The sequence below is a fragment of the Streptomyces sp. NPDC059499 genome (genome assembly GCF_042749285.1).
GTDB lineage: Bacteria > Actinomycetota > Actinomycetes > Streptomycetales > Streptomycetaceae > Streptomyces.
In genome coordinates, this window is record NZ_JBHYTT010000005.1 from 126,745 (window position 1) to 240,736 (window position 113,992).

At 70.4% G+C, this 113,992-nt stretch carries 100 protein-coding genes, 2 tRNA genes and 1 pseudogene (2 of these 103 running past the window's edge); 39 read left to right on the forward strand and 64 right to left on the reverse strand.

Annotated features, from left to right (window positions below):
* On the forward strand, positions 1-107 hold the 3' portion of the coding sequence (locus ACFW9O_RS14675) for a cation acetate symporter (protein WP_384609128.1). The gene continues 1,543 nt to the left of window position 1, outside the view; only the last 107 of its 1,650 coding nucleotides appear in the window; the start codon falls outside the window, past its left edge; the stop codon is at positions 105-107.
* On the opposite strand, the gene ACFW9O_RS14680 is transcribed toward ACFW9O_RS14675, so the two are convergent.
* The 3 genes from ACFW9O_RS14680 to ACFW9O_RS14690 form a co-directional block, all read right to left on the reverse strand.
* Positions 76-969 carry a cellulose-binding protein gene (locus ACFW9O_RS14680; protein ID WP_384609130.1) on the reverse strand — a complete coding sequence of 298 codons (894 nt, stop codon included), beginning with the start codon at positions 967-969 and terminating at the stop codon, positions 76-78. The two genes, ACFW9O_RS14675 and ACFW9O_RS14680, sit on opposite strands and share 32 nt — an antisense overlap.
* 200 nt (positions 970-1,169) lie before the next feature.
* Complete coding sequence (locus tag ACFW9O_RS14685; RefSeq protein WP_384609629.1) at positions 1,170-3,692, reverse strand: SUKH-4 family immunity protein; 2,523 nt, start codon at positions 3,690-3,692, stop codon at positions 1,170-1,172.
* A 5-nt stretch (positions 3,693-3,697) separates the two neighbouring features.
* Positions 3,698-4,675, reverse strand: coding sequence for an SMI1/KNR4 family protein (locus ACFW9O_RS14690; protein ID WP_351174333.1), 978 nt, complete (start codon positions 4,673-4,675; stop codon positions 3,698-3,700).
* Between the two features lie 261 nt (positions 4,676-4,936).
* On the opposite strand from ACFW9O_RS14690, the gene ACFW9O_RS14695 reads away from it, so the two are divergent.
* Both ACFW9O_RS14695 and ACFW9O_RS14700 read left to right on the forward strand, forming a co-directional pair.
* Positions 4,937-5,461: a YwqJ-related putative deaminase gene (locus tag ACFW9O_RS14695; protein WP_384609134.1), complete on the forward strand. Its 525-nt coding sequence runs from the start codon at positions 4,937-4,939 to the stop codon at positions 5,459-5,461.
* 10 nt (positions 5,462-5,471) lie between these two features.
* Positions 5,472-5,990: an SUKH-3 domain-containing protein gene (locus ACFW9O_RS14700; protein ID WP_351174329.1), complete on the forward strand. Its 519-nt coding sequence runs from the start codon at positions 5,472-5,474 to the stop codon at positions 5,988-5,990.
* Positions 5,991-6,014: 24 nt separating this feature from the next.
* Here the strand turns inward: ACFW9O_RS14700 and ACFW9O_RS14705 are convergent, their stop codons facing one another.
* Complete coding sequence (locus ACFW9O_RS14705; RefSeq protein WP_384609137.1) at positions 6,015-7,340, reverse strand: sensor histidine kinase; 1,326 nt, start codon at positions 7,338-7,340, stop codon at positions 6,015-6,017.
* Between the two features lie 156 nt (positions 7,341-7,496).
* Between ACFW9O_RS14705 and ACFW9O_RS14710 the strand changes: the two genes are divergently transcribed.
* From ACFW9O_RS14710 to ACFW9O_RS14740, 7 genes are all read left to right on the forward strand, one after another.
* The gene (locus ACFW9O_RS14710) at positions 7,497-8,360 is read left to right on the forward strand and encodes a hypothetical protein (RefSeq protein ID WP_384609140.1); all 864 of its coding nucleotides are present in this window, start codon (positions 7,497-7,499) and stop codon (positions 8,358-8,360) included.
* A gap of 15 nt (positions 8,361-8,375) precedes the next feature.
* Positions 8,376-8,447: transfer RNA gene (locus ACFW9O_RS14715), tRNA-Gln, on the forward strand.
* 108 nt (positions 8,448-8,555) lie between these two features.
* Entirely contained in the window at positions 8,556-10,004 is a 1,449-nt protein-coding gene (gene glmU / locus ACFW9O_RS14720; protein ID WP_384609142.1) for a bifunctional UDP-N-acetylglucosamine diphosphorylase/glucosamine-1-phosphate N-acetyltransferase GlmU, read from the forward strand.
* Positions 10,005-10,123: 119 nt separating this feature from the next.
* Positions 10,124-11,104 (forward strand): ribose-phosphate diphosphokinase, encoded by a 981-nt coding sequence (locus ACFW9O_RS14725; protein ID WP_307126632.1) that lies wholly within the window; start codon positions 10,124-10,126, stop codon positions 11,102-11,104.
* Positions 11,105-11,304: 200 nt separating this feature from the next.
* Complete coding sequence (locus ACFW9O_RS14730; protein WP_351168834.1) at positions 11,305-11,892, forward strand: 50S ribosomal protein L25/general stress protein Ctc; 588 nt, start codon at positions 11,305-11,307, stop codon at positions 11,890-11,892.
* Between the two features lie 106 nt (positions 11,893-11,998).
* Positions 11,999-12,592, forward strand: coding sequence for an aminoacyl-tRNA hydrolase (pth, locus tag ACFW9O_RS14735; protein ID WP_384609147.1), 594 nt, complete (start codon positions 11,999-12,001; stop codon positions 12,590-12,592).
* 75 nt (positions 12,593-12,667) lie between these two features.
* Positions 12,668-13,138: a hypothetical protein gene (locus ACFW9O_RS14740; RefSeq protein ID WP_384609149.1), complete on the forward strand. Its 471-nt coding sequence runs from the start codon at positions 12,668-12,670 to the stop codon at positions 13,136-13,138.
* 27 nt (positions 13,139-13,165) lie between these two features.
* Here the strand turns inward: ACFW9O_RS14740 and ppc are convergent, their stop codons facing one another.
* The gene (gene ppc, locus ACFW9O_RS14745; protein WP_384609151.1) at positions 13,166-15,895 is read right to left on the reverse strand and encodes a phosphoenolpyruvate carboxylase; all 2,730 of its coding nucleotides are present in this window, start codon (positions 15,893-15,895) and stop codon (positions 13,166-13,168) included.
* Positions 15,896-16,245: 350 nt separating this feature from the next.
* Between ppc and ACFW9O_RS14750 the strand changes: the two genes are divergently transcribed.
* Positions 16,246-17,232, forward strand: coding sequence for an acyl-CoA desaturase (locus ACFW9O_RS14750; RefSeq protein WP_384609154.1), 987 nt, complete (start codon positions 16,246-16,248; stop codon positions 17,230-17,232).
* A complete protein-coding gene (locus tag ACFW9O_RS14755) occupies positions 17,229-17,915 on the forward strand; it encodes a TetR/AcrR family transcriptional regulator (protein ID WP_351168844.1) in 687 nt (228 codons plus the stop codon). Before ACFW9O_RS14750 ends, ACFW9O_RS14755 begins: the two co-directional genes overlap by 4 nt.
* 12 nt (positions 17,916-17,927) lie before the next feature.
* On the opposite strand, the gene ACFW9O_RS14760 is transcribed toward ACFW9O_RS14755, so the two are convergent.
* Together ACFW9O_RS14760 and ACFW9O_RS14765 are read right to left on the reverse strand one after the other, a co-directional pair.
* Entirely contained in the window at positions 17,928-18,293 is a 366-nt protein-coding gene (locus tag ACFW9O_RS14760; RefSeq protein WP_384609158.1) for a glyoxalase, read from the reverse strand.
* Positions 18,290-19,090, reverse strand: a complete 801-nt coding sequence (locus ACFW9O_RS14765; RefSeq protein WP_384609161.1) for a trans-aconitate 2-methyltransferase — start codon at positions 19,088-19,090, stop codon at positions 18,290-18,292. The genes ACFW9O_RS14760 and ACFW9O_RS14765 overlap by 4 nt, the downstream gene beginning before the upstream one ends.
* A gap of 88 nt (positions 19,091-19,178) precedes the next feature.
* Here ACFW9O_RS14765 and ACFW9O_RS14770 point away from each other — a divergent pair, with 88 nt between their 5' ends.
* Positions 19,179-19,676: a MarR family transcriptional regulator gene (locus ACFW9O_RS14770; protein WP_329210198.1), complete on the forward strand. Its 498-nt coding sequence runs from the start codon at positions 19,179-19,181 to the stop codon at positions 19,674-19,676.
* Here the strand turns inward: ACFW9O_RS14770 and ACFW9O_RS14775 are convergent.
* Entirely contained in the window at positions 19,635-20,408 is a 774-nt protein-coding gene (locus ACFW9O_RS14775) for a response regulator transcription factor (RefSeq protein ID WP_351168850.1), read from the reverse strand. The genes ACFW9O_RS14770 and ACFW9O_RS14775 overlap by 42 nt on opposite strands.
* Positions 20,409-20,688: 280 nt before the next feature.
* On the opposite strand from ACFW9O_RS14775, the pseudogene ACFW9O_RS14780 reads away from it, so the two are divergent.
* Positions 20,689-21,126, forward strand: a pseudogene (locus tag ACFW9O_RS14780) (GNAT family N-acetyltransferase); the annotation flags it as partial.
* Here ACFW9O_RS14780 and galK read toward each other — a convergent pair.
* From galK to galT, 3 genes are read right to left on the reverse strand one after another with little or no spacing between them, the layout of a single operon-like run.
* Positions 21,116-22,288: a galactokinase gene (galK, locus tag ACFW9O_RS14785; protein ID WP_384609632.1), complete on the reverse strand. Its 1,173-nt coding sequence runs from the start codon at positions 22,286-22,288 to the stop codon at positions 21,116-21,118. The pseudogene ACFW9O_RS14780 and the gene galK overlap by 11 nt on opposite strands.
* An 8-nt stretch (positions 22,289-22,296) precedes the next feature.
* The gene (gene galE / locus ACFW9O_RS14790) at positions 22,297-23,277 is read right to left on the reverse strand and encodes a UDP-glucose 4-epimerase GalE (RefSeq protein ID WP_384609164.1); all 981 of its coding nucleotides are present in this window, start codon (positions 23,275-23,277) and stop codon (positions 22,297-22,299) included.
* Positions 23,274-24,317, reverse strand: a complete 1,044-nt coding sequence (gene galT, locus ACFW9O_RS14795; protein ID WP_351168856.1) for a galactose-1-phosphate uridylyltransferase — start codon at positions 24,315-24,317, stop codon at positions 23,274-23,276. The genes galE and galT overlap by 4 nt, the downstream gene beginning before the upstream one ends.
* Before the next feature lie 236 nt (positions 24,318-24,553).
* Between galT and ACFW9O_RS14800 the strand changes: the two genes are divergently transcribed.
* Both ACFW9O_RS14800 and ACFW9O_RS14805 read left to right on the forward strand, forming a co-directional pair.
* Positions 24,554-26,224 (forward strand): sodium:solute symporter family protein, encoded by a 1,671-nt coding sequence (locus tag ACFW9O_RS14800; protein WP_351168858.1) that lies wholly within the window; start codon positions 24,554-24,556, stop codon positions 26,222-26,224.
* Positions 26,225-26,239: 15 nt separating this feature from the next.
* Positions 26,240-26,527, forward strand: a complete 288-nt coding sequence (locus ACFW9O_RS14805) for a hypothetical protein (RefSeq protein WP_351168860.1) — start codon at positions 26,240-26,242, stop codon at positions 26,525-26,527.
* Positions 26,528-26,563: 36 nt separating this feature from the next.
* Here ACFW9O_RS14805 and ACFW9O_RS14810 read toward each other — a convergent pair whose 3' ends face one another.
* The 5 genes from ACFW9O_RS14810 to ACFW9O_RS14830 all read right to left on the reverse strand — a co-directional run bounded on the left by ACFW9O_RS14810 (position 26,564) and on the right by ACFW9O_RS14830 (position 35,326).
* Positions 26,564-27,259, reverse strand: a complete 696-nt coding sequence (locus tag ACFW9O_RS14810; RefSeq protein WP_384609168.1) for a LuxR C-terminal-related transcriptional regulator — start codon at positions 27,257-27,259, stop codon at positions 26,564-26,566.
* Positions 27,260-27,478: 219 nt separating this feature from the next.
* Positions 27,479-29,371 carry a PQQ-binding-like beta-propeller repeat protein gene (locus ACFW9O_RS14815; protein WP_384609170.1) on the reverse strand — a complete coding sequence of 631 codons (1,893 nt, stop codon included), beginning with the start codon at positions 29,369-29,371 and terminating at the stop codon, positions 27,479-27,481.
* 85 nt (positions 29,372-29,456) lie between these two features.
* Complete coding sequence (locus ACFW9O_RS14820) at positions 29,457-31,322, reverse strand: PQQ-binding-like beta-propeller repeat protein (RefSeq protein ID WP_384609172.1); 1,866 nt, start codon at positions 31,320-31,322, stop codon at positions 29,457-29,459.
* Between the two features lie 357 nt (positions 31,323-31,679).
* A complete protein-coding gene (locus ACFW9O_RS14825) occupies positions 31,680-33,380 on the reverse strand; it encodes a PQQ-binding-like beta-propeller repeat protein (protein ID WP_384609175.1) in 1,701 nt (566 codons plus the stop codon).
* A 131-nt stretch (positions 33,381-33,511) separates the two neighbouring features.
* On the reverse strand, positions 33,512-35,326 hold the full coding sequence (locus ACFW9O_RS14830; RefSeq protein ID WP_384609178.1) for an ABC-F family ATP-binding cassette domain-containing protein: 1,815 nt from the start codon (positions 35,324-35,326) through the stop codon (positions 33,512-33,514).
* A 158-nt stretch (positions 35,327-35,484) separates the two neighbouring features.
* Here ACFW9O_RS14830 and ACFW9O_RS14835 point away from each other — a divergent pair, with 158 nt between their 5' ends.
* Positions 35,485-36,147: a lipoprotein gene (locus tag ACFW9O_RS14835; RefSeq protein WP_384609181.1), complete on the forward strand. Its 663-nt coding sequence runs from the start codon at positions 35,485-35,487 to the stop codon at positions 36,145-36,147.
* A 60-nt stretch (positions 36,148-36,207) separates the two neighbouring features.
* Here ACFW9O_RS14835 and ACFW9O_RS14840 read toward each other — a convergent pair whose 3' ends face one another.
* From ACFW9O_RS14840 to rsmI, 6 genes are all read right to left on the reverse strand, one after another.
* The gene (locus ACFW9O_RS14840) at positions 36,208-37,113 is read right to left on the reverse strand and encodes a 4-(cytidine 5'-diphospho)-2-C-methyl-D-erythritol kinase (protein WP_384609184.1); all 906 of its coding nucleotides are present in this window, start codon (positions 37,111-37,113) and stop codon (positions 36,208-36,210) included.
* Complete coding sequence (gene rsmA, locus ACFW9O_RS14845) at positions 37,110-37,982, reverse strand: 16S rRNA (adenine(1518)-N(6)/adenine(1519)-N(6))-dimethyltransferase RsmA (RefSeq protein WP_329210171.1); 873 nt, start codon at positions 37,980-37,982, stop codon at positions 37,110-37,112. Before rsmA ends, ACFW9O_RS14840 begins: the two co-directional genes overlap by 4 nt.
* 9 nt (positions 37,983-37,991) lie before the next feature.
* On the reverse strand, positions 37,992-38,549 hold the full coding sequence (locus ACFW9O_RS14850; RefSeq protein WP_384609187.1) for a ubiquitin-like domain-containing protein: 558 nt from the start codon (positions 38,547-38,549) through the stop codon (positions 37,992-37,994).
* A 118-nt stretch (positions 38,550-38,667) separates the two neighbouring features.
* Positions 38,668-39,534, reverse strand: a complete 867-nt coding sequence (locus ACFW9O_RS14855; RefSeq protein WP_384609189.1) for a TatD family hydrolase — start codon at positions 39,532-39,534, stop codon at positions 38,668-38,670.
* A gap of 32 nt (positions 39,535-39,566) precedes the next feature.
* The gene (locus tag ACFW9O_RS14860; protein ID WP_384609191.1) at positions 39,567-39,944 is read right to left on the reverse strand and encodes a hypothetical protein; all 378 of its coding nucleotides are present in this window, start codon (positions 39,942-39,944) and stop codon (positions 39,567-39,569) included.
* Between the two features lie 172 nt (positions 39,945-40,116).
* Positions 40,117-41,013: a 16S rRNA (cytidine(1402)-2'-O)-methyltransferase gene (gene rsmI, locus ACFW9O_RS14865; RefSeq protein ID WP_384609194.1), complete on the reverse strand. Its 897-nt coding sequence runs from the start codon at positions 41,011-41,013 to the stop codon at positions 40,117-40,119.
* Positions 41,014-41,066: 53 nt separating this feature from the next.
* Here rsmI and ACFW9O_RS14870 point away from each other — a divergent pair, with 53 nt between their 5' ends.
* Positions 41,067-42,833, forward strand: coding sequence for a dolichyl-phosphate-mannose--protein mannosyltransferase (locus ACFW9O_RS14870; protein ID WP_384609197.1), 1,767 nt, complete (start codon positions 41,067-41,069; stop codon positions 42,831-42,833).
* 85 nt (positions 42,834-42,918) lie between these two features.
* Here ACFW9O_RS14870 and ACFW9O_RS14875 read toward each other — a convergent pair whose 3' ends face one another.
* On the reverse strand, positions 42,919-43,134 hold the full coding sequence (locus ACFW9O_RS14875; RefSeq protein WP_351168885.1) for a DUF6243 family protein: 216 nt from the start codon (positions 43,132-43,134) through the stop codon (positions 42,919-42,921).
* Positions 43,135-43,594: 460 nt separating this feature from the next.
* On the opposite strand from ACFW9O_RS14875, the gene ACFW9O_RS14880 reads away from it, so the two are divergent.
* The 3 genes from ACFW9O_RS14880 (at position 43,595) to ACFW9O_RS14890 (ending at position 46,680) form a co-directional block, all read left to right on the forward strand.
* The gene (locus ACFW9O_RS14880; protein WP_384609200.1) at positions 43,595-45,229 is read left to right on the forward strand and encodes a penicillin-binding transpeptidase domain-containing protein; all 1,635 of its coding nucleotides are present in this window, start codon (positions 43,595-43,597) and stop codon (positions 45,227-45,229) included.
* A 93-nt stretch (positions 45,230-45,322) separates the two neighbouring features.
* The gene (locus ACFW9O_RS14885; RefSeq protein ID WP_351168888.1) at positions 45,323-45,832 is read left to right on the forward strand and encodes a YbaK/EbsC family protein; all 510 of its coding nucleotides are present in this window, start codon (positions 45,323-45,325) and stop codon (positions 45,830-45,832) included.
* The gene (locus tag ACFW9O_RS14890) at positions 45,829-46,680 is read left to right on the forward strand and encodes an EamA family transporter (protein WP_384609203.1); all 852 of its coding nucleotides are present in this window, start codon (positions 45,829-45,831) and stop codon (positions 46,678-46,680) included. Before ACFW9O_RS14885 ends, ACFW9O_RS14890 begins: the two co-directional genes overlap by 4 nt.
* Positions 46,681-46,714: 34 nt before the next feature.
* Here the strand turns inward: ACFW9O_RS14890 and ACFW9O_RS14895 are convergent, their stop codons facing one another.
* From ACFW9O_RS14895 to ACFW9O_RS14925, 7 genes are all read right to left on the reverse strand, one after another.
* Positions 46,715-47,311: a hypothetical protein gene (locus ACFW9O_RS14895; protein ID WP_384609635.1), complete on the reverse strand. Its 597-nt coding sequence runs from the start codon at positions 47,309-47,311 to the stop codon at positions 46,715-46,717.
* Between the two features lie 51 nt (positions 47,312-47,362).
* The gene (locus tag ACFW9O_RS14900; RefSeq protein WP_384609206.1) at positions 47,363-47,857 is read right to left on the reverse strand and encodes a GNAT family N-acetyltransferase; all 495 of its coding nucleotides are present in this window, start codon (positions 47,855-47,857) and stop codon (positions 47,363-47,365) included.
* A gap of 33 nt (positions 47,858-47,890) precedes the next feature.
* Complete coding sequence (locus ACFW9O_RS14905; RefSeq protein WP_384609209.1) at positions 47,891-48,724, reverse strand: SDR family NAD(P)-dependent oxidoreductase; 834 nt, start codon at positions 48,722-48,724, stop codon at positions 47,891-47,893.
* Positions 48,721-49,884, reverse strand: coding sequence for a serine hydrolase domain-containing protein (locus tag ACFW9O_RS14910; RefSeq protein ID WP_384609638.1), 1,164 nt, complete (start codon positions 49,882-49,884; stop codon positions 48,721-48,723). Before ACFW9O_RS14910 ends, ACFW9O_RS14905 begins: the two co-directional genes overlap by 4 nt.
* A gap of 77 nt (positions 49,885-49,961) precedes the next feature.
* Positions 49,962-50,729 carry an energy-coupling factor ABC transporter ATP-binding protein gene (locus ACFW9O_RS14915; protein ID WP_384609212.1) on the reverse strand — a complete coding sequence of 256 codons (768 nt, stop codon included), beginning with the start codon at positions 50,727-50,729 and terminating at the stop codon, positions 49,962-49,964.
* Entirely contained in the window at positions 50,726-51,487 is a 762-nt protein-coding gene (gene cbiQ / locus ACFW9O_RS14920) for a cobalt ECF transporter T component CbiQ (protein ID WP_384609215.1), read from the reverse strand. Before cbiQ ends, ACFW9O_RS14915 begins: the two co-directional genes overlap by 4 nt.
* A 1-nt stretch (position 51,488) precedes the next feature.
* Positions 51,489-52,580, reverse strand: coding sequence for an energy-coupling factor ABC transporter permease (locus ACFW9O_RS14925; protein WP_384609218.1), 1,092 nt, complete (start codon positions 52,578-52,580; stop codon positions 51,489-51,491).
* A 181-nt stretch (positions 52,581-52,761) separates the two neighbouring features.
* Here ACFW9O_RS14925 and ACFW9O_RS14930 point away from each other — a divergent pair, with 181 nt between their 5' ends.
* On the forward strand, positions 52,762-53,178 hold the full coding sequence (locus ACFW9O_RS14930) for an SsgA family sporulation/cell division regulator (RefSeq protein ID WP_384609221.1): 417 nt from the start codon (positions 52,762-52,764) through the stop codon (positions 53,176-53,178).
* Between the two features lie 167 nt (positions 53,179-53,345).
* On the opposite strand, the gene ACFW9O_RS14935 is transcribed toward ACFW9O_RS14930, so the two are convergent.
* Both ACFW9O_RS14935 and ACFW9O_RS14940 read right to left on the reverse strand, forming a co-directional pair.
* Positions 53,346-55,556, reverse strand: coding sequence for an MMPL family transporter (locus ACFW9O_RS14935; protein WP_384609224.1), 2,211 nt, complete (start codon positions 55,554-55,556; stop codon positions 53,346-53,348).
* A gap of 130 nt (positions 55,557-55,686) precedes the next feature.
* A complete protein-coding gene (locus ACFW9O_RS14940; protein ID WP_351168906.1) occupies positions 55,687-56,256 on the reverse strand; it encodes a TetR/AcrR family transcriptional regulator in 570 nt (189 codons plus the stop codon).
* 191 nt (positions 56,257-56,447) lie between these two features.
* Between ACFW9O_RS14940 and ACFW9O_RS14945 the strand changes: the two genes are divergently transcribed.
* Complete coding sequence (locus ACFW9O_RS14945) at positions 56,448-59,795, forward strand: S41 family peptidase (protein ID WP_384609227.1); 3,348 nt, start codon at positions 56,448-56,450, stop codon at positions 59,793-59,795.
* Between the two features lie 529 nt (positions 59,796-60,324).
* Here ACFW9O_RS14945 and ACFW9O_RS14950 read toward each other — a convergent pair.
* The 4 genes from ACFW9O_RS14950 to ACFW9O_RS14965 all read right to left on the reverse strand — a co-directional run bounded on the left by ACFW9O_RS14950 (position 60,325) and on the right by ACFW9O_RS14965 (position 63,972).
* Positions 60,325-60,546 carry a hypothetical protein gene (locus tag ACFW9O_RS14950; RefSeq protein ID WP_351168910.1) on the reverse strand — a complete coding sequence of 74 codons (222 nt, stop codon included), beginning with the start codon at positions 60,544-60,546 and terminating at the stop codon, positions 60,325-60,327.
* 86 nt (positions 60,547-60,632) lie between these two features.
* Positions 60,633-61,517, reverse strand: a complete 885-nt coding sequence (locus ACFW9O_RS14955; RefSeq protein ID WP_351168912.1) for an SDR family oxidoreductase — start codon at positions 61,515-61,517, stop codon at positions 60,633-60,635.
* A complete protein-coding gene (locus ACFW9O_RS14960) occupies positions 61,514-62,455 on the reverse strand; it encodes an alpha/beta fold hydrolase (protein ID WP_384609231.1) in 942 nt (313 codons plus the stop codon). The genes ACFW9O_RS14955 and ACFW9O_RS14960 overlap by 4 nt, the downstream gene beginning before the upstream one ends.
* Positions 62,452-63,972 (reverse strand): flavin-containing monooxygenase, encoded by a 1,521-nt coding sequence (locus ACFW9O_RS14965; protein ID WP_384609234.1) that lies wholly within the window; start codon positions 63,970-63,972, stop codon positions 62,452-62,454. The genes ACFW9O_RS14960 and ACFW9O_RS14965 overlap by 4 nt, the downstream gene beginning before the upstream one ends.
* 169 nt (positions 63,973-64,141) lie before the next feature.
* Between ACFW9O_RS14965 and ACFW9O_RS14970 the strand changes: the two genes are divergently transcribed.
* Positions 64,142-64,786, forward strand: a complete 645-nt coding sequence (locus ACFW9O_RS14970; protein ID WP_384609641.1) for a MerR family transcriptional regulator — start codon at positions 64,142-64,144, stop codon at positions 64,784-64,786.
* Between the two features lie 4 nt (positions 64,787-64,790).
* Here ACFW9O_RS14970 and ACFW9O_RS14975 read toward each other — a convergent pair whose 3' ends face one another.
* Positions 64,791-65,606: an exodeoxyribonuclease III gene (locus ACFW9O_RS14975; RefSeq protein WP_384609237.1), complete on the reverse strand. Its 816-nt coding sequence runs from the start codon at positions 65,604-65,606 to the stop codon at positions 64,791-64,793.
* Between the two features lie 49 nt (positions 65,607-65,655).
* On the opposite strand from ACFW9O_RS14975, the gene ACFW9O_RS14980 reads away from it, so the two are divergent.
* Complete coding sequence (locus tag ACFW9O_RS14980) at positions 65,656-66,144, forward strand: GNAT family N-acetyltransferase (RefSeq protein WP_351168920.1); 489 nt, start codon at positions 65,656-65,658, stop codon at positions 66,142-66,144.
* On the opposite strand, the gene ACFW9O_RS14985 is transcribed toward ACFW9O_RS14980, so the two are convergent.
* Complete coding sequence (locus tag ACFW9O_RS14985; RefSeq protein ID WP_384609241.1) at positions 66,141-66,926, reverse strand: SAM-dependent methyltransferase; 786 nt, start codon at positions 66,924-66,926, stop codon at positions 66,141-66,143. The two genes, ACFW9O_RS14980 and ACFW9O_RS14985, sit on opposite strands and share 4 nt — an antisense overlap.
* Before the next feature lie 125 nt (positions 66,927-67,051).
* Between ACFW9O_RS14985 and ACFW9O_RS14990 the strand changes: the two genes are divergently transcribed.
* Entirely contained in the window at positions 67,052-67,354 is a 303-nt protein-coding gene (locus tag ACFW9O_RS14990) for a hypothetical protein (protein WP_384609243.1), read from the forward strand.
* 84 nt (positions 67,355-67,438) lie between these two features.
* Here the strand turns inward: ACFW9O_RS14990 and ACFW9O_RS14995 are convergent.
* From ACFW9O_RS14995 to galU, 7 genes are all read right to left on the reverse strand, one after another.
* A tRNA-Ala gene (locus ACFW9O_RS14995) sits at positions 67,439-67,512 on the reverse strand.
* Positions 67,513-67,599: 87 nt separating this feature from the next.
* On the reverse strand, positions 67,600-68,757 hold the full coding sequence (gene glpR, locus ACFW9O_RS15000) for a gephyrin-like molybdotransferase receptor GlpR (RefSeq protein WP_384609245.1): 1,158 nt from the start codon (positions 68,755-68,757) through the stop codon (positions 67,600-67,602).
* Between the two features lie 124 nt (positions 68,758-68,881).
* Positions 68,882-69,502: a GNAT family protein gene (locus ACFW9O_RS15005; RefSeq protein ID WP_351175823.1), complete on the reverse strand. Its 621-nt coding sequence runs from the start codon at positions 69,500-69,502 to the stop codon at positions 68,882-68,884.
* A 17-nt stretch (positions 69,503-69,519) separates the two neighbouring features.
* The gene (locus ACFW9O_RS15010; protein WP_384609247.1) at positions 69,520-70,101 is read right to left on the reverse strand and encodes a molybdenum cofactor biosynthesis protein B; all 582 of its coding nucleotides are present in this window, start codon (positions 70,099-70,101) and stop codon (positions 69,520-69,522) included.
* Positions 70,098-70,598 carry a cyclic pyranopterin monophosphate synthase MoaC gene (moaC, locus tag ACFW9O_RS15015; RefSeq protein WP_384609250.1) on the reverse strand — a complete coding sequence of 167 codons (501 nt, stop codon included), beginning with the start codon at positions 70,596-70,598 and terminating at the stop codon, positions 70,098-70,100. Before moaC ends, ACFW9O_RS15010 begins: the two co-directional genes overlap by 4 nt.
* Positions 70,599-70,727: 129 nt before the next feature.
* Positions 70,728-72,038, reverse strand: coding sequence for a gephyrin-like molybdotransferase Glp (glp, locus tag ACFW9O_RS15020; protein WP_384609253.1), 1,311 nt, complete (start codon positions 72,036-72,038; stop codon positions 70,728-70,730).
* 5 nt (positions 72,039-72,043) lie between these two features.
* Positions 72,044-72,946, reverse strand: a complete 903-nt coding sequence (gene galU, locus ACFW9O_RS15025) for a UTP--glucose-1-phosphate uridylyltransferase GalU (protein WP_384609255.1) — start codon at positions 72,944-72,946, stop codon at positions 72,044-72,046.
* Positions 72,947-73,050: 104 nt separating this feature from the next.
* On the opposite strand from galU, the gene ACFW9O_RS15030 reads away from it, so the two are divergent.
* Positions 73,051-73,632: a 5-formyltetrahydrofolate cyclo-ligase gene (locus ACFW9O_RS15030; protein WP_384609644.1), complete on the forward strand. Its 582-nt coding sequence runs from the start codon at positions 73,051-73,053 to the stop codon at positions 73,630-73,632.
* A 38-nt stretch (positions 73,633-73,670) separates the two neighbouring features.
* Here ACFW9O_RS15030 and ACFW9O_RS15035 read toward each other — a convergent pair whose 3' ends face one another.
* Complete coding sequence (locus ACFW9O_RS15035; protein WP_384609258.1) at positions 73,671-76,415, reverse strand: penicillin acylase family protein; 2,745 nt, start codon at positions 76,413-76,415, stop codon at positions 73,671-73,673.
* A 243-nt stretch (positions 76,416-76,658) separates the two neighbouring features.
* On the opposite strand from ACFW9O_RS15035, the gene ACFW9O_RS15040 reads away from it, so the two are divergent.
* From ACFW9O_RS15040 to ACFW9O_RS15055, 4 genes are all read left to right on the forward strand, one after another.
* A complete protein-coding gene (locus ACFW9O_RS15040) occupies positions 76,659-78,227 on the forward strand; it encodes a potassium/proton antiporter (protein ID WP_384609647.1) in 1,569 nt (522 codons plus the stop codon).
* A 328-nt stretch (positions 78,228-78,555) separates the two neighbouring features.
* Positions 78,556-79,836 carry an MFS transporter gene (locus ACFW9O_RS15045; protein ID WP_383180536.1) on the forward strand — a complete coding sequence of 427 codons (1,281 nt, stop codon included), beginning with the start codon at positions 78,556-78,558 and terminating at the stop codon, positions 79,834-79,836.
* Positions 79,837-79,902: 66 nt separating this feature from the next.
* Entirely contained in the window at positions 79,903-80,256 is a 354-nt protein-coding gene (locus tag ACFW9O_RS15050) for an FmdB family zinc ribbon protein (protein WP_384609260.1), read from the forward strand.
* 89 nt (positions 80,257-80,345) lie between these two features.
* Positions 80,346-81,194: an S-methyl-5'-thioadenosine phosphorylase gene (locus tag ACFW9O_RS15055; RefSeq protein ID WP_351175841.1), complete on the forward strand. Its 849-nt coding sequence runs from the start codon at positions 80,346-80,348 to the stop codon at positions 81,192-81,194.
* Between the two features lie 380 nt (positions 81,195-81,574).
* Here the strand turns inward: ACFW9O_RS15055 and ACFW9O_RS15060 are convergent, their stop codons facing one another.
* The gene (locus ACFW9O_RS15060) at positions 81,575-84,826 is read right to left on the reverse strand and encodes a GH92 family glycosyl hydrolase (RefSeq protein ID WP_384609264.1); all 3,252 of its coding nucleotides are present in this window, start codon (positions 84,824-84,826) and stop codon (positions 81,575-81,577) included.
* Between the two features lie 727 nt (positions 84,827-85,553).
* Between ACFW9O_RS15060 and ACFW9O_RS15065 the strand changes: the two genes are divergently transcribed.
* Both ACFW9O_RS15065 and ACFW9O_RS15070 read left to right on the forward strand, forming a co-directional pair.
* On the forward strand, positions 85,554-86,144 hold the full coding sequence (locus ACFW9O_RS15065; protein ID WP_384609267.1) for an RcpC/CpaB family pilus assembly protein: 591 nt from the start codon (positions 85,554-85,556) through the stop codon (positions 86,142-86,144).
* A gap of 113 nt (positions 86,145-86,257) precedes the next feature.
* Positions 86,258-86,719: an MscL family protein gene (locus ACFW9O_RS15070; RefSeq protein WP_384609269.1), complete on the forward strand. Its 462-nt coding sequence runs from the start codon at positions 86,258-86,260 to the stop codon at positions 86,717-86,719.
* Positions 86,720-86,738: 19 nt separating this feature from the next.
* Here the strand turns inward: ACFW9O_RS15070 and ACFW9O_RS15075 are convergent, their stop codons facing one another.
* The 6 genes from ACFW9O_RS15075 to ACFW9O_RS15100 form a co-directional block, all read right to left on the reverse strand.
* Entirely contained in the window at positions 86,739-86,942 is a 204-nt protein-coding gene (locus ACFW9O_RS15075; RefSeq protein ID WP_351181067.1) for a hypothetical protein, read from the reverse strand.
* 115 nt (positions 86,943-87,057) lie between these two features.
* A complete protein-coding gene (locus ACFW9O_RS15080) occupies positions 87,058-87,471 on the reverse strand; it encodes a hypothetical protein (protein WP_384609271.1) in 414 nt (137 codons plus the stop codon).
* A complete protein-coding gene (locus ACFW9O_RS15085) occupies positions 87,468-88,205 on the reverse strand; it encodes a Rieske (2Fe-2S) protein (protein ID WP_351181062.1) in 738 nt (245 codons plus the stop codon). The genes ACFW9O_RS15080 and ACFW9O_RS15085 overlap by 4 nt, the downstream gene beginning before the upstream one ends.
* Positions 88,202-88,804 carry a 4Fe-4S dicluster domain-containing protein gene (locus tag ACFW9O_RS15090; RefSeq protein WP_329210093.1) on the reverse strand — a complete coding sequence of 201 codons (603 nt, stop codon included), beginning with the start codon at positions 88,802-88,804 and terminating at the stop codon, positions 88,202-88,204. Before ACFW9O_RS15090 ends, ACFW9O_RS15085 begins: the two co-directional genes overlap by 4 nt.
* A 6-nt stretch (positions 88,805-88,810) precedes the next feature.
* Positions 88,811-91,135 (reverse strand): molybdopterin oxidoreductase family protein, encoded by a 2,325-nt coding sequence (locus ACFW9O_RS15095; RefSeq protein ID WP_384609274.1) that lies wholly within the window; start codon positions 91,133-91,135, stop codon positions 88,811-88,813.
* Positions 91,132-92,289 (reverse strand): MFS transporter, encoded by a 1,158-nt coding sequence (locus ACFW9O_RS15100; protein ID WP_384609277.1) that lies wholly within the window; start codon positions 92,287-92,289, stop codon positions 91,132-91,134. Before ACFW9O_RS15100 ends, ACFW9O_RS15095 begins: the two co-directional genes overlap by 4 nt.
* 179 nt (positions 92,290-92,468) lie before the next feature.
* On the opposite strand from ACFW9O_RS15100, the gene ACFW9O_RS15105 reads away from it, so the two are divergent.
* Both ACFW9O_RS15105 and ACFW9O_RS15110 read left to right on the forward strand, forming a co-directional pair.
* A complete protein-coding gene (locus ACFW9O_RS15105; protein WP_384609280.1) occupies positions 92,469-93,524 on the forward strand; it encodes a P1 family peptidase in 1,056 nt (351 codons plus the stop codon).
* Between the two features lie 122 nt (positions 93,525-93,646).
* A complete protein-coding gene (locus tag ACFW9O_RS15110) occupies positions 93,647-94,393 on the forward strand; it encodes a DUF6227 family protein (RefSeq protein WP_384609283.1) in 747 nt (248 codons plus the stop codon).
* Between the two features lie 110 nt (positions 94,394-94,503).
* Here the strand turns inward: ACFW9O_RS15110 and ACFW9O_RS15115 are convergent, their stop codons facing one another.
* Positions 94,504-96,060, reverse strand: coding sequence for an MFS transporter (locus ACFW9O_RS15115; RefSeq protein ID WP_384609285.1), 1,557 nt, complete (start codon positions 96,058-96,060; stop codon positions 94,504-94,506).
* A gap of 61 nt (positions 96,061-96,121) precedes the next feature.
* Between ACFW9O_RS15115 and ACFW9O_RS15120 the strand changes: the two genes are divergently transcribed.
* Positions 96,122-97,114 (forward strand): helix-turn-helix transcriptional regulator, encoded by a 993-nt coding sequence (locus ACFW9O_RS15120; RefSeq protein ID WP_384609288.1) that lies wholly within the window; start codon positions 96,122-96,124, stop codon positions 97,112-97,114.
* Positions 97,115-97,229: 115 nt separating this feature from the next.
* On the opposite strand, the gene ACFW9O_RS15125 is transcribed toward ACFW9O_RS15120, so the two are convergent.
* On the reverse strand, positions 97,230-98,231 hold the full coding sequence (locus tag ACFW9O_RS15125; protein ID WP_351172631.1) for a sigma-70 family RNA polymerase sigma factor: 1,002 nt from the start codon (positions 98,229-98,231) through the stop codon (positions 97,230-97,232).
* A 147-nt stretch (positions 98,232-98,378) separates the two neighbouring features.
* On the opposite strand from ACFW9O_RS15125, the gene ACFW9O_RS15130 reads away from it, so the two are divergent.
* Entirely contained in the window at positions 98,379-98,960 is a 582-nt protein-coding gene (locus tag ACFW9O_RS15130) for a GNAT family N-acetyltransferase (protein ID WP_384609290.1), read from the forward strand.
* On the opposite strand, the gene ACFW9O_RS15135 is transcribed toward ACFW9O_RS15130, so the two are convergent.
* On the reverse strand, positions 98,908-99,690 hold the full coding sequence (locus ACFW9O_RS15135; RefSeq protein WP_384609292.1) for a dioxygenase: 783 nt from the start codon (positions 99,688-99,690) through the stop codon (positions 98,908-98,910). The genes ACFW9O_RS15130 and ACFW9O_RS15135 overlap by 53 nt on opposite strands.
* A 168-nt stretch (positions 99,691-99,858) precedes the next feature.
* Here ACFW9O_RS15135 and ACFW9O_RS15140 point away from each other — a divergent pair, with 168 nt between their 5' ends.
* On the forward strand, positions 99,859-100,371 hold the full coding sequence (locus tag ACFW9O_RS15140; protein ID WP_384609294.1) for a MarR family winged helix-turn-helix transcriptional regulator: 513 nt from the start codon (positions 99,859-99,861) through the stop codon (positions 100,369-100,371).
* 73 nt (positions 100,372-100,444) lie between these two features.
* Here the strand turns inward: ACFW9O_RS15140 and ACFW9O_RS15145 are convergent, their stop codons facing one another.
* Entirely contained in the window at positions 100,445-101,974 is a 1,530-nt protein-coding gene (locus ACFW9O_RS15145; protein ID WP_384609296.1) for an MFS transporter, read from the reverse strand.
* A gap of 192 nt (positions 101,975-102,166) precedes the next feature.
* Positions 102,167-102,829 carry a TetR/AcrR family transcriptional regulator gene (locus tag ACFW9O_RS15150; protein WP_351172646.1) on the reverse strand — a complete coding sequence of 221 codons (663 nt, stop codon included), beginning with the start codon at positions 102,827-102,829 and terminating at the stop codon, positions 102,167-102,169.
* A 267-nt stretch (positions 102,830-103,096) separates the two neighbouring features.
* Between ACFW9O_RS15150 and ACFW9O_RS15155 the strand changes: the two genes are divergently transcribed.
* The gene (locus tag ACFW9O_RS15155) at positions 103,097-104,374 is read left to right on the forward strand and encodes a M6 family metalloprotease domain-containing protein (RefSeq protein ID WP_384609299.1); all 1,278 of its coding nucleotides are present in this window, start codon (positions 103,097-103,099) and stop codon (positions 104,372-104,374) included.
* A 12-nt stretch (positions 104,375-104,386) separates the two neighbouring features.
* Here the strand turns inward: ACFW9O_RS15155 and ACFW9O_RS15160 are convergent, their stop codons facing one another.
* From ACFW9O_RS15160 to ACFW9O_RS15185, 6 genes are all read right to left on the reverse strand, one after another.
* On the reverse strand, positions 104,387-106,186 hold the full coding sequence (locus ACFW9O_RS15160) for a class I adenylate-forming enzyme family protein (protein WP_384609301.1): 1,800 nt from the start codon (positions 106,184-106,186) through the stop codon (positions 104,387-104,389).
* A gap of 112 nt (positions 106,187-106,298) precedes the next feature.
* Complete coding sequence (locus ACFW9O_RS15165; protein WP_384609304.1) at positions 106,299-107,435, reverse strand: CU044_5270 family protein; 1,137 nt, start codon at positions 107,433-107,435, stop codon at positions 106,299-106,301.
* Positions 107,432-108,058 carry an RNA polymerase sigma factor gene (locus ACFW9O_RS15170; RefSeq protein ID WP_384609307.1) on the reverse strand — a complete coding sequence of 209 codons (627 nt, stop codon included), beginning with the start codon at positions 108,056-108,058 and terminating at the stop codon, positions 107,432-107,434. Before ACFW9O_RS15170 ends, ACFW9O_RS15165 begins: the two co-directional genes overlap by 4 nt.
* Positions 108,059-108,179: 121 nt before the next feature.
* A complete protein-coding gene (gene fxsT / locus ACFW9O_RS15175; RefSeq protein WP_384609309.1) occupies positions 108,180-112,424 on the reverse strand; it encodes an FxSxx-COOH system tetratricopeptide repeat protein in 4,245 nt (1,414 codons plus the stop codon).
* Positions 112,421-113,836 carry a TIR-like protein FxsC gene (locus ACFW9O_RS15180; protein WP_384609311.1) on the reverse strand — a complete coding sequence of 472 codons (1,416 nt, stop codon included), beginning with the start codon at positions 113,834-113,836 and terminating at the stop codon, positions 112,421-112,423. Before ACFW9O_RS15180 ends, fxsT begins: the two co-directional genes overlap by 4 nt.
* 122 nt (positions 113,837-113,958) lie before the next feature.
* Positions 113,959-113,992, reverse strand: the end of a protein-coding gene (locus tag ACFW9O_RS15185; RefSeq protein ID WP_384609313.1) for an aKG-HExxH-type peptide beta-hydroxylase. It continues 1,040 nt past the right edge of the window; 34 of the gene's 1,074 nt are visible here — the last part of the coding sequence; the start codon falls outside the window, past its right edge — the gene reads right to left on this strand; its stop codon occupies positions 113,959-113,961.

Consider the following 113,992-nt stretch of genomic DNA (forward strand, 5'->3'; position numbering starts at 1 on the left):
ACAACGAACAGCGCCGCCAGTACGAAGCCGTCGAACCCTGGATCCTGGCCGGCGCCCCACCCGCGGGCCGCCCGCTCAGTTCTCCGCGGGAGCCGTACGCCCGGTGAGCGCCGCCAGCGAACTGCGTACGTGCGCCATGTGCGCCCGCACCTCCTCGCAGCCCTCCTCGTGCTCACGCAGAACCCGCTCCGTCTCCCTGACCACACGGTCCCGGGCCGCCCCGGCACCGGACAACAACTCCGCGGCCCGGGCATCGGCGTCCTCCTGGCCGTGCCGGACAGCCTCCTCCGTCTCCGACAGCTCCCGCCGCGCCTCCACGAGCAGCGCCTCACCCCGCTCGGTCAGCTCCGCCTCGTACGCCACCGCCGCGGCCTCGGCCGCGGCGATCCCGTCCTCGGCAGCCTTCCCCCGCTCGGCATGCTCCTGCTCCTGATGGGCCAGCACACCCGCGGTACGACGACGCGTCTCCTCCATCGCCGCCTCCGCGACCGCACGCACCTCACCGGCCTCCTTGCGCGCCTCCTCCGCAAGACCCCCGGCCACCCCACCCGCCGCGGCCAGCACCTCCCGCGCACCGGCCTCGGCAGCCGCCCGCACCGCCGCCGCGTCCTCACGCGCCGCCTCACGGAGCGCCCGGCCCGCCGCGTCCGCCGCGTCCCGCAGCGCCTGCGCCTCCTCCAGCGCCCCACCCCGCGCCGCCTCCGCCTCGGCCTCCGCCAGCGCCAGGATCTGCTGGGGCCGCTCCCCCAGCGACACGTACGTCTGCGGCGCGAGCGAAGCCACCACCTCGCCGAGCCGCGCAGACTCCACCGTCAGCTCCTGCGCCAGAACCGTCAGCCGGGCGAGCCGCTCCCGGGCACCGTCCCGCTCCGCCGACAGGGCCGCCACGGTGCGGTCCACCTGCTCCGGCCGGTAACCACGTCCCCGTACACCGACAAAACCGTGCGCGGACACCGGTCCACCACTCATCCCTGAAGCCTCTTTCCCGCTCTCCGACTCCCCGACCACCAAGCAATACGTCAAGGATGCGGTAATTGGTGCCAGAAGTCGGAATCGATCAGCTGCATTCAGGACGGAAGCGACCGGCATCACAGACCCCGACACAACCGGACACAAAAGGCGCCCGGCCCCCTGCCGGGGTCCGGGCGCCTCACTCAGCACACGTCAGATCAGAGCAGCCCGTCCCACATCTGCTCCAGCAGAACCGACCACCAGCTCTCCGGCGACGCGAGCGCCGCCGGGTCCACAGCCACCAACTGCGCCTGGAAGTCGACCGTCCAACGGCCGGCCTGCTCCGGATTCAGCCCGAACCGCAACCGCCACATCCGGCCCAGCAACGCCATGGACCGCACGAACTCCGGCAGCCCCGTGTTCACGAACTGCGGCGGCACCGGCTGACCACCCGGACCCGGCTCGACCGGCACGGCCACGATGTTCGCCGTGCCGTACTGCACACAGATCGCCCGGCCGAAGTCCGACCCCATCACCAGGTACGAACCCGCGTCCGACGCCGGCTGCACCTGACGCTGCGCGGCCAGCTCCGCCAGCGTCGGCACCACCGGCTGCCCCGGCTGCGCCCAGAAGAACGGCCCGAAATCAGCGGGCAGCCCCGCCCACACGAGCGTCCGCCCCACCACCTCGGGCACACCCTGACGGGACACCGCACGCTGATCGAAACGGAGCACACCCTGCGGGCCGAACGCCTGCAGCAGCTCCTCCGCGAGCGCCTCGGGCGGCACGGCGCCGGCCGGCGGCAACTGCGGCAACGGAGCCCGCACCGGAGCCGGCCGCGCAGGACCGTCAGCGACCTGGTGCAACTCACCCTGATGCGTGAGCAGATGCTGCATGCCCTGCTGCCGGCTCGCATGGTCCGTCCCGTACGGGGCGACGCTCGTGATCCGCACCTGCGGCCAGGTCTCCCGGATCATCCGCGCACAGTAACCACCCGGCAGCTCACACGACTCCAGCTCCGTGTGCAGCTCGATGACCTGCTGCGGCGGCACGTTCATCGCCCGCAGCTCGTGCAGCATCTGCCACTCCGGGTGCGGAGTACCGGGAGCCGAACGGCGGATCAGCTGCTGCTCGCTGCCGTCGGGCGCGCGGAAGCGCAACACGGCCTGGTAGCCCGGGCCGACCGTCGGCTGCCCGGGCGGCTGCTGCGGATACCCGTACGCCGGAGGCGGCGGGGTGTGCGGACCCGGCATCCCGGGCGGACCCGGAGGACCGGGCGGCTGCGGAGCAGCCGGGCCCACCGGGCCCGGACCGGCCATCATGGTCGCGGCGTGATGCACCCCGCCACCCGGAGGCGGCGTGGAACCGAACGGGGCGGGCGGCTGCGGGGCACCCGGCCCGCCGATGCTCGAGTCGGCGAACATCGTCGCCGCATGATGCACCCCGCCACCCGGAGGCGGCGCCGCACCAGGAGGACCCGGAGGACCGGGAGGCCCCGGAGCAGCAGGCGGCTGCGGAGCACCCGGAGCACCGGGCGGACCCGGGGGCCGCGGAGCGCTCGGCCCGCCGATGCTCGAATCGGCGAACATCGTCGCCGCATGATGCACCCCGCCACCCGGAGGCGGCGTCGCACCAGGAGGACCCGGAGGACCGGGAGGCCCCGGAGCAGCAGGCGGCTGCGGAGCACCCGGAGCACCGGGCGGACCCAACTGCGACACGAGCTGCGTCGGTACGTAGCCACCGGCCGGCGCACCGGGCGCACCCGGCCCCGACGGCGGCGGAGTCGCACCGGGCCGCGCACCCGGGACACCGGGTGCCCCGGGCGGCGGCGGAGTCGTCGAACCGGTCCCACGCGCACCGCGCGAGACCACGGCCTTGCTCGTCGCCGCGTCCGCGATGTCACCCGCACTGCTCCCCGGAGCCGGGGTCCGGTTCGGAGCCGCAGGAGTGGCGGCCGCGGGCTCGCCCGGAGCACCGGGCCGCGGGTTCAGTCCGGGAACGATCGAGGTCCTGGGCAGCTGGCTGCCCCCCGACATCAGCGCCGTGGGCGCCTCCGCCGACACGACCGGAGGCGGCGTCCCCTCGTCGTCCGAACCGGACAGCGGCGGCGAGAACACCGTCGCCGGCAACGGCACCGCACCGTCGTCCGAGTCCGCGTTCGTGTCCGTCCCCGCCCACGGCGTAGCGCCCGCGGGCACCCCGTCGGACGAAGTCGGCTCGTAGTCCCGCTGCCCGCCCGCAGCAGGCCACCCGGCCCCGCCCGAACCGGACGGACCCGACGGTGCCGACGGACCCGGAACGGGAAGCGGACCGGGAACCGGATCCGGCGCGGACGGCGCCCCCGGGGCAGCCTCCGCACGACGGTCCGGAATCCCCAGCTTGTCCGCCGCCTCCTGGAGCCACTCCGGCGGGCTCAACAGGAACGACGTCTGATTCAGATCGATACGCGCCGGCGGCTCCGGAGCGGCAGGCGCCGCATCGGACACCCCGTACTCCTCCTCGTACCGCCGGATCACCTCACCCACGGGCAGCCCGGGCCACAGCGTGGCCTCACCACTGTCACGGGCGATCACCAGCCGCTGACGGCCCCCGTCCGAAACAGGGCCCTCCGCACGGTCCTCGGCCCACACCACGAAACCCAGCTCGAACTCACGGACCCGAACCTCACGGTGCTGATACGCGGGCACGTCACCGTTGACCCACTCGTCCGCCCGCTCCTGTGCCTGCGCGAAGGTCACCACCGCGCTCACCCCTCCACCGGGACGGCCTGCGCGAAGCCACCGTCCACCATCAGATTCGCCACGGTCTCCAACTCCGGCGGATTACCCGCCAGACGCTGGAGGAAGGCGTCGAAGTCCGCACCGCAGGGAAGCAGCAACCGGTCCACGCGCTCCTGCACGCTCCAGCCGTCCTGGTCCCGGGCATCGTCGTACGCGCAGAACCACACCGATCCCACATCGCCGCCGCGCACCTTCACGGCGACGATGCCGCCCTGGACGAAACCGACGCCCAGATAATCCTTCGTGAAGTGGTCCCGCAGGCACTTGTTGACGTACACCAGGTCGTTCACGGCCGCCTCCTCACGCACCGTGAAGAACGGCTGGTCGACCAGCAGCCCGAGCTCCGCGTCGAGCGCCGCACCCACCGGGGCAGCACCGCCCGCCGCCTTCAGGAACGAGCGGTACGCACCCGGAAGCCGGTAACCGAGATCCTCCTCGACACTCAGGACCTGCTGCTCGCTCACCGCGACCGCGCCCTTCGGCAACCGGAAGTGGGCCGGCCGGGTCTCCTGCAACGGCCGCGTACCCCGCCGGTTCTGATCCACCTGGGTCGTCGCCAGACCGCCGTGATGACGCAGCAGCGCCTTCACCTCGACCGGAACGAGCTCCATCCGCCGGCCACCCGCCACGTGATGCCACGTCCAGCCGTGCGGGGTCGCCACGGCCGGGATGGTGTCCCACAGCTCATGCCCACTCGCCGCCATGGCCGCGTTCGCCGACACGTAGTCGGTGAGCCGCAACTCATCGATACCGAACCCCGGCGGGGGATCGGCGATCTCCGCGGCTGCCCGCGCGTACGGCGAAAGGTCCGGACGGCCGTTCTCGTCCACGCGCACACCTCTGGGGTGGCGGGAAGCCCGGACCGGATCCGGGAAGTGCACGACCTGCCCGGCATAGGCCGCGTTCGGTGGCGCGGCTTGCTGCCCGAGCCGACCTGTCGTCATGGCGGTTGCCCCCTGCTGCGTCTGGTGTTCAGCACAGCCTATGCGGTGGCGCAACAAGGGGTCCCGCCCCTCCGATTCACTCACCGAACGTCACCATCAGGTGACGGACGTGCGACGGTCGGGCCACCGAGCCGCGACACGCAGACACGTTTCACCGCCCCAGCTTCCCCAGCGCCCCGCACATTTGGCAGGCTGTCCCCCGCAACGCGGGGGCGTGCACGGCTGCAGCTGCCGCTGCGGGCACGGGAGGGACACCAGCACATGCACACTGCACAGACAGTCACATCCGGAGATCCGAGACTCAGCTGGAGCACCACCGGAGCCGGCACCGCACCCCGACTCCAGCACCGCCGCGACGGCATCCTGCCGGCCGTGGCCGCAGCGCTGTCCGTACGCGGAGAGACACTGACCTGCACGGCCGGCAAAGGGGACCAGCCCCCCGTGCTCCACCCACTCGTGCAGGACTTCCTCGACACCCTCACCAGCGGCCAGCGCGAACGCTTCACCGGACGCTGCCCCGAAGCGATACTGCTGTCCCGGCAACTCACCGCCGCCGACGAAGGCCGCTCCAAGCGCGCCCAGCGCAAACCCCTGACCAACGGCGAAGCCCGCCGCGTACTCAAACACGCCCGCCTCACCGCCCGCCGCATCCGCGAGGACGGCGACCCGCTGCACGGCAGCTACGCACCCCCCTGCCGCTCCTGTGCGGAGATGCTCGCCCACTTCGGCGTACGACCCGTCGACCTCACCGCATCCGGTGCGGCGACCACCGCCGAGAAGGGCTGACCGCGAACAGATGCACGACCGAACCGAAGTCCCCGCCCAACAGGACCGCAGCTCCACCACCCGCTTCCCCGTCGCCGTCGACGCCGCACTGCGCGAGGCCGGGTGGCAGCCCGGACGCTGGGACATCCGCCAGGCCGAGGAATGGGCCGACGCCCTGCGCTCCCACGCCTCACCCGCAGGGCACCAGCACGCCGTCTTCCCGGCCGCGGTCGAGGCCTGGGCCGAGTTCGGCGGACTGCGCATCACCGCATCCGCACCCGGCCGGCAGATCGCACCCGCCGCCGTACGCATCGACCCCCTCAGCGGACTGCACCTGGCACGGACACTCAACGACCTGGGACGCGCTCTGGGCACCGAGATCGCCCCGCTCGGCGAGGAGGGCGACGGACAGGCGGTCCTCGCGATCGACAACGAGGGACGCGTCTACTCCATCGACCACACCGGGGACTGGTACCTCGGACCCGACATCGACGGAGCCCTGGCGACACTCGTCGGCGGAGTGCAGCCGGAACGGCTCACCTCGGGCTGAACAGCCGGCCCGCCCCCGCCGCCCTCACGCCGCGGACGGCCCGGACGTGTCCGGCAGAACCGCGGAGACCCGGAAGCCACCCGCGTCCGTCGGACCCGAGACGAAGACACCGCCCAGCCCCAGCACCCGCTCCCGCATCCCCACCAGACCGTTGCCACCGCTCGGCAGACCCGCGTCCGCCGTGGCACCGTCCGTCGGACCGTTCTCCACCTGCATCGCGACCTCCGCACCACGATGCGCCAGCCGCACCCAGGTCTTCGCACCCGCCGCGTGCTTGTGCACGTTCGTCAGAGCCTCCTGCACCACCCGGTACGCCGTCTGCTCGACCTCGGGGGCATACGGGCGCAGCTCACCGTCCACCGACAGCTCCACCGTCATACCGGCCTCACGGGACTGCGCGATGAGCATCTCCACCTCCCGCAGCCGCGGCCCGTCCTCCACGGCCGCCGCGGCGGCCGCGGCAGCGGCCCGCCCCACCGACGCGAGCGGCACCCGCCCCACCGGAGGGGCGATCAGCGCGTCCCCGGTGCGCAGGACCCCGAGCATCTCCCGGAGCTCCGTCAGCGCCTGCCGCCCCATGTCACCCACCAGCGCCGCGTTACGCACGGCCTTCGCCGGATCCTTCGGAGCGACCGCCTGGAGCGCCGCCGCGTGCACCACCATCAGACTGACCCGGTGCGCGACCACGTCGTGCATCTCACGGGCGATCCTCGTCCGCTCCTCGGTACGCGCCCACTCGGCCCGCTCCTCGGCCCGGTCCGCAAGGAGCGACAGCTCCCGCTCCAGCGAGTCGGCCCGCTCCCGCAGACTCTCCATGAGCCGCCGCCTGGCCCCGATGTACAGACCGAACAGCACCGCCGGCGCCGTCATCCCCAACGACATGAAGAGCGACAGCAACGGCACGTACCAGACGCCCGGCCCGAAGTCGGCGTGATCGCTGACGCTCTGCCGAAGCCGCACGTACGTGACGATGAAGGTGCCGACGAGCGTCATCCCCGTGAGGACGACGGTGATCCTGCGCGGCACGTCGGAGGCGGCCAGCGTGTACAGGCCGACCAGCCCCATCAGGAAGCCCATCTCGGCGGGCGTCGTCGCGATCGACACCAGCACCACCGCGATCGGCCAGCGCCGGCGCACCACCAGCACGGACCCTGCCAGCAGCCCGAAAAGCACCCCGATCGGCACCGGCATCCCGGTGTCCCCGGCGAACGCCACCCCCTCCAGCGCACACTCCAGCGCCGAAACCAGCGCCAGTCCTACATCCAGGGCGACACTGCGCCGCCTTTCCCACCACCAGTAGCTGCGGGTGGTCGAGCCCGCCGCTTCCCGGTCTGCCCCCGTTGCGGTCATGGCATCCAGACTACGGGCGGACGCATCCCATTTTCGGGCGACTCCGTCAGCACACGACGTCATCGGCCACGCCACGAATGGTGTGCAGATCCCACGATCCGGTGAACAGCTCAGCCTTCCGGGCCGGACGTCCGCATTCCGGACGATCGTTTTCGCATGACACATGCCAGCGGCAAGTACGAGAACTTCGAAGAGCTCCGGGAGCAGGCGATCGCACTGCGACGGGAGGGGCTGAGCCGCCGCCAGATCCGCGACCGGCTGCTCGTCGACAACAACGACATCCTGAACCTCCTCCTGGAGGGCGAACCGGCACCGGAGTGGACGAAGCGCCCGAACGCCAAGGACGACCTGCGGGCAAAGGCCCGGGAGCTGCGGCTGCAGGGCATGACGTACGACGCGATCCAGGTGGAGCTGGGGTGCTCGAAGGGCTCGATCTCACTGTGGGTACGGGACCTGCCGAAGCCTGAACGGAGCAGGTCAGCGGTCGAACAGGCGCGACTCGCGGGGAGAATGCGATGGGACCACGAGCTGGCCGTGCGCGACGCCGAACGGCAGCGCACGAAGCTGACCGCCAAAGAGGAAATCGGTGCTCTGGCTGATCGGGATCTCTTCCTCGTCGGCGTCGCCCTCTACTGGGCCGAGGGCACGAAGGACAAGCCGTACGACCGTCGCGAAAACGTCACCTTCATCAACAGCGACCCCGGTGTGATCCAGACCTACCAGGCATGGCTGACTCTGCTAGGAATCACACCGGACCGACTGTCCTACCGACTCTCTATTCACGAGTCCGCAGACGTCGAGACCGCCAAGCTCTACTGGGCCGCGCTGGTAGGAGTCGACGTTTCTGTCTTCCAGAAGACGTCACTGAAGAAGCACAACCCAAGGACCGTCCGGAAGAACGTGGGCGAGGACTACCGAGGGTGTCTGGTGGTCCGTGTTACGCAAGGTGCCGAGTTGTATCGTCGAGTTGAGGGCTGGTGGCACGGAATCGTGGAACAGGCCCAACTCCACCTCAGGTAGGGTCTGACGCAGTGATCCGCCGTGGGGTAGCGGCATCCCGCAGGCCTTTGGAGCCTTGAGACGCTGGTTCGAATCCAGCCGGCGGAGCCCACGCATCCGGGCCCCGACCTCACGGTCGGGGCCCGCGCTCGTTTCGGGCGGAAACACCCCCGGTATCCTGCGGGTGTCCACCACCCGAAGCCGAAGGGCACATCCGTGAGCGCCAACAGCCCGGCAGCCGTCGTCGTCCTCGCAGCGGGTGAGGGCACCCGCATGAAGTCGAAGACACCCAAGGTCCTGCACGAGATCTCCGGGCGCTCGCTCGTCGGGCATGTCGTCGCCGCGTCCCGTGAGCTCGACCCCCAGCACCTCGTCGTGGTCGTCGGCCATGCGAGCGAGCAGGTCACCGCACATCTCACCGCCGGGGACACCCCCGTGCGCACCGCCTACCAGGCCGAGCAGAACGGCACCGGGCACGCCGTGCGGATGGCGCTCGAGGAGCTCGGCGGCACCGTCGACGGCACCGTGATCGTCGTCTGCGGCGACACCCCGCTGCTGTCCGGTGAGACGCTCTCCGCGCTCGCTGGTACGCATGCGGCCGACTCCAACGCCGTCACCGTGCTGACCGCCGAGGTCCCGGACTCCACCGGCTACGGCCGGATCGTCCGTGACGCGGTCACCGGCGCGGTCATCGAGATCGTCGAGCACAAGGACGCCACCGAGGACCAGAGGGCGATCCGGGAGATCAACTCCGGTGTCTTCGCGTTCGACGGGCGGCTGCTCAGCGAGGCGCTCGGCAAGGTCCGCACCGACAACAGCCAGGGCGAGGAGTACCTCACCGACGTCCTGTCGATCCTGCGCGCGGCCGGTCACCGGGTGGGCGCCTCGGTCACGGGTGACCACCGGGAGATCCTCGGCATCAACAACCGGCTCCAGCTGGCCGAGGCCCGTCGGCTGCTCAACGAGCGGCTCCTGGAGCGCGCCATGCTGGCGGGCGTGACGGTCGTAGAGCCGGCGTCGACCGTGATCGACGCGACGGTCACGTACGAGCGGGACGCGATCGTGCACCCGGGAACGCAACTGCTGGGCACGACGCACCTCGCGGAGGACTCCGAGGTCGGCCCGAACTCCCGGCTGACGGACACCGTCGTCCACGCGGGCGCCCGCGTGGACAACTCGGTCGCGCAGGGGGCCGAGGTGGGCCCCGGGGCGACGGTCGGCCCGTTCGCCTATCTGCGGCCGGGCACCAGGATGGGCGCGAAGTCCAAGGCCGGTACGTACGTGGAGATGAAGAACGCCACGATCGGCGAGGGCACCAAGGTGCCGCACCTGAGCTACGTGGGTGACGCGACGATCGGCGACCACACCAACATCGGTGCGGCGAGTGTCTTCGTGAACTACGACGGTGTGGCCAAGCACCACACGACGATCGGGTCACACTGCCGGACCGGGTCCGACAATATGTTTGTGGCGCCTGTCACGGTCGGGGACGGCGTCTACACCGCGGCCGGATCGGTCATCACCAAGGACGTGCCGGCCGGTTCGCTGGCCGTCGCACGGGGCCAGCAGCGGAATATCGAGGGCTGGGTGGCCCGGAAGCGTCCCGGCAGTGCCGCGGCGCAGGCAGCTCAGGCCGCCACCCAGGAGGCCGACAGCGAAAGCTGACCGGAAACAGGTGCGCCTGACTCGGCGTACCGTGATAGATGCTCACCCATTTCGGCTGGCTCGTTGCACATCGGGACACATGCGTGCAGCGCCAGAAACACGTCTGAGGAGACTGTGCTGTGACCGGGATCAAGACGACCGGCGAGAAGAAACTGATGTTCTTCTCCGGCCGCGCCCACCCCGAGCTGGCCGAGGAGGTCGCACACCAGTTGGGTGTCGGCCTCGTGCCGACGAAGGCCTTCGATTTCGCCAACGGTGAGATCTACGTACGTTTCCAGGAGTCCGCCCGCGGCGCCGACTGCTTCCTGATCCAGAGCCACACGGCTCCGATCAACAAGTGGATCATGGAGCAGCTGATCATGCTGGACGCGCTGAAGCGCGCGTCGGCCCGTTCCATCACGGTGATCGTGCCGTTCTACGGGTACGCCCGTCAGGACAAGAAGCACCGTGGCCGCGAGCCGATCTCGGCCCGTATGGTCGCCGACCTGATGAAGACGGCGGGTGCGGACCGCATCCTCACCGTCGATCTGCACACCGACCAGATCCAGGGCTTCTTCGACGGCCCGGTCGACCACCTGTTCGCCCTGCCGATCCTGGCGGACTACGTGGGTGCGAAGGTCGACCGTTCGAAGCTGACGATCGTCTCTCCGGACGCCGGCCGTGTGCGTGTCGCCGACCGCTGGTGCGACCGTCTGGACGCCCCGCTGGCGATCGTGCACAAGCGCCGCGACAAGGACGTTCCGAACCAGGTCAGCGTCCACGAGGTCGTGGGCAACGTCGAGGGCCGGGTCTGTGTCCTGGTCGACGACATGATCGACACGGGTGGCACCATCTGCGCGGCCGCGGACGCCCTGTTCGCGCACGGTGCCGAGGACGTCATAGTGACGGCGACGCACGGTGTGCTCTCGGGCCCCGCCGCGGACCGTCTGAAGAATTCCAAGGTCAGCGAGTTCGTCTTCACGGACACTCTGCCGACCCCGGGTGAGCTGGAGATCGACAAGATCACGGTTCTCTCGATCGCTCCGACGATCGCGCGTGCGGTGCGCGAGGTCTTCGAGGACGGTTCGGTCACGAGCCTCTTCGAGGAGCAGGGCGACTGACGCCTTCGGACCACCTGCGGGTGATCCACTTTGGGATGCGGCCTCCCCGCCGGGTAGACTCACGGAGTTGCTCGGCGAGGGAGGCCGTTCTCATGAGTTCTCATGGGAGCCGCCGGTCCGTTATCGACGCGCTCTTCGTAGCAGGCCTGTCGTGGGCCGGGTGACTTCCGACTTTTTCGTCACCTTACGAGGAGTGCATCATGGCCGAGATCAAGCTCGCCGCCGAGGCCCGTACCGAGTTCGGCAAGGGCGCTGCCCGCCGTACCCGTCGTGCCAACCTGGTCCCCGCGGTCGTCTACGGCCACGGTGCGGACCCCGTCCACATCACGCTGCCGGGCCACGAGCTGCAGCTCGCGCTCCGCACCGCGAACGTCCTGATCGGTCTCGAGATCGACGGCAAGGACGCCCTGGTCATCCCGAAGGCTGTCCAGCGCAACGCCATCAAGGGCAACATCGAGCACGTCGACCTCCTCACCGTGAAGCGCGGCGAGAAGGTCGAGGTCGAGATCGCGGTGCACGTCGAGGGCGAGCTGGCCCCGGGCGGCAACCTTCTCGAGTACGTGCAGAACACCCTGCTCGTCGAGGCCGAGGCCACGCACATCCCCGAGTCGGTCACGGTCTCCATCGCGGGCCTCGACGCCGGTGACTCGATCCTCGCCAAGGACATCCCGCTGCCCAAGGGTTCCGTGCTGGCCGGTGACGAGGACGCCGTCGTGCTCCAGGTCGTCGCCGCGCAGGCCGAGGAGCCGGCTGCGGAGTCCGCCACCGAGGCGACCACCGAGGCCTGAGCCTCACCGCACCTGCTTGACTGACGGGGTGGCGGTTCCCTTCCGGGGGATCCGCCGCCCCGTTTCCCTGTATCCCACCCGTCCGTACGCGAGGAGACCCAGCGCGATGTCCGACGCCACCGACCCCTGGCTGATCGTGGGCCTCGGCAACCCCGGCCCCGAGTACGCGGCGAACCGGCACAATGTCGGGTTCATGGTCGCCGACCTGCTGGCCGAGCGCGTCGGCGGGAAGTTCAAGCGGGCGCAGAAGGCGCAGGCGCAGGTCCTGGAGGGCCGGATCGGCCCGCCCGGTCCTGCGAGCCGTCGTGTGGTCCTGGCGAAGCCGATGTCGTACATGAACCTGTCGGGCGGTCCTGTGACGGCGCTGCGCGACTTCTACAAGGTGCCCACGGACCACGTCGTGGCGATCCATGACGAGCTGGACATCGATTACGGGATGCTGCGGCTGAAGCTGGGCGGCGGTGACAACGGGCACAACGGGTTGAAGTCGATGACGAAGTCGATGGGTCCGGAGTACCACCGGGTGCGGTTCGGGATCGGCCGGCCGCCGGGGCGTATGCAGGTCGCGGACTTCGTGCTGAAGGATTTCTCGTCCACGGAGCGCAAGGAGCTCGGCTATCTCGTGGACCGGGCGGCGGACTCGGTGGAGTCGTTGCTGGCGGACGGGCTGGAGCGGGCGCAGTCCACGTACAACTCCTGACATTCCCCCTGGTTCCAGGGGCATTTTCGGCCACAGGTTGACCGAGGGCATCGCTCTGCCCAAAGATCGGCCCCCATGAAGCGGAGTTCCTCCCACCGGCTGTTGGCCCACGGCCGTATGTTCGCCGCGGGCTGCCTTGTCCTTCTGGTGCTCGTCGCGGGCGCGTGGACGTCGTGGAACACCGCGCACCACATCGTCCTGGCCAAGGGCCGCGAGCACGGCACGATGTCGGTCACGGGCTGTGGCGAGGACGTGTGCACGGGGTCGTTCGCACCGGACGCGGAGTCCGGGAAGCGTCCCGGCGTGACGATCGCGAGGTCCGTCGCGGTGAAGAAGGGGGACCGTTTCCCCGTCGTGGTGAAGCCCGGCACCGGTGAGGTCGTACGCACCGGAACGCCGGGCTTTCTGCATGCGTGGGTGCCGTTGGGCGGTGCGCTGGTGCTGGCCGCCCTGGTGATCGGCGGCGGTATGCGGCTGACCCGGACCGCGTGGGGCACCGGGATCGCGGGTGCGGTCCTGCTGGTGGCGACGTTCATCGCCCTCTAGACAGGGCCGCACCCGCTCCCACGGGACTCAGCCGGTGTTGCGCAGGCCCGCGGCGACACCGTTGACGGTGAGCAGCAGGGCCCTGGCGAGCAGCGGGTCGGCTTCCTCGCCGCGCTCGGCCGCCTTGCGCTGGCGGGCGAGGAGCGACACCTGGAGGTAGGAGATCGGGTCCAGGTAGGCGTCGCGGATGGCGAAGGTCTGCTGGAGCACCGGGCTGGTGCCGAGGAGTTCCTTGCCGCCGGTGACCTTGAGGACTTCCTGGACGGTGAGCTCGTGCTCGGCCTCGATGACGTCGAAGACGTGCTGGAGTTCGTCGGGCACGAGGGTGTCGACGTAGTGCCGGGCGATGCGCAGGTCGGTCTTGGCGAGGGTCATCTCGACGTTGGAGAGGAAGTTCTGGAAGAAGTGCCACTGTTCGTGCATCTCGTCCAGGACGGTGTCGAGGCCGGCTTCGCGCAGTGCCTTGAGGCCGGAGCCGACGCCGAACCAGCCGGGGACGATCTGCCGTGACTGGGTCCAGCCGAAGACCCACGGGATGGCGCGCAGGCCGTCGAGCGAGACGCCCGAGCCGGGGCGGCGGGAGGGCCGCGAGCCCAGGTGCAGGTCGGCGAGCTGGTCCACCGGGGTGGAGGCGAGGAAGTACGCGGGCAGGTCCGGGTCCTCGACCAGCTTGCGGTACGCGTCGTGGGCGGCGTCGGAGACGGTGTCCATGGCCGCGTCCCAGCGGGCGAGTGCCTCGTCGGACTGGCGGGGGGCCGTGTGCAGCGCGGAGGCCTGGAGGGTGGCCGCGACGGTCAGTTCCAGGTTCTCCCGGGCGAGTGCCGGGATGAGGTACTTGTCGGAGATGACCTCGCCCTGTTCGGTGACCTTGATCTCGCCCTCCAGGGTGCCCCAGGGCTGCGCGAGGATCGCGTCGTGCGAGGGGCCGCCGCCGCGGCCGACGGTGCCGCCGCGGCCGTGGAAGAGGCGCAGGCGTACCCCGTAGCGGTGGGCGACGTCGCGGAGGCGGCGCTGGGCGCGGTGGATCTCCCACTGGGAGGTGGTGATGCCGCCGAACTTGGAGGAGTCGGAGTAGCCGAGCATGACCTCCTGGACGTCGCCGCGGAGGGAGACGAGGAGGCGGTAGGAGGGGTCGGCGAGCATCTCGTCGAGGATGACGTCCGCGGCGCGCAGTTCGTCGGTGGTCTCCAGGAGCGGGACGATGCCGATCTTGGCCCAGCCGCCGTGCAGGTCGAGGAGGCCGGCTTCGCGGGCGAGGACGGCGGCGGCGAAGACGTCGTCGGCGCCCTGGCACATCGAGATGATGTAGGACTCGATGACTTCGGGGCCGAAGCGCTCGAAGGCTTCCTTGATGGTGTGGAAGACGCCGAGGGTCTTCTGGCCGGCGGCGTCGAGCGGGGCCGGGGTCGGGGCGAGCGGGCGGCGGGAGCGGAGTTCCTTGGCGAGGAGCTTCTGCCGGTAGTCGCGGGGCATGTCGGCGTAGCGCCAGGACTCCTCGCCGAGCCGGTCGAAGAGCTGGCCGAGGACGTGGTGGTGGGCGTCGGCGTGTTCGCGTACGTCCATGGTGGCGAGCTGCAGGCCGAACGCGGAGAGCGTGCGGATGGTGCGGTCCATCCGGCCGTCGGCGACGATGCCGCCCTTGTGCTCGCGCAGCGAGGTCTGGATGAGGGCCAGGTCGGTGATGAGCTCGGCGGTGCCGAGGTAGTCGCAGCCGGGACGGTGCGGGGTGCCCGAGGCGAGGCGCTCGCGGGTGTTGACGAGCTTCTGCCGGATGCAGGTGGCCTTGAGCCGGTAGGGCTCCTCGGCGTTCAGCCGCTTGTAGCGGGGGCTGATCTCGGGCAGGCGCTCCAGGTCGGTCTGGAGGGAGGTGAGGAGCTCGTCGGTGGCTCCGGTGTAGCGGATGGAGTTGGAGAGGAGTCCGCGCAGCTGGTCGACGAGTTCGAGGGCGTCGGTGATGCCGTGCTCGTGCTGGAGGATCAGCACCTCCCAGGTGACGGCGGGCGTCACGTTGGGGTTGCCGTCGCGGTCGCCGCCGATCCAGGTGCCGAAGGTGAGGGGGCGGGTGCCGGCGGGCAGTTCGACGCCGACGCGCTCCAGCTCGGCGGCCAGGTCCTCCAGGACGTCGCCCACGGCGTTGGCGTGGAGCTCGTCGAGGTAGTAGATGGCGTTGCGGGCCTCGTCGGCGGGTTCCGGGCGGACGACGCGCAGTTCGTCGGTCTGCCAGATGAGGTCGATGTTCTCGGCGAGCCGGATGTCCTGGCGGCGCCGGTCGGCCTCGATGACCGGGGTCTCCAGGAGTGCGGCGATGCGGCGGAGCTTGTTCAGTACGGAGCGGCGTGCCGCTTCGGTGGGGTGCGCGGTGAAGACGGGCCGTACGTTGAGGTTCTTGACGGTCTCGCGCAGGTGTTCGGGGTCCGCGTCCTTGAGTCGGTCGGCGGTGCGGGCGAGGAGCCCGCCCTCGGCGGCCCGGCGGTCGCGCATCTCGTGGGCGCGGTGGACCTGCTCGGTGACGTTGGCGAGGTGGAAGTACGTGGAGAAGGCGCGCACGAGCTGTGCGGCGGTCTCCAGGTCCGTGTCGCCGAGAAGCTGGGCCGCCGCTTCGCCGTCGGTGCGGGTCAGGGCGCGGACGCGTTCGACGAGGTCGAGGAGGTCCTGGCCCTCCTGTCGTACGAGGGTCTCGCCCAGCAGGTCACCGAGGCGGCGGATGTCGGCCCGGAGTTCGGGGCTGGCGGCAGGGGTCTGGTCGGCACTGCTCACAGTGTGCGGCTCCTTGCAGTGGTTGAGCACTTCTGTCACAGGGGGTCCGGGGCTGTCGCGGTGTTCACGTCACCCCCGGGAAAGCAGAGTGCGGACCGCGCTGTCCGACCCACCCAGGATAGGTGTCCGGGGGATCGGCGTGCTCGTTGCCCTGGGAGGCGTCCTGGATCCGGGGTATGCGAAGGGTGTGGGCCCGTCCCTCCGGGGCTGTCCGCCCGGCGGTCCCGAGGGACGGGGTGGTGCCGCTCTCGTGTTGCGGGCCCCTTCACTGCCATACTTACGTCTCCGTAGGTTACGGATGCGTAGCCCGCTCATTCCGTCATATTTTCTCACCTCACGGGGGACTCCCCATGCCCACCAGCCCCGACGTGATCAACGACGGTCTGCCGCCGGCGGCCGGAGGCCCCACGCCTCCGCCCGCCACGCTCGGCGGCGACAAGAAGCGTTCGGTCGAGCAGATCGCACTGCTGCTGTTCATCGTGGTGCCCTTCGCGGCCCTGGTCGCCGCCGTGCCGCTGGCCTGGGGCCGCGGAGTCAGCTGGCTCGACCTGGGTCTGCTGGTCGGGATGTACTACCTCGGCTGCCACGGCGTCACGATCGGTTTCCACCGCTACTTCACCCACGGTTCGTTCAAGGCGAAGCGTCCGCTCCGTATCGCCCTGGCCGTCGCGGGTTCGATGGCGGTGGAGGGTCCGGTGGTGCGCTGGGTGGCCGACCACCGCAAGCACCACCGTTTCTCCGACGCCGAGGGCGACCCGCATTCGCCATGGCGGTTCGGTGAGACCCTTCCGGCCCTGATGAAGGGCCTGTGGTGGGCCCACATCGGCTGGATGTTCAACGAGGAGCAGACGCCGCAGCACAAGTACGCCCCCGACCTGGTCAGGGACCCCGCCATCCGCGCCGTCTCACGTCACTTCCTCACCTTCACGATCATTTCGCTGGCGATCCCGCCGCTGGTCGGCGGCCTGGTGACGATGTCGTGGTGGGGTGCGTTCACCGGGTTCTTCTGGGGTTCGCTGGTCCGGGTCGCGCTGCTGCACCACGTGACCTGGTCGATCAACTCGATCTGCCACGCGGTGGGCAAGCGGCCCTTCAAGTCCCGTGACAGGTCCGGGAATGTGTGGTGGCTGGCGGTTCTGTCGTGCGGCGAGTCGTGGCACAACCTGCACCATGCGGACCCGACGAGCGCACGGCACGGGGTGATGCGGGGCCAGATCGATTCGAGCGCCCGGCTGATCCGCTGGTTCGAGAAGCTGGGCTGGGCGTACGACGTGCGGTGGCCCGATGCTTCACGTATCGACTCCCGGCGCAAGACCGTGGCCGCCGACCCGGCATGATTGACGACGTGGCGACCGACGGAAGCACCAGCGGCGAGACGAGCAGGCCTGCCCCCACCCGCCGGACCCGGCGGGTCCGGATGACCGGCAAGGAGCGCCGCGAACAGCTTCTGGACATCGGGCGCACCCTTTTCGCCGACAAGGGCTTCGAGGGCACCTCCGTCGAGGAGATCGCGGCGCGTGCCGGAGTCTCCAAGCCGGTGGTCTACGAACACTTCGGCGGCAAGGAGGGCCTGTACGCCGTCGTGGTGGACCGCGAGATGCGCCAGCTGCTGGATCTGGTCACCGGCGCTCTCACGGCGGGTCACCCGCGTGAGCTGCTGGAGCAGGCGGCGTTCGCGCTGCTCGACTACATCGAGACGTACACGGACGGCTTCCGGATCCTCGTCCGCGACTCCCCGGTCGCGCAGTCCACGGGCACGTTCGCGTCGCTGATCAGTGATATCGCCACGCAGGTCGAGGACATCCTGGGCCTGGAGTTCAAGGCCCGGGGCTTCGACCCGAAGCTGGCCCCGCTGTACGCGCAGGCGCTGGTCGGCATGGTGGCGCTGACCGGCCAGTGGTGGCTGGACGTCCGTAAGCCGAAGAAGGCGGAGGTCGCGGCCCATCTGGTGAATCTGGCGTGGCACGGGCTGGAGAACCTGGAGTCGAAGCCGCGTCTGATCGGCCACCGCAGGAGCTGATCGGCGCGGCCGTCAGCCGGCGACCGGCTCCAGGAATTCGAGCCGGTTGCCCACCGGGTCGTAGGAGTAGAAGCGGCGGTGGCCCGGGAGGTCGCCGTCCCATTCGACCGGGACACCGTGCTCCGCCAGTCGGGCGGCGTAGGCCTCGATGCCCGTGACGCGCAGGCCGGGGTGGGCCTTCTTCGCCGGGCGGAAGTCCTTCTCGATCCCCAGGTGGAGCTGGAGGGGACCGGCCCGGAACCAGCAGCCGCCGCGGGCTGCAAGAACCGGGGGCTTGGGAAGTTCCGTCATGCCGAGGGCGCCCACGTAGTACGCGCGCAGAGCGTCCTCGGAGCCTTCCGGGGCGGCGAGCTGGACATGGTCGAGGCCCGTGATCATCGCTTCTCCCTGCGGGCGACGGCGAAGATCCGGCGGAACGGGAAGACCGTGCCGTGCGGGCCTGCCGGGTAGGCGGTGCGCAGCAGGTCGCGGTATTCGGCGACGAAGGCGTCCCGGGCCTCGGGTTCGTCGGCCAGGGCGGTCAGGACGGGGCGCAGGCCGGTGCCCTTCACCCAGTCGAGGACCGGGTCCTCCCCGCCCAGGAGGTGCAGGTACGTGGTCTCCCAGACGTCCACCGTGCGACCGGGTGCGGTCAGGCGTTCCAGGTAGTCGGCCGGGTCGAGTACGGCGTCGCCGTGGCGGAGCAGGCCGTCGAGGCGTGCGTGCCAGCGCGGGGAGCCGGCCAGTTCGCGCATGAGGGTATGGCTGGGTGCGTCGAAGTTGCCTGGGACCTGGAAGGCGAGGGTGCCGCCGGGGGTGAGGGCGTTCAGCCAGTGGGGGAAGCGGTCGGCGTGGCCGGGTACCCATTGGAGCAGGGCGTTGGAGACGATCAGGTCGTACGTCTCGTCGGGCGTCCAGGTCGTGGCGTCGGCCTCGGCGAAGTCCAGCCGGGGTCCGGCGTGGGCGTGGGCGCGCTCCAGCATCTCGGGGGAGCTGTCGTAGCCGGTGATGCGGGCCTGTGGCCAGCGTTCGGCCAGCAGGGTGGTGACGTTGCCGGCGCCGCAGCCGAGGTCGGCGATCCGGGGAGCGTCCTCGTGGGGCAGGGGCCCGATGCGGGCCAGGAGGTCGTGGAAGGGGCGGGTGCGGTGGTCCGCGTGGCGCAGGTACTGCTGCGGATCCCAGAGGGGTGCGGTCATGGGTTCAGGATCGACCCCCAATTATCTTGATGTCAAGACACTTGAATTCAAGAGACTTCATGTCGAGGGACCATCTACACTGATCGACATGGAGGACGAGGTCGACCGACTGGTCGCTGCATGGCGCCGCGAGCGCCCCGACCTCGACGTGGAACCACTCGAGGTACTGAGCCGCGTCTCCCGCCTGGCCCGCCACCTGGACCGGGCGCGCAGGATCGCCTTCGCGGAGCACCACCTGGAGCCCTGGGAGTTCGACGTCCTGACGTCGCTGCGCCGCGCGGGCGCCCCCTACCAGCTCTCCCCCGGCCAGCTCCTCACCCAGACCCTGGTCACCTCCGGCACGATGACCAACCGCATCGACCGGCTGACCAAGAAGAACCTCGTCGAGCGGCTGCCCGATCCGAGTGACCGGCGCGGCGTCCTCGTACGGCTGACCGCGGAGGGCCGTGACAAGGCCGACCAGTCACTCGCCGGCCTGCTCGACCAGGAGCGGGCCATCCTGGCCGAACTGTCCCGTGGGCAGCGCGGCGAACTGGCGAACCTGCTACGCCAGTTGACCGCCCCGTTCGACAACGTCCCCGGATAGCGCGGCCGGACCCACCCCGGCCCGCCTGGCCAGGGCCACGGCAGCCAGCGTCGAGTGCACGCCCAGCTTCCCCAGCACGTTCTGCATGTGCGTACGCACCGTGTGCGGGGACAGGAACAGCCGCTCCGCGACCGCCTTGCGGCCCAGGCCCGCCACCATGCACCGCAGCACCTCGCGCTCGCGCGGCGTCAGCGACTCCACCAGCTGCTCGCTCTCGGTGCGGTGCTTGCGCGCCGTGGTCAACTCCCGCAGGACGCCCGTCAGCAGCGCGGCGGGCAGATGCGTCTCGTCCCGCAGCACACCCCGAATGACCGTCAGCAGGCGCTGCAGCGAACAGTCCTTGGCGACCCAGCCCGACGCTCCGGCCTGCAGCGCGAGCGCCGCCCTGCGTGGGTCGTCCTTCTCGGCGAGCACCACCGTGCGCACCGTCGGCTGCCCCGAACGCACCCCGGCCACCAGCGAGATGCCGTCCACCGGAGCGGTCCCGTTCGGCCCGCTGTCCGGTACGGGCACGGCCCGGGCACCACCCGTGGCCAGGATGCCCAGCTCGGCGTCGATCAGCATCACGTCGTAGCGGCGCCCCTCGGCGGCCGCGCGCTCCAGGCATCGCAGCGCGGCGGGGCCACTGCCCGCGGCCGACACGTCGACGTCCGGTTCGGCGGCGAGGGCCGCCGCGAGGGACTCGGCAAAGATGCGGTGGTCGTCCACCACCAGGACTCGGATACGAGCCACGGACACCCCCATGCTGTGTCAGCTCCTGGGGTGCCCCTGTCCGGCCTCCCCGACGGGGACGGACCACGGCGGACACGACGCCCGGGACACAGAGGGTGAGCAGCCGTTCCACGGCCGCCGCCGTGTCCGACCGCCACCCGCCCCGGGCGTCGTATCCGACTGTCTCGTCCCCTGAATCAGCACCGGCCCCCACCGGTGCTGTGCATCAGCGTACGGCGGGCGGTCGACGGCGGAAGGCAATTCACAGAACTGACTGTCCAAGGTGTTTAGGGTGTGCTTCATGTTCCGTCTTGAGACAGAAGTAGACAAGGAACGTCGCATTCTGCTGGGCCGACGGCTGCACGACGACAACTGGGCCGGATCACCTCACCTGCGGTCCCTGGCCGGCACCTCCGCCGAGCACGAACTCCCGTTGGAGGTATGGCTCCTGGACGGGCAGGGAGCCCTCGCCGGCGGGCTGAGCGGGCGGACCTGGGCCCACTGGCTCCATGTGGACCTGCTCTGGGTGGACGCCGGCCACCGCGGCCGGGGCCTCGGGGCGCGGCTGCTCACCGAGGCGGAACGCCTCGCCCACGAGGACCGGGCCTGTACCCGCTCCCGGCTGGAGACCTGGGACTTCCAGGCCCCCGCCTTCTACCGGAAGCAGGGGTACGAGGTGGTGGGCGAGGTCGAGAACTACCCGCCGGGAGTGACCGAGTTCATCCTGGTCAAGCGGCTGGACCGACCCGCCGGGCGCCCGCCGAGGGAACGGCGGGGAAGACGCCTGGCGTGGCGTGACCGGCGGAAGTGAAGGCTTCCAGAACGGACTTGGTGACCGTGTCCGCCGTGGCCTCCTCCACCAGCACGATCGCGGAACCGCCGAAGCCGCCCCCGGTCATCCTGGCCCCGAGCGCCCCGGCCGCGTTCGCCGCGGAGACCACCAGGTCCAGCTCCGGGCAGGAGACCCGCAGATCGTCGCGGAGCGAGACGTGCCCCTCGTTGAGCACCGGGCCCGCCGCGCGCACCTCCCCCGCGTCGAGCAGCGCGATGACCTGCTCCACACGGTGGTTGTCGCTCACCACATGGCGGACGTAGCGCACGACCGACTCGTCCTCGCCCGCCGCCTCCAGCGCCGCCAGTGCGGCACCGAGGCCCTCGTACGGGAGATCGCGCAGGGTGCCGATGCCGAGGGCGCGCGCCCCCGCCTCGCAGCCGGCCCGCCGCTCCGCGTACGCCCCGTCGCCCAGAGCGTGCTTGACCCGGGTGTCGACGACCAGGAGCTGCAGCCCGTGCGCGGCCAGGTCGAAGGGGACCTGTCGCTGGGTGAGGTCGCGGGTGTCGAGGTGCAGCGCGTGACCCTCGGTGCAGCAGGCCGAGGCCATCTGGTCCATGACCCCGCACGGCACGCCGACGAAGGCGTTCTCGGCGCGCTGGCCGAGCACCGCGAGCTCCGCAGCGCCGAGGCCCAGGCCGAAGAGATCGTTCAGCGCGAGGGCGGTGACCACTTCGAGGGCGGCGGACGAGGAGAGTCCGGCGCCGACCGGGACGGTGGAGGTGAGCTGGATGTCCGCGCCGGTGACGGCGTGGCCGGCCTCGCGCAGGGCCCAGACCACGCCGGCCGGGTAGGCCGCCCAGCCGTGGCCCGAGTGCGGGGTCAGCTCGTCGACGCGCAGCGACACGACTCCGCCCGGTACGTCGGTGGAGTGCAGGCGCAGTTCGCCGTCGGTGCGGCGGGCGACGGCGGCGCGGGCGGCGTGCGGAAGGGCGAGCGGCATGACGAAGCCGTCGTTGAAGTCGGTGTACTCACCGATCAGGTTCACCCGTCCGGGCGCTGCCCAGATTCCCTCCGGGGCTCTCCCGTACAGCTCGGTGAAGGAGGCGGCCAGAGCGCTGTCGTTCATGGGCTCGGTCATGGGGTGGTGGGCTCCTCTCGACGGGCGAACGCCCAGGCGTCGGCGACGATTCCGGCCAGGTCGGCGCGGGACGGCTGCCAGCCGAGCCGCTCCCTGGCGGTGGCGGCGGAGGCGACGAGGACGGCAGGGTCGCCGCCGCGCCGGGGGGCCGGGGTCTCGGGGACCGGGTGGCCGGTGACCTGCCGGACGGTCTCGATGACCTCCCGTACGGAGAAGCCGTTGCCGTTGCCGAGGTTGCAGATCAGGTGCTCGCCCGCGGTGGCCGCGTCCAGCGCGAGCAGGTGGGCGTCGGCGAGGTCGGCGACGTGGATGTAGTCGCGTACGCAGGTGCCGTCCGGGGTCGGGTAGTCGTCCCCGTACACGGAGATCGACTCGCGCTGCCCGAGCGCGACCTGGAGGACCAGCGGGATCAGGTGCGACTCGGGGCTGTGGCGCTCGCCGCAGGTGCCGTAGGCCCCGGCGACGTTGAAGTAGCGCAGGGAGACCGCGGCCAGGCCGTGTGCGGCCGCCTCGCCGGTGATCATGTGGTCGACGGCGAGCTTGGACGCGCCGTACGGGCTGGTGGGCGCGGTCGGGTCGGACTCCGTGATGGGGCTGGAGACGGGCTCTCCGTAGGTCGCCGCGGTGGAGGAGAAGACCAGGGTCCGCACCTCCGCGTCGCGCATCGCGGCGAGCAGGGCGGTCGTGCCGCCGACGTTGTTCACCCAGTACTTCTCCGGGTTGACGACGGACTCGCCGACCTGGGAGTACGCGGCGAAGTGCAGCACCCCGTCGTAGGAGGGGTCCAGCCATTTGGCGGCGTCCTGGATGCGGCCCTCGATGAACTCGGCGCCCTCGGGCACCCCCTCGCGGAAGCCGGTCGACAGGTCGTCGAGGACGGTCACGGTGTGACCTGCTTCCAGCAGATGCGCGGCGACGACGCTGCCGACGTATCCCGCGCCGCCCGTCACCAGGTACTTCTTACCGGGGTTGCTCACTCGCTCGCTACCTCTCGCAGTCGCTGGGCCGCGGCCTCCGGCGGCACATCGTTGATGAACACGCTCATGCCGGACTCGGAGCCCGCGAGGAACTTCAGCTTGCCGGACGTGCGCCGGATGGTGAAAAGCTCCAGGTGCAGACCGAACTCCTCCCGCCCGGGGATCCCGAACGGGGCCTGGTGCCAGGCGGAGATGTACGGGGTCGGCGGCTCCCCGGGGCCGAAGATCCGGTCGAATCGCCTCAAGAGTTCCAGATAGATCTGTGGGAACTCTGTGCGGGCGGCGTCGTCGAGCTCCCGCAGGTCGGGAACGCGGCGGCGCGGGTGCAGGTGGACCTCGTAGGGCCAGTGCGCCGCGTACGGCACGAAGGCGACCCAGTGCTCCCCCTCCAGGACGACTCGGGTGCCGTCGGCCAGCTCGCGGGCGACGACGTCGTCGAAGAGGTTGCGGCCGGTCTCGGCCCGGTGGGTCTCCGTCGAGCGCATCATCAGCTCGGTGCGCGGCGTGACGAAGGGGTAGCCGTAGATCTGCCCGTGCGGGTGGCCGAGCGTCACGCCGATCTCGGCGCCCCGGTTCTCGAAGCAGAACACCTGGGTGACCTGCGGGTGTTCGGCCAGCTCGGCGGTGCGGTCGGTCCATGCCTCCAGGACCAGGGCGGCCTGCTCCTCGGTGAGTCCGGCGAAGGACACGTCGTGGTCGGAGGTGAAGCAGACGACCTCGCAGCGGCCGGAGTCACCGGCGAGCGAGGGGAAGCGGTTCTCGAAGACGGCGACGTCGTAGTGGTCGTCGGGGATCTCGCTCAGCCGGCCGTCACGCGAGGGGCAGAGCGGGCACTCGTCGGCCGGCGGGTGGTACGTACGCCCCTGCCGGTGCGAGGCGATGGCCACCGAGTCGCCGAGCAGTGCGTCGCGACGGATCTCCGACGACGTCGAGACGGCGTCCAGCGGCCGCAGGTCCACGGCGTCGCGGACGGTGTCGTCCGCGGAGTCGTAGTAGATCAGCTCACGGCCGTCGGCGAGGGTCGTAACCGTCTTCTTCACCAGGCTCCTCAAGGTAACCGCCCTCCAACAGAATCGCACATAACAAATCACAAGCCAACAGGCGAGTCAATGCCGCCAGTTTCTGTGATTTCGCTGGGCGTCGAGGCAGCCAGATCAGGACATTCCACCCTGTCCGATCACGATCAAACAAAGAACGCCACTCAAACTGTTCATTTTCTGAACACAAAGGCGTAGGTTCCGACGGGTTCAGTTCGGCAACGAAGCGAGTACCCCCCATGCAATATCTGGCCGAAGGGCTCCGGCTCCCCACGAACGGGCTCGATTACACAATCCTGGCGATCTACTTCGTCGTGGTGCTCGGCATCGGCTTCGCCGCCCGGGCCAGTGTGAGAACGAGCCTCGACTTCTTCCTCTCCGGACGGTCGCTGCCCGCCTGGGTGACCGGTCTGGCCTTCGTCGCGGCGAATCTCGGGGCCACCGAGATCCTCGGCATGGCGGCGACCGGCGCGCAGTACGGCGTCGCGGTCGTCCACTGGTACTGGATCGGCGCCATCCCGGCCATGGTCTTCCTCGGCCTGGTGATGATGCCCTTCTACTACCGGTCGAAGGTCCGCTCCGTACCCGAGTACCTGCTCCAGCGCTTCGACAAGTCGGCGCACCTGCTGAGTTCCATACTCTTCGCCTTCGCGGCGATCCTGATCGCGGGCGTCAACCTCTACGCCCTGTCGATCGTCGTGGAGGCGCTGCTGGGCTGGCCCCAGTGGGTCGCGATCGTCGTCGCGGGATTCTTCGTCCTCATCTACATCACCATCGGCGGGCTCTCCTCGGCGATCTACAACGAGGTGCTGCAGTTCTTCGTCATCCTGGCCGCGCTGATCCCGCTGACCCTGCTCGGGCTCAAGCGCGTCGGCGGCTGGGACGGACTGACCGGGTCGCTGGAGAAGAGCCACGGCGAGGACTTCCTCTCCGCGTGGGGCGGTACGGGCATCGGTGACGCCAACCCGCTCGGCGCCAACTGGCTGACGATCATCCTCGGCCTCGGCTTCGTGCTCTCCTTCGGCTACTGGACCACCAACTTCGCCGAGGTGCAGCGCGCCCTGTCGGCCAAGAACCTCTCGGCGGCCAAGCGCACCCCGCTCATCGCCGCGTACCCGAAGATCTTCATCGTCTTCGCCGTGATGATCCCGGGCCTGGTCGCCGCCGCCGTCTTCCCGCAGATCGGCACGCCCGGTTCGGACCTCACGTACAACGACGCCATCCCGCTGCTGATGCGGGAGCTCCTGCCCAACGGTGTGCTCGGCATCGCGGTGACCGGTCTGCTGGCCGCGTTCATGGCCGGCATGGCCGCCAACGTGTCCTCGTTCAACACGGTGTTCACGACGGACATCTGGGCGCGGTACGTGATCAAGGACAAGCCCGACGCGTACTACCTGCGCTTCGGCCGGGTGATCACGGCGGTGGGTGTACTGGCCTCGATCGGCACGGCGTTCATCGCCGCCAGCTTCTCCAACATCATGACGTACCTGCAGACACTGTTCTCGTTCTTCAACGTCCCGATGTTCGTGGTCTTCATCATCGGAATGTTCTGGAAGCGCGCCTCGATGAAGTCCGGTGTCTGGGGCCTCGTCGCGGGCACGACGGCCGCGATGGTCAACTACTTCGTCATCTACAAGCAGGGCATCATCGACATCCCGACGGACCAGGGCGCCAACTTCGTCTCCGCGATCGTCGGATTCGTCGCCGGTGCGGTCGTCATGGTCGCCGTCACGCTCTTCACGGCACCCAGGCCCGAGGCCGAACTGGCCGGTCTGGTGTACGGCACCGAGTCCCCCGACGCGGACGAGATCCCGGCGGAGGGCGACAGCGCCTGGTACCGCAGTCCCGCTCTCCTGGGCTGGGGCGCCATCGTCCTCGCCGCCCTGTGCTACCTGCCCTACTCGCTCTGATCGGAGGCACTCACCATGTCCGACCTGCACAAGGAAGTCTCCGAACTGGAGGGCAAGTCCGCGACCGCGGCCCGGCTCTTCGACATCCGCCGGATCATCGGTGGTCTCTTCGTGGTCTACGGAGTGATCGTCACCATCGCCGGCATCAACCCGTCCGAGGCCGACCTGAAGAAGGCCGAGGGCGTCCACATCAACCTCTGGACCGGCCTGGCCATGCTGGCCCTCGGGATCTTCTTCCTGGCCTGGATGAAGCTGCGTCCGGCCCAGGTGCCGGACGAGGCCCCCGGTACGCCGGAGAGCTGACCGCGACACCGTTGCGGGGGCCGGACCGTCACGCGTTCACGCGAGGCCGTCCGGCCCCTGCGGCATTCCCGCCGTCGCCCGGTCCAGCAGTCCGGTACGGGCCGCGAGCGCGGCGGCCTCCAGCCGGGAGCCGACGCCCAGCTTCATCAGGACCCGCTGCACATGCGTGCGCGCGGTGCTCGGCGCGATCCCCATCCCGGCCGCGATCAGCCGGGTGTCCTCGCCCTCGGCGACCCGCACCAGCACCTCGACCTCGCGCGGGGTGAGCATCTGCAGCAGCCGCTGCCCCTCGTCGTCCGGCTGGACCGCCGGGTGGAGCAGCTCGGCGAACGCGCCCCGCAGGAGCTGCGGGACGACCGCGGCCTCCCCCGCACGGGCCTTGATCATCGCGCGTTCGACGCCCTCTATGCGTTCGTCGTGGCGGACGTAGCCGGCGGCCCCGGCGGCGAAGGCCGCCGCGATCCCGCGCGGGCTCGGCACCGGGCCGAGCACCACGACGGCCACCTGCGGGCGCTCCCGCCCGATCCGCACGATCGGGTCGAAGGTGCCCGGTTCGGCCGGTGTCGCCGTACCGAACAGGCAGACCTCCGGCGCCCTGCTGACGACCAGTTCCGCGGCCCCGGACGTCGGCGCCGCTGCCGCGAGCACCCGGTGCCCGCGCAGTTTCAGCGCCGAGGCCAGCGCCTCGGCGAGCAGACGGTGATCATCGATCACCATGAGCCGCACGCCCATCGAGCAACCCCCATGTACCGCTGTGTAGCCCTCGATCAGGCCCCCCGGCCCTCTGACCCGGCAAGTTACACGCTTGTTCGACGTGGCGCGCCCCTTACAGGGCAGAAGCCCCCCAGAATGCCGAATTCTGCGTCATTCAGGGCTACTTGCCGAGCGGAAAAGATCGGCCCTGCCGGCTGAATGATCAACCGACAGGGCCGCTGCTCACCCGCGGACGGGTCAGCCGGTGGTGAAGCTGACGACGAGGTACTGCTTGTCGTCCAGCGTGCTCTCACGGGGCTCACTGATCATCTTCTCGGAGATGAACAGCCGGCCCTTGTCGTAGATGTACTCGGCGTAGTACCCGCTGAACCCGGTCTCCGCGTCGCGCACCGCCTCGTCGCTCGGGTTCTCCATCAGCACGGTCTCCTTGAAGGTGGAACCGTCGATGGAGACGATCTGGCCGCCCTTGTCGTACGGGGGCTCCTTGTAGGCGATGACGTTGGTGCCGTCCATGCGCAGCGGGGTCAGCGTGTAGCGGTCGCCCGCGTCCGCCTTGCCGCCGACGAGCTTGCCGGTGGCCAGGTCGAAGGCGACGATCTCGTTCGTGTCGCCGTACTCGCCGCCGCCCTCGTGCTCCTCGGTCGGCACGTAGAGCTTGTTGCCGCCGACGGCCAGGGACTGGCACGTCTCGACCTCGGTGGAGCCGCAGCGTCCGGCGTACTGGTCCGCGTCGGCCGAGATCCGGACGATCAGCTTGCCGGTGGCCGCGTTGATGGAGAAGAAGTCCGAGATGCCGCTGCCGTCACCGGCGGTGTCGCCGACATCGGCCGCGACGACGAGCGGCTTGGTGGAGACGATGCTCGCGTACTCCACACCGGCCGGCATGTTGTACGAGGACAGCGGGGCACCGGTGGCCGGGTTCAGCGCCTGGATGGTGAGCTGCGGGGCGTCGTAGGTACCGCACTTGCGGACCACGGCGAGGGCCTCGCCGCCGCCGTACCCCTTGTCGTAGCAGCCGTTGGTGTCGGTCTTCGGCTTCCACAGCTCCGCGCCGGTGGCGAGGTTGAACGCCGCGCCGCCGCTGGTGCCGCCCGCGGCGACCGTGGTCCCGCTGAGCGTGACCTCGCTGAACCTGATGGGCTCGTCACCGCTGGAGCTGGAGGTGACCGACTTGCTCCACATCAGCTTGCCGGTGGTCAGGTCGAGGGCGCCGACCTGGTTGCACGACGGGTACTTGTCCGCCTTGGTCGGCTTGCCCTCCTCGAAGACGATGGCCGTCTTGTAGTCCTTGCTCATGTGCCGGGAGGCGGCGCAGAGCTGGCCGGGCAGCGGGATGGACCAGAGCTTGGTGCCCTTGGCCGGGTCGTAGCCGACGATCTCGTACACGCCGGTCTTCACGAACGCCTTGTCGGTGAGCCAGGAGCCCGTGACCGTGGTGGTGTCCGTGACCTTCGGCTGGGGGAGCTGGAAGCCGACCTTGGACTTGATGTCGGCCGGTGCCTTCTCGTTGCCGCCGCCGAGTCCGCTGCCTTCGCCGCCCTTGCCCTCGCCGCCGTTGGTGCCGGCCGAGGACGCCTCGTCCTTCTTGCCGCCGTCGTCACCGCTGCTGGAGGCGTAGATGACTCCGCCGCCGACGATCAGCACCACCGCGACGACCGCCGCGACGATGATCTGCATCTGGGTGTTGAACTTCTTGCCGCCGTTGCCGCCCGGCTGCGGCGCCAGGTACTGCGGCTGCATCGGGGCGGTCGGGTAGCCGTACCCCTGCTGCGGGGGCATGCCGGGCTGTCCGGGCGGCGGTCCCTGCGGGAAGCCGTACCCGGGCTGTCCCGGCGGCGGGGCCTGCGGGTATCCGTACGCGGGGTTCTGCGGCGGCTGGCCAGGCTGCGTCTGGGGGGCACCGTATCCACCGGCGGGCGGGGGCGGCGGGCTCCCGTAACCACCGGCGGGCGGGGGCGGCGGGCTTCCGTATCCACCGGCGGGCGGGGCGGGCGGTGCGGCCGGAGGCTGCTTGGAGAAGCCGTCGGACGGCGGCGGCGTCGGCGCGCCGAATCCGCCGGGGGGCGGGTCCTGCGGGGCGCCGAATCCGCCCTGGGGCGGATCGTTGGGCGGCTGGGGCGGCTGCGTCATGGCGTACGTACCTCTGAGGAGTCTGTGGAGAGGGGGCTGCGGGTGCGGCGGGAGGGCCGGGTCCCTCGGATGCCGTCGTGGTCCGTCACTTGCCGAAGGCCATCATCGTCTTCTGGGCCTTCTCCTCCTCGTCGTTCGAAGCGCTGACGCGTCCGCTGACGATGAAGGAACGGCCGCCCGTGTAGGCGATCTTCGACGTGAAGAAGGAGCTCTCGATCCGGGTGGTCGAGTCCGGGTGCTGCAGCACCACCTTGGGCGCGCCGCCGGCCGGTGCGAGCGTCGCGATCGCGCCGCCCTTGTCGTACGTGGCCTCCAGGTAGAGCAGCACGTTGCCGCCCTCCATGCGCAGCGGCTTCATGACGCGCTCGGCGGGGGCCGCCGCCTTCCACTTGGGCTTGCCGGTGTTCAGGTTGAACGCGACGACCTTGTTGGTGCGGCTCGTGCCGCTGGTGTCGTCCTCGGTCGCCATGTAGAAGGTGTTGGCGTCGGCTGCGACACCGGTGCAGCCCTCGAGCTGCTCACCGAAGATCGCGAAGTCGTGGCCGCAGTCGACCGAGAACTTGTCCTCCTTGTCGCCGACCAGCTGGGAACGGAGCGTGCCGTTCTCCTTGATGGCGAGGATGGACCACTTCTTCTCCTCGCGCTGGGTCAGCGAGACGACGAGCGGGCTCACCGAGTAGACCTTGTCGACCTCCCAGCCGCGCTGGGGCTTGTACGTCCACTTGGGCTTCCCGGTGGCCGGGTCGATCTCCTGGACCTGGTGCTGCGGGTTGTCCAGGTCCTCGGTGCGGCAGCTGGACGCCGCGATCAGCTTGGCCCCGCCGGCGAACGCGAACGGCTGGCAGTTGCCCGCCTGCTTGCCGAACAGCTCCTTGCCGTCGCTGACCCGGTAGCCGTTGGAGTTGCTGGTGCGGCCCACGGTCACGGTGTCACCGCTGATCGCCAGGCCGATGTCGGACATCAGGTCCCAGGTGCTGTTCTTCGTGATCGACTTCTTCCAGCCGGGCTTGCCGGTGTTGAGGTCGATCATCTGCAGGACCGAGCAGTCCGCCTTGTCCGTGGTGCCGTTCTTGACGCCGATGACGATCTTGCCGTCGGTGGTGGCCGTGCCGGGCGCCGCGCACATGTCGGCGGGCAGCGGAAGGGTCCACTTCTGCTTGCCGTCGGCGGCGGAGTACCCGGAGACCGTGCGGTACATGCCCTTGACGACGGTGTCGCCGACGATCCACGGGCCGTACACGTCAGCGCCGTTGCGCGGGAGGTCGACGTCGTTCGTCGTCAGCCAGAGGACCTTCGCCTCACCGGGCTTGCGTCCGGCGTTCAGGTCGTCGTCGACCTCGCGGCCGTCGCCGTTGCCGTCACCCTCGTCGACGGTGGGCGAGGCGGTCGGCCCGGCGGGCCCGGTGCTCGTCTTCGCGACGGGCTTCTTGTCGTCGTCGCTGCCGCTCGTGGCGAACCAGACGCCACCGCCGACGACCAGCAGTGCGGCCACGGCCGCGCCGATGATCACCGCGGGCTTCCCCTTGAAGGGGTTGCCGCCGGAGCCGCCGGGAGCCGGCGCGCCGGGGTACTGCTGCTGCGGGAAGCCGTAGCCGCCGGGCTGCGTCGGCTGGCCGTAGGGGCCGGGCTGCTGGCCGTACGGACCGGGCTGCTGGGCGTACGGTCCGGGCTGCGCTCCGTACGGGCCCGGCTGCTGGGCGTACGGTCCGGGGGCCTGCGGGTAGCCGTAGCCGGGGGCGCCGGCCGGTGCCTGCGGGTAGCCGTAGCCCGCTCCGCCCGGGGGCGGCGTCTGCGGAGGAGCCGGCGGCATCTGCGGCGGGGCTGCGGGCGGCGTCTGGGGCGGGGACGGCTGGGACGGCTGGTTCTGGGGCGGCTGAGGAGTTCCCTGCGGCGGCTCCTGCGGAGACCCGAAGCCTCCCTGCGGCGGTTGCTGGCTGGGCGGCTGGGTCATCAGCACGTCCCCCTTCGTGCGGTGCGGTCCGGTGCCCGGTTCGTTCTCCCCCGCGATTCCGCTGGGCTGAATTCCCCTCGGAAAGGAGCGAATCGGGCATGGCTTCCGCGGCGTTACGACAGTCGAGCGGGGCTTCTTTGTACCACCCGCGCGACATCGAACAGGGGATCGGTCCACCCCCTGTTCCCAAGGGAGAACCGGCCCGTGATGCCGTCGTTACGCGCCTGCCCGGGCCGTTCGGGGCAGGCGCCACGGACGTTGCGTCAACTTGCCCCGTAGCGGGCGCCTTTCACGGACCCTGCACGTTTTGCGCGGTACCGCTGCGTGACGTACCGGCGGGGCGCACACACGGAACCCTCACTTAGCGAAGACCATGAGGGCCGTCATCGCCTTTTCCCCCTCGTCCTCGTCCGAGCTGATCCGGCTCGGCAGGACGAAGGAACGGCCCCCCGCATAGGCGGTCTTCGGCGCGAAGATCAAGGACTCCGTCGGGGCTCCCGACGCCGGGTGCTTCAGCAGCATCCTGGGCGCACCCCCGGTCGGCGCGATCAGGCCGATCCCGCCGCCCTTCCTGTACGAGGCCCTCACGTGGATCAGTACGTCGGTGCCCTCCATGCGCAGCGGCCACATGACCTGGTTGTCCGGCGCGGGTGCCTGCCACACGGTCCGGCCGGTGGCCAGGTCGAAGGCGACGACCTCGTTGGTCATGGCCTTCGCGGTGCTCAGGGACTCGGTCGACAGGTAGAGCCGCTCCTTGTCGGCCGCGGCCCCGACGCAGGCATCGAGGTTGCCGCCCATCTCCACGGACTCCTCACTGCACCTCGCGGTGTAGTTCTGGGTGCCGCCGACCAGTTGGGAGCGGTAGGTGCCGTTCTCGTTCAGTACGACGACGGCCCACTGCTCGTCCTTCTTGATCGAGATGACGAGCGGGCTCGACGAGTACACGTGCGCGACCTGCCAGCCGGCCTTGACCTCGTACGTCCATTTCGCCGCTCCGGTGACCGGGTCGACCTCCTGGACCTGCTGGCGGACGGGGTCGACGGGCTCGGCCTGGCAGCTGACGGCGCCGATCATCCTGGGGCCGCTCGTGTAGGCGAACGGCTGGCAGACACCTTCCCGTTTGCCGAACAGCTTCTTGCCGTCACTGATCCGGAACGCGTCCGTGTTGCTGGTCCGTCCGAAGGTCACCGTGTCCCCGCTGACCGACATCGCGACGTGCGACAGCCCGTCCTGGATGCCGGTGCGGTCGACGGTCTTCTTCCAGCCGGCCTTGCCGGTGCGCAGGTCGATCATCTGCAGGACCGAGCACTCCGCCTCCTGCTCCGAGACGTTGTCCTCGATGCCGACGACGATCTTGCCGTCGGCGGTGGGCAGTGTCGGTGCCGCGCAGAGGTCGGTGGGCAGTTTCAGGGTCCACTTCTGCGACCCGTCGGCCACCGAATAGCCGGATACCGAGCGGAAGATGGCCTTGGCGACCGTGTCGCCCGCGAACCACGGGCCGTACTGCTCGTCCCCGTACTGCGGCAGGTCGATCCCGCTCTCCCGGATCCACAGCACCTTCGCCTCGCCGGGCTTGCGCTTGGCGTTGAGACCGGCGGCGGTCGGAGCGTCGCTCTTTCCGTCCTCCTCGCCCGTCGTGGGCGAACCGCTCGGCTTCGTGGTTCCGCCGCCCGAGACGGGCTTCTTACCGCTCCCGCCGTCACCGCTCGTGGCGAACCAGACGCCCCCGCCGACGAGCAGCAGGACGGCGAGCACGGCCCCGATGACCGTAGCGGGCCTGCCCTTGAACGGTCCGCGACCGGACCCGGATCCGCCGGGGCCCTGCCCGGGAGGCTGCGGGTACGGTCCGGGCTGCTGGACGTAGGGCCCCGGCTGCTGGGCATACGGCCCGGCCCCGTACGGCCCGGGCTGCTGCGCATACGGCCCGGGCTGCTGCTGGGAGTACGGTCCCGGCTGCTGCCCGTACGGTCCCGGCTGCTCGGCGTAGGGCCCCGGCGGAGGGCCGTACGGTGCGCCGAAGCCTCCCTGCGGCGGTTGCTGGCCGGGCGGCTGGGTCATGCGGCAGGTCCCCCTTGGAGCGGTACGGCTACCGCAAGGTCACGACGATTCGCTCGGGCCTACTTTCTACCATCAGCCCCACGCACCCCTGCCGCCCCACCTGCACCACAGGTTCCGCCGTGCCCCAGCGGTCAGGCCTCCTCGGCCAGTTCGAGCCACCGCATCTCCAACACATCGCGCTCCGCGACCAGTTCACGCAGCTCTGCGTCGAGTTCGGCCACCTTCCCGAAGTCGGTGGCGTTGTCGGCGATCTGCGCGTGCAGCTTGGTCTCACGCGTCGACATCTTTTCGAGCTGGCGCTCGACCTTCTGCAGCTCCTTCTTCGCCGCACGCGCCGCCTGCGGTGAAACGGCCTCGGCCGCCGCGCCCTTCGGCGCCGAGAAGGCGGCGGCGGACGGGGTGGCCTCCTCCTCCATCCGCTGCCTGCGCTCCAGGTACTCGTCGATCCCGCGCGGCAGCATCCGCAGCGCACGGTCGCCGAGCAGGGCCATCACCTTGTCGGTGGTCCGCTCGATGAAGAACCGGTCGTGGGAGATCACGATCATCGACCCGGGCCAGCTGTCGAGGAGGTCCTCCAGCTGCGTCAGGGTCTCGATGTCCAGGTCGTTGGTGGGCTCGTCGAGGAACAGGACGTTGGGCTCGTCCATCAGCAGACGCAGGATCTGCAGCCGCCGCCGCTCGCCACCGGACAGGTCACCGACCGGGGTCCACTGCTTCTCCTTGGTGAAGCCGAACTGCTCGCAGAGCTGGCCCGCGGTCATCTCGCGGCCCTTGCCGAGGTCGACCCGGTCGCGTACCTGCTGAACCGCTTCGAGCACCCGCAGATTCGGGTTGAGCTCCGTGACCTCCTGGGAGAGGTACGCCAGTTTGACGGTCTTGCCGACGATCACCTTCCCGGCGGCCGGCTGCGCGTCGCCCTGCGTACGGGACGCCTCGGCGAGCGCCCGCAGCAGAGAGGTCTTGCCCGCGCCGTTCACACCGACCAGGCCGATCCGGTCGCCGGGGCCGAGCTGCCAGGTGAGGTGGGTGAGCAGCGTCTTGGGTCCGGCCTGGACCGTCACGTCCTCCAGGTCGAAGACGGTCTTGCCGAGCCGGGCGTTGGCGAACTTCATCAGCGAGCTGGTGTCGCGCGGGGGCGGCACGTCGGCGATCAGCTCGTTGGCCGCCTCGATGCGGTAGCGCGGCTTGGACGTACGGGCGGGGGCGCCGCGCCGCAGCCAGGCCAGCTCCTTGCGCATCAGGTTCTGCCGCTTGCCCTCCTCGGTGGCGGCGATCCGCTCCCGCTCCGCCCGGGCGAACACGTAGTCGCTGTAGCCGCCCTCGTACTCGTGGACCGCACCGCGCTGGACGTCCCACATGCGGGTGCAGACCTGGTCGAGGAACCACCGGTCGTGGGTGACGCAGACGAGTGCGGAGCGCCGGGCCCGCAGATGGCCGGCGAGCCAGGAGATGCCCTCGACGTCGAGGTGGTTGGTGGGCTCGTCGAGGACGATCAGGTCCGGCTCGCCGATGAGCAGCTTGGCCAGCGCGATCCGGCGCCGCTCGCCGCCGGAGAGCGGGGCGATGACGGTGTCCAGGCCGTGCTCGAAGCCCGGGAGGGCAAGCCCGCCGAAGAGGCCGGTGAGGACATCGCGGATCTTGGCGCTGCCCGCCCACTCGTGGTCGGCGAGGTCACCGATGACCTCGTGCCGGATGGTGGCCTTCGGGTCGAGCGAGTCGTGCTGGGTGAGGACACCGAGACGCAGCCCGCCGTTGTGGGTGACCCGGCCGGTGTCGGCGTCCTCCAGCTTGGCGAGCATCCGGATGAGCGTCGTCTTGCCGTCGCCGTTGCGGCCGACGACGCCGATCCGGTCGCCCTCGGACACCCCGAGGGATACACCGTCGAGCAGGGCACGGGTGCCGTACACCTTGCTGACCTGCTCGACATTGACCAGATTGACGGCCATTTCACTCCTGTTTCGGGGATCCCAGCGTCGGGGACCGCTCTACGTACGCTCGACGTCCCAGGGTAGTCGCCGCGGGAGGTGCGATAGCGTGCGGCGATCGATCATGGGACAGAACCCCTGGTCGGAGCGGTTCGGATCATCTCTGGGGTGGGGACTTCATGATGCGTGGTGCGGTACGGACGCTGGTTCCGGCGGTCCTGGCGGCGGTGGCACTGGCCGGCTGTTCGTCGTCCGGCAGCGGTACGGCGGGTACCGATCCGGTGAGCGGGAAGACGGACACGGCGGACGGCGACGGCGACGGCGGCACCGATGCCGCGGAGCCCGTCGCCAAGGGCATCACCCTCGGCGTCGTCGGCTCGCCCTGCGTGCTGCCTGTCACCTTCGACCTCGCGGCGGACTGGAAGCCGAAGGCCGTCGAGATCGAGCCCGGCTCCGACCTGGCGGCGCTGGGTGAGCAGGGCACGGTCACGATGGTCTGCGAGATCGACGCGAAGCCGGCGGGGAACATCGGCTACCTCCGGGTCTGGCAGGGCAAGGCCTCCGACGGTGACCCGCAGAAGGTGCTGGAGGCGTTCGTGGCGGACGACCCCGACTCGGCCGAGGAGTCGTACACACAGACCGAGGCCGGTGACCTGGCCGCCGTCGAGGTCAGCTACACGGTGGACAGCGAGCTGCTGGACGAGCCGAAGACCGAGCGCGCCTTCGCGGTCGCCACGCCCGACGGTCCGGTCGTGGTGCACCTGGGCGGGCTGGACACCGAGGAGCACCGGCAGATGCTCCCGGCGTACGAGCTGGCGAAGAAGACCCTGAAGCTCGGCTGACGCGACGGGCGGCCGGCACGGCGCCTCGTGCCGCCGCCGCCCCTGCTGCCGCTGGACCGTCTACTGCCGCTGGACCGTCGCCCCCGGCGCCGGGGACACCGCGGCCCGTGCGCTGCGGCAGGTGCCCGACGTCAGCAGCGCGTCGGCCACCTTCTCCGCGGACTCCGCGTCCGCCACCAGGAACGCCGTGGTCGGCCCGGACCCCGAGACGAGCGCGGCCAGGGCGCCCGCGGCGGTGCCCGCCGCCAGGGTGTCGGCCAGCGAGGGGCGCAGGGAGAGCGCGGCGGCCTGGAGGTCGTTGCCCAGGGCGCCGGCGAGTGCGGTGGTGTCCCCGGCGCGCAGCGCGTCGAGGAGCGCGGCCGACGCCGTCGGCTCGGGCACGTGCCTACCGGCGGTGAGCCGGTCGAACTCGCCGTACACCGCGGGGGTGGAGAGTCCGCCGTCGGCCACCGCGAAGACCCAGTGGAAGGTGCCGCCGACGTCCACGGTGGTCAGCTGTTCACCGCGCCCGACCCCGAGTGCTGCCCCGCCGACCAGGCTGAACGGCACGTCGCTGCCCAGTTCGGCGCAGATGGCGAGCAGCTCGTCCTGGGTCGATCCGGTGGACCACAGGGTGTCGCAGGCGAGCAGGGCGGCTGCCCCGTCGGCGCTGCCGCCCGCCATGCCGCCCGCGACGGGGATGTCCTTGGCGATGTGGATGTGCACATCGGGGGCGATGCCGTGCCGTTCGGCCAGGGCGATCGCGGCACGGGCGGCGAGGTTGGTGGCGTCGAGCGGTACCTGGGCGGCGTCCGGGCCCGAGCAGGTGACGCGCAGGGCTTCGGCGCGGGTGACGGTGACCTCGTCGTACAGGCCGACGGCGAGGAAGACGTTGGCCAGGTCGTGGAAGCCGTCGGGGCGCGCCGCGCCCACCGCGAGCTGCGCGTTGACCTTGGCGGGGACGCGGACGGTGACGCTGTGGGTCATGCGGAGGGCTCCGGCCTGTTCTCGGCGATGGCGGCGAACTCCTCGACCGTCAGCGCCTCGCCGCGTGCCTGCGGCGAGACTCCCGCGGCGACCAGGGCGGCCTCGGCGGCGGGCGCGGAACCCGCCCACCCGGCGAGGGCCGCGCGCAGCGTCTTGCGGCGCTGGGCGAAGGCGGCGTCGACGACGGCGAAGACCTCGGCCCTGCTCGCCGTGGTCCTGATCGGCTCGGTTCGCCGCACCAGGGAGACCAGCCCCGAGTCGACGTTCGGGGCGGGCCAGAAGACCGTGCGGCCGATGGAGCCGGCGCGCTTGACGTGGGCGTACCAGTTGGCCTTGACCGACGGCACGCCGTAGACCTTGTTGCCCGGTCCGGCGGCCAGCCTGTCGGCGACCTCGGCCTGCACCATCACGAGCGTCCGCTCGATGGTGGGGAAGCGCTCCAGCATGGTGAGCAGGACCGGTACGGCGACGTTGTACGGAAGGTTCGCGACCAGGGCTGTGGGCGCGGGGCCGGGCAGTTCCGTCACGAGCATCGCGTCCGAGTGGACCAGTGCGAAGCGGTCGGCCCGCCCCGGGAGCCGGGCTGCGACCGTGGCCGGCAGGGCACCCGCGAGCACGTCGTCGATCTCGACGGCGACGACCCGGTCGGCCGCCTCGAGCAGGGCCAGGGTCAGCGAGCCCAGGCCGGGCCCGACCTCGACCACCACGTCGTCGGGCCGCACCTCGGCGGTCCGGACGATCCTGCGGACCGTGTTGGCGTCGATGACGAAGTTCTGGCCGCGCTGCTTCGTGGGGCGTACGCCCAGTGCTGCGGCCAGCTCGCGGATGTCTGCGGGGCCCAGGAGGGCGTCGGGCTCTGTGGTGCTCACCCGTTAAGCCTACGGCCGCCGCGGGGGCCGGGGCCCGCCCCCCGCTGCCGGCCGGGTCTCGCGGTGGACGACGACCTCGTCGCCGTCGGCGAGCCCGGTGCCGGGGGCCGGTGCGACGAGGTCGCGGGCGCCGACGGTGACGCCCCGGTCGTCGAGGAGTTCACCGACGTCGTCCGCGAAGGTGTGCACGGTGCGCGGCCGGCCGTCGACGCTGAGCTCGACGGCCTTGTCCTGGGCGAGGAACGCCGAGGTGCCGCCCGCCAGGACGGCGACGACCAGGGCCTGCGTGAGAAGCCCCTGGAGGCTCTCGGGGGCGCTCCGGTGCCTGGCGGCCGCCGCGCGTCGGGCGGCGGCCCTGCGCCCGGTCGGCAGGTCCGGGGCCTTCGCCTGCCGGGGCACCAGGGGCGTGTCGAGCACCGTCGGGTCGTGCACGGGCAGGACGCCGGGCCACGACCCGGCGACGATCGTCCGCTCCTCGTGGAGGGAGCGCGGCGCTGCCGGAGCCGGGACCTCCTTCGTCCGACGACCGGCGCGTGGTGCGCGATGACTGCCCTGCGAATGGCCCACGACGCTCCAGGGGTTCCGGCCGGCCGACCCGTTGCGCGGGGGACGATAGCGGAGCTTCCGTCACTTTCCACAGTTGTATGACTGCGGAGCGTGGCGGAGCGAGGCGCCTGGGGTCGCCTCAGAAATCGAACGCGCGCGCCGTGTTGTCGTAGACCGCGGCGGCCAGGGCGTCCTCGTCCGTCCCCCGGACCTCGGCCATCGCACGGAGCGTCACCGGAATGAGGTAGGGCGCGTTGGGCCTTCCGCGGTACGGGGCGGGGGTGAGGAAGGGGGCGTCCGTCTCGACGAGGACGAGCTCCGTGGGAGCGACGGCCAGCGCGTCGCGCAGCGGCTGGGCGTTCTTGAAGGTGACGTTGCCCGCGAAGGACATGAAGTACCCGGCCGCCGCGCAGATCCGGGCCATGTCGGCGTCACCGGAGTAGCAGTGGAAGACGGTCCGCTCCGGTGCGCCCGCGTCGGCGAGGATGCGCAGCACGTCCGCGTGCGCGTCGCGGTCGTGGATGACGAGGGCCTTGCCGTGCCGCTTGGCGATCTCGATGTGGGCCCGGAAGGACTCCTCCTGGGCGGCCATGCCCTCGGGGCCCGTACGGAAGTAATCGAGCCCGGTCTCGCCGACGCCGCGTACGTGGTCGAGGGCGGCCAGTGCGTCGATCTCGGCGAGCGCCTCGTCCAGCGCCGCCTTCCCGCCCGGCTCCCGGACGCCCTGCCGCGCCGAGCCGTCCGGGTCCCCGTGCACGATGCGCGGCGCCTCGTTGGGGTGCAGGGCGACGGAGGCGTGCACGGAGGCGTGGGCCGCCGCGGTCTCGGCGGCCCAGCGCGAGCCCTTCACGTCGCAGCCGACCTGGACGACCGCGGTCACGTTGACCGCCGCGGCCCGGGCCAGGCCCTCCTCGACGGTTCCGTCCTGCATGTCCAGGTGGGTGTGCGAATCGGCGACAGGAACCCGGAGGGGTTCGGGCAGCGGCGGGGCGTCCGTACGGCTCATGCCCACGACTCTACGAGGGCATGAGCTCCGCCTCACCGCCGGTGGAAGGGATGCAGCAGATCGGACAGCTGCCAGTGGTGCGTCGCGGAGCCCGATGCCAGGACGGCCGCGGGTTCGGCCGCCGTCTCCACGGCCTCCTTGGGGCGCTTGGCCTTCTGCTGCAGCAGCTGCTGCACGGTGGAGACCCGGCCGGACCTCATGATCCGGACCACATGGCCGCCGCAGTTCGTGCACGTGGGAGTGGACAGCGGAGAGGGCACGCGCTCCCCGTCCGCCTTGTACACCACGAACGCGTTGCCTGAGGCGTCCACATGGTGCTCTATCTCGTAGGCCTGCTCCCAGCCGTATCCACACCTCATGCAGGCGAACGCGTACGCCTCGTGCACGGTGGTTGCTGCGATGTCGCTCATGCCTGCTCCTCTTGTCCGCCGGACAAGCACTCCGGACAAGCACTCCGGGTGGTGCGTTCCACCCTCCAGTGGACGCCTTTCCCGGCGGCAACGCACCAGGTCTGCCGAGTGTTGGAACGCTCTTGGCCCATCCATGGACTGGGGGCCGAGTACGCGGCTCGGGCTTTACATTTCAGGTTAGTCCTTTGCCCTGCGCGTGGCCGGTCCTGGCCGCGTTCTTTGCCGCGACGACCGCATCGAAGACCTCGCGCTTGGGCAGGCCGACATCGGCGGCGACGGCCGCGATGGCCTCCTTGCGGCGCTCCCCCGCCTCCTCGCGCACCTGCACCCTGCGCACCAGCTCGTCGGCGTCCAGCCCCTCGTTCCCGGTGTCGGTGGCGCCCTCGACCACGACGGTGATCTCGCCGCGCACGCCTTCGGCCGCCCACTGCGCCAGCTCGCCGAGGGGCCCGCGCTTCACTTCCTCGTACGTCTTGGTCAGCTCACGGCACACGGCGGCCCTGCGGTCCTCGCCGAACACCTCGGCCATCGCGGCCAGGGTGTCGTCCAGCCGGTGCGGTGCCTCGAAGAAGACCATCGTGCGGCGCTCCCCGGCGACTTCGCGCAGCTTCCCCAGCCGTTCGCCCGCCTTCCGGGGCAGGAAGCCCTCGAAGCAGAACCGGTCGACCGGCAGGCCGGACAGCGCAAGCGCGGTCAGCACCGCGGACGGCCCCGGTACCGCGGTGACCTTGATGTCCTTCTCCACGGCCGCGGCGACGAGCCGGTACCCGGGGTCGGAGACGGACGGCATTCCGGCGTCGGTGACCAGCAGGACACGCGCGCCGTTCACCAGTGCCTCGACGAGTTCCGGCGTACGCGCCGACTCGTTGCCCTCGAAGTAGGAGACGACACGCCCCGTCGTATGGATGCCGAGCGCCTGGGTGAGCCGGCGCAGCCTCCGGGTGTCCTCGGCGGCCACGACATCGGCCGTCTCCAGTTCGGCGGCGAGGCGTGGCGGGGCGTCCGCCACGTCGCCGATGGGGGTCCCTGCGAGCACGAGCGTTCCAGTCGTTCCAGTCACATCGGCCATCCTCCCAGCACGGGCGCCACCACTCGCACAGATGCGTTCCCTACGATGGCGCGGTGACGAGTACTGCGCCCGAAGCCCAGCAGGGCCACGACGCCGGGAACGACGCCGGCGACCAGCCGCATTCCTGGCAGCAGCGGCTGCGCCGCTTCGGCCATTCCCCGCAGCCGGGAACGGGGCTGCGCGAGCGGCTGATTCCGCCGTACACCCGCCCGGGAGGCCAGTTCTGGGAAGTGCTCGCCGTGCCTCCGACCCTGGCGGGCCACCTGGTCCGCTGGTCCGCCTGGGGCGGGCCGCTCCTGGTGGCGCTGGTCGCCGGGGTGCTGCGGTTCTGGAACCTGGGCAGCCCCAAGGCGGTGATATTCGACGAGACGTACTACGCCAAGGACGCCTGGGCGCTCGTCAACCAGGGGTACGAGGGCGCCTGGCCCAAGGACGTCGACAAGCTGATCCTCAAGGACCCGTCCTCGGTGGACATCCCGGTCGACCCCGGCTACGTCGTGCATCCGCCGGTCGGAAAGTGGATCATCGGTTTCGGCGAGCAGATCTTCGGGTTCACCCCGTTCGGCTGGCGGTTCATGGTGGCGCTGCTCGGCACCGTCTCGGTGCTGATGCTGTGCCGGATCGGCCGGCGGCTCTTCCGCTCGACGTTCCTGGGCTGTCTCGCGGGCGCGCTGCTGGCCGTGGACGGGCTGCACTTCGTGATGAGCCGCACGGCACTGCTCGACCTCGTCCTCATGTTCTTCGTGCTCGCGGCGTTCGGCTGCTTCCTCATCGACCGTGACTGGGCCCGCCGCAGGCTGGCCGCCGCGCTGCCGGTCGACGAGGACGGCGTGCTGCGCCCGGACGCCCATGTCGCCGAAACGCTCCGCCTCGGCTGGCGCCCGTGGCGGATCACCGCGGGCGTGATGCTCGGCCTGGCCTTCGCCACGAAGTGGAACGGGCTGTACATCCTCGCCGCGTTCGGTGTGATGGCGGTGCTGTGGGACGTGGGCGCGCGGCGCACGGCGGGTGCGCAGCAGCCGTACCGGGCCGTGGTCCTGCGGGACCTGCTGCCCGCGTTCGTCTCGACGGTTCCGGTCGCGATCGGCACGTACCTCGTCTCGTGGACCGGCTGGATCGTCACGGGCAAGGGCTACTACCGCAACTGGGCGGCCACCGAGGGCAAGGGCGGCAGCTGGACCTGGCTGCCGGACTGGCTGCGCAGCCTGTGGCACTACGAGAACCAGGTGTACGAGTTCCATGTCGGCCTGACCTCCGGCCACACGTACCAGTCCAACCCGTGGAGCTGGATCGTGCTGGGCCGCCCCGTCTCGTACTTCTACGAGGAGAAGACGGGCTGCGTCACGTCGGAGACCGGCAAGTGCGCCCGCGAGGTGCTGGCGATCGGCACCCCGCTGCTGTGGTGGGCGGGGTGCGTGGCGCTGCTGTACGTGCTGTGGCGCTGGTTCTTCCGCCGCGACTGGCGCGCGGGCGCGATCGCGTGCGGTGTGGCGGCGGGCTGGGTGCCCTGGTTCTTCTACCAGGAGCGGACGATCTTCCTCTTCTACGCGGTCGTGTTCGTGCCGTTCCTGTGCCTCGCGGTGACGATGCTGGTCGGCGCCCTGCTGGGCCCGGCGGCCGGTACCGGGACCAAGTACGAACTGGGACTGAGCACCGGTGATCCCACCGGCGAGCGCAGACGGACACTGGGAGCGATCGCGGCGGGCGTGCTGGTGCTGCTGATCGTCTGGAACTTCGTCTATTTCTGGCCGCTCTACACGGGGACATCGCTTCCGGAGAACTCCTGGCGTGACCGGATGTGGCTGGACAGCTGGGTGTAGCAGGGGAAACACGGCAGCAGGGCCCGGACCGCGCGTCGCGGTCCGGGCCCTGCCCCGTGCGGTGCCGCCCTGCGGCGGCGGTGCGTCAGCTCTGTGCGGTGTCGTCGTCCGTCTGTCCCGAGCCCTCGGCCGCGGCTGCCTTCTCGCGCATCTTGCGCACCAGCTCGGCCTTCTGCTCGGCCGCACCCTGGCGGTCGAGGTTGCGGTGCGGACCGTTGTTCTGCCGTTCGGCGCGGGACAGCCTCTTGCGCTTGCCGCCGCCCATGCCCACGGGGTTGTTGATGTTCTTGCTCACGGTCATGGGTTCTCCCGGTCATGATGTGGAGTGATCTACGGATTCTTCGGTGGGGGACGGGCGGCGACGTCGAAGGACGTCAGCAGAGGCCCATCACGCTCTCACTCGTAAATCGGCGTCTGGAAGAACATGCCAAAGACGTTACCCGGTTCCGCCGACACCGCACACCATCCGCTTCGCCGCCCGCCGGCAGCACCACATCCTCCTCAGGAACGTGAGCCCGCGAACCGCGAGACGTACGTCTGTTTCCGGCCTCTCTCCGCGGGGACCTCGCTCCCGGGGAAACTCCTGGCGGGAACGCATGCAGCTGGACGGTTGGGTACGACGGCGCGGGAGAGCGCTCTCGCCCCAGACCGTCGCGGTCCGATAACAACCTCCTCAGCCGTCACACCTGTCCCGTACAGTGCCGAGGACATCCCCCCTTGAACACGTTCAAGGGGGACTCCTGGGGAGGGGGACTGCACAGATGCGCAGTGGAGCGAAAGTCGCCGTTGTGGGCGGGGTGTTCGTGCTGGTGGCCGGAGGACTCGGCTACGGCGTGTACAGCGTGGTGCTGGGCGGCGGTGAGGACGGGGGTACGGAGTCCGCGTCCGCGTCCTCCGAAGTGAGGACGGGACCGCCCAGCAAGTCCGAGATCGAGGAGACCGCGAAGGGGTTCCTCAAGGCATGGGCGTCCGGCGACGGGACGGCTGCCGCCCTGCTCACCAACAACAAGGACATCGCCGAGCCACTGCTGACCGGCTACGGCGAAGAGGCCCACGTCACCAAGGCGGTGATCACCCCGGGCCCGGCCGTCGGCACGAAGGTCCCGTACACGGTGAAGGCCACGGTGTCGTACGAGGGGAAGACCAAGCCCTGGTCGTACGCCTCCGAGCTGACCGTCGTACGCGGGCTGACCACGGGCAAGGCCCTCGTCGACTGGCAGCCCACGGTGATCCACCCCCAGCTGACCGAGGGGGCCTCGCTGAAGACCGGCGAGTCCTCGACGGCCGCGATCGAAGCCCTGGACCACGACGGCAAGGTGCTCGACAAGGAGAAGTACCCGTCGCTCGGGCCGATCCTGGACAGCCTGCGCGAGAAGTACGGCGACAGCACCGGCGGTTCTCCGGGCATCGAGACCTGGATCGAGCCCGCGGACGCGCAGCTCCCCGACACGACGCTGCTGACCCTCGCCAAGGGGAAGCCCGGCAGGCTACAGACGACACTCGACGCGGGCGCCCAGGCGGCCGCGGAGAAGGCGGTCAAGCAGTTCAGCGGGGCGTCGGTGGTCGCCGTGAAGCCGTCCACCGGGTCGATCCGCGCGGTGGCCAACAACCCGGCGACCGGCTTCAACGCGGCGATGCAGGGCAAGCAGGCACCCGGTTCCACGATGAAGATCGTGACGGCCGCGATGCTGATCGAGAAGGGGCTCGTCTCGGCGAACAGCCCGGTCGAGTGCCCGAAGGAGGCGACCTGGCAGAGCCGGACGTTCCACAACCTCAAGTACTTCGAGCTCCCGCCCACCGACACGTTCACCACCAGCTTCGCCCGTTCGTGCAACACGGCCTTCATCAAACTGATCGACGACACCAAGGACGACGCCGCACTCGCCAAGGAGGCCCGGGACGTCTTCGGGATCGGCCTCGACTGGAAGACCGGCATCACGTCCGTCGACGGAAGCGTCCCCGAGGAGACCGGCGGTGCGGCTGCCGAGCAGTACATCGGCCAGGGCACCGTCCAGATGAACGCGCTCAACATGGCGTCCATCACCGCCACCGCCCGTACCGGAACGTTCCGCCAGCCCGTCATCGTGCCGCGCGACCTGGACGACCGTCAGCTCGCCGCGGCCTCCCGCTCGCTGTCGCAGAACGTCACCCGCCAGCTGAACGACTTGATGCGGGCCACCGCCTCCTGGGGCACCGGCAAGAACGCCATGTCCTCGGTCGGCGGCGACAAGGGAGCCAAGACGGGCTCCGCCGAGGTCGACGGACAGGGCACGTCCAACAGTTGGTTCACCGGCTTCAGCAACGACCTGGCGGCCGCCGCGGTCGTCCAGTCCGGTGGTCACGGAGGCGACGCGGCCGGCCCGGTGGTGGCAGCGGTCCTGCGGGCCGGTTCCTGACCGGGGCCGCGGACGTGGTGCCGTCCCCGCCGCGGCGGGGACGGACCGGAACTGCCTGGTGCGGGAGCCGGGCCGTTCAGTAGCGTGCCGGGCATGAGCACATCCGACATGACCCCCACCGCCACCTCGTCCGACGCCCACCCCCGGTTCGCCGAGGCCCTGCGTGAGCTGGGTCTCGACGTGGAGGTACGCCGCTTCCCCGACGCCACCCGCACGGCGGTCGAGGCCGCCGCGGCGATCGGCTGCGAACTCAGCCAGATCGTCAAGTCGCTGATCTTCGAGGCGGACGGCGCCCCGGTCCTCGTCCTGATGGACGGCTCGTCCCGGGTGGACGTCGAGCGCGTACGGAGCGAGCTGGGCGCCGGAAAGGTCAAGCGGGCCGGGGCCGACCTGGTCCGGGAGACCACGGGGTACGCGATCGGCGGCGTACCGCCCTTCGGCCACGTGACGAGGACCCGGGTACTGGCCGACCGCGGCCTGCTCGACCACGCGGTGGTGTGGGCCGCGGCGGGCACCCCGCACACCGTCTTCCCGCTCGACCCGAAGAGCGTGATCGAGTTCGCGGGCGGCACGCTGGTGGACGTGCGCGAGCGGACCGCGTGACCCCGCTGGTGGCGGCGGCCGTCCTGGCCGCCGCGATCACCCACGCCAGCTGGAACGCGATCGCCCACGCGATACGCGACCAGCTCCTGTCCTTCACCCTGATCTCCGGCGGCGGGGCTGTGATCGGGGCCCTCCTGGCCTGCTTCGTACCGTTCCCGGCAGCCGGTGCCTGGCCGTACCTGTTCCTCTCCGCGGGCCTGCACGTGGCGTACATGGTGCTGCTGATGCGGTCGTTCACGCTGGGCGACTTCGGCCAGATGTATCCGATCGCCCGGGGCACGGCCCCCCTGGTCGTGACGGTCCTGGCCGCCCTCCTCCTCGGCGAGCGCCCGGACGCCTGGGCGACCGCGGGCGTCGCGGTGGCCTCCGCGGGGCTCGTCGGGCTGGCCCTGTGGGGAATCCGCGGTTCCGGCACGCGGCCGCACGGGCCCGCGATCCTGGCGGCCCTCGCGACGGGTCTGGCGATCGCCGGGTACACGACGGTCGACGGGGTCGGGGTGCGCGCCTCGGGAACGCCGCTCGGCTACATCGCCTGGCTGATGATCGTGCAGGGTGTGGCGATCCCTGCGTACACGTACGGGCGCCGGCGCGGTGAACTGGCCGCCCAGCTCTCCCCGTTCATGGCGCGCGGTCTGGTGGGCGCGAGTCTGTCGTTCGCCGCGTACGCACTCGTCCTGTGGGCTCAGACGAAGGCCCCCCTTGCCCCGATCGCCGCGCTGCGGGAGTCCTCGATCATCGTGGGAGCCGCGATAGGGACGCTGTTCTTCAAGGAGCGCTTCGGGGCCCCGCGGATCGCGGCCGCCGGGCTGATGGTCGTGGGCATCGGACTGATGCTGCACACGAGTTGAGCCGGGCGGTACCGCGGCAGCGGGCCGGGGCCTCTCAGAACTTCCCCGACTGCTCCTCCGTGCGGTGGCCCAGCTCCCTACGGAACTCCGCGAGGAAGCGCACGCTGAGCGGCGGCCACCCCCAGAAGTCGAACGCGAGCGCGCCGAGGTCGAATCCGGACCCGAAGTCCCACTCGGTGACCGGCGAGGAGACTCCGCAGGCGGAGCAGGGGGCCGTGCCCTCCCCGGTCTCCTTCCATGCCTCGATGCCGTCCCGGAACGGCTGCCAGACCTCGTCGTCCGGTTCGAACTCCTCCGGGTAGTCGATGACCACGGTCCTCGTCCCGCACCGTGGGCAGGTCGCGGACTCCGCGGTGTCCTCGCCCTGTCCGCCGACGTGGTAGTCCCGGCCCACGACGACCGCCACCGGGGCGGGGATCCACGTCGGGTCGGACGCGTCGGCCACGGCCCGCGCCCAGTCGGGTCCGGGGACATGGCCCAGGTCCACGTTCAGGCTGTACATCGCGTCGCCGGACAGCTCACGGGTGATCAGCCCCTGGCCGACCATCCAGTCGACCATCCGCGCGGCGAGCGGCCCGGCCTCCTCGCCGGTCGCCTCCAGATCGACGATCCGCTCGAAGAAGTCACCCATCGACGTCACCCCGTGTCCTCGGCACCGCTTCCTCCAGGGCCGGTCACTCTGTCACACGGGTCCGACAACCGCGTCCCGTGCGGGTAGTTCGACGACCACCTCGTCGTCCTCGACATCGTCCGTCGGCCGGAAACCGAGCGAGGTGTAGAGCGTGGCGGCGGCGGTGTTGCCGGGGGCGTACGAGAGCCGGACGACCTCGCAGCCGTCCTGCTCCGCGAGCCAGGCCGTGAGCGTGCGCATGACCGCGCGCCCGATGCCCCTGCCCTGCTCGGGGCCGTCGATCAGCATGCCGCCGATCCAGTACGAGCCGTCGTCGTCCCGGGCCCACATCACGTGCCCGAGCGCCAGGTCGCCGGCGTGGACGGCCAGTGAGTTCCAGGTGTCCTCGCGCATCGACAGCAGGAGGTACCGGGCCGCCAGCGCGGGGACGTGGTCGCGCTGGCTGTCCAGGGGGGCGACATCGGCGACCGCACGCCAGTTGTCGCTGTCCACCTCGCGCAGGGTGACGCGCCGGCCGGTCCGGTCCGAGAATCCGTGGTCAATCATCGAGGGAGGGTAGGCCGGCGTACACCGCACCGGCTACCGGGTTTTCCCGCCCTGCGACAACGCGTTGCGGAAGCCCGTGTTGACCCCGAGCAGTCCGCCGTCCACCCGCAGCGTCGTCCCCGTGATCCAGGACGCGTCGCGGGAGGCGAGGAAGGCGACGGCGGACGCGATGTCGTCCGGGGCACCGAGCCGGCCGAGCGGGTAGAGGGCGCTCGCCCGCTCCAGTTCGGCGTCGCGGCCCGCCCAGGCCTCCGTACGGATCGTGCCGGGGGCGATGAGGTTGACGCGCACCCCGCGCGGGCCCGCATGGCCGGCGAGGGTGCGGGTCAGACTCGCCAGGCCCGCCTTGGCGGCGCTGTAGGCGTGGCCGCCGAAGTCCTGTTCCCCGTTGACCGAGCCGATGTTGACGATCGCGCCCCGCCCGGAGGCCACCAGGTGCGGCAGCGCGGCGCGGGAGCAGCGGTAGGGGCCGGTCAGCGTGATGTCGAGGGTGTGGTCCCAGGATTCGTCCGCCTCGTCCTCGAAGAGGGGGGCGTCCTCATGGTTGGCGTAGGCGTTGTTGACCAGGACGTCGAGCCGGCCGAAGGCCGCGACCGCGTGGGCGACCGCCGCCTCGACGGCGGCCCGGTCGCCCACGTCGCAGGCCAGGGACTCGGCCGTGCCGCCCCGTTCCCGTATCTCCTTCACGGTGTGCGCGGCCCGGCCGCCGTCGAGGTCGGTGACGAGTACGGCCGCGCCCTCGGCCGCCAGCCGGTGGGCCGTGGCCGCGCCGATGCCCCGGCCTGCGCCCGTGAGGAGTGCGGCGTGTCCGTCGAAGCGTGCGGTGCAGGGAGCGGCCGGGGAAGGAGCGGCGGGAGTGGAAGTCATAGAGCGGAACGTACTGCCCTGACCAGGGCCTGGGCACGGGGGTCGGCGGTGACTCCCTTCTGCAGGCCGTTCGTCACGTAGCCGAGCGCGATGCCCGATTCCGGGTCGGCGAAGCCCAGCGAACCACCGCGGCCGGGGTGTCCGAAGGAGCCGGGGGCCAGGAACGGGGCTGCTGTGCCGTGCAGCATGTACCCGAGGCCGAAACGGGTGTTGACGACCAGGACCCGGTCCGGGCCCTCGGACTCCTCGGTGCGGGCGAGGGTGAGCGTGGCCGGGGCGAACAGCCGGTGGCCGTCCACTTCACCGATCATCGCGGCGTAGCAGCGGGCGAGTCCGCGCGCGGTGGCGACACCGTTGGACGCGGGCAGTTCGGCCGCACGGTAGGCGGGGTCGTTCTCGTCGGGGAAGGGGTCGATGGCTCCGAAGGCACGGCGGGTGAGCGAGGCAGGGTCGCGGTAGGCCTCGACCACGGACCGCTTGGGGCGCATGCGCAGGGCGCCCCCGTTGTGCTCGGTCACGGGCGGCTCCACGGGGCCGATCCGCCCGACCCGGTGCGCCTCGTCCGCCGGGAGGCCGAACCAGAAGTCCAGGCCGAGCGGGCGGGCGATCTCCTCGGCGATCCAGCGGCCGATGGTGCGTCCGGTGGTCCTGCGGACCAGTTCGCCGATGAGCCAGCTGTAGGTCTGGGCGTGGTACCCGTGGTCGGTGCCGGGCTCCCACAGGGGCCGCTGGGCGGCGACGGCCCGGGGGCCGGAGGTCCCGTCGGCGGCCTCCTCGGGGGTCAGCGTCCCGTCGAGTGCGGCGAGTCCTGCGCGGTGGGCGAGGAGATGGCGTACGAGGACGCGTTCCTTGCCGTTCGCCTTGAACTCGGGCCAGTACGTGCCGACCGGGGCGTCCAGGTCCACCTGGCCCCGCTGGTGCAGCAGCAGCGGCACGGCCGCGGCGATGCCCTTCCCGGCCGAGCGGACGACCTGGACGGTGTCGACCGCCCACGGTTCGGTCCCGTCGACATCTCTCGTACCGGCCCACAGATCCACGACCTTGCGCCCGTGACGGTAGACGGCCACGGCCGCTCCCCGTTCCCCGCGCTGTTCGAAGTTACGGACGAAAGCATCCCGTACCGCCTCGAACCCGGGCGTCACCGTGCCCCGTACATCCACGCCTGCTCCCGCGCTCCCGCTCATGCCCCCATGGTGCATCCCGCCGCAGGTCGGACGGCTGGCGGGTCACCCCATGTTCACGTATGCGGAACGGACACGGAACGCGGGTCGAAGCCGAAGGGCAGCTCCAGCCGGTGGCTGCGCATCAGTTCCTCGTCGCAGAGGAGGTCCTGGGTGCGGTTGTCGGCGGCGATCACTCCGTCGCTGAGGATGACGGCCCGCGGGCAGAGTTCGAGGGCGTACGGCAGGTCGTGGGTGACCATCAGCACCGTGACGTCCAGGGAGCGCAGGATGTCCGCGAGTTCGCGGCGGGAGGCCGGGTCGAGGTTGGAGGAGGGCTCGTCCAGGACGAGGATCTCGGGCTGCATCGCGAGGACGGTGGCGACGGCGACCCGGCGGCGCTGGCCGAAGGAGAGGTGGTGCGGGGGACGTGTCGCGAACTCCTCCATGCCGACCTGCTTGAGCGCGGCCGTGACCCGCTCCTCCAACTCGGGACCGCGCAGTCCGGCGGCGGCGGGCCCGAAGGCCACGTCCTCGCGGACGGTCGGCATGAAGAGCTGGTCGTCGGGGTCCTGGAAGACGATGCCGACCCGGCGGCGGATCTCGGCGAGGTGGCGCTTGCCCACGGGCAGCCCGGCGACCCGGACGCTTCCGGCGCCCGCGTCGAGGATGCCGTTGAGGTGCAGGACGAGGGTGGTCTTGCCGGCCCCGTTGGGGCCGAGGAGGGCGACCCGTTCGCCGCGGGCCACGGTCAGGTCGACGCCGAAGAGGGCCTGGTGACCGTCGGGGTAGGCGTAGGCGAGGCCGGTGACCTCGAGGGACGGGGCGGCGGTGTTCGGGCTCATACGGTCCATCCCAGCAGACACACGGCGAGGGCGGTCAGGGGGAGTGCCGAGGCGTACGCCCACTGGGTTCGGGAGGCGGTCACCTCGTCGATGACGGGCATGGTGCCGGTGTAGCCGCGGCTGACCATCGCGAGGTGGACCCGTTCGCCGCGCTCGTAGGACCGGATGAACAGGGCTCCGGCCGTCTTGGCCAGGACACCCCAGTGCCGTATGCCGCTCGCCTCGAATCCGCGGGAGCGGCGGGCGATCGACATCCGCCGCAGCTCGTCGGTGATCACGTCGCCGTACCGGATCATGAAGGAGGCGATCTGGACGAGCATCGGCGGCAGCCTGAGGCGCTGGAGTCCGAGCAGCAGGGAGCGCAGCTCGGTGGTGGAGGCCAGGATCACCGAGGCGGCCACACCGAGGGTGCCCTTGGCGAGGACGTTCCAGGCGCCCCAGAGGCCGGGAACGCTGACGGAGACGCCGAGGAGCTCGGTCTGCTCGCCCGGCACCACGAACGGCATCAGCAGCGCGAACGCCACGAACGGCACCTCGATGGCCAGCCGCTTCAGCAGGAACCCGGCGGAGATCCGGGCCAGGCCGGCGACGACGCCGAGCAGGACCGCGTACAGGGCGAAGGCCCACACGGCCTCGCGCGGGGTGGAGACGACGACCACGACGAAGCACAGGACGGCGGCGAGCTTGCAGTGCGGGGGGAGGCCGTGGACCGGTGAGTGCCCGTGCCGGTAGAGCTTGTGCGCGTGGCCGGCGCCCATGTCAGACGGCCCCGGTGACGGGGGTGGCCGGCGCTTCGGTGGTACGGCGCCGGCGTACCGCCCAGAAGACTCCGGTGCCGACGGCGACGGTGGAACCGACACCGATCACTCCGGCGAGACCGCCGGACATCCGGGCGTCGCCGATGTCCTTGACGCCGTAGTCGGCCAGGGGGGAGCCGGCCGCGTCGTGCTCCTGGACCTTCTCGTCGATTCCCTTGTCGGCGGCGACCTTCTCCAGGCCGTCCGGGTTCGCGGAGGCGTAGAAGGAGACGAAGCCCGCGAGGACGAGGGCGGCGGCCAGGCCGGTGGCCCAGACCTTGCGGGTGGAGCGGGCCGCGACGGCGACGGGGGCGGGAGCCGCGGCCGGGGCGTCGATGAGCTCGCCGCCGACGCGCAGCTTGAGCGGGGCCGCGAGTCCGCGGGCGCCGTACACGAGGTCCGGGCGCACCGCGATGACGGCGCCGACGGTCAGCGCGGTGATCGCGGCCTCGCCGATGCCGATCAGGACGTGGACGCCGACCATCGCGGTCAGGACCTTGCCGAGGGGGACGTCGGTGGTCCCGCCGATCGCGTAGATCAGGGTGAAGGCGGCGGCAGCGGCCGGTACGGAGACCAGAGCGGCCACGAAGGACGCGACGGTCGTCGAGCGGCGCCCGCGGGGCAGCACGTGGGTCAGCCCGCGGAAGAGGCCGTAGGCGACGACCGTGGTGACGACGCCCATCACCGTGATGTTCACGCCGAGCGCGGTGAGACCGCCGTCGGCGAAGAGGATTCCCTGCATCAGCAGGACGACCGCTATGCAGAGCACCCCGGTGTACGGCCCGACGAGGATCGCGGCCAGCGCCCCGCCCAGGAGGTGGCCGCTGGTGCCGGCGGCGACCGGGAAGTTCAGCATCTGCACGGCGAAGATGAAGGCGGCGACCAGTCCGGCCAGCGGGGCGGTGCGCTCGCCACCGCCCCCGGTTCCGTCCGAGAGGGAGGCGCCGCCCAGTTCTCGTCGGGCGCCCCGGAGGCTGACGGCGACCGCGCCTGCGGCGACGACGCCGGCGACGGCGGAGACGGGTGCATTGATGAATCCGTCGGGTACATGCATGGAGTGGCTCCGCTTTCGGGCGTTTTCGCGGGCGGGGTCGGGAACCGCTCAATGATAGTGCCCTGTTGCAAACGGTTCGCAAGAGCGTACGCAACACAACTGCTCACGCCTCCCAAGGTGCCCAATATGGGACATATGGCACATTGGAGAGGAGAGATGCATACACAGGAGGAGCCGGCCCATGTCCCTCGTGATCCAAGAACATGCCAGAGCCCGGCTCATCACCGACGGACCCGACCCACGGCCGGTCCCCGTGGAACTCACCTGCGATGCCGACGCCCCGCAGACCGTCCACGTCCGGCTCCCCGGCGGCGTCGACTGGACGTTCGGCCGCGACCTCCTGGAGAGCGGACTCCGCGCCCCCGTCACACGCGGCGACATACGGGTCTGGCCGTGCGGCCGCGCCCAGCTGGTCCTGGAACTGCACTCCCCCGACGGCGTCGCGGTGTTCCAGTTCGATGTCGCGCCGCTGATCCGCTTCCTGCACCGTACGCACGAGGCCATCGAGCGCCGGGCCCCCGCCCCCGCCCCCGCTCCCGCTCCCGCCGCCCCCGCCGCTCCGGCCCCTGCCCCGGCCGCCTCCGTCACCCGCGCCTGACACCGGGCGGCTGCCGGACCGGGCGGCGCTGCATGACGAAAGCCCCCGTGCCGCGTGCACGGGGGCTTTCTGTCGCCCCGGTCCCCCGTCCCCACAGGTAACCGGTGCACCGGGGCCGCGCTCCGCTCAGACGCGGACCCCGGGGTACGTGCGGCTCGGACCGCGGATCAGACGCGGGCCAGTTCGCGCTCCTCGCCGTCCGCCGGGCCGCCGGCCAGGTCCTTGCGCAGACCCTCGCCCTCCACGTCCACGTTCGGCAGTGCGCGGTCCAGCCAGCGCGGCAGCCACCAGGCACGCCGGCCGAGCAGGGCGAGCACCGCCGGCACGATGGCCATGCGGACCACGAAGGCGTCGAAGAAGACGGCGATGGCCAGCGAGAAGCCGATCATCTTGATCATCGACTCGTGGGAGCCGATGAAGCCCGCGAAGACCGCCATCATGATCACCGCGGCGGCGGTGACCACCCGGGCCCCGTGCTTGAAGCCGGTGACGATCGCCTGGCCGGGCGTCTCCCCGTGGACGTACGCCTCACGCATCCGGGTGACCAGGAAGACCTCGTAGTCCATCGCGAGGCCGAAGACCACACCGACCATGAAGATCGGCATCATGCTCATGATCGGTCCGGTCTGCTCGACCCCGAAGAGCGAGCCGAGCCAGCCCCACTGGAAGACCGCGACGACCGCGCCCAGGGCCGCCACGACCGAGAGCAGGAAGCCGAGGGCCGCCTTCAGCGGCACCAGCAGCGAGCGGAAGACCACCATCAGGAGCAGGAAGGCCAGGCCGACGACGAGCGCCAGGTAGGGCAGCAGCGCGTCGTTCATCTTCTGCGAGAAGTCGATGTTCATCGCCGTGGCACCGGTGACCAGCACCTCGGCGCCGGTGTCGCTCTTGATGTCCGCACCCGCGTCACGGATCGCGTGGACGACCTGCTCCGTCTCGGTGGAGCTCGGACGGTCCTTCGGGATGACGGTGATGGTCGCGGCGTCGCCGGCCTTGTTGAAGGTGGCCGGGGTGACGGCCGCGACATGGCCGATGCCCTCGATCTCCTGGGAGACCTGGTCGACCGCGGTCTTGCCGTCCGAACTGCCCTTCGTGTCGACGACGACCAGCAGCGGACCGTTGAACCCGGGACCGAACCCGTCGGACAGGAGGTCGTAGGCCTGGCGCTGCGTGGTGCTCGTCGGCTGGGAGCCGTCGTCCGGCAGGCCCATCTCCAGCGAGGCCGCGGGTACGGCGATGACTCCGAGGCCGATGACGCCGGTGAGCAGGACCCACACCGGCTTGCGCAGGACGAAGCGCGCCCAGCGGGTGCCCATGTTCGGCTTGGCCTCGGGCCTGTTCTCCGCCTCGGCGGCCTTGCGCGCCTTGCGCCCCATGACCCGCTTGCCCGCGAAGCCCAGCAGCGCCGGGACGAGGGTGAGCGCGATGAGGACGGCGATCGCCACCGTGCCCGCGGCGGCGAAGCCCATCTTCGACAGCATCGGGATGTTGACGACGGCGAGACCGACCAGGGCGATGACGACGGTCAGACCCGCGAAGACGACCGCGGATCCGGCGGTGCCGACGGCCCGGCCGGCGGCTTCCTCGCGCTCCCGGCCCTCGGCCAGTTCGGCGCGGTAGCGGGAGACGATGAAGAGCGCGTAGTCGATGCCGACCGCGAGACCGATCATCATCGCGAGCGTGGACGTGGTGGAGCCCAGGTCGAACACGTTCGCGAGAGCCGTGATCAGCGATACGCCGATACCGACGCCGATGAGCGCGGTGAGCAGCGGGAGCCCCGCCGCGATCAGCGAACCGAAGGTGATCACGAGGACCACCGCGGCGATGGCGACACCGATGATCTCGGTGGCCCCTGTCTCCGGCATCACCTGGAGCGCGTCACCGCCGATCTCCACGGTCATTCCGCTGCTCTGCGCGGCCTCGCCCGCTTCCTCGAGCGCCTCGCGCGTCCCGTCGGTGAGCTCCATCGAGCTGACGTCGTAGGAGACGGAGATGTACGCGGTCGAGCCGTCCTTGCTGACGGCGTTCGCCGCGAACGGGTCGGCGACGGAGGCGATCTGGTCCGAGCCGGACTTCAGCTCGGCGACGATCTCCTTGACCTCGGCCTTGTTGGCGGCGTCGGTCACCTTCTGGTCGCCGGGTGCCTTGAAGACGACCCGGGCGGTCGCGCCGTCGGCGCTGCCCCCGGGGAAGCGCTGTTCCAGCAGGTCGAAGGCCTTCTGGGCCTCCGTACCGGGGATGGAGAAGGAACTGGAGGTGGCGGTGGAAGCGGAGGCGGCACCGAATCCGGCGAGCGCCAGCAGTGCCACCCAGACGAGGGCGACATAGCGGCGGCGCCGGAAGGCAAGCCTGCCGAGCTTGTAGAGGAATGTGGCCACGGAGGGGTACTCCCGGTCAGGTCGTTGAGTGGAAAAGGGCGTGAGAAACCAGCCCGACGACGAGAGCGGCGTGTCAGGTTGAGCTTCGGGGAGGGGTCCTCAGAAAAGACGAGAGAAAAGAATGGGGACGTCAGACGCCGAGGGCGGGGAACACCACGGCTTCGACATAGTCGATGAGGAACGCCTGGTCGACGGAGCGGTCGTCCACCAGTTGCCGAGCGGCGAAGGCGCCGATCATCATGTGCGGCACATAGGGGAGCGCCGGATTGTCCGGACGCACTTCGCCCCGGTCCACGGCCCGCTGGAGCAGCGCCCCGAGTCCGGTCATCTCCGGCTCGATCAGCAGCTCGCGCAGCGCCTGGAACAGGTCGGGGTTGTCATGAACGGCATGGGTCAGGCCCCGCATCAGCGCGGAGTTCTTCTCCATCTGGCAGTCGTCGGTGCGCAGCAGCACGGCTTGGAAGTCGCCGCGCAGCGAACCCGTGTCGATCTCGGCAAGGTGCACCGGCTTGTCGTTCCGGAGCGCCTTGACGACCAGCTCGGCCTTGCTCCCCCACTGGCGGTAGAGGGTGGCTTTGCTGGAACGGGTGCGGGCGGCAACGGCGTCCATGGTGAGGGCCTCGTATCCGACCTCACCGAGCAGCTCGAGCACGGAGGTGTACAGCTCGCTCTCGCGTTCCGGCGTGAGTCGCCCCGCCATGTCTCGACCTCCTTGTCCGTTGTGCCTGCTGGATCGTCCGGCGGTGTCCGATCATCGGAATGATCAACCAGGCGAACGAAACTGTTTCGTACACCTCGAAGGTACTCCCCTCCCCTAGCGAAACGAGGCAGTTTCGCTTGTGTCCTGCACCACAAGTTGCCGGAGCCTCCTCGCACGGAAAGCATTGGGGGGTGAGTGACGACGTCGCGTATCTCCGTTTCCCGCACCTCCACAAGGACTTGCTCTGCTTCGCGGCCGAGGACGACCTCTGGGTCTCCCCCCTCGTCCCGGCGGGGCAGCGGCCCGGCCGGGCGTGGCGGGTGACTGTCGACCGGACCAGGGTCAGTCATCCGCGCTTCTCACCCGACGGGAGCCGTATCGCCTACACGACCTGGCGCACGCTCGACCCGGAGATCCATCTGGCCCCCGTGGACGGCGGGCCCGCCCGCAGGCTCACGTACTGGGGCTCGACCGACGCCCGGGTCTGCGGCTGGAGCCCCGATCCCGGCGACTCGTCCCAGATCCTCGCCGTGTCCTCGCACAACCAGCCGTTCTCGTACTTCTCGTGGGCCTACAGCGTGCCGACCGACGGCAGCCCGGGCGGCAAGCTCCCCTGGGGGCCGGTCTCCGACATCGCGGTCGCCGACATCGGCGGCGAGCGGCGCACCCTCCTGCTCACCGGCAAGCCGCCGCACGAGCCCGCCGCGTGGAAGCGGTACCGGGGCGGGGCCACCGGGCGGCTGTGGCTGCACGGCGAACGGCTGCTGCCGGACATCGGCGGCCATCTGGACTCACCGATGTTCGTCGGGCGCCGGATCGCGTTCCTGTCCGACCACGAAGGGGTCGGCAACCTGTACTCCTGCCTGATGGACGGCAGCGATCTGCGCCGCCATACGGACCACGACGCGTTCTACGCCCGCCACGCCTCCAGCGACGGGAACCGGGTCGTCTACCAGTGCGCGGGCGATCTGTGGCTCGTCGACGACCTGGAGTCGCCGGACGCCGTACCGCGGAAGCTGGAGGTACGCCTCGGCGGGCCCCGGGCGGGGAGGCGCACGTACCAGGTGCCGGCCGCCAGCAACGTCGACTCGCTCTCCGTGGACGAGACGGGCCGGGCGAGCGCCGTTTCCGTACGCGGCAGCCTCTACTGGCTCACGCACCGCGACGGGCCCGCCCGCACGATCACCGACACCCCGGGGGTGCGGGTCCGGCTGCCGGAGATGCTCGGCAGCAGCGGCAAGGTCGCGTACGTGACGGACGCGGACGGCGACGACGCGATCGAGATCGCCTACCTCCCCCGGGCCAGTGGCAACCGCGAACCGGTCCGGCTGGCCTCCGGGCAGCTGGGCCGGGTCCAGGAGCTCACCTCGGACCCGGAGGGCGAGCGGCTGGCCATCGCGTCGAACGACGGCCGTCTGCTCCTGCTGGACACAGCCGTGGAGGCGGAGACGGCAGCGGAGGGCGAGGACGGTGCCGAGGACGCCCCGCCGGTTCCGCACATCCCCGCGGAGGACGTGGTCACCGAGCTCATCCGTTCCGTCAACGGTCCGGTCCGCGATCTGGCGTTCTCACCGGACGGAGCGTGGCTGGCCTGGTCCCACCCGGGCGTGGGCCGGTCCCTGCGGCAGATCAAGCTGGCGAGGATCTCCGGTCCCGACGCCCCGGTGATAGTGGATGTCACCAACGGCCGCTTCGAGGACGAGAACCCCGTCTTCACGGGTGACGGCCGCTATCTCGCGTTCCTGTCCTGGCGCGGATTCGACCCGGTGTACGACGTCCACACCGGCGACCTCTCCTTCCCGCTGGGCTGTCGCCCCTATCTGGTCCCGCTCTCCTCGGCGACCCCGTCCCCCTTCGCCCTGCTCCCGGACGGGCGGCCGGCCGCGGGCGGGCTCGACCCGGTCGACATCCCCGAAGGCACGGTCGAGGGGACGACGGTCACCGTGGAGTTCGAGGGGCTGGAGAGCCGGGTGACGCCGTTCCCGGTCTCCGCGTCGAAGTACTCCGGGCTGCAGCCGGTCAGCGGCGGCGGTCTGGTCTGGCTGCGCTGGCCGATCTCCGGCGCCCTGGGCGAGACGTTCGCGAACCCCTCGGACATGTCGGGCCGGCCCACACTGGAGCACTTCAACATCGCCAAGGCGCGCAAGACCGAACTCGTCGACCACCTGGACTGGTTCGCGGTCAGCGGGGACGCGAGCCGGCTGGTCGTGATGGACGACGGCGAACTGCGCGCCGTACCGTCCAACGAGGCCGGCGACAGCGACTCGACGGTCTTCCTCGACCTGCGCCGGATCCTGCACGACGTCGACCCGGCGGCGGAATGGCGTCAGGCCTACGGGGAAGCCGGACGCATCATCCGGGCCTACTTCTGGGAACCGGACATGTGCGGCATCGACTGGGACGGGGTGCTCGACCAGTACCGGCCGCTGGTCGAACGCGTCGCCACGCCCGACGAGTTCGCGGACCTGCTGCGGGAGGTCCTGGGCGAACTGGGCACCTCCCACGCGTACGTCTCGCCCGCCCGCCGCAACGAGGGCCCGCCGCACTACCAGCGGGCGATCGGACTGCTGGGCGCGAACCTCGTGTGCCGCGACGGCGACTGGACGGTCCAGCGGATCCTGCCCGGCGAGTCCTCGGACTCCAAGGCCCGTTCACCGCTCGCCGGTACGGGCATCCGGGAGGGAGCGGTCCTCACCCATGTCGACGGCAGGCCCGTCGACCCGGTGGCGGGCCCGTACCCGCTGCTGACGGCGGCGGGCGGCACCACGGTGGAGCTGACGTTCCGGCCGTCCGGGGGCGAGTGCGGCGGCCGGTCCCGGCGCATCGCGATCGTCCCGCTGGTCGACGAAAGGCCGCTGCGCTACCAGGACTGGGTGGCCAAGCGCCGTGAGGTCGTACGGGAGCTGAGCGGCGGCAAGTGCGGGTACCTGCACATCCCGGACATGGGCGGCTCGGGCTGGGCGCAGTTCAACCGCGACCTGCGCCTGGAGGTCTCCCGCCCGGCCCTGATCGTCGACGTACGCGGCAACGCGGGCGGCCACATCAGTGAACTGGTCGTCGAGAAGCTCACCCGAACGATCCTCGGCTGGGACCTGACCCGCAACGCGCAGGCGGTCAGTTACGCGTCCAACGCCCCGCGGGGTCCCGTGGTGGCGCTGGCCGACGAGGCGACCTCCTCCGACGGCGACATGATCACGGCCGCGTTCAAGCTGCTGAAGCTGGGGCCGGTGGTGGGCCAGCGCACCTGGGGCGGGGTGGTCGGCATGACCGGGCGCCACCGGCTCGGCGACGGCACGGTGATCACGGTGCCGATGAACGCGGCCTGGTTCGACACGTACGGCTGGTCCGTCGAGAACCACGGCGTCGGCCCGGACCTGGAGGCCCTGCGCACCCCCCTGGACTGGGCCGAGGGCCGACACGCGGTCCTGGACGACGCGGTGAGGGTGGCCCTGGACCTCCTGGCGGTCCACCCGGCGGCCACACCCCCCACCTACGCGACAGCCCCGGTCCTGCGCCGCCCCCCACTGCCACCCCGCTGACCCCCGACGGACCGGACACTTCAACCGCCGGGCGCTCGACCACACCCCTCGACGAGCACCGGTCACCCCGGCCCGCCCGGCGATCGAGGGCACCCTCGGCGAGCCAACTCCCGGCCGCCCTCAGCCCGCCCGACGCTTGAGGGCGCCCTCCGGGCCAACTCCGGCAACCCCGCCCTCCGCACGCTTGAGAGCACCCCTCAAGCCCATCCGGCACCCCCAGCCCTCCGCACGCTCGCGGACACCCTCCAAGCCCACCCCGACAGCCATGAGCGCGCCCGGCGCTCGCGGGCATCCTCCGGAGCCCACCCCGACGGCCACCACCCCCAGCCCGCCCGGCGTTTGAGGGCATCTTTCAAGCCCGTCCGGCGATTGAGGACCGGGGGCCCGGGGGCGGAGCCCACGGTTTCGGGAAGGGGCGGGCAGGGGACGAACCCGCGCACGCAAGTGGGGCGCACCCGGTACTCCGGATGCGCCCCACAGCAACGCAGCAACGCAGACGCGTCAGACGCCCCGCGCCGCCGAGCTCACGTCAACGGTCGAAACGCTCGCGCGCCTGGTCCGAAGCGCCCTGCGCCCGCTCCCGCGCGCCGGACTGACCGGCGGGACGAGCGGAACGGTCCGCACGCTGCTCGTCGGCGTCGGACGGGCGGTCGTGCCGCTCGTCCCGCCGGCCGCCGGCCTTCTTCTGCTGCTGCTTGGCCTGGTCGGCAAGCTCCTGCGCCTTGTCCTTGAACTGGTCTGCGATGCCCATGCTGTTCACTCCTATGTGGGTGCGTGGGGTTGGCCCCGGTGGGGCCTCGCTCAGACTTACACACCCGGACATTCATCGCATTTCGATCATTGACGCTCGGCCCGTGCCGCCCTGTCCGCCTCACCGCCGGCCCCCACGAGCCCCTTGCTGACGCCCTCCAGCCGCGGCCCGAAGCGCTTCATCTCCCGCTGCCCGACCGACCCGATCAGCATGGGCAGGTACCCGCGCACCGACTGCATCCCGCGCAGCCACCACTGGGCGTACACATGCGCGGACCGCCGCTCGATTCCGGCAACGATCCGGTCGACGGCCGGACCCAGCGGATACGTACGGTTCGTCGGCCACGGCAGCCGCTGCCTCAACTCCCGCATGACGTCGTCCTCGTCGGCACCGCGCACCATGTCCGTGTCGGTCCAGGACAGATAGCCGACCCCGACCCTCACCCCCCGGTAGCCGACCTCCGCACGCAGGCTGTGGGCGAACGCCTCCACGCCCGACTTGGAGGCGCAGTACGCACTCATCATCGGCGCCGGAGTGATCGCGGCCAGCGAGGCGATCTGGAGGAAGTACCCACGGCTCTCCATGAGCACCGGCAGGAACGCCCGCCCCGTCACCGCGCCGCCGATCAGGTTCACCTCGATGACCCGCCGCCAGGCGACGGGATCGGAGTCCACGAACGGACCGCCCGAGGCGACCCCGGCGTTGGCGACGACGACGTCGACCTTGCCGAACCGCTCCTTGACCTCCAGAGCGACCTGGGCCATGGCCTCGTGGTCGGTGACATCCGCGTACCAGTGGTCGCTCTCCCCGTGCAGCCGCTCCGAGACCTTCTTCAGCTCGTCCGGCTCCAGCCCGACCAGTGCCAGTTTGGCGCCGCGCGCCGAGAGCTTGCGGGCCAGCAGCTCGCCCACACCGCGGGCCGCGCCGGTGACGACCACGACCTGCCCTTCGAGACTCCGCCTGCCGCTCATGCGACCTCCTCCTCGCGCACGGCCTGCGCCGCACTGTCCGCAGTGACGTACCCGGCCACCAGTTCCCGGAGTTTCGCGGTGACCACCTCGGGCGCCTCGACCGGCGTCATGTGGCCCATACCCGTCAGCTCCGTGAGCCCGAGGCTCTGGGGCAGCGCCGCCTCGATGGCCCGCGCGTGCACCGGCGGCGTCAGCCGGTCCTCCGCGCCCGCGATCACCGCGGTCGGCAGCCGCAACTCCCTTACGCCCGACTCGAGATCGAGCTCCGCGAGCACGTGCCCCCAGGCGACACGGGCCTTGCGCGGACACGCGTGCACGATCCTGGCACAGGCGTCGACCCGCTCGGGGGACGAACCACGGCCCATCGTGGCGTATTTGAGGATCGCCTTCGACACCGCGTTGACCGGCCCGAGCGGCGCCCGCGCCCCGAGGACCTTCCCGGTCAGCCGCGTACGGAGGGCGCCGGCCCGCATCGGCAGTACCAGCGACTCGGCGGTCAGCCGCGAACTGCCGGTGCTGCACAGCAGGACGGCAGCCCCGTGCTCGCGCACCGCGGCCCGCCCGGCTGCGGCCATCAGCGTCATCCCGCCCATCGAGTGCCCGGCGAGCACCGCCTTCTGCCCCGGCGCGAGCGTGGCCCTCAGCACGGCCTCCAGGTCGTCGGCCAGCTTCTGCGTGCCGTATCCGTCCGCGCCCGCCTCCGGAGTACGGCCGTGGCCCCGCTGGTCGTAGACGACGACCCGGTGGTCCGCCGCCAGGTCACGCACCTGCGCGTCCCAGAAGCGTGTGTTGCAGGTCCAACCGTGCGCCAGGACCACGGCGGGGGCGCCGTCGGGCCCGTGCAGTTCGACGTGGATGCGCGCGCCGTCGGCGGACACGGCGGTCAGTTCGCGTACGGGGACGGGCGGGACGTCAGATCGGTGCAGCAGCCGGCTCATCGGGCGACCTCCTCGGTGACGGACTTCTCCGTGGTGCTGACGGCGGGCGGGCGGATGACCTCGTACTCCCCGAGGTCGACCGAGCGCGTGGCACGCCGGAATTCGGCCGTCGTCCCCGGCCAGACCGTGGTGTTGCGCCCGGTGGAGTCCAGGTACCAGCTGGTGCAGCCGCCGGTGTTCCACACGGTCCGCTTCATCCGGTCCTGCACCCGCCGGTTCCACGCGCCCACGGCGGAGGTCCGTGCGCCGAGTGCGGCGCGTCCGCCCAGGACGTCCAGCTGGCGCAGGTAGTCGGCCATGTAGTTCAGCTGGGACTCGATCATGAGGATCATGGAGGAGTTCCCGAGCCCGGTGTTGGGGCCGATGACCGTCATCCAGTTGGGGAAGCCCGCCGCGGAGGCGCCGCGCAGCGCCTGCATGCCGCCCTTCCAGGACTCGGCGAGCGTGATGCCGTCGGCACCGACGACCCGGTCGGCGATCGGCATGTCCGTCACGTGGAAGCCGGTGCCGAGGATGATCACGTCGGCCTCGGTCTCCGTGCCGTCTGCGGCGACGACGGTGGAGCCCCGCACCTCGGCCAGGCCGGAGGCGACGACGTCGACATTCGGCTGGGCGAGCGCCGGGTAGTAGGCGTTGGAGAGCAGGATGCGCTTGCAGCCGATGCGGTACGAGGGGGTCAGCTTGGCCCGCAGTTCCGGGTCCTTGACCGCACGCGCCATGTTGGCCTTGGCTATCCGCTCCACCAGGCCCAGCTGGTCCGGATGCTTGGTGAACGCGCCGACCTGCAGCTCCCGGATGCCCCACAGCAGTCCGCGGCGCGCGGTGCCGGTGAACGGGAGCGTGCGGTGCAGCCACTTCTCGGCCCCGCTGATGGCGCGGTCCATGCGCGGCATGACCCAGGGCGGGGTCCGCTGGAACAGCGTGAGCCGGCTCGCCCTGGGCTGGATCTCCGGCACGATCTGGATGGCGGACGCCCCCGTGCCGATCACCGCGACGCGCTTGCCCGTGAGGTCGTAGTCGTGGTCCCACCGGGCCGAGTGGAAGACCTTGCCGGGGAACTCGGCGAGCCCCGGGATGTCCGGCAGCTTCGGGTCGGAGAGCGGGCCGGTCGCGGAGACGACGACATCGGCGGTGACGGTGACCCCGTTGGCCGCCTCGATCACCCAGTGCAGCTCGTCGCCGTCCCAGCGCATGACCGTGACCTCGTGGTGGAACCTGAGGTGCGGGCGCAGCCCGAACGTGTCGGCCACGTGCTCCAGGTAGGCACGTATGTGTTCCTGCCCGGAGAAGGTGCGCGGCCAGTCGGGGTTGGGCGCGAACGAGAAGGAGTAGAGGTGGGACGGTACGTCGCAGGCGCAGCCCGGGTAGCTGTTGTCGCGCCAGGTGCCACCGACGGAGCCGGCCCGCTCCAGGACCAGGAAGTCGGTGATGCCTTCACGGCGCAGCCGGACAGCGGCCCCGAGGCCCCCGAATCCGGATCCGATCACCGCCACTCGTACGTGTTCGTGCTGGGCCATGCTGCCGCCTCCCCGCGGTACGTCACACGACTCTGCCAGCAATCACTGGCATTGTTGGGAGGGTAGAGCAGGACCGTACCGATGGGTAGGGGTCGCACCAAGGAAAGTTACCGGCGGTACAACATAGGGTGCGGGTGTGGCCGAAGGACGCGAGCACCGCGAATACCGCATGGACGAGCTGGCCGAGGAGGCCGGAATCACCGTGCGCACCCTGCGTTTCTACCGGGAGCGCGGACTGATCCAGCCACCGCGCCGCGAGGGCCGCATCGCCTGGTACGACGACCATCACCTCGCCCGCCTGCGCACCATCACGGGCCTGCTGGAACGCGGCCACACCCTCAACGGCATCGCCGACCTCGCCACCACCTTCGACAGCGGCCGCGATGTCGCCGAGGTGCTGGGCCTGGGCGAACCGACCGAGGAGACCCCGGTCCGGCTCACCCCCGAGCAGCTCGCCGACTACTTCAGCGACGAGGCCACGGCGGAGAACCTCTCCGCGGCCCTGGACCTCGGCTACCTCGCCACGGACGGCGACGAGATCGTCCACATCAGCCGCCGTCTGCTGGAGGCCTCGTCGGAGCTCGTACGGGAGGGGGTGCCGCTCTCCGCGGTGCTCGCCTCGGGCCGCCTGGTCCGCGAGCACGCCGACGCGCTCGCCGATCTCTTCGTCCGGGTCATGGACACCCACGCCGCGGGCACCGAACCGGACCGGATGCGCAGCCTCGCCCACGCGGTGGTGGACGCCGAACTGTCCATGGCCCTGGACCGGCGGCTGCGCAGCGAGGACGGCCCCGGCAGCACTCCGGAGAAGTGACCGGCTACCGCTCGTACGTGACCGTCACCGGCGCGTGGTCGCTCCACCGCTCGCCGTGCGTGGCCGCCCGCTCCACCCAGGCCTTCACCGCGCGGGCCGCGAGGCCGCCGGACGCCACCTGGTAGTCGATGCGCCAGCCCGCGTCGTTGTCGAACGCCCGCCCACGGTAGGACCACCAGGAATAGGGCCCCTCCTCGTCCGGGTGCATCGCCCGGACCACGTCCACGTACGCGGCCTCGTCGAACACCCGGGTCAGCCACTCCCGCTCCTCGGGGAGGAAGCCCGAGTTCTTCTGGTTCGACTTCCAGTTCTTGAGGTCGGCCTCACGGTGGGCGATGTTCCAGTCGCCGCACACGACCACCTCGCGCCCCTCGCCGGCCGCCCTCGCCTTGAGGCCCTTCAGGTAGGGCAGGAAGGCGGCCATGAAGCGCTCCTTCTCCTCCTGCTTCTCCGTACCGACGTCACCCGACGGCAGATACAGGCTCGCGACCGTCACACCCGGCAGGTCCACCTCGACGTACCGGCCACTGCCGTCGAACTCCTCGCTCCCGGGGACCCCGAAGCCGCCGAACCCGGTCTGGACGCGCTCCGGGGCGTGGCGCGTATAGATGGACACCCCTGCGCGCCCCTTGGCCGCGGCCGGGGCGTGCACGGTGTGCCAGCCCTCGGGGTCACGTACCTCCTCGGGCAGCTGCTGCGGTTCGGCCCGGACCTCCTGGAGACAGATCACGTCGGCCTCCGTCTGCGCCAGCCACTCGACGAAGCCCTTCTTCGCGGCAGCGCGGAGCCCATTCACATTCACACTGGTTACGGTGAGCATCCCGGCACAGTACCGATAGCCGCTAGTGCATACCTGTACCATTGCTCGCATGAATATCCAGCCTCGGCCTTTCGACCACCCCGACGCCGTCAAACTCAACGACCTGGTGCAGCTCGAATACGCCGAGCGCTACGGAGATGGGGGCGACATCACACCCCTCGACGCCACCATGTTCGATCCGCCGCGCGGACTGTACCTGCTCGCCTACGACGAGCGCGGGCGGCCTCTCGCCACGGGCGGCTGGCGCTCGCAGGAGCGGAACGCCGAGGGCTACTCCGACGGCGACGCCGAGATCAAGCGGATGTTCGTGATATCCGAAGGCCGCGGCAACGGCCTGGCCCGGCGGATCCTCGCCGCCCTGGAAGCCGACGCACGGGCCGCCGGCCGCACCCGCATGGTCCTGGAGACCGGCGACAAGCAGCAGGAGGCGATCTCCCTGTACACCTCCAGCGGCTACACGCCCTGCTCGAAGTTCGGCCACTACCGGACGTACGAGAGCAGCATCTGCATGGCCAAACCGCTGCGGCAGCCTTCCTAGGGAACCCGCGCCACACCCACGTAGAACCCGCTCCGCTCGTAGACCGGCGCGGGCTGCTCCTGGTACCACTCGGTCGCCGTGACCAGCCCGGGCGGAGCAAGGTCCAGCCCTTCGAAGAAGGGCTCGACCTCACCTCGCGCCCGCATCCGCAACGGGATCTCGCCCTTGCGGTACGCGGACTCGGTCTCCTGCCGGAGCTCCGGGTGCTGATCGGCCGTCCCGTGCGAGAGGACCAGGTAACTCCCTGCCGGCAGCGCGCCGACCAGCGTCCTGGTGATGCCGTACGGGTCCTGGTCGTCGGGCAGGAAGTGCATCAGCGCGATGAGGGACAACGCGACGGGGCGACCGAAGTCCAGCACCTCACCCGCGCGTTCGAGGATCGCCGCCGGTCGGCGCACATCCGCGTGGATGTACTCGGCCGCCCCCTCGGGCCGGCCGGCCATGAGCGCTTCCGCATGGCGCAGCACGATGGGGTCGTTGTCGGCGTAGACGACCCGGGCGCGCGGTGTGACGGCCTGGACGATCTGATGCAGATTCGGGGAGGTGGGTATCCCGGTGCCGATGTCCAGGAACTGGTCGATGCCCTGCTGGGCGAGCCAGTGGGAGGCACGGTGCATGAAGGCCCGGTTGCGCGCCGCGTTGGCCCGCGCCTCGGCGGGCAGCTTCTCCCCGACCGCGCGGTCGACGGGGTAGTTGTCCTTGCCGCCCAGGAGCCAGTCGTAGACGCGCGCCGGATGAGGCTTGCCGGTGTCGATCCGAGAGCTGGGCATACCTGCGGTCACAGGACTCCTCCGTACGGAATCGCGGATACTGGCGCTCCCCCGGACCCCGGACAACCCTCAACTGCGGCCACCGGTCACCCAGGTGAGCAGGACCACCCTAGGCACTTCTTCGAGGAGACACACCCGTGCTGTCGAAGGCAGTTCTGAGCATCGAATCCGTGACAGCGGGCGTCACCGGCGCGACGGACGACGTGGCCGTGTGCGCGGTCCGCTGCCTCGAGGGGACGGCACAGCTGGGCACGGTGTTCCAGCTCTCGGGTTCCGCGGCCGTCCCGGGCACGCCGGGGTTCTTGCTGACGGGGATCGAGTGGTACGGCAAGCAGGTCGAGCAACTGGACACCGTTCACTCCGGCAAGGTCACACTCACGGGAGCCGGAGCGGGGACCCTGGCCGAGCGCGACGTCCTGAACTCGGCACCGCGACACTGAATGCCCCCGCGACAGTCCGTCTCTGCCCGGCAGGACGCCAAAGAGCCCCTACCGGGTTTCCCCGGTAGGGGCTCTGAGCTGCGGTGGACCTGTGGGGATTTGAACCCCAGACCCCCTCGATGCGAACGAGGTGCGCTACCAGACTGCGCCACAGGCCCTTGCAACGAGTGAAACTTTAGCACCCCCACCGGGGTGCTCGGAAATCCATATGCCGCAGGTCAGCCGAGTCGGCGTCGCCACCGGTCTCACTCGTTGGCCGCACGGGGCCGGTCCCCGTCGTCGTACTGGTCGAAGAGCGGCGTCCGGCCCCGGTCGCGGGTGCGGCGGGGCTGGTTGGCGCGTCGGCGCGGCGCCGGGTCCGCCGCGGGCTCGGCGGGGTGCGCCGTTCCGGTCTGGGTGGGCTCCGCCGTGCTGGAGCGGGCGGCGCTCCAGGTGTCCGGGTCGCCGACCTCCACGCCGCCCGAGGCGCGCGGGGCCACCGGGGCGGTGACATAGGTCGGGAGGGGGACCGGGACCGGCTCCCAGCTGTCGCCCTGGGCCGGCCCTCGTTCGCGCTGCTGGTCGACCCACTCCGCGTGGTCCGTCTGCTCGACGAGGGCGCGGCGGCCCGCCTCCTGCGGGGAGACCGTGGGGGCGGGTACCGGATGGGAGTCGCGCCCTTCGGGCTCCTCGTCGGGCTCGGCGGGAGCCGTCGCCGCGGGCTGGTGCCTGCGGGGACGGTTCTCCCGGAGCCGTTGCGCGGCGACCTCGGCCAGCCGGCGGTCCATGGTGAAGGCGAACCGGCGCCGCTCCTGGGCCCGCAGATGCACGATGTACGTGCTCAGCAGCACGGCCGGAACCGCGGGCGCCCACAGAAAGCGGAGTCCGCCGACGGCCGCGACGATCGCGCCGAGCGTGAACGCGAGGAACAGGATGATGGTCGTACGCCGACGGCGCGCCAGCACCTTCGAACGCCGGGCACGCCGCTCGCGCTCGGCTTCCGCACTCGACGTACGCGCGCGCTGTACGGGCGCGGGCCGCGCCCCCTGCGCGCGGCGCTCGGGGTCGGGACGCTCGCGTACGGGGTCGTGCAACCGGGCTTCCGTGTGCGCCGGGGGCGCGGAAAAGGCCCGGACGTCCACGGAACCCAATCGGTCCGTGACGGCATCCGGGTCGACGTCGCCGGGCGCCTCCTCGGCATCGCGCTCCCGCAGCTCCTTGGCGTACCGGCGCTCCATCGCCGCCCGTCCGGACAGCAGCCGGATGGCGGTGCTGAAGCGTTCCGTCGGACGGGCCTCATTGAGCTCGTCCTGCCTGCGGAGCCACATCGGCACCAAGTAGGCGGCCCAGGCCCCGACAATGACTGCGTAGATGAGGCCGCTGCTGCTCACGCTCACACCGTAGAGGGGTTTGCACGGCGGCATCCGCCAATTGGCCCGGTGTGTCGCTCGATCCGGCTGATATCACGGACTTTTTTTGCGATTGTTCAGATCAGCAGTCGACGCGAGTGGGTTCGTTAGCGCTCAGAGAGCGATCAATTTCGAACACTTATTTCATTTCCCCGGGAGTGTGCGGTGTCGTAGGCCGCACTCTGCGCCAACGCCGGAGCATCCCGTCAGGGACTTCTTCCGCGGTGAGGGCAAAGATCAGATGGTCCCGCCACGCACCGTCGATGTGGAGATAGCGGGGACGCAGCCCTTCCTCACGGAATCCGAGCTTTTCCACGACTCGTCGGCTGGGACCGTTCTCGGGCCGAATGCACACCTCGATCCGGTGCAGACCGACGCTGCGGAAACAGTGGTCGACAGCGAGCGCCACCGCGGTCGGCATGACGCCCCGGCCCGCCACACTCCGGTCCACCCAGTAGCCGACATGGCCCGAGCACATCGATCCCCAGGTGATCCCGGCCACCGTCAACTGCCCGACGAGACGCCCCTCGAACTCGATCGCGAAGGGCAGCATCCGGCCCGCGTTCGCCTCGGAGCGCAGATGACGGATCATCTGACGGTAGGTGGGCCGCTGGGCAACCGGGGCGCCGGGCGCGGGGGGCGGGACGGTCGCCTCCCAGGGGCGCAGCCAGTCACGGTTGCGCTGGTTGACCTCACGCCACACGCGCTGGTCACGCAGCTTTATCGGGCGGAGGGTGATCGCGCCGTCGGTCAGGATCACCGGCCAGGTCGGGACGTTCAGTTCGAGCTCCCCGGTCGGGGGTGATCGCCGCCGCGCACCTGGTCGACGGCGTGCACCAGAAGCCTGTTCAGGACGGCAAGACCGTCGCGCACCCCGCCGGTGGAACCGGGCAGGTTCACGATGAGGGTGCCGCCCGCGATACCTGCGAGGCCCCGCGAGAGCGCTGCCGTGGGCACCATGTCCCGGCCTTCGGCACGGATCGCCTCGGCGATGCCCGGAATCTCGCGTTCGACGACGCGTCGGGTGGCCTCGGGAGTCCGGTCCGTGGGCGAGATGCCCGTACCACCGGTGGTGAGGATCACGTCGTAGCCGGCTGCCGCGCCGGCCCGCAGGGCCGCCTCGACGGGGTCTCCGTCCGGGACGACCTGGGGGCCGTCCACGGCGAATCCGAGACCCTTGAGCGCCTCGACGATGATCGGGCCGCCCTTGTCCGCGTAGACCCCGGCCGACGCACGGTTGGACGCGGTCACGACGAGTGCGGCGTAGGGAGCGGTGAGCGCGGCGCCGGACGGCGAGGGACCGGCCTGCTCCGGTGCGGGCGCAACGGCGCCCGCGGGGTCGTTGTCGGGCGCGGTCATGCGTCCGCCCCCTCGGGTGCGGGACGGCGGTAGTCGCCGGACTTGCCGCCCGACTTCGCCTCCACCCGGACGTCCGTGATCACCGCGCTCTTGTCGACCGCCTTGATCATGTCGATCACCGTCAGCGCGGCGACCGAGACGGCCGTCAGCGCCTCCATCTCGACCCCCGTGCGGTCGGTGGTCTTCACGGTGGCGAGGATCTCCACCGCGTCGTCCGCGACGCTCAGGTCGACCTTCACGCCGGAGACGGCGAGAGGATGACAGAGCGGGATCAGGTCCGGGGTGCGCTTGGCCCCCATGATTCCGGCGATCCGCGCGGTCGCGAGCGCGTCACCCTTGGGGACGCCCTCGCCCCGGAGGAGCTCGATCACACGCGGCGACACGAGGACCCGGCCACTGGCCCGGGCGACGCGCGCCGTGACGTCCTTCTCCGACACATCGACCATGCGGGCCGCGCCCGCCTCGTCGATGTGCGTCAGCCTGTTCTGCGTACTCAACTCACTCCGCCTAGCGGTAGGGCGCCGGTTGCCCGCTCGGCCCGCACGCACGTGCGGGCGGGCCGGGGGTCCGGGGGGCTTCCCCCGGTAAGGCACAGCGCCAGATACCGTACCGCCACCGCACGGAAGTCAGCGGAGGAGGATCACCTCGGTCTCCGCGCCGGGCTCCGCGGAGGTGACGTCCTCGGGCAGCACGATCAGCGCGTCCGCCTGGGCGAGCGCGGCGATGAGATGCGATCCGGAACCGCCGACAGGGGTGACGGTGCCCGCCTCGGAGTCGTACGTACCCCGCAGGAACTGCCGCTTGCCGGACGGCGAGGCGAGCGCCTTGTCCGTGCTCAGCGTGGCTCGGACCGTCGGACGGCGGACATCCTTCAACCCCATCAGGGTCCGGATCGCCGGCCGTACGAACAACTCGAAGGAGACGTACGAGGAGACGGGATTGCCCGGCAGCGCCAGCAGCGGGGTGTGGTCGGGGCCGATCGAGCCGAAGCCCTGCGGCTTGCCCGGCTGCATGGCCAGCTTCCGGAAGTCGATGCCGCTGCCCGGATCGTCCTCGTCCCCCACCGAGGACAGGGCTTCCTTGACCACGTCGTACGCGCCGACGCTCACGCCGCCGGTCGTGACGACGATGTCCGCGCGGATCAGCTGGTCCTCGATCGTGGCGCGCAGCGTCTCCGCGTCGTCGGCGACCGCGGGCACCCGGTAGGCGATGGCCCCGGCGTCCCGGGCTGCGGCTGTCAGCGCGAAGCTGTTGGAGTCGTAGATCCGGCCGCCGGTCAGCTCCTCACCGGGCTGCACCAGCTCGCTTCCGGTGGAGAGCACGACGACACGCGGGCGCGGGCGCACCTTCACCGTCGAGCGTCCGATCGCGGCGAGCAGCCCGATCTGCGGGGGGCCGACGACCGATCCCGCGCGCAGTGCCAGATCTCCCGGCTGGACGTCGCTGCCCCGGGCACGGACGTGGGCGCGGGCCTCGACGGGGCGGTGCACACGGACCTCGCCGCTCGCCCCTTCCGGGGCGTCGCTGTGGGCGCGCATGGATTCGGCCGGGCCGCCACCCGTGCCCCCGTCGGTCCACTCGACCGGGACAACCGCGTCGGCACCCGCGGGCAGGGGGGCGCCGGTCATGATGCGGGCCGCCTCGCCGGGGGCCACCGACCGGCCGTCGGCGAGTCCGCCGTCGCCCGCCGCGACGTCACCGATGACGGTCAGGACGGCGGGGAACTCCTCGCTGGCGCCCTCGACATCGGAGACCCGGACGGCGTATCCGTCCATCGAGCTGTTGTCGAAGGGCGGCAGAGCAACCTCGACCATGACGTCCTCGACCAGGACACAGCCCTGCGCGTCGGCCAGCTGGAGCTCGATGGGCTCCAACGGCCGCACTGCGGCAAGGATGTCGTCCAGGTGCTCGTCCACCGACCAGATCGTGGTGCTCAAGCTGTCTACAACTCCTCGTTGACGTAACTGCGGAGCCAGGTCCGGAAGTCCGGGCCCAGGTCTTCACGTTCGCACGCGAGTCTGACAATGGCACGCAGATAGTCGCCGCGGTCACCGGTGTCGTAGCGGCGGCCCTTGAAGACGACGCCGTGCACCGGCCCGCCGGCCTTCTCGTCCTCGGCCAGCAGTTGCAGTGCGTCGGTGAGCTGGATCTCGCCCCCGCGGCCGGGCTCGGTGTGACGGAGTATGTCGAAGATCGCGGGGTCCAGGACATAGCGGCCGATGATGGCGAGGTTGCTGGGTGCGTCGGCCTGGTCGGGCTTCTCGACCAGCCCGGTGATCCGTACGACGTCACCGTCGGCGGTGGCCTCGGTGGCCGCGCAGCCGTACATGTGGATCTGCGACGGGTCGACCTCCATCAGCGCGATGACGCTGCCGCCCTCGCGCTCCTGGATCTCGACCATCCGGGCGAGCAGCGGGTCGCGCGGGTCGATGAGGTCGTCGCCGAGGAGGACCGCGAAGGGCTGGTCACCGACGTGCGGCGCGGCGCACAGAACCGCGTGACCGAGGCCGCGCGGGTCGCCCTGGCGGACGTAGTGCATGGTGGCCAGGTCACTGGACTCCTGGACCCTGGAGAGCCGTTCGGCGTCTCCCTTACGGGTCAGCGCGGACTCCAGCTCGTAGTTCCGGTCGAAGTGGTCCTCCAGGGGACGCTTGTTCCGACCGGTGATCATCAGAACGTCGGAGAGGCCTGCTCCGACCGCCTCTTCGACGACATACTGGATGGCGGGCTTGTCGACGACAGGCAGCATCTCTTTGGGAGTGGCCTTGGTGGCCGGCAGGAACCGGGTGCCGAGACCTGCAGCCGGGATGACGGCTTTGCTGATCCTGGGGCGCGACTGAGTCATGTGCAGACTCTAACGGGTGCGTATGGGCGGAAGATGAGCGTCCGGTTAACTTCGTACTCATACGACCCCATACGAGAATTATGCGAGCACCCTTGAACCACGACATGTCCGGAAAGGCGCCCCTGCGGCGCGAACTGCTCGCCGCGCGAAGGCTCCTGACCTCTCAGGACGTCGAAAACGCTGCCGCGGTTCTCTCCTCGGCCGCACTCGTCCTTCCGGAGCTCGACGGAGCCCGGACCGTCGCCGCCTATGTGTCCGTGGGACGTGAACCCGGGACCCGCCCGCTCCTGGACGCGCTGCGGGAGCGGAGCGTTCGGGTGCTGCTGCCGGTGCTCATGGCCGACAACGACCTGGACTGGGCGGCGTACGAGGGCTCCGCACACCTTCTGCCCGCGGGCCGGGGGCTGCTGGAGCCGGACGGGCCGCGCCTGGGGCCGGCCGCGGTCCTCGACGCCGACGTGGTCCTGCTGCCCGGGCTCGCGGTGGACCGGCGCGGGATGCGGCTGGGCAGGGGCGGCGGCAGCTACGACCGGGTACTGGCCCGGCTGTCCGCGGCCGGAGCCCACCCCGCCCTCGTCGTCCTGCTGTACGACGACGAGGTGGTCGCGCAGGTTCCGGAGGAACCGCACGACCACCCCGTGGATGCCGTGGTCACGCCGGCCGGAGCGCGGCGCTTCACTGCCTAGGTCGCCCTGGGCGTCGCCCGGGCTCCCCCGGGTGCCGCCTAGGGTTTCTTGAGGGTCAGGGTGTCGACCGTGGACTGCCCGACCGCTCTGCTGGTGAAGGACCAGTCGAGTAGCTCTCCTTCGACCCACTTGTCGGTCTGATCGGTGTAGTGGGCGCTGAACGCGTGCCCGGAGGCCCCGGTCAGGTTGATCCAGCGGGACTTGTCCCAGTCCCCCACGTTGACGACCATCCGCATCGACGGGACCCAGATGACGTCGTAGCCGCCCGCCGCGTTCCAGCCGGTGGCGTTGACCGCCGCTTCGCCGCCGCCGAGGTGCCAGGGGCCTCGGTTGAGGGCCCTCTGCAGAAGGCCGGGGCCCTCGGTGCCGAGCGTCTGGTTGCGCAGGGTCAGCTGGTGCAGCCGGCCCCAGCTCCACGTGGTGATGTCCTTGCCGAGCTCGGCCGTCAGCTCCCAGCGGGCGTCTTCCATGGCGCGGGCGAAGAGCTCGTCACGGTCGTCGATCGCCTCTTCGCGGCCCCTGGCCGGAGCCTTCCACCACTCGTTGTCCTTGTCCTCGATGATGGACTTGACCACCTCGTACCAGCGGTCGCCGCCGTCCGGCTGTGCGGCGTCCGGGGCGCGCTGACCGCATTCCCGTACGAGCTTGTCCTGCTCGTCCACCGGGCCCGTGCCGGATGCGGGCGGCACGCTCAGGCAGTCACCCTCGGCGCGGAGCTCCTTGGGGAGCTTGTTGCCGAAGGCCAGCTTGAGGATGTTGCGCCAGACGCTGTTGAAGTAGGCGGCCGCCGCCGAGTCGGGCTCCTGGAGGTAGTCCCAGTTCTCCAGAAGCTTCTGCGCCTCGCGGACGTTCTTGTCGGAGATGTTGATCTTCAGCAGTTCGCGCACCAGATCCGGGGCGATCACGCTCTGGTTGTCCATCTGCATGTTCTGCATGTCGTCGGTCGAGATCTTCCCGCCGTCCTTGATCTTCGACTCGATGAGGTCGTTGATCCGCTGGCTGCGGGCGCCGTAGCCCCAGTCCTTCGTGAGCAGATGGGGGTACTTCTCGTCGATGACGGCCTGGTTGGCGGTGACGATGTAGCCGCGCTTCGGGTTGTACTCGTACGGCAGCTCGTCGAAGGGGATCGGCTCCTTCTCCCAGCCGTACTCCGAGGTCCAACCGGGGCTCGGCACCGTGCCGTTACCGGTCTTGCGAACCGGGATCTTGCCGGGGGCCTGGTAGCCGATGTTGCCCTTCTCATCGGCGTAGATGAGGTTCTGCGAGGGCACCTCGAAGTGCTCGGCGGCCGCCTGGAAGGTCTTGAAGTCCTTGGCCTGGTTGAGCTCGAAGACCGCGTCCATCGACTTTCCGGCTTCCAGCGCGGTCCACTTCAGCGCGACCGCGTAGCCGTCGCCGCGGTCCGGCGCCGAGTTGGTGACGGGCGCCTTCTTGCCGACTTTCTCCAGCTCGCCGCTGCGGTCGGATACCAACGGGCCGTTGTTCGTCTCGCGCACGGTGATGGTCCGGCTGCGGCCGCCGGCGACCTTGATGGTCTCCTCACGGGTGACGAAGGGCTCGGTCCTGCCGTCGTACTGGTAGCCCTCGCCCGAGACCTTCTCCAGGAAGAGGTCGGTGACGTCCGCGCCGAGGTTGGTGAAGCCCCAGGCGATGTCCGCGTTGTGGCCGATGATCACACCGGGCATGCCGGAGAACGTGTAGCCGGCGGTGTCGTACCGGCAGGTCTCCGAAGGCACCCGGCAGTGCAGCCCCATCTGGTACCAGAGCGAGGGAAGTTGCGGCGCCAGGTGCGGATCGTTGGCCAGCAGCGGCTTGTCGGTCGTCGTGTACTTGCCGGAGACGACCCAGGAGTTCGAGCCGATGCCGCTGCCGTTGGGGCCGAGCAGCGCCGGGATCTCGTCGAGGGTCTCGGAGAGCGCGGAGAGCTGGGTGTTGAGGCCCGCGGCAGCGCCCTCGGGGGTGTTCGAACCGATGCTGTCCGAGGGCTCGGCGTCCTGTTCGAACTTGCCGGTGACCGGGGAGATGGCACCCTGCCGGACGATCGGCTTGTTCTTGTCGTACGGGTAGGCCGGGTAGAGCTCTTGGATCTGCTTGGCGCTGAGCCTGCTGGTCAGCAGCGAGCGGTCGATCTCGTCCTGCATGTTGCCGCGCAGGTCCCAGGCCATCGCCTTCAGCCAGGCGACCGAGTCGACCGGGGTCCACTCGGTGGGCTTGTAGTCGTTGGTCAGGCCGAGGGCGGCGTACTCGACGGAGATGTCCTTGCCGTCCTTGCCGTCCAGATACTCGTTCACCCCCTCCGCGTACGCCTGGAGGTTCTTCTTGGTGTCCTCGTCCAGCGTCGTGTCGTACTCCTCCTGCGCGACCTTGCGCCAGCCCAGCGTGCGCAGGAAGGAGTCGGTCTCGACCTGGCCGGAGCCGAACATCTCGGAGAGCCGCCCGGACGTCATGTGACGGCGGACGTCCATCTCCCAGAAGCGGTCCTGGGCATGGACGAAGCCCTGGGCGCGGAAGAGGTCGCTGTCGGAGTCCGCGTAGATCTGCGGGATCCCGTAACTGTCGCGTTTGACGTCGACGTTGCCGGTAAGACCCTTGAGCTCGATCGAACCGGTCGTCTGCGGGTACGAGGCCCGAACCGTGGAAACGGACCAGAACGCGCCATACCCGACACCCGCGACAAGCGCCAGCACCAGGACGATCACGAACAGGCGGGCGCGTCGCCCCTTCTTCCTGCCGGACTTCTTCGCATCGGAAGAACCGGAAGGGGCGGTTGTGTTGGCGGGCATCGCTGTCCTTCGAGGGGCAGGGTGGTCCTGGGAGTGCAGGAGCAACCATAGGCGCCCCGCCGAAGCCACTCGGACGCGGTATGGGGATGCATCCATTTGCGCACTGCTCGCACGAACACTCGAAGGCGTCAAGAAAACGTTAAAGATTAGGTAAGGTAACGAAGTACTGGCCCCCGGAGGTCGATCCGGAAGGCGTTCGCAGGGAAGGAACGGACCCTGACTGTCCACGATCTCAACGAACTTCTGCTCGTCTGCTCGCTCGTCCTGCTGGTCGCTGTCGCGGCCGTACGCATTTCGTCCCGCAGCGGGTTGCCCAGCCTGCTCCTGTACCTCGGCATCGGGATCGCCATGGGGCAGGACGGCATCTTCGACGTCAAGTTCGACAACGCCGAGCTGACCCAGGTGATGGGTTACGCCGCGCTGGTCGTCATCCTGGCCGAGGGCGGACTGGGCACGAAGTGGAAAGAAGTCAAACCCGCGTTGCCGGCAGCGGCCATGCTGTCGACCGTCGGGGTGGGCATCAGCGTGGGCGTCACCGCGAGCGCGGCGCACTATCTCGTCGGTCTGGACTGGCGGCAGGCACTGATCATCGGCGCGGTCGTCTCCTCCACGGACGCGGCGGCCGTCTTCTCCGTGCTGCGCAAGGTCCCGCTCCCGTCCCGGATAACGGGCGTACTGGAGGCCGAGTCCGGCTTCAACGACGCCCCGGTGGTCATCCTGGTGGTGGCGTTCTCCACGGTCGGCCCCGTGGAGCACTGGTACGTGCTGGTGGGCGAAATAGCCCTGGAGCTGACCATCGGCGCCGCCATCGGACTCGCGGTGGGCTGGCTCGGCTCCTTCGGGCTGCGTCACGTCGCGCTGCCCGCGTCCGGCCTCTACCCCATCGCCGTGATGGCCATCGCGGTGTCCGCGTACGCGGCGGGCGCCATGGCTCACGGAAGCGGATTCCTGGCCGTCTACCTCGCCGCGATGGTCCTCGGCAACTCGAAGCTGCCGCACTGGCCGGCCACCCGGGGCTTCGCCGACGGGCTCGGCTGGCTGGCGCAGATCGGCATGTTCGTCCTGCTCGGCCTGCTGGTCACCCCGCACGACCTGGTCGACGACTTCTGGCCCGCCGTGGTGGTGGGGCTGGTGCTCACCGTGATCGCGAGGCCCCTGTCCGTCTTCATCAGTCTGGCGCCGTTCCGGCTGCCGAAGCGCGAGAAGGCCCTGATGTCCTGGGCCGGGCTGCGCGGCGCGGTGCCCATCATCCTGGCAACCATTCCCATGGTGTCCGACATCGAGGGCAGCACCAAGGTCTTCAACATCGTCTTCGTCCTCGTCGTCGTCTACACCCTCATCCAGGGTCCGACCCTGCCCTGGCTCGCGAGAGCCCTGAAGATCGGCGAGGACCCGTCCGAGGCCGCCGACCTGGGCATCGAGTCGGCACCCCTGGAGCGGCTGCGGGGGCACCTGCTGTCCGTCGCGATCCCGGGGAAGTCGAAGATGCACGGGGTCGAGGTCGGCGAGCTGCGGCTGCCCGCCGGAGCCGCCGTCACCCTCGTCGTACGGGACGGGAAGAGCTTCGTGCCCGCGCCGTCCACCGTGCTGCGGCGCGGGGACGAGCTGCTGGTGGTGGCGACCGACCCGGTACGGGACGCGGCGGAAGCACGACTGCGCGCGGTCGGCGAGGGCGGCAAGCTGGCCGGCTGGCTCGGCACGACAGCCCCCCGGGACAACGGGTCCCTGGGGATGGAGATGCCTCACGTGATGAAGCTCGCGAAGAGGCTGGGCAAGGACGGTAAGCACGAGGACACGCGGACACACCACTGATCGGAGGTAGTGACGCGTACCTCGTGCGCAATCACAGGCACATGTGACGCACAGCCTGTAAGATGAAGGATTGCTACCGAAGATCCCCCTGTTTTAATCTAGATCGACCAGTCTTGATCGACCACCTCTGTCTGATGCAGAGCTGGCGCGACCCGTATGGCGGTCGTGGCGCCCTTTTCGCTTCCTTCTCATCTCTGAGGCGAGCGCCCGGCATCTACCGCAGTTCCGCGCGAAGAGGACAGCTCTCGGCAGCTCCCGCACGAGCCGCGCACCCCGTGTGACGCGACACCCGGGAGCACGGCTACCAGGCGGCAGAAAGGCAAGGACCGTGGCATCCACGGTCTCCGACCGCCCCGGTTACGGGCAGTTGCTTCGCACCCCTGGTGCGTGGACCTTCCTCCTCCCGGGCTTCGCGGCCCGGCAGCCCTTCGCGATGCTGACCATCGGCATCGTGCTGCTGGTTCAGCACACCACCGGTTCGTACGGCAGCGCGGGCGCTGTCGCCGCCGTCTCCGGTGTCTCGATGGCCCTGTTCGCGCCGCAGAGCGGCAGGCTCGCCGACCGCTTCGGCCAGCGCGCCGTGCTCCTGCCCGGCGTTCTGGTGCACTCGCTGTCCGTCGGCGTCCTCACCGGGCTCGCCCTGGCGCACGCACCCCTGTGGGTGCTGTTCCTGGCGGCCGTGCCCACCGGAGCCTCCATCCCGCAGATCGGGCCGATGGTCCGGGCCCGCTGGGCGGCCCGGCTCGGGGCCGCCCCGGGGCGGCCCGCGTCCCCGCTGATGTCGACCGCCGCGGCCTTCGAGTCCGTGACGGACGAGTTCACCTTCGTCGTCGGCCCCGTCCTCGCGACGGCGCTGTGCACCGGCGTGCACCCGGCGGCCGGTCTGATCGCCGAGGCCGCGCTGACACTGATCGGCGGAGTTCTCTTCGCCGCCCAGCGCTCCACCCAGCCCGCCCCCCGCAGCGCCGCGACCGCCGCCGAGCCGCACCGCTCCGCACTGTCCGTACCGGGGGTCCGGGTACTCGCGATCACCTTCCTGGGGATCGGTGCCGTCTTCGGCGGAATGCAGGTCTCGCTGACCGCGTTCTCCGAGGAGATCGGCAGGCCCGGAGTGAACGGCCTGCTGTACGGGGTCTTCGCGGCCGGCAACATGCTGGCCGGGATCGCCTGCGGGGCCATCGCCTGGAAGAGCAGTCCGCGTCGTCGGCTGATCGTCGGCTACGTGGCCCTGACCCTGACCGCTTCGGGACTCTGGGCGGTGCACTCCGTGCCGCTGCTGGCCGGTCTCGGGCTGCTGGTCGGCCTGTGCATCGCTCCGGCGCTGATCAGCGGGTACACGCTGGTCGAGGCGCTGGTGCCGGCATCGGCCAGGACAGAGGCCTTCACCTGGCTGACGGGCGCTGTGGCGCTCGGCCAGGCGGCTGCTGTCACCGTGGCCGGACAGCTTGCGGACTCGCACGGTGCGAGCACCGGATTCGTGGTGCCGCTGCTGGGAACGGCGCTGGCGCTGGCAACCCTGCTGGCCCTGCGCTCACGGCTGACACCGAGGTACCGGGGGCGGACGGTGGCACGTGGGATCGGTCACCGCGAGCCGGTCACGGTGGACTGATCGCTCGGAATACGTCAGTATGGAACGTCGTTAGCACTCACTGAGTGAGAGTGCCAGGAGGAGCAAGTGCCGACCTATCAGTACCAGTGCACCGAGTGCGGCGAGGGCCTCGAGGCGGTGCAGAAGTTCACCGATGATGCCCTGACCGTGTGCCCGAACTGCGAGGGACGCCTGAAGAAGGTGTTCTCGGCGGTCGGCATCGTCTTCAAGGGATCCGGTTTCTACCGGAACGACAGCCGCGGCTCCTCGTCGAGCAGCACGCCGGCGACGTCGCCCGCGAAGGCAGCCGGTTCCGCGTCCGCCACGTCGACGTCCTCGTCGGGGTCGTCGGGTTCGGACTCGAAGCCCGCCGCGTCAAGTTCTTCGTCGTCCGCGTCTTCGTCGTCCGCGACTTCGTCGAGCGGCACATCGGCCGCCTGAGGCCGTACACGTACACCACACGCTTCACCGGGACCCCGCCGATCGACTCGGCGGGGTCCCGGTCGTGTCCGCCCGGTTAGTGTGACCGCATGGTGAACGCAGAAGCGGGTACGGCGGATATCGGGGTCATCGGCGGATCGGGGTTCTACTCCTTCCTCGAGGACGTGACCGAGGTCCGGGTGGACACCCCGTACGGGGCTCCGAGCGACTCCCTCTTCCTGGGCGAGATCGCGGGCCGCCGGGTGGCGTTCCTCCCGCGTCACGGACGCGGCCACCACCTCCCGCCGCACCGCATCAACTACCGCGCCAACCTCTGGGCCCTGCGCTCCGTCGGCGTACGCCAGGTGCTCGGCCCGTGCGCCGTCGGCGGGCTGCGCCCGGAGTACGGGCCGGGGACCCTGCTCGTACCGGACCAGCTGGTGGACCGTACGAAGGCCCGCACGCAGACGTACTACGACGGCGAGATCCGGGCGGACGGAGCCCAGCCGAACGTCGTACATCTCGGCTTCGCCGACCCGTACTGCCCGCATGGACGCCAGGCAGCACTCGCGGCCGCACGGGGTCGCGACTGGGAGCCGGTGGACGGCGGGACCCTGGTCGTGGTGGAGGGACCGCGCTTCTCGACCCGAGCGGAATCACGCTGGCATGCGGCGATGGGCTGGTCGGTGGTGGGGATGACCGGGCATCCGGAGGCGGTTCTCGCCCGTGAACTGGGGCTCTGTTACACGACGCTGACGCTGGTGACGGACCTTGACGCGGGGGCCGAGGCGGGCGAGGGCGTCAGTCACGGGGAGGTGCTCAAGGTGTTCTCCGCCAACGTCGAACGCCTGCGGTCGGTGCTGTTCGACGCGGTGGCCGCGCTGCCTGCGAACACGGAACGCGACTGCGCGTGTGTGCGCGCGCTGGACGGACTCGACACAGGGATCGAGCTGCCTTGAGACCGCCGACGTCACCTCGGTGAACCCGGCAGCTGTCGACCACGTCGCAGCCCGGCCTTGGACGTAGAGGGCCTGGCAGATCGTCTCGTGGACGCCGGATGAAGTTCCTCGGCGCGGCACTCCTCTTCCCCGGCTCGGGCCGGGGGGCGGGCCCGACGAAGGCGGCGCCTCCTGATACACCGGAGGCGCCGCCTTCTCATTGCCTTGGCAGGCGTGGCGGCCGTTGCGCCACTTCTTGCACGTCCGCACCCGATACCGGCGATCCGAGGCCACTGGAACCCGGGCTTCCGCGCCAAGGCCCTGAGACGGGTGCGCCGTCGGGAACGGCGGACCGCCGGCATGGGTTCCGACGGTCCGCCCTCCCTCTCTGGGCGAGCTCTCTAGGCGAGCGTGATCGCGTAGATCTCGACGCGGGAGTCGTCCGGCAGCGAGACCGAACGGACCGTCTTGCCCCCGTCGAGCTCGGCGGCCATGCCGAAGAGCCGAATGGACGGCCCGTCGACACCGCTGCCCCGCTTGATGCGGTGCGGCATGTCGAGGACGACCGTGCTGCCGTCCGGCGCGGAGCCCGCCCAGTCGCCGAACGTCACCGGTGCCTCCGTGCTGCTGCCGTCCGTGTAGTGCACGGTCAGCGTGGTGGTCACAGGACCGTTGTGCGCCGAGCCGACGAGCCGCAGCGCACTGTGCTGTCCGGCGGGCAGCAGGAGGGCCTGCCCGCGCGCTTCGAGGAAGTTGTTCGCCGTGCCGGTGGAGTCCGGCGCGTCGTACGTCACCCCGTCCCATGTGACCGGCCCCGCCTTGGGCAGCAGGTCGCCGTCATAGCTCCAGCCATGCCCGTCGAAGTCGCCCTCGTCGGACTTCGCCACCGTGGCCGTGCCGTCGTGGCCGAGGTCCGCGCGCAGGTTCACGGCGCACTGGCCGTTCGCCTCACTCGCGCAGGTCGTGGCGGCTCCCACCGCGACGGTGGCCTTGCGGGTGACCGCGTTCGCCCCGCGGCCCACGACCTTCACCTCCACCGGGTAGGACCCGGCGGCGACGCCCGGCGGCACGGTGATGTCGAGCGACACCTTCTTCTGCACCGGAAGGCGTCCGGAATCGATCACCAGTGGTGAACGCGGTGCCGTCGTGGCCTTCCAGCCGCTGGGCACCTTCGCCGTGACCGACACGTTCAGCTTGCCGGGTGCCTGTCCCAGGACGTCCAGCGTGAACTTCGCGGTCTGCGCGGTGTCGCCCGTGGGGACGACCGCCGAGGCGGGACGCAGCGACGCGTCGACGTGCTTGCGGCTGTCGGGGGACGCCTGGTTGACGGAGGGCGGCTGGGCGTCCTTGCCCGTGCCCCAGTTGGACGGGGAGGTCCCGAGCCGGTGGGCCAGGGTTCCGCCGTGCGCGAGCTTGTTCCAGCTCAGCCAGGTCTGGGGTACGTCCCGGCCGTTCAGGGCCACGCTCCGCACGTACCGCTTCGTGTCGCTCGCTCCGGGTGCCTCGATCGTCAGCGTGCCGCCCTGGCCCTTGGTGCCGGACGCCTTGGGATAGCTGCCGATCCGGACGGTCGCCGACTCGAACTGCGGGCTGGACACGGCCAGGAAGTTGCCGCCGCTCATCGTCGGGTAGATGCCGAGCGAGGAGAAGACGTACCAGGCGGACATGGTGCCCAGGTCGTCATTGCCCGTCATCCCGTCCGGCCCGTTGGTGAACAGCGTCATCGCCGCACGCACCACGGTCGCGGTCTTCGCCGGAGCGCCGACCCAGTTGTACATGTACGGGGCGTGCAGATCCGGCTCGTTGTTCGGGTTGTACGTCGGCTTGCCGTAGTAGTCGTACGGCTGCGAGATCCAGTCGTTCCGAGCGGTGCCCGCCGGGTCGGTGAGCAGTTTGTCGTGGACGAAGAAGGAGTCGAGCCGCTTCTCGGTGGCGCTCCGGCCGCCCATCAGGCTGACGAGACCAGCGGGATCCTGCGGCACCAGCCACTGGTACTGGTACGCGCCGCCCTCGTGGAACTGGTGCGCCGCCTCGACCGGGTCGTACGGCGTGAGCCAGGTGCCCTCGGCCGTCCGCGGACGGAACTGCTGGATCGAGGAGTCCCACAGGTTCCGGTACCACTGCCCGCGCGCGGCGAACATCCGGGCGTCCGACGTGTGTCCGAGCCCGTCGGCCATCAGCGCAAGCGACGCATCGGCGGCGGAGTACTCCATCGTCGCCGACGCCGGGTGCTTGCAGTCGTTGTCGCCGCCCTTGTCCGCGCAGTCCTTGCCGAGCTCGAGACCTGACGGGATGTAGCCGCGCTCGGTGTAGTAGTCCGAGCCCGAGCGTCCGTTGTACGACGAGTCGGCGGGCGGGGTGCTGGTCGCGTTCTTCTTCAGCAACGCGTAGGTCTCTGCCTCGTGTCCGGCGAGGAGGCCCTTCGACCAGGCCTCCACGAGGAAGGGGGTGACCGGGTCACCGGTCATGATGTTGGTCTCGCTGTTGGCGAGCGCCCAGCGGGGCAGCCAGCCGCCGTCCCGGCCGGCCGCGACGACCGACAGCGCGACGTCCCGGGCGACCTTCGGCTCCAGCATCTGCAGAAGCTGGTTCTGCGGCCGGTAGGTGTCCCAGAGCGAGAAGTTCTGATACGGCGTGTAGTCCTTTGCCGTGTGCGTCTTGTTGTCGAACCCCTGGTACAGGCCGTCGACGTCGCCGGCAAGGTTCGGGTGCAGCTGGCTGTGGTAGAGCGCGGTGTAGAAGGCCTTCTGCCGGTCCGCCGCGCCTCCGCTGACCCGGATGGAATCCAGCTGCTTCTTCCAGGTGTCCTGCAACGCCTTGCGCGTGGCGTCGAAGTCGAAGGACTCCTCGGTCTCCGCCGCCAGGTTCTTACGGGCGCCCTCCATACCTGTGTAGGACAGCCCCACCTTGAGGACGGCGTCCCGGTCGGTGGTCGCGTCGAAGGTCACCCAGGCGCCCTTCTGGCCGCTTCCCTCCGCGTCGCGGGTGTCGGGCTCGGGGGCTGCGCCGTCCCACGTGCCGTAGGCCTTGAAGGGCCGGTCGAAGGTGGCGCTGAAGTACACCGTGTGCTCGTCGTGCCCGGCGCAGAAGCCCCCGGCGTGCACCCGGCCCTCGATGGTGCGGTCGCCGACGACGTGCACCTCGGAGTCCAGCACCGACTGGTTGGCCTTGCCCGTGTTGAACAGGACGTTGGCCGAACCGGTGGAGGGGAAGGTGTAGCGCTGCCACCCGGTGCGTTCGGTGGCGGTGAGCTCCGCGTCGACGTCGTACTTCTTCAGCCCCACCCGGTAGTAACCGGGGCTGGCCTGCTCGTCGTCGTGGCTGTACGGGGAGCGGTAGGCGTTCGGGTCCACGGAGTCGACCGCGCCCGTGGTCGGCATGATGGGCAGCTCGCCCATGACACCGCAGCCGACGCCGGAAAGGTGCGTCTGGCTGAATCCGTAGATCGAGTCCTGCTTGTAGTCGTAGCCGCCCTGGCCGCCGGTGTCCGGACTGACCTGGACCATGCCGAACGGCGCGCTCGCCCCGGGGAAGGTGTTGCCGAAGTTCTGGGTTCCGACGAACGGATTGACCAGATCGATCGGTTCCGCGTCCGCGGCGGCGGCGGGCTGGGCGATGCCGAGCACTCCACCACCCACGAGTACGGCGGCCATCAGACCGGCTGTTATACCGGAAGCACGGGGACGGAACGGTCTGAAAGCAAACCGCATGGGGTATTTCCCTTCGAATCCTGACACTTGACAACGTTGTCACACTGTTCGTTGGCACCGTAACCCCCGACCGCCCCGCATGTCACTGGTTGAGCAGGGGTCAAATCCCGACGTGAGGAATCGATTCCGCAACATGTGGCGCCCCGCGTCCCACCTCGACATGTCCGGCGGGTCGGGTTGGTGGCGTCGGGCTCGAGCTCCAGTCGCTTCGCCTCGTCGTCGGTGGGTAGCCAGGAGCGCAGGATGTGCCGGCGGTGCACCTGCGGGTGCCCGACCGTCAGAATGTCGTCGATCAGGCTGATATCGCGTTCCTCGCCGGGGAACCTGCCACGGGACGATCCGGGTTCCGCGGGAGCGGATGCGGATGCGGATGCGGATGCGGATGCGGATGCGCCACTCAACGGCACATGGGGGCGGCCGCAGCTCGCCGGATCGAGCTGCCTGAGCTCGCTCCGGACCCGGCGGGGTGGCCGTAGCCATCAGAACCATGCACCCCCGCCGGCTCGCCATGCCCTGGCTCGTACGGGTGCCGAGGTTATCCACAACGTGTGGGTTCTCCACAGGCCGCGGCCGGATTCCCGCGGAAGGTGGATCGTGAGGGGCGTCCGGCGTTGTCGCCGCCGGACGCCCCTCACGCTCTGGATTTCCTTCACCGCAGGTGGTGTTTGCCATGTTCCTGTCCGTGCCCGATACACGTCCGGCTCCTCCCGCACCGCGCGGGGTGCCACCGTTCGACCCCCTGCACGTTCACGGCAGCCGTACTGGACGGCTGCGCCGGGTCATACGCCGACAGCGCCGCGCGATGGCGGCGGGGCTCGCCCTGGCCTCGGCCGCGCTCGCCGCCTCGGGTCTGAGCGCCTCGGGCACCGGCACACCGGGTGCGGGCGGCGGCGCCGTTGCGGGCGGTGTGCCGTCGGCTCCGGAGCGGCGTCCTGTGCGTCTGGTGTCCGCGCCGGTGCGGATCGCGGATGCGGCGACGGTGCGGTTGTTGCGTGCGGGGGACCGCGTCGACGTGATCGCCGCGCAGGAGGGCGATCCGGTTGCCAGGGTGGTGGCGAAGGATGTGGAGGTGGCGGACGTGCCGCGCCGTTCGGAAGACGGCGGGCAGGGGTACCCGGCCACGGACGGCGACGGCGGGACGGCCGCGGAAGGCGGTGCCCTGGTCGTCCTGTCCGTGGAGCGGGAAACCGCCACGGCCCTTGCCGGCGCGGGCGTGTCCGGTCGTCTCGCGGTCGCGGTCTCCCGCACCGGGCAGAGCTGACATGTCGTCAACTCGCCCGCCGGGTTTGCCGGATTGGACAGCGTCGCCTTCCGCCGCCTTATGTGAAGGAGCAGTTCGCCCCCCTTGCGGCACCTACAGAGGAAGGCTCATCGATGAGCGAGAAGAAGGTCAGTCTGCTGGAGGGCTTCAAAACCTTCCTGACGCGCGGCAACGTGATCGACCTCGCGGTCGCCGTCGTCATCGGTGCCGCATTCACCAACGTCGTGAACGCGGTCGTCAAAGGGATCATCAACCCGCTGGTGGGTGCCTTCGGGACCCAGGACCTGGAGAAGTACAGCTCCTGTCTCCGAGGGCCCTGTGTCGTGGATCCGGACACCGGCAGGATGGACGGGATCGAGATCCTGTGGGGCTCGGTGCTGAGCGCCGCGCTCAGCTTCTTGATCACCGGCGCCGTCGTCTACTTCCTGATGGTGATGCCGATGGCGAAGTACCTCGCCAGGAGGGCAGCCGCGCAGGCTGCCAAGGAAGGCGTGCAGGAAACGATGGAGGTGAGCGAACTGGAGGTGCTGAAGGAAATCCGCGACGCTCTGGTATCCCGGCGCGACCAGCCGTAGCCATGTCACACGTGCTGGATCACACGTGGTGGGGCGGCTTCTCGTCGAGGAAGCGGGCCAGATCTGCGGCGCTGCCACCGGCAGGAGCCCGCTCGCCCCACCCCTGGTCCGTATCGTCCGCGGACTGCGTGTCCAGGGGATCGTCGAAGATCAGGGGCGGCTTGGGCCTGGGCTCCTGCGACGGCTTCGACTCTCGCGGTCCGGAGGCGGGGGCGGTACTCATACGTCAAGGGTACGGCGACGCTCACCCCGGTCGTTCATGACCGGCCTCGCCGATCCACCGGTCCGCGTCTCATCGATCCTTCGGTCCACGTCTCATCGGTCCTTCGGTCCGAGTCTCAGCGGTCCTTCGGATCGAGCAGCCACAGGCCGAGGACGACGAGGAACGACAGGCCGAGGAAGCCGGCGCCCCACCAGGCTGTTCCCGTGTTGCCCTCCATCCATTCGTCGATCAGCACCGTCAGACCCCAGAGCTGCCCGACGACCACGGTCATGGCCAGGGCCAGCCGGGCCGTCAGCTTCGAGGAGCGCTCGGGCTCCTGGTCACTGCCGGCTCCGGGGCCGGGGCCGGTGTGTGCCACCCGCGGGTCGCCGTAACCGCTGGTGGCGCGGATCTGGGGATAGCGCTCGTGTACGGGTCGGTTCAGTTCGGGGCTGGCGCTGCCCGGCCGGTACTCGGGGTACAGGTGCCCGGAGGCCTCCTGGCCGACACCTGGTTCCGGGCGCTCCGAGGGCTGTCGAGGGTTCGTCATGACCGCCCTCCCACGGCTCCGGTCCCGCCGGTGGCGCTGCCTGACGGCTCGGCGCCCGGCACACCCGCACTCGACGGGGCCGCCGGGGGTGGTGCTTCCACGCCGTCGCTGACTCCGGGGCAACCGATCCGGGCCGCCAGGTCCGGGCGGTCCTCGCCGAACTGACGGCACAGCCCCTGCTCGATGCTCTCCCCGGAACGGGTGGTGCCCAGGGCCCAGATGCTGCCGTCGGTCTGTTCGGTGAGCACCACCTTGGGCAGTCCGCGGGGCGGCGGCCCCGCGGTGACCTCGCCGGTCCGGGCGTCGAAGACGCCTTCGTGGCAGGGGCAGTAGAGCTCCCCCTCCGTGCCCCGGTCGTTGCGCCAGAGAACGGCGCAGGCGAGGTGCGTGCAGATCGCGGAGTAGCCGACGAGGGTGCCGTCGTCCATCCGTACGGCGACTGCCCGGTCCTCCTCCCCGGGGTAGCGGAAGGCGAGGGACTGGCCGGGCAGCAGCTGCGTGGCGATCTGCTTCGGCTCGGGGGCCTTGCCGTCCTCCTCGTCCCCGTGACGGTGGAGGATCCCGCCCGCCACCCCCAGTCCGCCGAGCGCGAGTCCGCCGGAGACGGTGGTCACGATCCGGAGGTAGTCGCGCCGGGTGGTGAGCGAGTCGGCGGCGATCCGGTCGTGGAGAGCCGCGCGGGGGTCACCGCCGGAGTTCCGGTCGCTGCCGGGCTGCTGTTCGGTGACGCTCATCGGCGGACGTCCTTACCGTTGATCTCGACGACGGGAAGGCCACCGGGCACGGGCCACTGGACCCGGTCCGCGGGGACGACCATGGCCACACCGGTGCGGACCTCGCTCTCGCCGAAGACGAAGGTGTCGGCGACCTGGACACCGGGACGCTCGGCCTGGAGCTCCTCGAGGGTTCCGTAGAAGAGCGCTCCGGTCGGGCAGACGGTGGCGCACATGGGGGCGAGTCCGTAGGCGGTGCGGTCGTAGCAGAGGTTGCACTTCATCTGCAGCTTCGCCTGGAGGTCGATCTTCGGGACGCCGAAGGGGCAGGCGTTGACGCAGTTCGCGCAGCCGATGCAGCGGGTGGTGTCGGCCTGCTGCACCACACCGTCGGCGGTGACCAGGATCGCGTCGGCGGGGCAGACCTCCGCGCAGGGGGCCACGGGGTCCTCGCAGTGCATGCAGACCGTGGGAAGGGAGGCGACCGAGCTGCCCTCGTCGGTGTAGTCGAGGTGAATCATCGACTTGCCGCGGTGCGAGTCGCATTCCCGGCATGCGGATACACAGGCCTGGCAGCCGATGCAGCGCCCCGGGTCGATGAAGATCGTTCTGCCCATCATGCGGCTTCAGCTCCTGTCCGAGGTGCCACGGCCCTGAGGAGACGTGGGCGGCAGCGGGTCGGTCCGGGACACCTGGGTCTCGGGGTAGGCGACATGGCCGGGCGCGACGGGGGGCGCGGGCACCTCGTCGATCTTTTCGGCGTGCTCGATCCGGCAGGCGCACACCTTGTACTCGGGGATCTTGGAACGGGGGTCGAGGGCATCGATGGTGAGCGCGTTGGCCGAGGTGGGAACCGGCCAGTGGTACGGGATGAAGACGGTGTCGGGGCGGATCGCCTCGGTGACCAGCGCGGGGAAGACTTCGCTGCCGCGCCGGGTGACGACACGGACGGGCTCGCCGTTGCGGAAGCCGTGGGAGGGGTGGACCTCCGCCCAGGGCCGCGGGGTCTGCTCGACGAGGGCGCCCAGCCGGCGTGTCTGGTTGCCGGAGAGGAAGTGGGCGACGGTGCGTCCGGTGGTGAGGGACATGGGGTGCTCGTCGTCGTACGGGTCCATCGGCGGGTGCCATTCGACGACCTGCATATGGATCCTGCCGTCGGGGTGGTAGGTCTTGCCGTCCTCGAAGAGGCGCGGGGTACCCGGATGGTCGGTCGAGGGGCACGGCCAGGCGATGCCGCCGGTCTCCTCCAGGCGTTCGTAGGTGATGCCGGAGTAGTCGATGACGGTCCCGGCGGAGGCGATCCGCAGTTCGTCGAAGACCGCCCGGGAGTCGGCGAACGCGAACTTGTCGCCGGCTCCCAGGCGCCGGGCGAGTTCGCACATCACCCAGGTGTCGGTCCGTACACCGGGAGGCGGGTCCTGCGCCTTGTTGTGCTTGACCACACGGGCTTCGGCGTTGGCCATGACGCCCTCGTCCTCGGCCCACGTCGTGACGGGGAAGACGACATGCGCGTTGGCCGCGGTCTCGGAGAGGAAGAAGTCGAACTGGGCGTGGAACTCCGTGGCGTCGTAGCCCTCCTTGACCACGCGGTAGTTGGGGAGGGAGACGAAGGGGTTGTTGCAGATGCCGATCAGTCCGCGGATCTCGCGGCGCTGCATCTGCCAGACCATTTCCATCATCGAGGTCCCGGCCACCGGAAGTTCGGATTCCTCGATGCCCCAGATCTCGCAGATCTGGCGCCGGTGTTCCTCGTTGAGGATCGAACGCCCTCCGGGCAGGAGATCGGACTTCTGACCGTGCTCGCGGCCGCCCTGTCCGTTGCCCTGCCCGGTGAGAGTGCCGTAGCCGGCGCCGGGTTTGCCGATGTGGCCTGTGGCGGTGCAGAGGTTGATCACGGTGAGGCAGTTCTCGACGCCCTGCGAGTGGTGCTCGATGCCCCGGGCGTGCCAGGCCATGGCCTTGGGTGCCCTCGCGAAGGCACGGGCCACCTGGACGATCTGCTCCGCGGGGACGCCGCAGATGTCGGCGGCGCGGGACGGCGGGTACTCGGAGGCCTTGGCCCGGACCTCGTCCCAGCCGGTGGCGTGGGCCGCGAGGTAGGTCTCGTCGGTGAGGCCCTCGGCGATGATCACGCTGAGCACGGAGTTGAAGAAGGCGGAGTCGGTCCCCGGTTTGAGCGCGACGTGGATGTCGGCGGTGCGGGCGATCGCCGTCTCGCGCGGGTCGATCACGATGAGGGTGGCGCCGCGGTCCCGGGCCCCCCAGACGTACTGGGTCAGCACGGGGAAGCACTCGCCGACGTTGGATCCGGCGATCAGGAGGCAGTCCGTCAGCAGGATGTCGGAGAAGGGGTTACCGGCCCGGTCGATGCCGAAGGCGAGCTTGTTGGCGCCGGCGGCGCTGACCATGCAGAGCCGGCCGTTGTAGTCGACGTGCCGGGTCCTGAGCGCGACCCGGGCGAACTTGCCGACGAGATAAGTCTTCTCGGAGAAGAGGCTGGCGCCGCCGAGGAGCCCGAAGGCGTCATTTCCGTGGGCCTGCTGGATGCGCTTGATCTCGGAGACGGTGAAGTCGAGCGCCTCGTCCCAGGAGACCTCGCGGAAGTCCTCGTCGCGCGAGCGGCGCATGAGCGGGGCGGTGAGCCGGTCGGGGTGGTTGACCTGCTGGTAGGCGTTGATGCCCTTGGGGCAGAGCCGCATCCGGTTGATGTCGTGGTTGCGGGGCTCGACCCCGAAGACCTTGCCGCCGCGGTCCACCCGCAGGTACATCCCGCACTGGACACCGCAGAAGCAGCAGTGGGTGGGGACGAGTGTCTCGCCGTCCTGGTCGGCGTGCCACTGGTCGGCCGGAATGCCTCCGGCGTCCCGGAAGCCGCGGGTGCCCGGCGGTGCGAGGGAGGGGTCGAGGGGCACGGCCGTGCGGCGGTCGGCTGCGCGTGGATCCGCGGTCACTTGAAGCCCTTCTTCACCTGGGAGAGGTAGGCGCTGCCCCGCAGCACCCTCTTGCAGCGCGGGCAGTACTCGGCCCACGCGTCGAAGCCGAGGTCGAGGTCGCGCATGGTGCCGCGCAGGTTCTCGACGTACGGCCCGGTGTCGATGGGTTCCTCGCAGCGGCGGCAGGCGAAGACCTCGTCGTCCTGGCGGCCGGTGTACTTGAACAGCTGCATCCCGACCGCCGCCGGGCGCTGCACGATGTGGAAGAACTTCCCGAACGGGATGTAGATGAGGGTGAAGACCACCGACACCATGTGCAGGATCGCCAGGAACTCGTAGCCGCCGCCGTGCAGGAAGAGCGAGGAGAAGGTGAGCAGCAGGCCCGTCACGGAGATGACGATCAGGGCGAGCAGCGGCACCATGTCGTACGCGAAGCGCTGACCGGTGATGGCGCCGCGGTCCTTCATCCGGCGCCAGAGGAAGTAGGCGGCGCCGGGAATGACCATCACGGCGGCGATGTCGAGGCCGTGGAACATCAGCCAGCCGAGGATGTTCAGCGAGTCGAATCCGATGATCTTGAAGCCCCAGATGCGCATCTCGTAGCCGGGGCCCGAGCCGCTGCCCGAGGTGAAGGTGAACCAGCCCCAGGTCAGCGGAAATGTGATCAGCGAGGCGAGGATGCAGCCCCAGAAGATCAGCTGGTGGGCGGCCCAGCGGGCGTGCGACCGGGCGCCGAGGAACTTCTGGAAGCCCAGGTAGGTCGCGATCATCTTCGGCAGGGCGGTGGGGGCCCTGCGGAAGTTCTCGGCCGAGAACAGGCTGCCCCAGCCGCGGATGAAGAGCCGGCGTGCGCCGGGGGCGGAGATCCAGACCGTGTAGCGGTAGGCGACGCCGAAGGCGAGGAAGACGGTGGCCACGGCGTACGGGAGGAGAGCCGAGTCGAAGTTGTGGAGCAGGCGGCTGCCGAGCACGATCGCGAGGATCAGCAGGACGGAGACGACGACACCCGCCAGTGCGGCCCGGGCGTTGACGGACCGCGGGACGATTCCCGCGGCCTTCGCGGCGACGGCGGACGCGGGACCGGGACGGCCGTCCGTCCCGCCGGGAGAGCCGGTGCGGGCACCGGGGTCTGGCTGCTCGGGCGCGGCGGGCTCTGCTGGTGGCTCGGTCACCCGGCCAACTTAGGGTCGTATGACGCGTTCGGTCCTGTTATGGGCACCCAGGGGATGAGCGAGTCGCCCGTGTGGCCCCAGCCCGCGCACCCGGCGGCGACCGCGCGTTCCCGCTCCCTCGCGATCGCCGGTACGTTCGCCGGGACATGGCAGCACCCGCACCTCACGAGGAGCCCGGAATGACCGAGGAACTGCGCCCCTTGGAACCGCTGGACGCGCTGACGGACGTGGGCGGGATCCGTGTCGGCCACGCCCGGGTTCCCGGCGAGGGCGCGCTGAGCGGGACCACCGTCGTCCTGGCTCCCGAAGGAGGCGCCGTCGCCGCCGTCGACGTACGCGGCGGCGGCCCGGGCACCAGGGAGACGGACGCTCTCGATCCCCGCAATCTGGTGCAGCGGATCGACGCGGTGGTCCTCACGGGCGGCAGCGCGTACGGGCTGGACGCCGCGTCCGGGGTGATGGCCTGGCTGGAGGAGCGTGGGCGCGGTGTCCGGGTCGGCCCCGACCCCGCCCACGTGGTCCCGGTCGTGCCCGCCGCCTGCCTGTTCGACCTGGGCCGGGGCGGCGACTGGCGGGCCAGGCCCGACGCCGCGACCGGCCGCGCCGCGGTGGAGGCGGCCGCGGCATCGGAAGCGGGGGCGGCGGTCTCCGAGGGCACGGTGGGTGCGGGCACGGGCGCGGTGGCCGGACAGCTCAAGGGGGGTGTCGGCACGGCGAGCGTGCGGCTGGCCTCGGGGGCCACGGTCGCCGCCCTGGTCGTGGTGAACGCGGCCGGCTCCGTGGTCGATCCGCGGACCGGGGTGCTGTACGGGGAGTACGGCGCGGGCGAGCCCCCGGCGCACCCCGCGCCCGGAGTTCACGAGGCCGCCCGACTGCGCCTGGAGGAGCTCAGGGAGGCGAAGGGAGGGCGCCCCTTCAACACCACGATCGCCGTCGTCGCCACCGACGCCTCCCTCACCCGCGCCCAGGCGCAGAAGCTCGCGGGGACGGCGCACGACGGCATGGCACGCGCCGTGCGGCCGGTCCATCTGCTCAGCGACGGGGACACCGTTTTCGCCCTGTCGACGGAACGGCTTCCCCTGCCCCCCGAGCCCGTGGCGGAGCTGAACGACATCCTGGCAGCGGGCGCCGACGTGCTGGCCCGCGCCATCGTGAAGGCCGTACGGGCGGCCCGGGGCGTCGACGGCCCGGGGGGCGCGTTCCCCTCGTACAGCGACCTCTACGGCACCGCCTGAGGAGGCCGGGAACTTTCTGCGTGCGCGGTACGTTTTTTGCGAACCCCGGTCACGATGTCAGACCCAGGGACTACGTTATGCACGCATCAAGTAACGCGCGGCGACGGCCTGGAGACAGCACCTTGAGCGATCCGTACGAGACAACCGAGCAGCACCTCGAGCGACTCCTGCGATGCGCCCTCAACTCCTTCGACCTGTCCGACAGCACGATCGACCGGCTCGGGACGGCGCTCGCGCACAGCAGCGCGCTGCACTCGTCCCACCACAGCGCGGCCCTCCACCGCGAGACCCACAGACACACCTACCTGCTCTCCGACGGCACCGCACTGACTCTGTGGGAGCTGGTGCACGGCAGCGGCCGGGACGCCGGATCCCCCCGCAGACACGAGCTGTACGACGACGAGGGCGATGCCCGGATCGCCGCCGCCCGGCTGGCCGGAGGCTTCTGGGACACTCCGGCCTTCGGTGACGAGAGCCTCCAGTCGGACCTGGAGGTCCTGACGATGCTGATGGCGGCGCCGCCGGTCCCGCTGCCTCGTATGTACGCTCCGGACAATTCGGCGGACCATGCCCGTCGCGTCCTGCGCCGCGCGGAGAACAGCGACCACCCGGGCGCCGAGACGGCCGGGCTGCTCCGGGCCGCCTTCGCCCACCACATCACGCAGATCTTCGGACGCCAGTGCCGCGTCGAGGGTCGGGACGCCGGTTTCACGCTCTACGAGCACGCCTTCCTGCTCCTGGACGGCAGCGAGACGAGCCTGTGGGAGGTCGAGCACACGGCCACGCCGGACGGCCGCCACATGTGCGAGGTCTACGGGGACGAGGAATCCGCCCGCCGGGCCATGGAGAGCCGCACCCGAATCTGCTGACCGCCGCCCGTGCTCGGTCAGCCGAGCGACACGGACGCACCACGCACGGCGGCCCGTACCTCCCGGCCGGGAGGTACGGGCCGCCGTGGATCGTCAGTGGATCGACGGGATCAGCTCGCCAGTGCGGGCTCCTTGGAGATGCCGTCGTCCTGTGCCGGGGTCTCCGGCTCACCGCCGCCCTCCAGGTGCACCTGCGGCTTGGCCGGCAGGGCGAACATCACCACGAAGATGACCGCGAGCACTCCGGCCACCCACCACAGCGAGTCCTGGAACGCGTCCACGAACGCCGGGCCCACCGCTTCCGGCGCCAGCCGGTCACTGATCGACCCGAAGAAGACGACCGAGACGAGGCCGAGCCCCAGGGCCGTGCCCATCTGCTGCACCGTGTTGATGAGTCCGGAAGCCGATCCGGAGTGCTCCTTCGGCACCCCGGAGAGCACCGCGTCCGTCAGCGGGGCCACGATCAGGCCCATGCCCACACCCATGATCACCAGGGGCGCGGCCATCTGCCAGGTCGTGATGTCCATGCCGTACCGCGCCGCCTCCCCGATGTAGAGCAGCAGCCCGGCGATCATCAGCAGCGCGCCCGCCTGGAGAACCTTCCGGCCGAAGCGGGGCACCAGCTTCTGTACGGAGATACCGGCGGCCACGGAGACGGCGATCGAGAACGGGATCCCGGTCGCACCGGCCCGCAGCGCACTCCAGCCGAGGCCCATCTGCATGTACAGCGTCCAGACAAGGAAGAAGATGCCGAGGGCGATACCGAAGGTCAGCTGCACGGCGACACCCGCGGCGAAGCTCTTGACCTGGAACAACGACAGTTCGATGAGCGGCGAGCCGTCCTTGCGCGCCTTCTGGCGTTCGTACGCGACGAGCCCCGCGAACACCAGGAAGCTGGCGGCCATCGACACGTGGCCCCACACCGGCCAGTCCAGGTCGCGACCGCGGGTCAGCGGGTAGAGCAGCATCAGCAGACCCAGCGTCACCAGGACCACACCGACCAGGTCGAGACGGAGTGCCTTCGGCGCCTTGGACTCACTGATGAACTTGCGCCCCAGGATCAGCCCTGCGATACCGACCGGAAGGTTGATCAGGAAGATCGGCCGCCACTGCAGACCGAAGAGGTTCCACTCGGTGAGCAGCGCGCCCAGCAGAGGCCCTGAGACCGCGCCGAGCCCGACGATCGCGCCGAAGAGGCCGAAGACCTTGCCGCGCTCGTGGGCCGGGAAGGTGGCGTGCACGATCGACAGCACCTGCGGCACCATCAGTGCGGCCATTCCGCCCTGCAGGATGCGGGAGGCGACCAGCATCTCCGGGTTCGCCGCGAAGCCGCAGAGGGCCGAGGCGATGGTGAAGCCGCCGATACCGATGAGGAAGAGCCGCTTGCGGCCGTAGATGTCGCCGAGCCGGCCGCCGGTGATCAGGCCGGCCGCGAAGGCCAGGGCGTATCCGGCGGTGATCCACTGGATCGAGGAGAACGAGGCGCCGGTGTCCCGGGTGATGCTCGGGATGGCGATGTTGACGATCGTGACATCGACCAGGTCCATGAAGGCGGCGGTCATGACGATGGCGAGTGCGAGCCAGCGGCGCCGGTCCGCCGGCGCCACCGGCTCCGTGGGTGCTGCGTTGCCGGCCGCCGCGGACGGCAGGGATTCGGAAGAAGTCATAGGAAGAAACTACCGACCCATTAGGTCAGGTCGTGTCCTGATGGACCGGCATCCTGGACGCATGACGGATACCCCGGCACGACTGCTGAATCTGCTGTCGCTTCTCCAGACACCGCGCGAGTGGCCGGGCAGCGAGCTGGCCGAGCGTCTCGATGTCAGCCCGCGCACCATCCGCCGCGACATCGACCGGCTCCGCGACCTCGGCTATCCGGTCGAGGCGTCGCGCGGCTCGGTCGGCGGCTACCGCCTGGTCGCGGGCACGGCCATGCCCCCGCTCCTGCTGGACGACGAGGAGGCGGTGGCCATCGCGGTGGGGCTGAGGGCCGGGGCAGGGCATGCCATCGAGGGTGTGGACGAGGCGTCCGTACGGGCGCTGGCCAAGCTGGAGCAGGTCCTGCCCTCACGGCTGCGCCACCGGGTCTCCTCCCTGCAGAAGGCCACCGTGCCCCTCACCCGCGGCGACGGATCCACCATCGACCCGCAGACGCTGACCGTGATCGCTTCGACGGTCACCGGGCGGGAGCGGCTGCGTTTCGCCTACCGGTCCGGGGACGGCACCGCGTCGAAACGGCAGGTCGAACCGTACCGGCTGGTCAGCACGGGCAGCCGCTGGTATCTCGTCGCCTACGACCTGGACCGTGAGGACTGGCGCACCTTCCGGGTGGACCGGGTGAGCGAGCCGTTCGCCACGGGGGCCCGTTTCACCCCGCGCGAGCTGCCCACCGAGAGCGGGGACGCCGCGGAGTTCTTCGCCCGGTCGATGTCCCGGATGCAGCCGGATCTGCGCATCGACGTGACGTTCCGGGCCCCGGCGGACTTCGTGACGGCGCGGCTACCCGCGTCGCTCGGCGTTCCGGAGCCGACCGGTGAGCACAGTTGCCGGCTGCGCTCGGTCTCCTCGGACTCGCTGGAGTGGGTGGCGCTGCGGCTGGCCCTGGTGGACTGCGAGTTCACCGCGCACGGGCCGTCGTCGCTGGTGGCCTACCTGAGCGATCTGGGCGCCCGCCTGACCCGCGCGTCGTCGGCGGCCGGTCCCGGGGCGGATCAGAAATGAATGAGCCCCGGCGCCGGGGGGGGTGGGCGCCGGGACTCAGCTCATGGGACCGGTACAGGACCCGGTCGTCGGGCCGGTGCGAACCGGCTTGATTGGGAGGTTACGGGTTATTGGCTCACGCCGCAGCGTCAAAGCCCGTGTCGTGAGCCATTCGCTTCAATTCGAGTAGTGCGTGCTTCTCGATCTGGCGGATCCGCTCCCGCGTCAGACCGTGCTGCTTGCCCACTTCGGTGAGGGTCCGCTCACGGCCGTCCTCGATTCCGTACCGCATCCGGATGATGGAGGCGGTGCGGTTGTCGAGCTTGCCGATCAGGTCCTCGAGCTCCTCGCTGCGCAGCAGTGTCATCACGGACTGCTCGGGCGACACCGCGGAGGTGTCCTCCAGCAGGTCACCGAACTGCGTGTCACCGTCGTCGTCCACGGACATGTTGAGGCTGACCGGGTCACGGGCCCAGTCCAGGACGTTGCCGACGCGCTCGGCGTTGGAGTCCAGCTCGGCTGCGATCTCGGAGTGCTCCGGGTCGCGGCCGTGCTCGCGATTGAACTCGCGCTGCACCCTGCGGATCCGGCCGAGCTCCTCCACAAGGTGGACGGGGAGCCGGATCGTGCGGGACTGGTCGGCTATCGAGCGGGTGATGGCCTGCCGGATCCACCACGTCGCATACGTGGAGAACTTGAAGCCCTTGGCGTAGTCGAACTTCTCGACCGCGCGCACCAGGCCCGCGTTGCCCTCCTGGATCAGGTCGAGCAGGGGCAGGCCCGCTCGCGGGTACCGCCGGGCCACGGCAACGACGAGCCGGAGGTTGGAGCGGATGAATACGTCCTTGGCGCGCTCGCCCTCGGAGACCAGCGCCTCGAGCTCCTTGCGCTTCGCTCCGCCGGCTTTGCTCTCCACCTCGCCGTCGAGGATCTGCTGGGCGTAGACGCCCGCCTCGATCGTCTGCGAGAGCTCGACCTCCTTGGCGGCGTCGAGCAGCGGTGTACGAGCGATCTCGTCCAGGTACATGCCGACCAGGTCGCGATCGGCGATCTCCCCGCCCACGGCGCGAACGCTGCTCGCCCGGGTGGTCCCGCCGCTGGTGGCGGACGAACGTCGGGCGACGGCACGGGTTGCCATGCGTGCTCCCTTACTCAGTAGGTCGCGACACCCTTTCGGGTGCCCTGCATCCGATGGAAACAACGACTGGAATCCGGACAGAATTCCCACCGCGACCGTTCGCTTTCGAGATCATGCAGTACCCTGTCGGCCCCAGCAGGAGGACCGATGCCACATATATCGACAGAAGTGCAGGTCAGGCCCGGCACGGAGGCCGATCTGGAAGTTCTCACGGACATCTACAACCACTACGTCCGTGAGACGGCGCTCACATTCGATACAGCCGCGTTCACTCCGGCCGAGAGGCTGCCGTGGCTGCGCTCCCACCCTGAAGACGGCCCGTACCGCCTCCTGGTTGCCCGGGAGGACTCCACGGCTGACAACGCGACCGGGATCCTGGGTTATGCCACCAGCAGCCCGTACCGCCCCAAGGCGGCGTACAGCACGTCGGTCGAGGTGAGCGTCTACTGCGCACCCGACGCCACGGGCCGCGGAATCGGCACGCTCCTGTACAAGGCCCTGTTCGAGGCCCTGGCCGGCGAGGACATCCACCGCGCCTACGCGGGCATCGCCCAGCCGAACGAGCCGTCCGCACGGCTGCACGACGCCTTCGGCTTCCGGCACGTCGGCACGTACACCGAGGTGGGCCGGAAGTTCGGCCGCTACTGGGACGTGTCCTGGTACGAGAAGCCGCTCCTCAGCCGAACTGCACCGAACGCTTCGCCAGACCCATCCAGAAGCCCTCGATGACGCTGCGTCCCTGATCGAGCTCGCCCTCCGCCGCGCCCAGCGTCACGAACAGCGGCGCGAAGTGCTCGGTACGCGGATGGGCCAGCCTGCCCGCCGGCGACTTGCTCTCGAAGTCCAGCAGCGAGTCGATGTCCTGCGCCTGGAGCGCCCTGTGCCCCCAGTCGTCGAACTCCGCCGACCATCCGGGGATCCCGCCCCCCGGGTGCCGCAGCGCCGCCAGGTTGTGGGTGAAGAAGCCGCTTCCGACGATCAATACCCCCTGGTCGCGCAGCGGAGCGAGCTTGCGCCCTATGTCCATCAGCTTCTGCGGGTCCAGGGTCGGCATGGAGATCTGGAGTACGGGGATGTCCGCGCCCGGGAACATCTCCACCAGCGGCACGTACGCCCCGTGGTCGAGACCGCGGTCCGCGATGTCCTGGACCGGCGTGCCCGCACCGCGCAGCAGCTTGCGGACGTCGTCCGCGAGCGCCGGGGCCCCCGGGGCCGCGTAGCGCACCCGGTAGTAGTGCTCCGGGAAGCCCCAGAAGTCGTAGACGAGTGGGACGGACTCGGTGGCGCCGAGGGCGAGCGGGGCCTCCTCCCAGTGGGCGGAGACCATCAGGATCGCCTTGGGGCGCGGCAGCCCGGCCGACCAGGCGGCCAGCTCGCCGGGCCAGACGGGGTCGTCGGCGAGCGGCGGCGCGCCGTGCGAGAGGTAGAGGGCGGGCATGCGCTCCGCGGTGTCAGTCATGGCACTCCCATTCCTCGGCCGATCAAGGTATGTGTTGTCTACAGGCACCGGAGGCTGATACCTGCCACAGGCACCGGGGACTCGACGGATCAATTGCTTGAACCTTCAAGTTCCAACTACCGGAGACCTTAGCTCTATTTAGTTAAACTTTCAAGAAAAGGTCGTACAGTGAAGTACATGACCACGGCATCCACCGGCGGGCCGCGCTGGCTCACCACCGAAGAACAGGGCGTCTGGCGCTCGTACCTCCACGCCACCACGCTCCTGGAGGATCACCTCGACCGCCAGCTGCAGCGCGATGCCGGCATGCCGCACATCTACTACGGACTGCTCGTCCAGCTCTCCCAGGCTCCCCGGCGCCGGAAGCGGATGACCGAGCTGGCCAAGGACGCCAAGATCACCCGCTCGCGGCTCTCGCACGCCGTCGCCCGGCTGGAGAAGAACGGGTGGGTCCGCCGGGAGGAGCACCCCCAGGACAAGCGCGGCCAGAACGCGGTACTCACCGACGAGGGCCACGAGATGCTCGCGCGGTCCGCACCGGGCCATGTCGAGGCCGTGCGCCAGGCGATGTTCGCCCGGCTCACCCCCGAACAGGTACGCAGCCTCGGCGAGATCATGCAGGTCATCGCCACCGGACTGCAGCCGGAGGACACGGACGCGGATCTGCCCTGGCTCCGCTGAGCGGAACCAGGGCAGATGATCCGGACCGGAGGTCAGGCGGCTTCAGGTGTCACACCGTCGCGCCCGCACCGGCTCAGTGAGCGACGACCGGGATCTTGAGGTCGCCCTCGAAGTCGTCCGCACCTTCGGCCGACCCGCCGGAACCGGTGGCTCCGGTGCCCGGGCGCCCGGTGTTGATCAGCGTCAGAGCGATCGCCGAGGCCGCGGCGAGGATGCCGACAGCCCACCAGATCGCGCTGGCGTAGCCGCTCACCATGGCCTGGAGCTGCAACAGCTTCGGGTCGGAGGCACCTGCGGCGTGGTCGGCGATGTACGCGGTCGTGGCACCTGCCGCGATCGTGTTGAGCAGCGCCGTACCGATGGCGCCTCCGACCTGCTGCGAGGTGTTCACCATCGCCGAGGCCACACCGGCGTCACGCGGCTCGATGCCGTGCGTGGCCAGCGACATGGCCGGCATGAACGCCGTACCCATACCGAGGCCCAGCAGCAGCTGTCCCGGCAGGATGACACCCGCGTACGAGGAGTCGATCTCCAGCTGGGTCAGCAGCAGCATGCCGATCGCCGCCACCAGGAAGCCGGGGCCCATCAGGAGCCGCGGCGGGACCCGGGTCATGAGCCGGGCGCCGATCTGCGTGGAACCGGCGATCATGCCCGCGATCATCGGCAGGAACGCGAAGCCGGTCTTGACCGGCGAGTAGCCCTTTGCGACCTGCAGGTAGTACGTCAGGAACAGGAAGAGCCCGAACATCGCGATGATGGCGAGACCCAGCGAGAGGTAGACCCCTCCGCGGTTGCGCTCCATGAGGACGCGCAGCGGCAGGAGCGGGGACTTGACGCGCGACTCCGTGACGACGAATGCCAGGAGAAGCACGGCGGCCGCGACGAACATGCCGATGGTCAGCGAGTCCGACCAGCCGGCCGACTCCGCGCGGGTGAAGCCGTACACCAGAGAGACCAGGCCCAGGGTGGACAGGACGACACCGGGGATGTCGAGCGGCGAGCGGTTGCGGCCACCGGCCGGCTCACGGATGACGAAGTAGGCACCTGCGGCGGCAACGATCGCGAAGGGGATGTTGACGAAGAAGGTCCAGCGCCAGTTCAGGTACTCGGTCAGGAAGCCGCCCAGGATCAGGCCGACCGCGCCACCGCCACCGGCGATGGCCCCGTAGATACCGAAGGCCTTGGCGCGCTCCTTGGCGTCGGTGAACATCACTGCGAGGAGCGACAGGGCGGCCGGTGCGAGCAGCGCGCCGAAGGCACCCTGCAGGGCACGGGAGCCGAACATCATCGCCTCGCCCTGCGCGGCGCCACCGATCGCGGAGGCCGCGGCGAAACCGAGCAGACCGACCACGAAGGTGCGCTTGCGCCCCCAGAGGTCGGCGATGCGTCCGCCGAAGAGCAGCAGCCCGCCGAACGCGAGCGCGTAGGCGGTGATGACCCACTGTTTGTTGCCCTCGGAGATGCCCAGGTCCGTCTGGGCGGAGGGCAGGGCGATGTTCACGATGGTCGCGTCGAGGACGACCATCAGCTGGGCGAGGGCGATGAAGGCCAGTGCTTTCCAGCGACTGGGATCCGGAAGCAGCGTGTCGGCTGTTTTGGACATGGGAGTAGCCACCTAAGGACGCGAGAGTCGTCGTGAAGGGTCGTGGGTCGGCGGAACGGGCCTACGGCGCGGGAAAAAGGGCGCACCGTGCCGGCGGTCGGACCTGCTGGTCAGGCCCCGACCTGCTCCTTGTGTGTTCTGTCGGCCGCTGGGGCCCCGTGAGTCTGCTGAGTCTCTGATGTGCCGTCGGCGTCAGTGCCTGCGGCGCAGGTCCTCCAAGGTCGCCGCCGATCCGGGCAGCTCGGAACGGGCCGGAGCTTCCAGACCGTCCAGGAAGAGCTGGAGATGGCGGTGGGTGAACCGGTCGATGTCCGGGCAGGCGATGCCGGGCAGCGGCCGGGTGAGCTGGGAGAGGGCGACGAGTACGTCACCGACGGCGATGTCGGTGCGCAGCCGCCCTGCGGACATGGCGCGCTCCACCAGCCCTTCGACGGCCTCTTCGAGGCCTCGGCGGGCGGCGAGCAGTTCGGGATGGTCCTTGTCGAAGCCGCCCGACAGCATCGGGCACAGGGCGCCGACCCGCTCGTCGGCCGCCGCGTGCACGAAGCGGCTGAGCGCGGCGAACGGATCGGATTCCGCCGCAACAGCCTCCTGGGCACGTTCGGTGGTGCGTGAGGTGACCGCGAGAACGACTTCGTGGGTCAGTGCGGCCCGGTCGGGGAAGTTCCGGTAGAGCGTGGCGTTGCCGACCCCGGCACGGCGTGCGACCTCGTCGAGCGGCACGTCCGGGCCGAACTCGACGAACATCTCGCGCGCGGCCGCGACGATCCGCTCCCGGTTGCGCAGCGCGTCGGCCCGCGGACGGGACGTACGGCGCTGCACGGCGCAGGTGGCGGTTTCGGCGACAGTCTCCACGACGGCGGCCCTTCCCATTTCGGTGTGTGGGCGGACCCTCGGAGCTAACCGGGGACCGCTTCCCCGTTTCGCCGGGGACACCCATGCAAACGGGGAAAGGGTCCCCGGTTATTTCCCGAGCAAATGTGACCTGCATCACATGCTTCACGGAGGTGAAAACCCCTCCATCGGCGCACCCAACGAGCGGACCCGCAGGTCCCGGCACAGGCTGATCGGCAGAGCGCAGTCAGGGCCGGCCGACTGCCGCGGACCCCCCGAAGGCGCCCTATGCAGCAGCCCCGCCACCGGATACGCAGGTACCGCCGCACCGTCGCCCTCGCCGGTGCAACAGCTCTGGTGATCGCAACCGTGGCGTCGGCGAGCTCCACGCTCCCCGAGACCGGACGCGCCTCCGCAGGACCGGTGGCCGCCCCCCGGGGCCCGGGACTCGCCCCGTGCCGGATCCCTGCCGCCATGGGCGTGCAGATGTCGGAGGGCATGCCGACACCGCCCGGATACGCGCGCTCCACGGGGGAGATCAAGGCCCTCAACCTGATGATCGACTTCCCGGACGCAGAGGCGACGGAACCGGCCGAGGACCGGTTGGCGGAATTCTTCCCGCAGACGTCCGACTGGTTTCGCACCAGCTCCTACGGCCGCCTCACCTATGTGCCCGAAGCCCCCGTGAAGGACTGGCTGCGCATGCCCCAGCCGTTCTCCGCGTACGGGATAGAGCGGGGTTCACCGTACGAACCCGGCTACCGCAAGCTCGTCAAGGACCTCGTGAGCACCGCGGACCCGAAGGTGGACTTCTCCGCGTACGACCTGGTCAACGTCCTGGTCACCCCGAATGCCGGCCCTTCCGCACTGGACACCGTCCTGTCGGTCACGTTCTCCGGGAACGACGACGCCCCGCTCGCCGACGGAGTCCCGCTCGCCAACACGTCCTTCGTCTACAGCCGCCAGGACGACGGGTCGGGCTCGTACGCGGAAACCGGCTACCGGGTCCTGCCCCACGAGAACGGCCATGTCTTCGGGCTGCCCGACCTGTACACGATGGAGGGCGGCGGCTCCGTGGGCCACTGGGACATCATGTCCGAGGACTGGGGTGCCAACAACGACCTCCTGGGCTGGCACAAGTGGAAGCTCGGCTGGCTCGACAGCAGCCAGATCAGGTGCGCGGCCATGCCCGGCACCAGCGAACACACCCTCGGCCCGCTCGCCACGACCGGCGGCACCAAGCTGGCCTTCGTGCCGCTGAGCGCCGAGTCCGGATACGCGGTGGAGGTCCGCACCCCGGCGGGCAACGACGAAGCGGTGTGCAGGCCCGGTGTACTCATCTACAGGGTGAGCTCCGACGTCGACACCGGCCAGGGGCCGGTGTCCGTCGCGGACAGCGCCGAGGACAGCGGCGGCTGCACCCGGCGGCCCAATGTCCATGCCGAACTCTCCGACGCCCCGTTCGAGCCCGGCGAGGTGTTCACCGACCGGTCCAACGGCATACGCATATCCGTCCTCGCGAAGGACGCCGACGAGAACTACGAGGTCCGGATCACCCGGCCCTGAAACCCGCCGCGCTCAGGCCTCGCTCCTGTGCGCGTGCTCCCTGACTGTCTCCCGGAGCTCCCGCTTGAGGATCTTCCCGGTCGGATTCCGGGGCAGCGGTTCGTGCGTCACCAGGACATGGGCCGGAACCTTGAACGCGGCCAGACTCCGGGCCACCTGGGCCCGTAGCTCCTCGACGCCGGCCTCGGCGCCCGGCCGCAGCCGCACGACCGCCGCGACCTCCTCGCCCAGCACCGGATGCGGGACACCGAGCACCGCCGCGTCCTCGACATCCGGGTGGTCGTGCAACGCCGCCTCGACCTCGACGCAGTACACGTTCTCGCCGCCCCGGATCACCATGTCCTTGATCCGGTCGACGACGGCGACCCGCCCGTCGCGGACCACGGCGAGATCCCCCGTACGGAACCAGCCGCCGCTGAACGCCTCGGCCGTCGCCGCTTCGTTGCGCCAGTAGCCGCGGGCCAAGGACTGGCCGCGCAGCCAGAGCTCGCCGACCTCACCGTCCCCCAGCGCCTCCCCCGCGGCACCGGCGATCCGCACCTCGGTGACCGGAGTCGGGGTGCCGACGCTCTCCGGGTGGGCGCGGTACGCGGCTCCGAAGTTGGCCAGCACTCCTCCACTCGTCTCGGTCAGGCCGTAGCCGTTGCGCGGCTCGATCCGCTCACCGTGCCGGGCGGTGAGCTGCGCGACCAGGTCGGGCGGAGCCGCCGCCCCGCCCGTGTTCAGCATCAGCAGGCTCTCCAGGCCGTCACCCGCACGCTCCGCTCCGGCAAGCAGCTGGAGCGCGGTGGCCGGTACTCCGGCGTAGTGCGTGACCCCGTGCTCACGGATCAGCCGCAGGGCCTCGTCGGTGTCCCACTTGCGCATCAGGACGAGGGTTCCGCCCGTCGCCATCGCCGCGTAGAGACTGGTGAACGCCGCGACGTGGAAGAACGGGAACGTCATCAGGGTGACCGGAGCCGGCCCCTGCCCGGGGATGATCCCGCGGCCCAGTGCGGAGGCGGCGGCCTGGTAGCGCGGGTTGAGAGCGGCACCCGCCTGGGCGAGGTGGGTGGCGACGGCGCCCTTGGGCCGCCCCGTGGTGCCGGAGGTGTAGATGATCGTGGCGTCGTCCTCCGGGCGGACCTCCACCTCGGGAGGCGCGGCCAGCGGGTCGGGCGCGGGCAGGTCCGCGTACCGCTCGGCCCTGTCGGGCAGCCCGCCTTCCCCGACTGCCTCGTCGTGGAAGACGACGAAGCGCGCCCCGGCCTTCTCCCCCCAGCCCGCCACCTTCGGCAGCTGCTCCCCGTCGACCAGCAGCACCCGCGGCTCGCAGTCGTCGAGGGCGTAGCCGAACTCACCTTCCGTCCACCACGCGTTGAGCGGCACAGCGACGAGCCCGGCCAGCTGCACCGCCCAGAACGCGATCTGCCACTCGGGGTGGTTGCGCATCGCGATCACAGCCCGGTCTCCGGGGCGCAGCCCGTACGTCTCGGAGAGTCGGCACGCCAGCGAGGACGCGCCGGCGAAGAACTCCTCGTACGAACAGGTCCGTTCACCCGCGATCAGGAACGGCTGGTCGCCGAAGGCCCAGGTGGTCTCCACGAACTCGCGCAGTGTGCGGGGCCCGTTGGCGTAGACGAGTGGGCCGTGCTCGGCACGGACCACGGCAAAGGGAGCACCCGGCGCGGTCAGCACCGCCTCGGCCTGCGCGCGGGCGGCCTGATCACGAGCGTCCCGATCGCGGGCTGCCCGGGCGGCCTGATCGTGGGCGGGAGCAGGGGTGGAAACGGGCGAAGTCGAAGGGGTGGGGGTGGGGTCGGTGTGCGGCACGGACGACCTCTCCAAGCACTGGCTCAGCAACCCGGCGACGCTATGCCCGCACCCCGCCCCCGTCAAGAAACAGCGGCTCCCCGCCCCTGCCCTCCTCACCCTTTCGGCCAGGTCAGACCTTGCTCCTGGTCCCCGGGAGCTCCTTCATCGCATCGACAACCGCCCGCTCCGTGATCGCCGTGTGCCCGGTCACCGTGCCGGCCTCGATCCCCTCCATGTCACGCATCTGCACCGTGCGCTCCCCCAGATAGCTGAAGGTCTTCGGGTCAAAGATCCACTCGGTGCGGGCGCCGCCCGCCTCATCGGTCCGGGCTATGGCGATCCCGTGCCGACCGACCGCATCGGTCGTGTCGTCCACGACCACCACACCGGGGATCTTCGCGGCGGCCCGGTACAGCGCGGACGTCAGCTCGGCCGGCATCACCTGCTCCATGACCAGGTCACCGATCGTGGTGAAGGCCTGCTGGTCGGGGCCGTTGCCCTGCCCCTCCGTCTCCTCGTAGATCTTCTTCAGCAGCTCGTCGGGGTCGGTGGTCAGCGTCTTGAGGTAGTCGTAGCTGGGCGAACCGATGCTCGGCTCCAGGGCCTCCCCGTCGTCGTCAAGAGTGATCCCGTCCCTGGACGTCGTGCCGTTGCCCGGCTCGATCAGCCAGCCCCTGCGGCCGTCCGGCGACAGCCAGACCTGGCGGGGATGCAGCTTCTGCACATACGTCTCGTTCTTCCCGGTGTCCACGTTCTGCGACATCGACAGCCAGGAGACCTGGCTCTTGATGTAGATGAACTGCCCCGGCGCGGGCTCGGGGAGCTTCTCCTTCACAGCAGCCACGGAGATACGGTCGACCGTGCTGTTCAGCCCTTTCGTCGTGCCCTGCGCGACCTGTACCACCGAAGCGGGAACAGATCCTTCCGGCGGACCGGCGGCTTCGACAGCCTCCTGCCCCGTCAACCGCGCGACTCCGATCGCCCCGGCCAGGACGACGACCGCCACGGCCGCCCCGATCAGCGCGAGCCGGCGGCTGCCCGTACGGCGCGGCGGCTCGGGAGGACGCGGCGGGAAAAGGGCCGCGGTCCGGATCTGGTCATCGGCGGACTTCCGGTCCTGCGCCTGGCGGATCTCGTTCATCAGGTGCTCCTCGAGCGTGGTCAGGCGGTCGTGCGAAAGCACCGGATCGCCCGGCGCCGGCAGAAGCGCCGCCGACTCCACATGGTCGAGCGGCTCCCGGTGCCGCCACCAAGGGGTGCGATTCATCGGTTCCTCTCCTCGTGCGACCGGACCGCATCGATGCGGTCACCCCGTACTTGTCCGCCCGTCCCGACCGGTTCCCTCTTTGTCCGCCGGCGGCGCAACTCCCCGTCCGTGAGCTTGCGCAGCCGGGTTCTCGCCCGCGACAGCCGGGAACGCACCGTGCCGACAGGCACCCCGAGCGCCTCGGCGGCCTCCGCGTAACCGAGCCCGGACCACACGCACAGCGTGAAGACCTCGCGCTCGCCTCTGCGCAGCTGCCCCAACGCGGTCTTCGCCGCGGCAAGTTCCTCCGAGTCCGTGATCCGCCCGACCAGCTCGTCGGCGAAGTCGGGCAGAACGTCCCGCAGGGGCAGTCTGACCAACGCCCTCTCGTGCCGCTTGGCCGCGCGCCGTGTGTTGCGCAGCACGTTGACCGCGATCCCCATCAGCCAGGGCCGCGGACTGTCACCTTCGTCCCGCAGCTTCCCGCGCAGTCGCCAGGCCTCCAGGAAGGTCAGCGACACGATGTCCTCGGCCCCGTCCCAGTCCCCCGTGGTCCTCACCGCGTGCCGGTAGACGAGCTGAGCATGGTCGCGGAACAGCTCGCGGAACGCCTCCGGGTCCCCCGCGCGGATGCGGGCATGCATCGAGTAGTTCACCTCCTGACTTGTCCGCCCACGACCCGCAGTTCCTGTGATGTACGTCACAAAACGGGGTCAAGAGCCGGCGGGTTCACGAGCGAGCCGGCGGATTCAGGAGCGGGCGGGGTCAGGGAGCGGGCGGCTCGATGTCCGAGTCGAGTCTCCCCCACGCCTGCACCGTGAGCGTGGTCGGATGTTCGGCCCCCATCGTCGCCGCGGCCCGCTCCAGGGCGTCCTGATGCAGAGCCGCCGCCTCGTCCGTCGCTCCGGTCGCCCGCAGGTCGATCGCCAGGTTCGACGCACAGCCGATCGCGTCGTAGTGATCGGCTGTCAGGATGCGGACGAAGTCGGCGTACGCCGCGCGCTCCAGAGCCACCGCCTCTGCCGTCCTGTTGTTGGTGACCAGGTCGGTCGCGTGGTTCATCATGCTCGTCAGTGTGTACGGATTGGCGGCGCCGAGAACCTCCCGGTACTGCTGGAAGGTTCTGCGCGACATGGCCAGCGCCGCATCACGCGCCCCGGTCAGCCGCAGGTACACGGCAAGGTTGTTCGCGCAGGCCAGAGCGAACGGATGCCGCTCCCCCAGCTGGGTCCGGTGCCGGTCGAGGGCGTCCTGCGCGAGTGCCCGCGCCCCCTGCGCGTCCCCCGTGGCCACCAGCGCACAGGCCAGGTTGGTGGCCGCGGAGAGGGTGTCCGGATGGTCGGGGCCGAGCACGCTCATGTACGTGTCGTAGATGTCGGCACTGAGCGCCCTCGCCGCCTCGTACTGCCCGGTGCGGCGCAGCACCGCCGCGAGGTTGCGGGCCGCGCTCAGTGTTTCCGGGTGCTTGTCGCCGGTCCGCTCCCGGAAGGCCGCCACGGTCTCCTGGAGCAGCTTCAGCGCCTGCTCCGGCGCCCCCGTCTCGCGCAGGTCCCGTGCGTAGTTGCTGGCGGAGGTGAGCGTGTACGGATGGGTGGCGCCCAGCACTTCGCGCCGGGTCTCGTACACGTACCGGTCGAGCTCGCGGGCGCCCTGCCGGTCGCCGGACAGGAAGAGGGAGACCGCGAGGTTGTTCGCGGCGCTGAGCGTGCGCGGGGTCCGCAGGCCGTGCACCCGCTGGCTGACCCGGTAGGTCTCCCGGTCGATGTCCCGCGCCTTGGTGTAGGCGCCGGTGCTGCGCAGGTCCGCGCCGAGGTTCCCGGCGGCGATCAGGGTGTACTCGTCGTCCTCGCCCAACGACTCACGGGCCTGCTCCCACACCTCCATGCCCAGCGCGTGCGCCTCCGCCAGCTTTCCGGCGGACCTCAGCGCGTTGGCCTGCTGGCACCGCATGAGGATCACCAGGGAGTCGCCGTCCCCGAAGACGGGAACCCACAGCCCCAGGGCCCGTTCGGCCGTTTCCAGGGCGGCGCTGTGATCGGAGCGCCGCCACAGGTAGCGGACCGCGTCGACCACCCAGCGGCGTACCCGCGCGGACCTGCTGCTGAACGCCCGCGACGGGGCCATGTGCGGCAGCAGTGCCGCGTGCCGCCCCCAGGAGGCGGGGTCCTCGGCGTACCCGGGATTGGCCTCGGCGAGAATCGCGTGCACGTGGGCGCGCATCTCGGCCCAGCGTTCGCGCGGCACCTGGGAGCGCAGCACCTCCTGCACCAGCCGGTGCACGCTGATGGTCCGGTCGCCCTGGTCGGTGCGGGCGAGGCCGTAGCGGTTGATGTCGGTGAACAGCCTGCCCATCCGCATCGGGTCGTCCAGGCGGTCGTCGTACTGCTCCAGCAGCTCCGCCGTACGGCTGCCGTACAGCGTCCACATCGGGATGGGGTCCGGCCCGAAGAACGCGCAGATCTCCAGAAGCAGCGCGGCGGCGGGCGTCGCCTCGCGCATCGCGGCGAGCGACAGCAGCCAGGTGGCTGCCGCCGAGCGCGGATAGCTCGTGGGCGGCTCCTGCTCCAGCATCTGCGTCAACTGGGTCTCCAGCAGCCGCAGATACGTCTCCACGGGCATGGCGGACTGTTCCAGCCAGGCCGCCGCCTGCCCGACGGCCAGCGGGAGGTCACCGAGCGCCTCGGCGACCTGACCGGCCTCGGTGTCGGTCAGGTTCGGGTTCTGCCGCCGGAGCAGTCGCACGGACTCGTCCCGGGTGAAGACATGGACCTCCACCTGGACGGCGAGCGCCACCCAGGCCCTGTTGCGCGACGTCACCAGGACGTGGCCAGGTCCGGCCGGGATCAACGGGGCCAGTTCCTCGGGCCGTTCGGCGTTGTCGTAGACCAGCAGCCAGCGCCGGTAGGGCCGCCCCTGCCGCAGCGCCTCCAGTACGGCGGCCGCCGTGGTCGCCACGTCGTCACCCACCGGGAGACCCAACTCGACTGCCAGCGCCGCCAGTTCCTGGCGCACGAGGCCCGGCTGGCCGGCCGCTATCCACCAGACGGCGTCGTAGTCGGCGGCGAACCTGTGCGCGTACTCGATGGCGACCTGCGTCTTGCCCACTCCGCCGAGCCCGAACACGGCCTGCGGAGGACCGCCCTGGAGTCCGCTCGCCGCGAAGCCGTTGCGCATCTGCTCCAGCGTCCCGGCACGACCGGTGAAGGAGGGATTGCGCGACGGCACGTGCCAGACGCGGGGAACGACTCCGGGATAACGGGGTCCGCTCTCCTCGTCGGTGGCCGTCCTGCCGGGGGTCCGGAGGGTGCCCGCGACGTTGTCCGGCCGGCCGACGGCCGCCAGCAGCGCCTGCTCCGCCTCTTCCTGGCCCCGCTCGACGAGGTCCACGGCCACCAGGCCCGCGAAGGGGGCGGGCAGCGGGGCGTCGTGGACGCGGATGGGGATCAGCATCCGCTGCGAGGCCTCCGGGTCCCGGGAGGACACGGACTTCCACAGTTCGTGCGCGTGCGGCAGCCGGACGAAGTCGGGCGAGAGGAGCACCACGATCCGGCCGGATCCGGCCAGGGCGAGACGTACGTCGGTCATCGTGTCGGCGCCCGCGTGCTCGGCCGAGCCGCTCAGTGCCACCTGGTAGCCGGTCGCGGTGAGCCGGGCGCCGATCCACTCCGCCCACATGCGGTCCGCGGGCGCGTAGCTGAGGAAGATGTCGGAGGGGATTGGCGCCTTGGTCCGCTCGTACGAGGCGAGCAGTGCCCGCCGCATCGTCTCCGGCATCGGGCGCTGCTTCGTGACCCGCCCGCCGGTGATCCGGCCGGTGAGCCGCTCGGACGCGGCCAGCAGGCTGTTTCCCTGATGGGGCCGGTCGCCGACGGGGGCGGGGATCTCCTCGTACGCGAAGAAGGGGCGGTAGGGGATCTCGACGTCGCCCCAGTACAGGTCGCGTTCCTCACGGGTCATGGAGCCGAGGAACGACTGGAACCTGCTGCGGGCCAGGTCCCGGCCGGCCTCCAGCTTGTTCTGCTCGGCGTACTCGACGCGCATCGGGGCGGGCAGGATCCGGATGGGGCGCATCGTGGCCTGGGCCCGCACCGATTCGGCGACTGCTGCGGCACCCTGGATCGACTGGGCGCTCAGCGTGAAGGAGTCGACGACGACGTCGGGCAGCAGGATCGTGCAGATGCCGGCCGTGTCGGACAGTCCCGTGCGGCTGTCGATCAGGACGTAGTCGTAGCGTTCGCTCAGCTCGTCGCGCAGCGCCGTGAGGAATTCGGCGCCCCGCAGCTGCGTGTAGAAGTGGTCCCAGTCGAAAGTGGAGACGGCCGCGGAGTATCCGTCGTTCTGAAGACCCGCGGGCAGGAAGTCGAGCCGGCCGTCGTCGGCGAAGTCCATGCGCACCCCGACGATGCAGTCATCGACGTCGGAGTGGTCACGGAACCAGCGGTCCCAGTCGACACGCCCTCCGGGCAGGAGCTCGGGACCGGGCCCGGAGGCTCGCATGGAGTAGTCGCGGATGAGGTCGATGACGCCCTTGGTGGAGCCGAGTTCGGGGTCGACCAGCAGCGGATGGAAGTAGCGGTGGAGTCCCGGCGCCTCCAGGTCCCAGTCGATGATCAGGACGCGCAGGCCGTTGCTGGCCAGGATCCAGGCGGTGTTGACGAGAGCCATGGTGCGGCCCACGCCGCCCTTGAACGAGTAGAACGTCACGACGGTGCCCGGCTCGCCGGCACCTGCTTCGCCGGCGCCTTGCCCACCGGTCCCGTACCCGCCGGTGCCGTCCTCCGACCGTGCGCCCGGCACCCCGCCACCTGCCGCCCCGGACCGTGCGCCCGGCACCTGGGCGCCGCCCGCTCCGGGCCCCGCGACGGCCGCTCCCGCAGCTGCCCCGAACTCCCCGGAGCCCGCGGAAGTGCCCACCACCCGCAGGCCTTCCGCACCCCCGAAGGTGTCCCCGTCGTCCCAGCCGCCCGCAACGTCCCCGCTCGCCGTACCGCCCCAACCGTCCCTGGTCATCGCCCTGCGCCTCCGTCACCACGAGAGTCGTGCGGCCCGTGCCCGCCGGGCCTGCGAGGCCGGTTCACCGGCCGGTCAGCGGGAGGGCCGACCTGGGGTGTTCCACCGGCCGGCCCGGGAATCCGTGGCGGAGCGCTGCCCGGCACGCTGCCGGTTCCGCTGCTCGGCCCCCGCAGGATCGGGCGCGCTGACACCGTCCCCTGCCCGCCCGCACCGGGTGCCACGGGGGCATGGCGCTTGCGTATCAGGTTGTTCTGCGCGGAGGACACCATCCGCCCCAGGGCCTGCTTGAAGTCAGTGGCACTGACCCGGACCTGGAACTGTCTGTCCTGCGTGCCGCGCGACGACTTCCGCTCGAAGACCTCGGTGACCCCGCGCCAGAGTTCCCCCCGCTCACCCTCCTCCCGGGGATGGCAGGGAACGAGGACGCCGGTCGCCGGGTGTTCCGCCCGGTCGAACTGCTCCAGCTGCTCGCGGTACGGCGACACCGGCGCGCTCCACGCGTCCACCAGCAGGATCGACACCTGGTCGTCGCGCCATGCCTGGTTGAGCTGACGGGAGAGGCCTGTGCGCACCTCCCGGTAGGCGGTGCCGTACCCCTGTGCCGTCACCAGGCGCTGGGCCACCTGGTAGATCGGGTACTCCTCCTGCGGGTGGTACGGATTCCAGTCGAGCCCCGTACGGCCGTAGTACGGGGCGCTCCTGCGCTCCTCGGGCAGCGTGTCCGCGGTGCCCGCGGCCACGAAGAACTGGACGGTGCTGCCCGGCCTGGTGGGTGCGGTGCGCGGCGGGAACGACAAGGGCTCCTGAGCGAGGCGGATGCCGGTGGCCACGGGCAGCTTCTCGCGCTCGGCGACGTACAGCACACGCTGCGCGACCAGCCGTACGGCGTTGCGGTAGTCCTCACCGGCAGGGTCCTTCTGGAGCAGCCGCTGCAGCCCGGCATCGGCGTACCAGGATCCGAACCCGTCGGTGACGTACTGGATGTGCGCGACCTCGGACGGGATGTCGACGGGGCGCCACAGCACGGGGATCAGCGCCGACGAGCCCTTCTGGGTCCGCGCGAAGTACTGGTTCGCGCGCCGCATCATCACCCCGGCCTCGCGCGAACACCACTCGCTGCGGAAATAGTCGGGCGAGTAGAGCGCCACCATCGAACGGCATATGCCGAGCACGCTTTCCAGGCGCTCGCTCCAGTGCTCCCCGATACGGATCGAGCTGTTGTCCCGGAATCCGACAGGCAACCGGACCGCGCTACCGGCCAGTTCCATGATCTGCGCACATAAGTCGTCGTAGAACCGGCGCACATAAGCGTCCTGGTCATCGGTCCTGGCATAGCTCAGAAAGAAGTACGGCCCCACCGCGCCCCCACGACTCGATCTGCTGAACGCAGGCCCACAGTGCCCCGGCACCCATTGAATACCCTCGGAAACGGTCAGTTATTGCCCGCGGCCACTCAGACTGTGCCCACGGTCACGTTATGGCCAGAACTCGACGGTACGCAGTGCCGTTACGGAGCCGGTCAGGACGCCGTTCAGCCCGTATTCCTGTCCCAGTCGCCGATGGTA

Coding starts and splice junctions, on each gene's coding strand:
- ACFW9O_RS14680 (WP_384609130.1), bottom strand. CDS start 969: ATGAGTGGTGGACCGGTGTCCGCGCACGGTTTTGTCGGTGTACGGGGA.
- ACFW9O_RS14690 (WP_351174333.1), bottom strand. CDS start 4,675: ATGACGACAGGTCGGCTCGGGCAGCAAGCCGCGCCACCGAACGCGGCC.
- ACFW9O_RS14695 (WP_384609134.1), top strand. CDS start 4,937: ATGCACACTGCACAGACAGTCACATCCGGAGATCCGAGACTCAGCTGG.
- ACFW9O_RS14700 (WP_351174329.1), top strand. CDS start 5,472: ATGCACGACCGAACCGAAGTCCCCGCCCAACAGGACCGCAGCTCCACC.
- ACFW9O_RS14705 (WP_384609137.1), bottom strand. CDS start 7,340: ATGACCGCAACGGGGGCAGACCGGGAAGCGGCGGGCTCGACCACCCGC.
- ACFW9O_RS14710 (WP_384609140.1), top strand. CDS start 7,497: ATGACACATGCCAGCGGCAAGTACGAGAACTTCGAAGAGCTCCGGGAG.
- ACFW9O_RS14730 (WP_351168834.1), top strand. CDS start 11,305: ATGGCCGAGATCAAGCTCGCCGCCGAGGCCCGTACCGAGTTCGGCAAG.
- pth (WP_384609147.1), top strand. CDS start 11,999: ATGTCCGACGCCACCGACCCCTGGCTGATCGTGGGCCTCGGCAACCCC.
- ACFW9O_RS14740 (WP_384609149.1), top strand. CDS start 12,668: ATGAAGCGGAGTTCCTCCCACCGGCTGTTGGCCCACGGCCGTATGTTC.
- ACFW9O_RS14750 (WP_384609154.1), top strand. CDS start 16,246: ATGCCCACCAGCCCCGACGTGATCAACGACGGTCTGCCGCCGGCGGCC.
- ACFW9O_RS14755 (WP_351168844.1), top strand. CDS start 17,229: ATGATTGACGACGTGGCGACCGACGGAAGCACCAGCGGCGAGACGAGC.
- ACFW9O_RS14760 (WP_384609158.1), bottom strand. CDS start 18,293: ATGATCACGGGCCTCGACCATGTCCAGCTCGCCGCCCCGGAAGGCTCC.
- ACFW9O_RS14765 (WP_384609161.1), bottom strand. CDS start 19,090: ATGACCGCACCCCTCTGGGATCCGCAGCAGTACCTGCGCCACGCGGAC.
- ACFW9O_RS14770 (WP_329210198.1), top strand. CDS start 19,179: ATGGAGGACGAGGTCGACCGACTGGTCGCTGCATGGCGCCGCGAGCGC.
- galK (WP_384609632.1), bottom strand. CDS start 22,288: ATGAACGACAGCGCTCTGGCCGCCTCCTTCACCGAGCTGTACGGGAGA.
- ACFW9O_RS14800 (WP_351168858.1), top strand. CDS start 24,554: ATGCAATATCTGGCCGAAGGGCTCCGGCTCCCCACGAACGGGCTCGAT.
- ACFW9O_RS14805 (WP_351168860.1), top strand. CDS start 26,240: ATGTCCGACCTGCACAAGGAAGTCTCCGAACTGGAGGGCAAGTCCGCG.
- ACFW9O_RS14810 (WP_384609168.1), bottom strand. CDS start 27,259: ATGGGCGTGCGGCTCATGGTGATCGATGATCACCGTCTGCTCGCCGAG.
- ACFW9O_RS14815 (WP_384609170.1), bottom strand. CDS start 29,371: ATGACGCAGCCGCCCCAGCCGCCCAACGATCCGCCCCAGGGCGGATTC.
- ACFW9O_RS14820 (WP_384609172.1), bottom strand. CDS start 31,322: ATGACCCAGCCGCCCAGCCAGCAACCGCCGCAGGGAGGCTTCGGGTCT.
- ACFW9O_RS14825 (WP_384609175.1), bottom strand. CDS start 33,380: ATGACCCAGCCGCCCGGCCAGCAACCGCCGCAGGGAGGCTTCGGCGCA.
- ACFW9O_RS14830 (WP_384609178.1), bottom strand. CDS start 35,326: ATGGCCGTCAATCTGGTCAATGTCGAGCAGGTCAGCAAGGTGTACGGC.
- ACFW9O_RS14835 (WP_384609181.1), top strand. CDS start 35,485: ATGATGCGTGGTGCGGTACGGACGCTGGTTCCGGCGGTCCTGGCGGCG.
- ACFW9O_RS14840 (WP_384609184.1), bottom strand. CDS start 37,113: ATGACCCACAGCGTCACCGTCCGCGTCCCCGCCAAGGTCAACGCGCAG.
- ACFW9O_RS14855 (WP_384609189.1), bottom strand. CDS start 39,534: ATGAGCCGTACGGACGCCCCGCCGCTGCCCGAACCCCTCCGGGTTCCT.
- ACFW9O_RS14860 (WP_384609191.1), bottom strand. CDS start 39,944: ATGAGCGACATCGCAGCAACCACCGTGCACGAGGCGTACGCGTTCGCC.
- rsmI (WP_384609194.1), bottom strand. CDS start 41,013: ATGGCCGATGTGACTGGAACGACTGGAACGCTCGTGCTCGCAGGGACC.
- ACFW9O_RS14875 (WP_351168885.1), bottom strand. CDS start 43,134: ATGACCGTGAGCAAGAACATCAACAACCCCGTGGGCATGGGCGGCGGC.
- ACFW9O_RS14880 (WP_384609200.1), top strand. CDS start 43,595: ATGCGCAGTGGAGCGAAAGTCGCCGTTGTGGGCGGGGTGTTCGTGCTG.
- ACFW9O_RS14885 (WP_351168888.1), top strand. CDS start 45,323: ATGAGCACATCCGACATGACCCCCACCGCCACCTCGTCCGACGCCCAC.
- ACFW9O_RS14895 (WP_384609635.1), bottom strand. CDS start 47,311: ATGGGTGACTTCTTCGAGCGGATCGTCGATCTGGAGGCGACCGGCGAG.
- ACFW9O_RS14900 (WP_384609206.1), bottom strand. CDS start 47,857: ATGATTGACCACGGATTCTCGGACCGGACCGGCCGGCGCGTCACCCTG.
- ACFW9O_RS14905 (WP_384609209.1), bottom strand. CDS start 48,724: ATGACTTCCACTCCCGCCGCTCCTTCCCCGGCCGCTCCCTGCACCGCA.
- ACFW9O_RS14915 (WP_384609212.1), bottom strand. CDS start 50,729: ATGAGCCCGAACACCGCCGCCCCGTCCCTCGAGGTCACCGGCCTCGCC.
- cbiQ (WP_384609215.1), bottom strand. CDS start 51,487: ATGGGCGCCGGCCACGCGCACAAGCTCTACCGGCACGGGCACTCACCG.
- ACFW9O_RS14925 (WP_384609218.1), bottom strand. CDS start 52,580: ATGCATGTACCCGACGGATTCATCAATGCACCCGTCTCCGCCGTCGCC.
- ACFW9O_RS14930 (WP_384609221.1), top strand. CDS start 52,762: ATGTCCCTCGTGATCCAAGAACATGCCAGAGCCCGGCTCATCACCGAC.
- ACFW9O_RS14940 (WP_351168906.1), bottom strand. CDS start 56,256: ATGGCGGGGCGACTCACGCCGGAACGCGAGAGCGAGCTGTACACCTCC.
- ACFW9O_RS14950 (WP_351168910.1), bottom strand. CDS start 60,546: ATGGGCATCGCAGACCAGTTCAAGGACAAGGCGCAGGAGCTTGCCGAC.
- ACFW9O_RS14955 (WP_351168912.1), bottom strand. CDS start 61,517: ATGAGCGGCAGGCGGAGTCTCGAAGGGCAGGTCGTGGTCGTCACCGGC.
- ACFW9O_RS14960 (WP_384609231.1), bottom strand. CDS start 62,455: ATGAGCCGGCTGCTGCACCGATCTGACGTCCCGCCCGTCCCCGTACGC.
- ACFW9O_RS14965 (WP_384609234.1), bottom strand. CDS start 63,972: ATGGCCCAGCACGAACACGTACGAGTGGCGGTGATCGGATCCGGATTC.
- ACFW9O_RS14970 (WP_384609641.1), top strand. CDS start 64,142: ATGGACGAGCTGGCCGAGGAGGCCGGAATCACCGTGCGCACCCTGCGT.
- ACFW9O_RS14975 (WP_384609237.1), bottom strand. CDS start 65,606: ATGCTCACCGTAACCAGTGTGAATGTGAATGGGCTCCGCGCTGCCGCG.
- ACFW9O_RS14980 (WP_351168920.1), top strand. CDS start 65,656: ATGAATATCCAGCCTCGGCCTTTCGACCACCCCGACGCCGTCAAACTC.
- glpR (WP_384609245.1), bottom strand. CDS start 68,757: ATGCCGCCGTGCAAACCCCTCTACGGTGTGAGCGTGAGCAGCAGCGGC.
- ACFW9O_RS15010 (WP_384609247.1), bottom strand. CDS start 70,101: ATGACCGCGCCCGACAACGACCCCGCGGGCGCCGTTGCGCCCGCACCG.
- galU (WP_384609255.1), bottom strand. CDS start 72,946: ATGACTCAGTCGCGCCCCAGGATCAGCAAAGCCGTCATCCCGGCTGCA.
- ACFW9O_RS15030 (WP_384609644.1), top strand. CDS start 73,051: ATGTCCGGAAAGGCGCCCCTGCGGCGCGAACTGCTCGCCGCGCGAAGG.
- ACFW9O_RS15035 (WP_384609258.1), bottom strand. CDS start 76,415: ATGCCCGCCAACACAACCGCCCCTTCCGGTTCTTCCGATGCGAAGAAG.
- ACFW9O_RS15055 (WP_351175841.1), top strand. CDS start 80,346: ATGGTGAACGCAGAAGCGGGTACGGCGGATATCGGGGTCATCGGCGGA.
- ACFW9O_RS15060 (WP_384609264.1), bottom strand. CDS start 84,826: ATGGCCGCCGTACTCGTGGGTGGTGGAGTGCTCGGCATCGCCCAGCCC.
- ACFW9O_RS15065 (WP_384609267.1), top strand. CDS start 85,554: ATGTTCCTGTCCGTGCCCGATACACGTCCGGCTCCTCCCGCACCGCGC.
- ACFW9O_RS15070 (WP_384609269.1), top strand. CDS start 86,258: ATGAGCGAGAAGAAGGTCAGTCTGCTGGAGGGCTTCAAAACCTTCCTG.
- ACFW9O_RS15075 (WP_351181067.1), bottom strand. CDS start 86,942: ATGAGTACCGCCCCCGCCTCCGGACCGCGAGAGTCGAAGCCGTCGCAG.
- ACFW9O_RS15080 (WP_384609271.1), bottom strand. CDS start 87,471: ATGACGAACCCTCGACAGCCCTCGGAGCGCCCGGAACCAGGTGTCGGC.
- ACFW9O_RS15085 (WP_351181062.1), bottom strand. CDS start 88,205: ATGAGCGTCACCGAACAGCAGCCCGGCAGCGACCGGAACTCCGGCGGT.
- ACFW9O_RS15090 (WP_329210093.1), bottom strand. CDS start 88,804: ATGATGGGCAGAACGATCTTCATCGACCCGGGGCGCTGCATCGGCTGC.
- ACFW9O_RS15105 (WP_384609280.1), top strand. CDS start 92,469: ATGACCGAGGAACTGCGCCCCTTGGAACCGCTGGACGCGCTGACGGAC.
- ACFW9O_RS15115 (WP_384609285.1), bottom strand. CDS start 96,060: ATGACTTCTTCCGAATCCCTGCCGTCCGCGGCGGCCGGCAACGCAGCA.
- ACFW9O_RS15120 (WP_384609288.1), top strand. CDS start 96,122: ATGACGGATACCCCGGCACGACTGCTGAATCTGCTGTCGCTTCTCCAG.
- ACFW9O_RS15125 (WP_351172631.1), bottom strand. CDS start 98,231: ATGGCAACCCGTGCCGTCGCCCGACGTTCGTCCGCCACCAGCGGCGGG.
- ACFW9O_RS15130 (WP_384609290.1), top strand. CDS start 98,379: ATGCCACATATATCGACAGAAGTGCAGGTCAGGCCCGGCACGGAGGCC.
- ACFW9O_RS15135 (WP_384609292.1), bottom strand. CDS start 99,690: ATGACTGACACCGCGGAGCGCATGCCCGCCCTCTACCTCTCGCACGGC.
- ACFW9O_RS15145 (WP_384609296.1), bottom strand. CDS start 101,974: ATGTCCAAAACAGCCGACACGCTGCTTCCGGATCCCAGTCGCTGGAAA.
- ACFW9O_RS15155 (WP_384609299.1), top strand. CDS start 103,097: ATGCAGCAGCCCCGCCACCGGATACGCAGGTACCGCCGCACCGTCGCC.
- ACFW9O_RS15165 (WP_384609304.1), bottom strand. CDS start 107,435: ATGAATCGCACCCCTTGGTGGCGGCACCGGGAGCCGCTCGACCATGTG.
- ACFW9O_RS15170 (WP_384609307.1), bottom strand. CDS start 108,058: ATGCATGCCCGCATCCGCGCGGGGGACCCGGAGGCGTTCCGCGAGCTG.
- fxsT (WP_384609309.1), bottom strand. CDS start 112,424: ATGACCAGGGACGGTTGGGGCGGTACGGCGAGCGGGGACGTTGCGGGC.